The organism is Bradyrhizobium sp. SZCCHNR1017 (assembly GCF_032381375.1).
GTDB lineage: Bacteria > Pseudomonadota > Alphaproteobacteria > Rhizobiales > Xanthobacteraceae > Bradyrhizobium.
In genome coordinates this window covers 1-114,097 of the sequence record NZ_JAUHIR010000001.1, presented here as the reverse complement: position 1 = coordinate 114,097, position 114,097 = coordinate 1, and the positions used below count along the sequence as shown (strand labels likewise).

The 114,097-nt window shown below is 65.6% G+C and carries 108 protein-coding genes, 1 tRNA gene and 2 pseudogenes (1 of these 111 cut by a window edge); 30 read left to right on the top strand and 81 right to left on the bottom strand.

Annotated features, from left to right (window positions below; genetic code table 11):
• From panB to QW863_RS00550, 3 genes are all read right to left on the bottom strand, one after another.
• Positions 1-220 carry the beginning of a 3-methyl-2-oxobutanoate hydroxymethyltransferase gene (gene panB, locus QW863_RS00560; RefSeq protein WP_315712482.1) on the bottom strand. It extends 605 nt beyond the left edge of the window, so only the first 220 of its 825 coding nucleotides appear in the window; its start codon is at positions 218-220; its stop codon lies off the left edge, out of view.
• Positions 221-222: 2 nt separating this feature from the next.
• Complete coding sequence (locus QW863_RS00555; protein WP_315712484.1) at positions 223-810, bottom strand: NnrU family protein; 588 nt, start codon at positions 808-810, stop codon at positions 223-225.
• A 189-nt stretch (positions 811-999) separates the two neighbouring features.
• Positions 1,000-1,593, bottom strand: coding sequence for a hypothetical protein (locus tag QW863_RS00550; protein ID WP_315712485.1), 594 nt, complete (start codon positions 1,591-1,593; stop codon positions 1,000-1,002).
• A gap of 161 nt (positions 1,594-1,754) precedes the next feature.
• Here QW863_RS00550 and QW863_RS00545 point away from each other — a divergent pair, with 161 nt between their 5' ends.
• The 3 genes from QW863_RS00545 to QW863_RS00535 all read left to right on the top strand — a co-directional run bounded on the left by QW863_RS00545 (position 1,755) and on the right by QW863_RS00535 (position 3,854).
• Positions 1,755-2,486 carry an aspartate/glutamate racemase family protein gene (locus QW863_RS00545; protein WP_315712486.1) on the top strand — a complete coding sequence of 244 codons (732 nt, stop codon included), beginning with the start codon at positions 1,755-1,757 and terminating at the stop codon, positions 2,484-2,486.
• 97 nt (positions 2,487-2,583) lie between these two features.
• Positions 2,584-3,450: a S1C family serine protease gene (locus tag QW863_RS00540; protein ID WP_315712488.1), complete on the top strand. Its 867-nt coding sequence runs from the start codon at positions 2,584-2,586 to the stop codon at positions 3,448-3,450.
• The gene (locus QW863_RS00535; protein WP_315712490.1) at positions 3,447-3,854 is read left to right on the top strand and encodes a helix-turn-helix transcriptional regulator; all 408 of its coding nucleotides are present in this window, start codon (positions 3,447-3,449) and stop codon (positions 3,852-3,854) included. Before QW863_RS00540 ends, QW863_RS00535 begins: the two co-directional genes overlap by 4 nt.
• A 42-nt stretch (positions 3,855-3,896) precedes the next feature.
• On the opposite strand, the gene QW863_RS00530 is transcribed toward QW863_RS00535, so the two are convergent.
• The 10 genes from QW863_RS00530 to QW863_RS00485 all read right to left on the bottom strand — a co-directional run bounded on the left by QW863_RS00530 (position 3,897) and on the right by QW863_RS00485 (position 13,629).
• Positions 3,897-4,430: a GDSL-type esterase/lipase family protein gene (locus QW863_RS00530; RefSeq protein WP_315712491.1), complete on the bottom strand. Its 534-nt coding sequence runs from the start codon at positions 4,428-4,430 to the stop codon at positions 3,897-3,899.
• Positions 4,431-4,680: 250 nt separating this feature from the next.
• Positions 4,681-6,300 (bottom strand): peptide chain release factor 3, encoded by a 1,620-nt coding sequence (locus tag QW863_RS00525; RefSeq protein ID WP_315712492.1) that lies wholly within the window; start codon positions 6,298-6,300, stop codon positions 4,681-4,683.
• Between the two features lie 140 nt (positions 6,301-6,440).
• Entirely contained in the window at positions 6,441-7,448 is a 1,008-nt protein-coding gene (locus tag QW863_RS00520; protein ID WP_315712493.1) for an anion permease, read from the bottom strand.
• Positions 7,449-7,462: 14 nt separating this feature from the next.
• Positions 7,463-8,107 carry a DUF47 domain-containing protein gene (locus QW863_RS00515; protein ID WP_315712494.1) on the bottom strand — a complete coding sequence of 215 codons (645 nt, stop codon included), beginning with the start codon at positions 8,105-8,107 and terminating at the stop codon, positions 7,463-7,465.
• 143 nt (positions 8,108-8,250) lie between these two features.
• On the bottom strand, positions 8,251-9,219 hold the full coding sequence (locus QW863_RS00510; protein ID WP_315712495.1) for a branched-chain amino acid ABC transporter permease: 969 nt from the start codon (positions 9,217-9,219) through the stop codon (positions 8,251-8,253).
• Between the two features lies 1 nt (position 9,220).
• Positions 9,221-10,084 (bottom strand): branched-chain amino acid ABC transporter permease, encoded by an 864-nt coding sequence (locus QW863_RS00505; RefSeq protein WP_315712496.1) that lies wholly within the window; start codon positions 10,082-10,084, stop codon positions 9,221-9,223.
• Between the two features lie 79 nt (positions 10,085-10,163).
• Complete coding sequence (locus tag QW863_RS00500; protein WP_315712497.1) at positions 10,164-11,387, bottom strand: ABC transporter substrate-binding protein; 1,224 nt, start codon at positions 11,385-11,387, stop codon at positions 10,164-10,166.
• A 115-nt stretch (positions 11,388-11,502) separates the two neighbouring features.
• Positions 11,503-12,249: an ABC transporter ATP-binding protein gene (locus QW863_RS00495; RefSeq protein WP_315712498.1), complete on the bottom strand. Its 747-nt coding sequence runs from the start codon at positions 12,247-12,249 to the stop codon at positions 11,503-11,505.
• Positions 12,242-12,997 (bottom strand): ABC transporter ATP-binding protein, encoded by a 756-nt coding sequence (locus tag QW863_RS00490; protein ID WP_315712499.1) that lies wholly within the window; start codon positions 12,995-12,997, stop codon positions 12,242-12,244. The genes QW863_RS00495 and QW863_RS00490 overlap by 8 nt, the downstream gene beginning before the upstream one ends.
• 275 nt (positions 12,998-13,272) lie before the next feature.
• On the bottom strand, positions 13,273-13,629 hold the full coding sequence (locus QW863_RS00485) for an ArsC family reductase (RefSeq protein ID WP_315712500.1): 357 nt from the start codon (positions 13,627-13,629) through the stop codon (positions 13,273-13,275).
• A gap of 218 nt (positions 13,630-13,847) precedes the next feature.
• Between QW863_RS00485 and QW863_RS00480 the strand changes: the two genes are divergently transcribed.
• A complete protein-coding gene (locus tag QW863_RS00480) occupies positions 13,848-14,042 on the top strand; it encodes a hypothetical protein (RefSeq protein ID WP_315712501.1) in 195 nt (64 codons plus the stop codon).
• A gap of 46 nt (positions 14,043-14,088) precedes the next feature.
• Here QW863_RS00480 and QW863_RS00475 read toward each other — a convergent pair.
• Positions 14,089-14,441 (bottom strand): annotated as a pseudogene (locus tag QW863_RS00475) (helicase-related protein); the annotation flags it as partial.
• The gene (locus QW863_RS00470; protein ID WP_315712502.1) at positions 14,438-15,031 is read right to left on the bottom strand and encodes a histidine phosphatase family protein; all 594 of its coding nucleotides are present in this window, start codon (positions 15,029-15,031) and stop codon (positions 14,438-14,440) included. The pseudogene QW863_RS00475 and the gene QW863_RS00470, both read right to left, overlap by 4 nt.
• 107 nt (positions 15,032-15,138) lie before the next feature.
• Here QW863_RS00470 and QW863_RS00465 point away from each other — a divergent pair, with 107 nt between their 5' ends.
• A complete protein-coding gene (locus QW863_RS00465) occupies positions 15,139-16,767 on the top strand; it encodes a tyrosinase family protein (protein WP_315712503.1) in 1,629 nt (542 codons plus the stop codon).
• The gene (locus QW863_RS00460; protein WP_315712504.1) at positions 16,764-17,168 is read left to right on the top strand and encodes a hypothetical protein; all 405 of its coding nucleotides are present in this window, start codon (positions 16,764-16,766) and stop codon (positions 17,166-17,168) included. The genes QW863_RS00465 and QW863_RS00460 overlap by 4 nt, the downstream gene beginning before the upstream one ends.
• A 30-nt stretch (positions 17,169-17,198) precedes the next feature.
• On the opposite strand, the gene QW863_RS00455 is transcribed toward QW863_RS00460, so the two are convergent.
• Together QW863_RS00455 and QW863_RS00450 are read right to left on the bottom strand one after the other, a co-directional pair.
• Complete coding sequence (locus tag QW863_RS00455) at positions 17,199-18,179, bottom strand: oxygenase MpaB family protein (protein ID WP_315712506.1); 981 nt, start codon at positions 18,177-18,179, stop codon at positions 17,199-17,201.
• On the bottom strand, positions 18,176-18,880 hold the full coding sequence (locus tag QW863_RS00450) for a glutathione S-transferase family protein (RefSeq protein WP_315712508.1): 705 nt from the start codon (positions 18,878-18,880) through the stop codon (positions 18,176-18,178). Before QW863_RS00450 ends, QW863_RS00455 begins: the two co-directional genes overlap by 4 nt.
• Positions 18,881-19,004: 124 nt before the next feature.
• Between QW863_RS00450 and QW863_RS00445 the strand changes: the two genes are divergently transcribed.
• Positions 19,005-19,379: a hypothetical protein gene (locus tag QW863_RS00445; RefSeq protein WP_315712509.1), complete on the top strand. Its 375-nt coding sequence runs from the start codon at positions 19,005-19,007 to the stop codon at positions 19,377-19,379.
• A gap of 2 nt (positions 19,380-19,381) precedes the next feature.
• On the opposite strand, the gene QW863_RS00440 is transcribed toward QW863_RS00445, so the two are convergent.
• Complete coding sequence (locus QW863_RS00440) at positions 19,382-19,609, bottom strand: hypothetical protein (RefSeq protein WP_315712510.1); 228 nt, start codon at positions 19,607-19,609, stop codon at positions 19,382-19,384.
• 79 nt (positions 19,610-19,688) lie between these two features.
• Positions 19,689-20,768 carry an Acg family FMN-binding oxidoreductase gene (locus QW863_RS00435; protein WP_315712511.1) on the bottom strand — a complete coding sequence of 360 codons (1,080 nt, stop codon included), beginning with the start codon at positions 20,766-20,768 and terminating at the stop codon, positions 19,689-19,691.
• Positions 20,769-21,908: 1,140 nt separating this feature from the next.
• On the opposite strand from QW863_RS00435, the gene QW863_RS00430 reads away from it, so the two are divergent.
• Positions 21,909-21,983, top strand: a tRNA-OTHER gene (locus QW863_RS00430).
• A gap of 176 nt (positions 21,984-22,159) precedes the next feature.
• Positions 22,160-23,500, top strand: coding sequence for a TROVE domain-containing protein (locus QW863_RS00425; RefSeq protein ID WP_315712512.1), 1,341 nt, complete (start codon positions 22,160-22,162; stop codon positions 23,498-23,500).
• Positions 23,501-23,583: 83 nt separating this feature from the next.
• On the opposite strand, the gene QW863_RS00420 is transcribed toward QW863_RS00425, so the two are convergent.
• Positions 23,584-24,564: a glycerophosphodiester phosphodiesterase family protein gene (locus QW863_RS00420; protein ID WP_315712514.1), complete on the bottom strand. Its 981-nt coding sequence runs from the start codon at positions 24,562-24,564 to the stop codon at positions 23,584-23,586.
• A 195-nt stretch (positions 24,565-24,759) separates the two neighbouring features.
• On the opposite strand from QW863_RS00420, the gene QW863_RS00415 reads away from it, so the two are divergent.
• The 5 genes from QW863_RS00415 to QW863_RS00395 all read left to right on the top strand — a co-directional run bounded on the left by QW863_RS00415 (position 24,760) and on the right by QW863_RS00395 (position 29,800).
• A complete protein-coding gene (locus QW863_RS00415) occupies positions 24,760-26,139 on the top strand; it encodes a 3' terminal RNA ribose 2'-O-methyltransferase Hen1 (RefSeq protein WP_315712515.1) in 1,380 nt (459 codons plus the stop codon).
• 8 nt (positions 26,140-26,147) lie between these two features.
• Positions 26,148-28,709, top strand: coding sequence for a polynucleotide kinase-phosphatase (locus QW863_RS00410; RefSeq protein ID WP_315712517.1), 2,562 nt, complete (start codon positions 26,148-26,150; stop codon positions 28,707-28,709).
• A 34-nt stretch (positions 28,710-28,743) separates the two neighbouring features.
• Positions 28,744-29,157, top strand: a complete 414-nt coding sequence (locus QW863_RS00405; RefSeq protein ID WP_315767243.1) for a hypothetical protein — start codon at positions 28,744-28,746, stop codon at positions 29,155-29,157.
• A 55-nt stretch (positions 29,158-29,212) separates the two neighbouring features.
• Positions 29,213-29,488: a hypothetical protein gene (locus QW863_RS00400; RefSeq protein WP_315712520.1), complete on the top strand. Its 276-nt coding sequence runs from the start codon at positions 29,213-29,215 to the stop codon at positions 29,486-29,488.
• Positions 29,489-29,566: 78 nt separating this feature from the next.
• A complete protein-coding gene (locus QW863_RS00395; RefSeq protein WP_315712521.1) occupies positions 29,567-29,800 on the top strand; it encodes a cysteine rich repeat-containing protein in 234 nt (77 codons plus the stop codon).
• 789 nt (positions 29,801-30,589) lie between these two features.
• On the opposite strand, the gene QW863_RS00390 is transcribed toward QW863_RS00395, so the two are convergent.
• Positions 30,590-30,934: a Lin0512 family protein gene (locus tag QW863_RS00390; protein ID WP_315712523.1), complete on the bottom strand. Its 345-nt coding sequence runs from the start codon at positions 30,932-30,934 to the stop codon at positions 30,590-30,592.
• Positions 30,935-31,198: 264 nt separating this feature from the next.
• On the opposite strand from QW863_RS00390, the gene QW863_RS00385 reads away from it, so the two are divergent.
• Positions 31,199-32,584: an ethanolamine ammonia-lyase subunit EutB gene (locus tag QW863_RS00385; protein ID WP_315712525.1), complete on the top strand. Its 1,386-nt coding sequence runs from the start codon at positions 31,199-31,201 to the stop codon at positions 32,582-32,584.
• Entirely contained in the window at positions 32,584-33,375 is a 792-nt protein-coding gene (eutC, locus tag QW863_RS00380) for an ethanolamine ammonia-lyase subunit EutC (protein WP_315712526.1), read from the top strand. Before QW863_RS00385 ends, eutC begins: the two co-directional genes overlap by 1 nt.
• Before the next feature lie 20 nt (positions 33,376-33,395).
• On the opposite strand, the gene QW863_RS00375 is transcribed toward eutC, so the two are convergent.
• From QW863_RS00375 to QW863_RS00340, 8 genes are read right to left on the bottom strand one after another with little or no spacing between them, the layout of a single operon-like run.
• Positions 33,396-34,115, bottom strand: a complete 720-nt coding sequence (locus QW863_RS00375) for an ABC transporter ATP-binding protein (protein WP_315712527.1) — start codon at positions 34,113-34,115, stop codon at positions 33,396-33,398.
• Positions 34,108-34,863 (bottom strand): ABC transporter ATP-binding protein, encoded by a 756-nt coding sequence (locus tag QW863_RS00370; protein ID WP_315712528.1) that lies wholly within the window; start codon positions 34,861-34,863, stop codon positions 34,108-34,110. Before QW863_RS00370 ends, QW863_RS00375 begins: the two co-directional genes overlap by 8 nt.
• A complete protein-coding gene (locus tag QW863_RS00365) occupies positions 34,860-35,861 on the bottom strand; it encodes a branched-chain amino acid ABC transporter permease (protein ID WP_315712529.1) in 1,002 nt (333 codons plus the stop codon). Before QW863_RS00365 ends, QW863_RS00370 begins: the two co-directional genes overlap by 4 nt.
• On the bottom strand, positions 35,861-36,733 hold the full coding sequence (locus tag QW863_RS00360) for a branched-chain amino acid ABC transporter permease (protein ID WP_315712531.1): 873 nt from the start codon (positions 36,731-36,733) through the stop codon (positions 35,861-35,863). The genes QW863_RS00365 and QW863_RS00360 overlap by 1 nt, the downstream gene beginning before the upstream one ends.
• A gap of 10 nt (positions 36,734-36,743) precedes the next feature.
• On the bottom strand, positions 36,744-37,994 hold the full coding sequence (locus tag QW863_RS00355) for an ABC transporter substrate-binding protein (protein ID WP_315712532.1): 1,251 nt from the start codon (positions 37,992-37,994) through the stop codon (positions 36,744-36,746).
• Between the two features lie 24 nt (positions 37,995-38,018).
• Positions 38,019-40,394, bottom strand: coding sequence for a xanthine dehydrogenase family protein molybdopterin-binding subunit (locus QW863_RS00350; protein ID WP_315712533.1), 2,376 nt, complete (start codon positions 40,392-40,394; stop codon positions 38,019-38,021).
• A complete protein-coding gene (locus QW863_RS00345; protein ID WP_315712534.1) occupies positions 40,391-40,924 on the bottom strand; it encodes a (2Fe-2S)-binding protein in 534 nt (177 codons plus the stop codon). Before QW863_RS00345 ends, QW863_RS00350 begins: the two co-directional genes overlap by 4 nt.
• Positions 40,921-41,781, bottom strand: coding sequence for a xanthine dehydrogenase family protein subunit M (locus tag QW863_RS00340; protein WP_315712652.1), 861 nt, complete (start codon positions 41,779-41,781; stop codon positions 40,921-40,923). The genes QW863_RS00345 and QW863_RS00340 overlap by 4 nt, the downstream gene beginning before the upstream one ends.
• Positions 41,782-42,045: 264 nt before the next feature.
• Between QW863_RS00340 and QW863_RS00335 the strand changes: the two genes are divergently transcribed.
• On the top strand, positions 42,046-42,684 hold the full coding sequence (locus tag QW863_RS00335; protein ID WP_315712535.1) for a helix-turn-helix domain-containing protein: 639 nt from the start codon (positions 42,046-42,048) through the stop codon (positions 42,682-42,684).
• A gap of 22 nt (positions 42,685-42,706) precedes the next feature.
• On the opposite strand, the gene QW863_RS00330 is transcribed toward QW863_RS00335, so the two are convergent.
• The 5 genes from QW863_RS00330 to QW863_RS00310 form a co-directional block, all read right to left on the bottom strand.
• Entirely contained in the window at positions 42,707-42,913 is a 207-nt protein-coding gene (locus tag QW863_RS00330) for a hypothetical protein (RefSeq protein WP_315712536.1), read from the bottom strand.
• Between the two features lie 196 nt (positions 42,914-43,109).
• Positions 43,110-44,555 carry a cytochrome c oxidase accessory protein CcoG gene (gene ccoG / locus QW863_RS00325; RefSeq protein WP_315712537.1) on the bottom strand — a complete coding sequence of 482 codons (1,446 nt, stop codon included), beginning with the start codon at positions 44,553-44,555 and terminating at the stop codon, positions 43,110-43,112.
• A gap of 37 nt (positions 44,556-44,592) precedes the next feature.
• On the bottom strand, positions 44,593-44,796 hold the full coding sequence (locus tag QW863_RS00320; RefSeq protein ID WP_315827454.1) for a DUF2892 domain-containing protein: 204 nt from the start codon (positions 44,794-44,796) through the stop codon (positions 44,593-44,595).
• A 61-nt stretch (positions 44,797-44,857) separates the two neighbouring features.
• Positions 44,858-45,298 carry a thioredoxin TrxC gene (gene trxC, locus QW863_RS00315; RefSeq protein ID WP_315712540.1) on the bottom strand — a complete coding sequence of 147 codons (441 nt, stop codon included), beginning with the start codon at positions 45,296-45,298 and terminating at the stop codon, positions 44,858-44,860.
• Positions 45,295-46,581, bottom strand: coding sequence for an FAD/NAD(P)-binding oxidoreductase (locus tag QW863_RS00310; RefSeq protein WP_315712541.1), 1,287 nt, complete (start codon positions 46,579-46,581; stop codon positions 45,295-45,297). The genes trxC and QW863_RS00310 overlap by 4 nt, the downstream gene beginning before the upstream one ends.
• Positions 46,582-46,701: 120 nt before the next feature.
• Between QW863_RS00310 and QW863_RS00305 the strand changes: the two genes are divergently transcribed.
• The 4 genes from QW863_RS00305 (at position 46,702) to QW863_RS00290 (ending at position 51,700) form a co-directional block, all read left to right on the top strand.
• Positions 46,702-47,001, top strand: coding sequence for a metalloregulator ArsR/SmtB family transcription factor (locus tag QW863_RS00305; RefSeq protein WP_315712653.1), 300 nt, complete (start codon positions 46,702-46,704; stop codon positions 46,999-47,001).
• Positions 47,002-47,127: 126 nt separating this feature from the next.
• Complete coding sequence (locus QW863_RS00300) at positions 47,128-48,117, top strand: efflux RND transporter periplasmic adaptor subunit (protein WP_315712542.1); 990 nt, start codon at positions 47,128-47,130, stop codon at positions 48,115-48,117.
• Positions 48,114-51,335, top strand: a complete 3,222-nt coding sequence (locus QW863_RS00295; RefSeq protein WP_315712544.1) for an efflux RND transporter permease subunit — start codon at positions 48,114-48,116, stop codon at positions 51,333-51,335. Before QW863_RS00300 ends, QW863_RS00295 begins: the two co-directional genes overlap by 4 nt.
• An 8-nt stretch (positions 51,336-51,343) precedes the next feature.
• On the top strand, positions 51,344-51,700 hold the full coding sequence (locus QW863_RS00290; RefSeq protein WP_315712545.1) for a carboxymuconolactone decarboxylase family protein: 357 nt from the start codon (positions 51,344-51,346) through the stop codon (positions 51,698-51,700).
• An 8-nt stretch (positions 51,701-51,708) separates the two neighbouring features.
• Here QW863_RS00290 and QW863_RS00285 read toward each other — a convergent pair whose 3' ends face one another.
• Genes QW863_RS00285 through QW863_RS00260 form a run of 6 tightly spaced genes read right to left on the bottom strand, consistent with a single transcriptional unit; the run spans position 51,709 to position 59,168 of the window.
• Entirely contained in the window at positions 51,709-52,923 is a 1,215-nt protein-coding gene (locus tag QW863_RS00285) for a M20 family metallopeptidase (protein WP_315712547.1), read from the bottom strand.
• A 17-nt stretch (positions 52,924-52,940) separates the two neighbouring features.
• Positions 52,941-54,515, bottom strand: a complete 1,575-nt coding sequence (gene nikE, locus QW863_RS00280) for an ABC transporter ATP-binding protein (protein ID WP_315712548.1) — start codon at positions 54,513-54,515, stop codon at positions 52,941-52,943.
• Positions 54,512-55,342 carry an ABC transporter permease gene (locus tag QW863_RS00275; protein WP_315712549.1) on the bottom strand — a complete coding sequence of 277 codons (831 nt, stop codon included), beginning with the start codon at positions 55,340-55,342 and terminating at the stop codon, positions 54,512-54,514. The genes nikE and QW863_RS00275 overlap by 4 nt, the downstream gene beginning before the upstream one ends.
• Positions 55,335-56,282: an ABC transporter permease gene (locus QW863_RS00270; protein ID WP_315712550.1), complete on the bottom strand. Its 948-nt coding sequence runs from the start codon at positions 56,280-56,282 to the stop codon at positions 55,335-55,337. Before QW863_RS00270 ends, QW863_RS00275 begins: the two co-directional genes overlap by 8 nt.
• A gap of 16 nt (positions 56,283-56,298) precedes the next feature.
• Positions 56,299-57,849, bottom strand: coding sequence for an ABC transporter substrate-binding protein (locus QW863_RS00265; protein WP_315712551.1), 1,551 nt, complete (start codon positions 57,847-57,849; stop codon positions 56,299-56,301).
• Positions 57,849-59,168: a M20 family metallopeptidase gene (locus QW863_RS00260; RefSeq protein ID WP_315712553.1), complete on the bottom strand. Its 1,320-nt coding sequence runs from the start codon at positions 59,166-59,168 to the stop codon at positions 57,849-57,851. Before QW863_RS00260 ends, QW863_RS00265 begins: the two co-directional genes overlap by 1 nt.
• A 66-nt stretch (positions 59,169-59,234) precedes the next feature.
• Between QW863_RS00260 and QW863_RS00255 the strand changes: the two genes are divergently transcribed.
• On the top strand, positions 59,235-60,011 hold the full coding sequence (locus QW863_RS00255) for a GntR family transcriptional regulator (protein ID WP_315712554.1): 777 nt from the start codon (positions 59,235-59,237) through the stop codon (positions 60,009-60,011).
• A 12-nt stretch (positions 60,012-60,023) separates the two neighbouring features.
• Here the strand turns inward: QW863_RS00255 and dhaK are convergent, their stop codons facing one another.
• From dhaK to QW863_RS00190, 13 genes are all read right to left on the bottom strand, one after another.
• On the bottom strand, positions 60,024-61,013 hold the full coding sequence (gene dhaK, locus QW863_RS00250; RefSeq protein WP_315712556.1) for a dihydroxyacetone kinase subunit DhaK: 990 nt from the start codon (positions 61,011-61,013) through the stop codon (positions 60,024-60,026).
• On the bottom strand, positions 61,010-61,462 hold the full coding sequence (locus QW863_RS00245; protein WP_315712557.1) for a hypothetical protein: 453 nt from the start codon (positions 61,460-61,462) through the stop codon (positions 61,010-61,012). The genes dhaK and QW863_RS00245 overlap by 4 nt, the downstream gene beginning before the upstream one ends.
• Positions 61,459-63,078 (bottom strand): phosphoenolpyruvate--protein phosphotransferase, encoded by a 1,620-nt coding sequence (gene ptsP, locus QW863_RS00240; protein WP_315712558.1) that lies wholly within the window; start codon positions 63,076-63,078, stop codon positions 61,459-61,461. Before ptsP ends, QW863_RS00245 begins: the two co-directional genes overlap by 4 nt.
• Before the next feature lie 2 nt (positions 63,079-63,080).
• On the bottom strand, positions 63,081-63,383 hold the full coding sequence (locus QW863_RS00235) for an HPr family phosphocarrier protein (protein ID WP_315712559.1): 303 nt from the start codon (positions 63,381-63,383) through the stop codon (positions 63,081-63,083).
• Between the two features lie 12 nt (positions 63,384-63,395).
• Positions 63,396-63,794, bottom strand: a complete 399-nt coding sequence (gene dhaM / locus QW863_RS00230; RefSeq protein ID WP_284416623.1) for a dihydroxyacetone kinase phosphoryl donor subunit DhaM — start codon at positions 63,792-63,794, stop codon at positions 63,396-63,398.
• Complete coding sequence (dhaL, locus tag QW863_RS00225; protein WP_315712561.1) at positions 63,791-64,402, bottom strand: dihydroxyacetone kinase subunit DhaL; 612 nt, start codon at positions 64,400-64,402, stop codon at positions 63,791-63,793. The genes dhaM and dhaL overlap by 4 nt, the downstream gene beginning before the upstream one ends.
• Before the next feature lie 3 nt (positions 64,403-64,405).
• A complete protein-coding gene (locus QW863_RS00220) occupies positions 64,406-65,416 on the bottom strand; it encodes an ABC transporter ATP-binding protein (protein ID WP_315712562.1) in 1,011 nt (336 codons plus the stop codon).
• Positions 65,409-66,521, bottom strand: a complete 1,113-nt coding sequence (locus QW863_RS00215) for an ABC transporter ATP-binding protein (protein ID WP_315712564.1) — start codon at positions 66,519-66,521, stop codon at positions 65,409-65,411. Before QW863_RS00215 ends, QW863_RS00220 begins: the two co-directional genes overlap by 8 nt.
• Before the next feature lie 4 nt (positions 66,522-66,525).
• Positions 66,526-66,744, bottom strand: coding sequence for a hypothetical protein (locus QW863_RS00210; RefSeq protein ID WP_315712566.1), 219 nt, complete (start codon positions 66,742-66,744; stop codon positions 66,526-66,528).
• The gene (locus tag QW863_RS00205) at positions 66,741-67,694 is read right to left on the bottom strand and encodes a carbohydrate ABC transporter permease (protein WP_315712568.1); all 954 of its coding nucleotides are present in this window, start codon (positions 67,692-67,694) and stop codon (positions 66,741-66,743) included. The genes QW863_RS00210 and QW863_RS00205 overlap by 4 nt, the downstream gene beginning before the upstream one ends.
• Entirely contained in the window at positions 67,691-68,653 is a 963-nt protein-coding gene (locus tag QW863_RS00200; protein ID WP_315712570.1) for a sugar ABC transporter permease, read from the bottom strand. Before QW863_RS00200 ends, QW863_RS00205 begins: the two co-directional genes overlap by 4 nt.
• 124 nt (positions 68,654-68,777) lie before the next feature.
• Complete coding sequence (locus QW863_RS00195; protein ID WP_315712572.1) at positions 68,778-70,109, bottom strand: ABC transporter substrate-binding protein; 1,332 nt, start codon at positions 70,107-70,109, stop codon at positions 68,778-68,780.
• A gap of 330 nt (positions 70,110-70,439) precedes the next feature.
• A complete protein-coding gene (locus tag QW863_RS00190) occupies positions 70,440-71,087 on the bottom strand; it encodes a 4'-phosphopantetheinyl transferase (protein ID WP_315712573.1) in 648 nt (215 codons plus the stop codon).
• A 462-nt stretch (positions 71,088-71,549) separates the two neighbouring features.
• Here QW863_RS00190 and recQ point away from each other — a divergent pair, with 462 nt between their 5' ends.
• Positions 71,550-73,355, top strand: a complete 1,806-nt coding sequence (gene recQ, locus QW863_RS00185; protein ID WP_315712574.1) for a DNA helicase RecQ — start codon at positions 71,550-71,552, stop codon at positions 73,353-73,355.
• Between the two features lie 737 nt (positions 73,356-74,092).
• Here the strand turns inward: recQ and QW863_RS00180 are convergent.
• Both QW863_RS00180 and QW863_RS00175 read right to left on the bottom strand, forming a co-directional pair.
• Positions 74,093-74,463, bottom strand: a pseudogene (locus QW863_RS00180) (hypothetical protein).
• A 217-nt stretch (positions 74,464-74,680) separates the two neighbouring features.
• Entirely contained in the window at positions 74,681-75,331 is a 651-nt protein-coding gene (locus tag QW863_RS00175) for a hypothetical protein (protein ID WP_315712575.1), read from the bottom strand.
• A 171-nt stretch (positions 75,332-75,502) separates the two neighbouring features.
• On the opposite strand from QW863_RS00175, the gene QW863_RS00170 reads away from it, so the two are divergent.
• Together QW863_RS00170 and QW863_RS00165 are read left to right on the top strand one after the other, a co-directional pair.
• Positions 75,503-76,240: a hypothetical protein gene (locus tag QW863_RS00170; protein ID WP_315712576.1), complete on the top strand. Its 738-nt coding sequence runs from the start codon at positions 75,503-75,505 to the stop codon at positions 76,238-76,240.
• 24 nt (positions 76,241-76,264) lie between these two features.
• Positions 76,265-77,845 carry an endonuclease/exonuclease/phosphatase family protein gene (locus tag QW863_RS00165; RefSeq protein ID WP_315712577.1) on the top strand — a complete coding sequence of 527 codons (1,581 nt, stop codon included), beginning with the start codon at positions 76,265-76,267 and terminating at the stop codon, positions 77,843-77,845.
• Positions 77,846-78,770: 925 nt separating this feature from the next.
• Here QW863_RS00165 and QW863_RS00160 read toward each other — a convergent pair.
• The 6 genes from QW863_RS00160 to QW863_RS00135 all read right to left on the bottom strand — a co-directional run bounded on the left by QW863_RS00160 (position 78,771) and on the right by QW863_RS00135 (position 83,400).
• The gene (locus QW863_RS00160) at positions 78,771-79,589 is read right to left on the bottom strand and encodes an HlyD family efflux transporter periplasmic adaptor subunit (RefSeq protein ID WP_315718498.1); all 819 of its coding nucleotides are present in this window, start codon (positions 79,587-79,589) and stop codon (positions 78,771-78,773) included.
• 255 nt (positions 79,590-79,844) lie between these two features.
• On the bottom strand, positions 79,845-80,546 hold the full coding sequence (locus QW863_RS00155; RefSeq protein ID WP_315718499.1) for a VIT family protein: 702 nt from the start codon (positions 80,544-80,546) through the stop codon (positions 79,845-79,847).
• Positions 80,543-80,947 carry an OsmC family protein gene (locus QW863_RS00150; RefSeq protein WP_315718500.1) on the bottom strand — a complete coding sequence of 135 codons (405 nt, stop codon included), beginning with the start codon at positions 80,945-80,947 and terminating at the stop codon, positions 80,543-80,545. Before QW863_RS00150 ends, QW863_RS00155 begins: the two co-directional genes overlap by 4 nt.
• Positions 80,948-81,088: 141 nt before the next feature.
• Complete coding sequence (locus QW863_RS00145; protein ID WP_315718501.1) at positions 81,089-81,655, bottom strand: cytochrome b; 567 nt, start codon at positions 81,653-81,655, stop codon at positions 81,089-81,091.
• Positions 81,656-81,736: 81 nt separating this feature from the next.
• Positions 81,737-82,645, bottom strand: coding sequence for a sigma-70 family RNA polymerase sigma factor (locus QW863_RS00140; protein ID WP_315718502.1), 909 nt, complete (start codon positions 82,643-82,645; stop codon positions 81,737-81,739).
• Entirely contained in the window at positions 82,642-83,400 is a 759-nt protein-coding gene (locus tag QW863_RS00135; protein ID WP_315718503.1) for an SDR family oxidoreductase, read from the bottom strand. The genes QW863_RS00140 and QW863_RS00135 overlap by 4 nt, the downstream gene beginning before the upstream one ends.
• Positions 83,401-83,543: 143 nt before the next feature.
• Here QW863_RS00135 and QW863_RS00130 point away from each other — a divergent pair, with 143 nt between their 5' ends.
• Both QW863_RS00130 and QW863_RS00125 read left to right on the top strand, forming a co-directional pair.
• Positions 83,544-84,749, top strand: a complete 1,206-nt coding sequence (locus QW863_RS00130; RefSeq protein ID WP_315718504.1) for a M20/M25/M40 family metallo-hydrolase — start codon at positions 83,544-83,546, stop codon at positions 84,747-84,749.
• Between the two features lie 579 nt (positions 84,750-85,328).
• Positions 85,329-85,709 (top strand): hypothetical protein, encoded by a 381-nt coding sequence (locus QW863_RS00125; RefSeq protein WP_315718505.1) that lies wholly within the window; start codon positions 85,329-85,331, stop codon positions 85,707-85,709.
• Positions 85,710-85,975: 266 nt separating this feature from the next.
• On the opposite strand, the gene QW863_RS00120 is transcribed toward QW863_RS00125, so the two are convergent.
• The 11 genes from QW863_RS00120 to QW863_RS00070 all read right to left on the bottom strand — a co-directional run bounded on the left by QW863_RS00120 (position 85,976) and on the right by QW863_RS00070 (position 99,671).
• Entirely contained in the window at positions 85,976-86,440 is a 465-nt protein-coding gene (locus tag QW863_RS00120) for an RbsD/FucU family protein (protein WP_315718506.1), read from the bottom strand.
• Positions 86,441-86,546: 106 nt separating this feature from the next.
• Positions 86,547-86,891, bottom strand: coding sequence for a hypothetical protein (locus tag QW863_RS00115; protein WP_315718526.1), 345 nt, complete (start codon positions 86,889-86,891; stop codon positions 86,547-86,549).
• 831 nt (positions 86,892-87,722) lie between these two features.
• On the bottom strand, positions 87,723-89,420 hold the full coding sequence (locus tag QW863_RS00110; RefSeq protein WP_315718527.1) for an FAD-dependent oxidoreductase: 1,698 nt from the start codon (positions 89,418-89,420) through the stop codon (positions 87,723-87,725).
• Positions 89,421-89,422: 2 nt separating this feature from the next.
• Positions 89,423-90,133: an SDR family oxidoreductase gene (locus QW863_RS00105; RefSeq protein ID WP_315718507.1), complete on the bottom strand. Its 711-nt coding sequence runs from the start codon at positions 90,131-90,133 to the stop codon at positions 89,423-89,425.
• Positions 90,130-91,119 carry an NAD(P)-dependent oxidoreductase gene (locus QW863_RS00100; RefSeq protein ID WP_315718508.1) on the bottom strand — a complete coding sequence of 330 codons (990 nt, stop codon included), beginning with the start codon at positions 91,117-91,119 and terminating at the stop codon, positions 90,130-90,132. The genes QW863_RS00105 and QW863_RS00100 overlap by 4 nt, the downstream gene beginning before the upstream one ends.
• A gap of 10 nt (positions 91,120-91,129) precedes the next feature.
• Positions 91,130-91,552, bottom strand: a complete 423-nt coding sequence (locus QW863_RS00095) for a cupin domain-containing protein (protein WP_315718509.1) — start codon at positions 91,550-91,552, stop codon at positions 91,130-91,132.
• Positions 91,553-91,622: 70 nt separating this feature from the next.
• Positions 91,623-94,202 (bottom strand): branched-chain amino acid ABC transporter ATP-binding protein/permease, encoded by a 2,580-nt coding sequence (locus QW863_RS00090; RefSeq protein ID WP_315718510.1) that lies wholly within the window; start codon positions 94,200-94,202, stop codon positions 91,623-91,625.
• Positions 94,199-95,068 carry a branched-chain amino acid ABC transporter permease gene (locus tag QW863_RS00085; protein ID WP_315718511.1) on the bottom strand — a complete coding sequence of 290 codons (870 nt, stop codon included), beginning with the start codon at positions 95,066-95,068 and terminating at the stop codon, positions 94,199-94,201. The genes QW863_RS00090 and QW863_RS00085 overlap by 4 nt, the downstream gene beginning before the upstream one ends.
• Positions 95,069-95,114: 46 nt before the next feature.
• Positions 95,115-96,353, bottom strand: coding sequence for an ABC transporter substrate-binding protein (locus tag QW863_RS00080; RefSeq protein WP_315718512.1), 1,239 nt, complete (start codon positions 96,351-96,353; stop codon positions 95,115-95,117).
• 42 nt (positions 96,354-96,395) lie between these two features.
• The gene (locus QW863_RS00075; protein ID WP_315718513.1) at positions 96,396-98,186 is read right to left on the bottom strand and encodes a thiamine pyrophosphate-binding protein; all 1,791 of its coding nucleotides are present in this window, start codon (positions 98,184-98,186) and stop codon (positions 96,396-96,398) included.
• Between the two features lie 30 nt (positions 98,187-98,216).
• Entirely contained in the window at positions 98,217-99,671 is a 1,455-nt protein-coding gene (locus tag QW863_RS00070) for an aldehyde dehydrogenase family protein (RefSeq protein ID WP_315718514.1), read from the bottom strand.
• Positions 99,672-99,827: 156 nt separating this feature from the next.
• Between QW863_RS00070 and QW863_RS00065 the strand changes: the two genes are divergently transcribed.
• Positions 99,828-100,799, top strand: a complete 972-nt coding sequence (locus QW863_RS00065; RefSeq protein WP_315718515.1) for a LysR substrate-binding domain-containing protein — start codon at positions 99,828-99,830, stop codon at positions 100,797-100,799.
• A 66-nt stretch (positions 100,800-100,865) separates the two neighbouring features.
• On the opposite strand, the gene QW863_RS00060 is transcribed toward QW863_RS00065, so the two are convergent.
• The 7 genes from QW863_RS00060 to QW863_RS00025 form a co-directional block, all read right to left on the bottom strand.
• Positions 100,866-101,399 (bottom strand): GlcG/HbpS family heme-binding protein, encoded by a 534-nt coding sequence (locus QW863_RS00060; protein ID WP_315718516.1) that lies wholly within the window; start codon positions 101,397-101,399, stop codon positions 100,866-100,868.
• 93 nt (positions 101,400-101,492) lie between these two features.
• A complete protein-coding gene (locus QW863_RS00055) occupies positions 101,493-102,791 on the bottom strand; it encodes an MFS transporter (RefSeq protein WP_315718517.1) in 1,299 nt (432 codons plus the stop codon).
• Between the two features lie 265 nt (positions 102,792-103,056).
• Entirely contained in the window at positions 103,057-103,926 is an 870-nt protein-coding gene (locus QW863_RS00050) for a transporter substrate-binding domain-containing protein (protein WP_315718518.1), read from the bottom strand.
• A 277-nt stretch (positions 103,927-104,203) separates the two neighbouring features.
• Positions 104,204-105,640 carry an MmgE/PrpD family protein gene (locus QW863_RS00040; protein WP_315718519.1) on the bottom strand — a complete coding sequence of 479 codons (1,437 nt, stop codon included), beginning with the start codon at positions 105,638-105,640 and terminating at the stop codon, positions 104,204-104,206.
• Positions 105,641-105,657: 17 nt separating this feature from the next.
• Positions 105,658-107,115 carry an MmgE/PrpD family protein gene (locus QW863_RS00035; RefSeq protein WP_315718520.1) on the bottom strand — a complete coding sequence of 486 codons (1,458 nt, stop codon included), beginning with the start codon at positions 107,113-107,115 and terminating at the stop codon, positions 105,658-105,660.
• Positions 107,105-108,136, bottom strand: a complete 1,032-nt coding sequence (locus QW863_RS00030; RefSeq protein WP_315718521.1) for a PdxA family protein — start codon at positions 108,134-108,136, stop codon at positions 107,105-107,107. Before QW863_RS00030 ends, QW863_RS00035 begins: the two co-directional genes overlap by 11 nt.
• Positions 108,137-108,141: 5 nt before the next feature.
• The gene (locus QW863_RS00025) at positions 108,142-109,452 is read right to left on the bottom strand and encodes a cation:dicarboxylate symporter family transporter (RefSeq protein WP_315718522.1); all 1,311 of its coding nucleotides are present in this window, start codon (positions 109,450-109,452) and stop codon (positions 108,142-108,144) included.
• Positions 109,453-109,588: 136 nt separating this feature from the next.
• Between QW863_RS00025 and QW863_RS00020 the strand changes: the two genes are divergently transcribed.
• Together QW863_RS00020 and QW863_RS00015 are read left to right on the top strand one after the other, a co-directional pair.
• The gene (locus tag QW863_RS00020; protein ID WP_315718523.1) at positions 109,589-110,524 is read left to right on the top strand and encodes a LysR family transcriptional regulator; all 936 of its coding nucleotides are present in this window, start codon (positions 109,589-109,591) and stop codon (positions 110,522-110,524) included.
• 272 nt (positions 110,525-110,796) lie between these two features.
• On the top strand, positions 110,797-112,332 hold the full coding sequence (locus QW863_RS00015) for a PLP-dependent aminotransferase family protein (RefSeq protein ID WP_315718524.1): 1,536 nt from the start codon (positions 110,797-110,799) through the stop codon (positions 112,330-112,332).
• A gap of 128 nt (positions 112,333-112,460) precedes the next feature.
• Here QW863_RS00015 and QW863_RS00010 read toward each other — a convergent pair whose 3' ends face one another.
• Together QW863_RS00010 and QW863_RS00005 are read right to left on the bottom strand one after the other, a co-directional pair.
• Complete coding sequence (locus QW863_RS00010; RefSeq protein ID WP_315718525.1) at positions 112,461-113,099, bottom strand: FMN-binding negative transcriptional regulator; 639 nt, start codon at positions 113,097-113,099, stop codon at positions 112,461-112,463.
• 70 nt (positions 113,100-113,169) lie between these two features.
• Positions 113,170-113,343, bottom strand: a complete 174-nt coding sequence (locus QW863_RS00005) for a rubredoxin (protein WP_409977882.1) — start codon at positions 113,341-113,343, stop codon at positions 113,170-113,172.
• Positions 113,344-114,097 lie beyond the last annotated feature (754 nt).

Sequence of the window (114,097 nt, the reverse complement as noted above, 5' to 3'; positions counted from 1 at the left end):
AGCCCTGCAGGATCATCATCTCCAGGGTCACCGGCACGGTGGTCTCGAAACCGTGCATCACATTCCCGAGGGAATCGCCGACCAGGATCACATCGCAATGGCGATCCACCAGCGCCGCGGTATGGGCGTGGTAGGACGTCAGCATCACGATCGGCTCGCCGCCCTTGCGGGCGCGGATCTCGGGAGCCGTCTTGCGCCGGACGATTGACTGCACCGACATCGCTACCCCCCGATGACAGGAATGCCGAGCACGACGGGATGGAACGCGAAGGCCAGCGCCAGATAGACGACGATGCCGACCACCACCGCGATCACGTCGTTGCCGACGCCGCCGACGGGGATCGGCGGGCCGCCGGCGTCGGCGCGGCGCTTCAGCGAGATGCGGTCGAACACCGCCCATGCCAGGATCGAGCCGAACAGGATGATGCCGCCGAGATCGCCATTGGCGAGCAGATGCCCGAACGCCCACAGCTTCACGCCGGCCAGCATCGGATGCTTCAGCACGGTGTAGATGCGGCCGCGGATGTAGGCGGCGACGATCATGATCACCGCCGGCAGCATCAAGGCGAGATTGATGTGCTTGAGCGCCTTCGGCGGCGTCCAGACCTGGATCCAGCCGCCGTCGTGGCGGTACGCGGCAAAACCCCAGACGATCAGGGCGAGGCCGGCAAGGGCCACGACAGTATAGACGAGCTTATACGTGCCCTCGCCCAGCCGCGCGATGACCTTCGCACGCGCCTCGCGCCGGGTCGTGAACACATGGGCGCCGAGAAACAGCACCAGCCCCACCACCATCACCAGAAGTCCCACGGCGTCCCCCTTCGCTTGCACGCGACCTGTGCGTGGGCATCGGTATCATTTCCGGGGGCCGCCTCGCAACGTGGCGCATTTCAACGTCAGGCACTCCAGCCCGCTCGCCGTCGTTCCGGGGCGGCTCGAAAAGCCGAAGTGGCATGACGGGCTATGCGGTCGGGAGGTGGAGCACAGCGGACGACGCCATCACCGTTCCGACGTGTTCTTCAGATCGCGATTCTCGACATAGCGGATCGCGATCGGCCGGCCGGCGAGCGCACCGCCGAGTCCTTTTGTGAACTTCAGCGGCAGGCAGCCGTCGAGCGAGGCATTGATCGTCTTCAGATAGGTCGCGCGCGTGTCGGCCGGGGCACCTGATGTCGCGAAGGTCACGCGTGGCGGCGCGATCATCTCGCCGGTCCGCTTGAAGCTGAAGCGCACCGTCATCTGCATCCCGGCGCGGGCGCTGTCCTCCGGCGGCGGCGTCCAGCACGCGCGCAACGCTGCGAACAGATCGCCGATCGTGTCGAGATCGTGATCCGGCTTCTGATATTTGGCTTCCTGATCCCTGGCGGGCCGGCTCTCGATCGTGAGTTGCAGGTTCTGGCCATAGGGATAGTTCATCTCGGGAATACACGGCCACGGCCCGAAGACGCTGCAGAACGACGGCGTGCACGGCTGCTCGTCGAGCACGCTGCACGGCGTGTGCGCGAACGGCACCGGATTGATCTGCTGGCGGCGCGCGTCGGCGGCGACCGGAGCGGCCACCATCAGCAGGAGGAGCACGACGACACGGAGCATGGGACTCTCGGGCTGGGATGGACTCCAAGCTGGATCCGATCGCAGAATTCGCAAGCTCAATCCCGTTCACGTCTGCGCGTTCCGCGCCGCGAACGGCTCTCGACCGTAACAGCGGAACTCGGCTAGAACACGGCAGGATGCGACAGCAGACGGACGCGACGATGAGCCGCCACAGCGAGACCGTGATCAACGTCATCAACCCGAACATGACGGCGACGATGACCGAATTGATCGCCAAGGCGGCCCAGGCCAGCGCAAGCCCGTCGACGCGGATCGTCGGCCGCACCGCGCGGTTCGGCGCCGCCTCGATCGAGGGCCATTACGACGAGGCGATTGCCGCGGTCGGCATGCTCAAGGAGGTCGAGGCCGGAGACGCAGAAGGCTGCCACGCCCATGTGATCGCCTGCTTCGGTGATCCCGGCCTGCTCGCCGCGCGCGAATTGTCGGCTGTGCCGGTGCTCGGCATCGCGGAAGCTGCGATGCATGCGGCGAGCTTCGTCGCCACCCATTTCAGCATCGTGACCACGCTGTCGCGCACCAAGGTGATCGCCGAGCACCTCGTGCGCAATTACGGCATGGAGCAGCATTGCCGCAGGGTGCGCGCGGTCGACGTTGCCGTGCTCGACCTCGACAAGCCCGAAGCCAATGTCCGCGGCACGCTGCTCGGCGAATGCCGGGCGGCGCTGCGCGAGGACGGTATCGGCGCCATCGTGCTCGGCTGCGCCGGCATGGCCGATCTCGCGCACGACCTCTCCACCGAGCTCGGAATTCCCGTGATCGACGGCGTCGCCGCAGCGGTGCGCTTCGCCGAGGCGCTGATCGGACTGGGGCTGAAGACGTCGAAGCACGGCGATCTCGCCTTTCCGCTGCCGAAGGCGCGGACGACGCTCTGACTTCAACTTGTAGCCCGGATGAGCGCAGCCTGCCCACCTGGGGAGTTCCGCAACGACCATCGACGCGCCACATTGGGATCAACCCATGGAGCCGTCGATGCCCGATCTGTCCACCCTCTCCTCACTGTCCTCCGCGCTGGCCGCCGCTGTTGCCGCCGCAGCGCCATCACTGGTCTCGGTCCATTCGCACCGCTCGCGCGCCACCGGCTTCGTCTGGAAGCCGGGCCTCGTCGTCACGGCGGACGAGACGCTTGCCGAGGAGGGCGAGATCGTGCTCGCCTTCGCCGACGGCACGACCCGCCCCGTCACGATCGCCGGGCGTGATCACACCACCGACATCGCCTTGCTCCGCGTCCAAGGCAAGGATGTCGCGGCCGCCTCGCTTGCCGGCGGCGTGCCGCCGCTCGGTGCTCTGGCCATCCTCGTCGCCGCCGATCAGGGCAAGCCGGCCGCGGCGTTGGCGATGGTCTCGCAATCGGCGGGCGCCTGGCGCAGCCTGCGCGGCGGCGACATCGATGCGCGCATCGAGCTCGACACCAGGCTGCGGCACAGCGCCGAAGGCGGTCTCGTGCTCGACGCTGCGGGCCACGCGATCGGAATGGCCGTGCGCGGCCCGCGCCGGACGCTCGTGATACCCGCGGCCACGATCGAACGGGTCGCCAGCAAGCTCGAGACGCATGGTCGCATCGCTCGCGGCTATCTCGGCGCCGGCCTGCAGCCGGTCCGGCTCGACGATGGACTCGGTGCGATGATCATGAGCCTCGACAAGAGCGGCCCGGCCGCGGCCGCCGGCCTGCGCCAGGGTGACGTCATCACCGCTCTCAACAAGGAGCCGTTCAGGGGCATGCGCGCGATGATGCGCGAACTCGGTTCGGACAGCGTCGGCGCCGTCGTCGAGGTCGCAGCGCTGCGTGCCGGCGAGCCGGTGCAGTTCGCCCTGACCATCGGCGAGAGGCCGGCGTGAGCGAGGAGGCGCGCGCGCCGATCAGGATCGCGATCGCGGTCGACGATGCCGAGCTGGCCGACCGGCTGGCGGCGCTGCTCGGCGATGTCACGGGCCTGACGCTGGTCGCGCCCGGCGAGAGCGCCGACGTCGCCGTCGCGCCGTTGCATGGCGGTGATGAGGCGCGCAGCGGCGACGACAGGATCGACGGCCAGGCGATCGATGATTTTCAGCTCACCGCGCGCGAGCGCGACGTCCTGGCGCTGATGGCCGAGGGCTGCTCCAACAAGGAGATCGCGCGCAGCCTCGGCATCTCCGTACATACGGCGAAGTTCCACGTCGGCTCGCTGCTCGACAAGCTCGATGCAACGGGCCGGACCGATGCGGTGGCGCATGCGGCGCGGCGCGGGATCATCGAGCTGTGAGACCGCAGGCCGGCGCGGCGCGCTTCACGACCTCGCGGCGAGCTACTTCCGCAAGCCGCCCATCACGCGGGGCAGCAGCGCCGCGGCCAGCATGCGATAGCCCTCCGGGGTCAGATGCACACCGTCGACCTGATGCGGCAGGCCACGGAACATGCCGTTCTCGACCATCACGACCTTGATGCGGCGCTGCGCGGCCTTGGCCATGATGGCGCTGATGCTGCTGGCGCGCTGGTCGCCGACCCCTTTGCGGGCGTCGTTGCCGCCGGGCTGCAGCACCAGCACGCGGGTTGATCCATCGACCGCGCTGTCGAAGCGGGACAGCATCCCGGCTGTGGTATCACCGTTGATGCCGGCGTTGGCGACGCTGACCCGAACGCCCTTGCCGTGGAGCATGGCCTCGAGCTGGGCCGGAAAATCCTCGCCGCGATTGACGCCCTTGCCATAGGTGTTGCTGGCGCCCAGCGCGACCACCTCGGCGGCGTCTGCCGCTCCGATCGCCGCGAACGCCAAGCCACACGCAGCTAACAGTGCCACCATCTGGCGCCAGACAAGGCGGCCCAAAGATCCCGTTGGCATTTTCTTTTCCCCCGCTTGGTGTGAGAGGAAGCGTAGCTCACCAGTCGTCTGGCGAAAAGCGCGCGGCGCTACGGGTCTCATCACGCAGCATGCGCCAAGTCGACTGTGGAAGAGTCCTGTTTCTCTCTACGCGTCATTCCGGGGCGTCCGCAGGGCGAGCCCGGAATCCATTGAGCGACAGTACAAGAGGCAAAATGGATTCCGGGCTCATCGCTTCGCGATGCCCCGGAATGACCGGAGAGCAGCAGCGTCAGGCCTTCTTCTTCACGTCCTTGACGTTGGAGAACACGATGCCTTCGGCGCGTTCCTTGGTGTAGCCGAGATAGAACTCGTTCTTGGCCAGGAACACCGGATCGCCGTCGACGTCGTCGGCGACGCCGGAATTGTTGGCGGCGATGAACGCCTCGAGCTTCTTCTTGTCGTCGCACGAGATCCAACGCGCCAGCGAGAACTCGGAGATTTCGAATTCGACCGGCAGCGAGTACTCGGCATCGAGCCGCGCCTTGAGCACGTCGAGCTGCAGCGGTCCCACCACGCCGACCAGCGCCGGCGCACCGTCACGCGGGCGGAACACCTGCACGACGCCCTCCTCCGACATCTGCTGCAAGGCTTCCTTCAGCTTCTTCGCTTTCATCGCATCGGTGAGGCGGACGCGGCGGACGATTTCCGGGGCAAAGCTCGGCACGCCGACAAAGGTGAGATCCTCGCCCTCGGTCAGGGTGTCGCCAATGCGCAAGCTGCCATGGTTGGGAATGCCGACGACGTCGCCGGCGAAAGCTTCGTCCGCGACCGAGCGGTCCTGGGCGAAGAAGAATTGCGGGCTCGACAGCGGCATGGTCTTGCCGGTGCGTACCAGCTTCGCCTTCATGCCGCGGTTGAGCTTGCCCGAGCACAGCCGCGCGAACGCGATGCGGTCGCGGTGGTTGGGGTCCATATTCGCCTGGATCTTGAACACGAAGGCGCTCATGCGCGGCTCGGCGGCGTCGACCTTGCGCAGGTTCGACTCCTGCGCGCGCGGCGACGGCGCGTAGCGGCCGAGGCCTTCGAGCAGATCGCCGACGCCGAAATTGCGCAGCGCGCTGCCGAAATAGACCGGCGTCAGGTGGCCCTCGCGGAATGCCTCGAGGTCGAACGGCTTGCAGGCTTCCTTGACCAGCTCCAGCTCGTCGGTGATCTGACTCATGTCGAGATTGGCGTTGATCTTGCCGAGCTCGGCGATGTCGATCTGCTGCGCCGCGCCGGTCTTGGCGCCGCCGCCTTCGAGCAGGCGCACGCCGCCGTCGCGGATGTCATAGGTGCCGATGAAGTCGCGGCCGCGCCCCACGGGCCAGGTCATCGGCGAGGTGTCGAGCGCCAACGTCTTCTCGATCTCGTCCAGCAGATCGAAGGTGTCGCGGCTCTCGCGGTCCATCTTGTTGATGAAGGTGATGATCGGGATGTCGCGGAGGCGGCAGACCTCGAACAGCTTGCGCGTGCGCGCCTCGATGCCCTTGGCGGCGTCGATCACCATGACGGCCGAGTCGACCGCGGTCAGCGTGCGATAGGTGTCTTCGGAAAAGTCCTCGTGGCCCGGCGTGTCCAGCAGGTTGAAGACGAGCCCTTCGAACTCGAAGGTCATCACCGAGGTGACGACCGAGATGCCGCGCTCGCGCTCGATCTTCATCCAGTCCGAGCGGGTGTTGCGGCGCTCGCCCTTGGCCTTGACCTGGCCGGCGAGGTTGATGGCGCCGCCGAACAGCAGCAGCTTCTCGGTCAGCGTCGTCTTGCCGGCGTCCGGGTGCGAGATGATGGCGAAGGTGCGCCGGCGCGCGACCTCGTCGGAGAGCGCGGAGCGGGACGGCTGTTCGGTCGTCAAACTTGTATCGGACATGAGGCGGCGGACGTCGTTTCGGGGCCAGAGAGCGGGCGATTTGATGGGAAAGGCGCGGGATCACGGCCGCCGCGCGCCCTCCATATAGGCGTTTTGCACCGCAACTCCAACCGGCGAGTTGTCCCCTCGCCCGCCCCGGATCAGTGCCGGAGCACCGACACCAGCCAGAACGTCAGCGCCGAGACGATGGCCGAGGCCGGAATCGTGAAGATCCAGGCATAGACGATCGATCCGGCCACGTTCCAGCGCACCGCCGAGGCACGGCGAGCGGCGCCGACGCCGACGATGGCGCCGGTGATGGTGTGGGTGGTCGACACCGGCACGCCGAGGAACGTCGCCAGGAACAGCGTGATGGCGCCGCCGGTCTCGGCGCAGAAGCCCTGCATCGGGTTGAGCTTGGTGATGCGCAGGCCCATGGTGCGGACGATGCGCCAGCCGCCCATCAGGGTGCCCAGCGCCATCGCGGCCTGGCACGACAGCACGACCCAGAACGGCACCGTGAACTGCTCGCCGAGATGGCCCTGCGAGTACAACAGCACGGCGATGATGCCCATCGTCTTCTGCGCGTCGTTGCCGCCATGGCCGAGCGAATAGAGCGAGGCCGAAGCGAATTGCAGGATGCGGAAGGCGCGGTCGACCGCGAACGGCGTCGAGCGCACCGAGGCCCAGGACACGATCGCGACCAGGATCATCGCCAGCACCAGCCCGACCAGCGGCGACAGCACGATCGCCAGCACGGTCTTGGACAGGCCGCTCCACACGGTGGCCGAGATGCCGGCCTTGGCGACCCCTGCCCCGACCAGCCCGCCGATCAGCGCATGCGAGCTCGACGACGGAATGCCGGCCGCCCAGGTGACCAGGTTCCAGACGATGGCGCCGACCAGCGCAGCGAAGATCACCTGCGCGTCGACGATCGCGGGATCGATGATGCCGGTGCCGATGGTCTGGGCGACGTGGAGGCCGAACACGCCGAACGCCACGAAGTTGAAGAATGCGGCCCAGAACACCGCATATTGCGGCCGCAGCACGCGGGTCGAAACGATGGTCGCGATCGAGTTGGCGGCGTCGTGCAGGCCGTTGAGGAAATCGAAGGCGAGTGCGACGGCGATGAGGCCGACCAGGATCGGAAGGCCGAGTTGAGCGTCCACGGCGCGGCCCTACCCTAGACCTGTTCGATCATGATCGAATTGATCTCGTTGGCGACGTCGTCGAAGCGGTCGGCGACCTTCTCCAGATGGTCATAGATCTCGGCGCCGACGATGAAATCCATCGTGTTGGCGTTGCGGTGCTTGAGGAACAGCTCCTTCAGCCCGATGTCGTGGAGATCGTCGACCCGTCCCTCGAGCTTGGTCATCTCCTCGGTGATCGCGGTGATCATCGGCACGTTCTGACCGATCGCCTGCAACAGCGGCAACGCCTTTCCGATCAGGTTGGCGCAGTCGACCAGCAAGGTGCCCATCTCGCGCATGGTCGGCTCGAACTCCTTGACCTCGAACAGCACCACGGCCTTGGCGGTCTGCTGCATCTGGTCGATGGCGTCGTCCATCGAGGTGATCAGGTTCTTGATGTCGCCGCGGTCGAATGGGGTGATGAAAGTGCGGCGGACAGCGGTCAGCACTTCGCGGGTGATGTTGTCGGCCTCGTTCTCGAGCTGGCTGACGCGCTGGCAATGCCTGAGGATGTCGTCGCCGCCCTGCAGCATGTCCTGCAGCGCATGGGCGCCTTGAATCACCACCTTGTTGTGGCGGGCGAACAAATCGAAAAACCGCTCCTCCCGCGGGAGGACGGCGCGAAACCAGTGCAGCATGGGACGAGATCCATCCATTCCGAAACGGGCCAGGGCCGGCCCGTCACAGAACTGTCATACTCCGGATCGCGCACCAGCAGAAGCGGTGGCCGGATCATCCACCGCTTTCTGCCCTTCCGATGATCTCTTTTCAGATCAATGACTTAGAGGGATCGCTTGAACAGATGGGCGATTTCCCCGACGACGCCGCGGCGGAAGGTGAGCACGCAGGCGACGAAGATCACGCCCTGGATCACCGTCACCCACTGGCCGAACCCGGACAGATATTGCTGCATGCCGACGATCACGAACGCGCCGACGACGGGGCCGAACACGGTGCCGAGCCCACCGACCAGGGTCATGAGCACGATCTGGCCGGACATCCCGACCTCGACGTCGGTCAGCGAGGCATTCTGGGCGACGAACACCTTCAGCGCACCGGCGAGGCCCGCCAGCGTCCCCGACAGGATGAAGGCGAGCAGCTTGTAATGGTCGGTCTTGTAGCCCAGCGAGATCGCGCGCTGCTCGTTCTCACGGATCGATTTCAGCACCTCGCCGAACGGCGAGTTGATGGTGCGGAAGATCAGCAGGAAGCCGGCGAGGAAGCCGACCAGCACGACGTAATAGAGCACCGTCGGCTTGGACAGGTCGAGGATGCCGAACATCCGGCCCTGCGGAATGCCCTGGATGCCGTCCTCGCCATGGGTGAACGGCGCCTGCAGATAGATGAAGTACAGGAGTTGCGACAGCGCCAGGGTGATCATCGCGAAATAGATGCCCTGGCGTCGGATCGAGATGTAGCCGGTGATCACCGACAGGACGAACGATCCGGCGACGCCCGTCAGGATGCCGAGCTCGGGCGGCAGCCCCCACACCTTCAGCGCGTGGGCACTGCAATAGCCGGCCGTTCCCAGGAACATCGCATGGCCGAACGACAGCAGGCCGCCATAGCCGATCAGGAGGTTGAAGGCGCAGGCCAGCAGCGCGAAGCACAGCGCCTGCATGACGAAGAACGGGTACAGCCCGGTCCACGGCACGATCGCCAGCAGCGCTGTCATGATGACGAACACGATCATCTCATCGCGCATCGCGCGCGGGGTGATCGGCAGGGTTGCGTCGGTGATGGATGTCATGTCAGGCCGCTCGTCCGGTCAGACCCGTCGGCTTCACCAGCAGCACCAGGACCATCAGAACGAAGACCACGGTGTTGGAAGCCTCGGGATAGAAATATTTGGTCAGTCCCTCAATCACGCCGAGCAGGAAGCCGGTGATGATCGAGCCCATGATCGAACCCATGCCGCCGATCACGACCACCGCGAACACCACGATGATGATGTGCTCGCCCATCAGCGGCCGCACCTGGTTGATCGGCGCCGACAACACGCCGGCCAGCGCCGCGAGCCCGACGCCGAGGCCGTAGGTCAGCGTGATCATGCGCGGCACGTTGATGCCGAACGCCCGCACCAATGTCGGATTCTCGGTGGCCGCGCGCAGGTAGGCGCCGAGCCGGGTCCGCTCGATCAGGAACCAGGTCGCCAGACAGACGACCAGGGAGAATATGACGACCCAGCCGCGATAGACCGGCAGATACATGAAGCCGAGGTTCATGCCGCCGCGGAGCTGATCCGGGATCGCATAAGGCAGGCCGGACGAGCCGAAGAAGTTCTGGAACACGCCCTGGATGATCAGCGCCAGTCCGAACGTCAGCAGCAGTCCGTAGAGATGGTCGAGCCCGGCAATCCATTGCAGCATGGTGCGCTCGAGGACCATGCCGAAGATGCCGACGATGATCGGCGCCAGCAGCAGCGCCCACCAATAATTGATGCCGCCGAGGTTCAGCAGGAAATAGGCGCAGAACGCGCCCATCATGTAGAGCGCGCCATGGGCGAAATTGATGATGTTGAGCATGCCGAAGATGACGGCAAGCCCGAGACTGAGCAGCGCGTAGAACGAGCCGTTGATCAGTCCGACCAGGAGCTGTGCGTAGAGGGCCTGCATCGTCTTGTTTCTGTTTTCTCTCGGCGTTTCCCAGAAGATGGCGGCCCCGGCGACGTTCAGCCGCCGGAGCCACAGCGGTTCATTTCTTCAACAAGGCGCACGCGCTCTTGTCGAGCGGCGTGAAGGCCTGGTCGCCCGGTACCGAGCCGACCAGCTTGTAGAGATCCCACGGGCCCTTGGACTCCGAGGGCTTCTTGACCTCGAACAGATAGGCGGTGTGGATGGTGCGGCCGTTCGGCTGGATCTCGCCCTTGCCGAACAGCGCATCGTCGGTCGGGATCGACTTCATCTTGTCGACGATCTTGACGCCGTCATGCGGGTTCTCGCCGAGCGCCTCCAGCGCCTTGAAGTAATGCATCAAGCCGGCATAGACGCCCGCCTGCACCATGGTCGGCGGCGCGCCGTTCTTCATGCGCTTGGCGAAGCGCTCGGAGAAGACGCGGGTCTGGTCGTTCATGTCCCAGTAGAAGGTCTCGGTGAAGTTGAGGCCCTGCGCGATGTCGAGCCCGATCGACTTGACGTCGGTCAGGAACAACAGCAGCGCGGCAAGCTTCTGGCCGCCCTTATTGATGCCGAACTCAGCCGCCTGCTTGATCGTATTGGTGGTATCGCCGCCGGCATTGGCGAGGCCGATGACCTTGGCGTTCGACGACTGCGCCTGCAGCAGGAAGGAGGAGAAGTCGGAGGTGTTGAGCGGATGCTTGACGCCGCCGATCACCTTGCCGCCATTGGCGGTCACGACCGCCGTGGTGTCGCGCTCCAGCGCGGCGCCGAAGGCGTAGTCTGCCGTCAGGAAGAACCAGGTCGAGCCGCCCGCCTTGACCAGCGCCTGGCCGGTGGTGTGCGCGAGCATGTAGGTGTCGTAGGTCCAGTGCACCGTGTTGGGCGAGCACTGCGCGTTGGTGAGATCCGAGGTCGCAGCGCCCGAATTGATGTAGACGCCGTTCTTTTCCTTGACGACGTTGTTCACCGCCAGCGCCACGCCCGAGTTCGGCACGTCGACGATGACGTCGACCTTGTCGACGTCGAACCACTGGCGCGCGATCGAGGTGCCAATATCCGGCTTGTTCTGGTGATCGCCGGAGATGACGTCGATCTTCCAGCCCTTCGCGGTGAGGCCGGAATCCTCGATCGCCATCTGCGCTGCGAGTGTCGAGCCGGGACCGCCGAGATCGGCATAAAGACCCGACTGATCGGACAGCGCGCCGATCTTGACGGTCTTGTCGCCGGCCGAAGCGACGCTGCCAGCGGCGAGAGTGAGTGCCGTTCCCAGCAGCAGCGACGCGATGAATTTGCTCTTCATTTCCAACTTCCAGAACTTTCCAAGAAAACTGCCAAGAGAACTGCCAAGAGATTCTACCAAGAAAACCGCGAGAAAACCGCGGAAGGAACTGCCAGGTCAGCGCCGCTGGCGCTGGTCAGACGCCGAGATAAGTATGCAGCTTGTCCATGTTGGCCGACAGATCGGCATTGGCGAAGCCGTCGATGACCTTGCCGTGCTCGACGACGTAGTAGCGATCAGCGACCGTCGAGGCGAAACGGAAGTTCTGCTCGACGAGGAGAATCGTGAAGCCTTCCTTCTTCAGCCGCGCGATGGTGTGGCCGATCTGCTGGATGATGACGGGCGCGAGACCCTCGGTCGGCTCGTCCAGCATCAGGAAGCTGGCACCGGTGCGCAGGATGCGCGCGATCGCCAGCATCTGCTGCTCGCCGCCGGAAAGCTTGGTGCCCTGGCTCTTCAGCCGCTCCTTCAGATTCGGAAACAGCTCGAAGATCTGGTCGAGCGTCAGGCCGCCCGGCCGCACAACCGGCGGCAGCAGCAGGTTCTCGCGGACATCGAGGCTCGCGAAGATGCCGCGCTCCTCCGGGCACAGCGCGATGCCGAGCCGCGCGATCTTGTCGGAGGTCATGCGGATCAGCTGCTGGCCGTTGAACTGAACCGAGCCGGTGCGCTTGCCGATGATCCCCATGATCGATTTCAGGGTCGTGGTCTTGCCGGCGCCGTTGCGCCCGAGCAGGGTGACGACCTCGCCGGCATTCACGTTGAAGTTCATGCCGTGGAGAATGTGGGACTCGCCGTACCAGCTCTCGAGGTTGTTGACGTCGAGAATGGTGCTGGTCGCAGCCGCCTGCCCTGGCTTCGTGGCCGTCATCACCTCAGGCATGTCCGGCTCCCAGATAGGCTTCCTTGACGCGCTCATCCTTGGAGAGCTCAGAATACGGCCCTTCCGTCAGCACCTGCCCGCGCGTCAGCACGGTGATGGTGTCGGAGAGGTTGGCGACGACGCTGAGATTATGCTCGACCATCAGGATCGTGTATTTGGCGGAGATGCGCTTGATCAGCGCGGCGATCTTGTCGATGTCCTCGTGGCCCATGCCGGCCATCGGCTCGTCCAGCAGCATCATCTCCGGATCGAGCGCCAGCGTGGTCGCGATCTCCAGCGCGCGCTTGCGCCCATAGGGCATTTCGACTGCCGGAATATTGGCGAACTCGCTGAGGCCGACGTCGTCGAGCAGCTCGAGCGCCCGGCTGTTGAAGCGGTTCAGAACGCTCTTGGAGCGCCAGAAATCGAACGACGAGCCATGCTGGCGCTGCAGGGCGACGCGGACGTTCTCCAGCGCCGTCATATGCGGAAACACCGCCGAGATCTGGAACGAGCGGACCAGGCCGAGCCGTGCCACGTCGGCCGGCGCGGTCGCCGTAATATCCTGACCCTTATAGAGAATCTTGCCGGCCGACGGCGTCAGGAACTTCGTCAGCAGGTTGAAGCACGTGGTCTTGCCGGCCCCGTTCGGGCCGATCAGCGCGTGAATGGTGCCCCGGCGGATCTTGAGCGAAACATCGCGAACGGCAAAAAATCCCGCGAATTCCTTCGTCAATCCGTGGGTCTCGAGAATGAACTCGTCAGCCAAAGATTCCCCCCAAGCCGGCGCCGTCAGCGCCTGGCCCTCGCTTCTTCCTGTACGGCGGCTCTGCCGGACGGCTGGACGATTCCTCGTCGCCACCCGCGACCGCTTCGCGCCGGAATATGCCGTCAATCGAGGGAGTTAGGCAAGGCGGAAAGCTGGGCAACGACGTCGCAAGGCGGCCGGCGGACCTTGCGTTGAAATCGGCCGGTATTTCCCGCTGACATAGAAAATCATACCACCGGCATTTTCCTGCACGCGCGCGGCGATCGCGGCTCCAACTACTTCGCAGCCTTCACGTCCTTTGCGTAGAGATCCGGCTTGAAGCCCACCACGCGGCGGCCGCCGAGATCGAGCACCGGGCGTTTGATCATCGAAGGCTGCGCCAGCATGAGCGCGATCGCCTTGCTCTCGGTGAGTCCGTTCTTGTCCGCGTCGGGCAACTTCTTGAACGTCGTCCCGGCGCGATTGAGCAGCACCTCCCAGCCGAGCTCGTCGCTCCATGCCTTGAGTTTAGCCTTGTCGATTCCGGCGGTCTTGTAGTCGTGGAATTCGTAAGCGACGCCGTGATCGTCGAGCCAGGCGCGCGCCTTCTTCATCGTGTCGCAGTTCTTGATTCCGTAGATCGTGATGCTCATGCCACGCGTCCTCAAACAATCGTGTCCGACCGCGGCGGATGTCCCGCGTTGCGACAATCGGCCGTGCATTTTGCAGCGGGATTCACCCGCTTTTGATGCAGCGACGCCGCGCGTTCCGCGGTCGGAATTCACTCCGACCTTTGCCACGAAACTGTCGGCTGAGCATTACATTTTCTTCGCATCCCCGGCGTATCTGGCCCACGAACAGGAGACCGCGAATGGGCAAGATCATGGTCCGTTGTCCGCAGACCGGCCGCAGCATCGAGACAGGGATGGAAATGGACGCCGCGCGCTTTCAGCGCATGCCCGTGTTCTTCTCGCGCGCCTACTGCCCGCACTGCCGCATCTACCATGAATGGTTCGCCGCCCATGCCTGGGTCGAGGAGACGCGCGAGCGCATTGCACTGGCGTGACCGCACAGAATAACGGATGCCACGCGCAACGCTTCTCCACACGCCGTCAGGACAGCAGCGCGGCGATATCCTCCTCCGTCAGCGCCTTGCCGACATTGCCCCTCGCGATCGAACAGTGAATCGCCAGCGCCGGCTTGCGCTCACCGATCTTCTCCTCGATCGTCCCGGCGGTGACCAGCCGATGGACGAAGACCGTCTTGTCCTGGCCGATGCGGTGGGCTCGATCGTTCGCCTGCGCCTCCACTGCGGATTCCACCAGGGGTCGTAGATGATGACGGTGTCGGCCGCCTTCAGGTTCAGCCCGACGCCGCCGGCCTTGAGGCTGGTCAGGAATGCCGGGCTGTCGCCCTTCTGGAACGCCGTGATCGCACGCTTGCGATCGCGCATATCGCCTGTCAGCCCCCGTCCATCGGATCGCTCTTCAGCGGCTTGTCGGAATCCCCCGGCATCAGGCAGGGATAGAGTTCGCCGAACGTGAATTCCGCCCCGCCGTCGGCGCGATCGAACCGCAGCACGACATCGAAGCGTTTGCCGGACCAGTGGGTCGGTAACTGGCTTTCATTGCTCACCGGCAGCCGCGGCAGGATGTCGGAGATGATCGCCTTGTGCTCCCACGCCACCAGGACGGTGCCGGACAGCGGTAGCAGGGCTTCGACCAGCGCCGCCTCCTGCCCCTTCGCAAAGGACGTGTTCGGCTTGTCGAGGCCGACGCGCGCAGCCAAATCGAGCACCGTCTCATAGGGCCGGCGGCTCGGGTCGGAGCCGTCCTCGGCGCTGTCGGGATCGGCGGCATAGACCGCCTGCGGTGTCGGGTAATCCGTGCCGCCCAGTCCGCTGCCGAACAGCGCCGTCCAGGCCCCTGCCCGCTCCCAGCCGAAGATCACCAGCGACTTCGAGTCCGGCTGGCCCTCGTGGGTCAGGCCCGGGCCTGTCGCGTCGCCGTCGGGCTTCTCGGCATGGCGGATGATCAGCAGCGTCAGCGCGTTCATCGGCAAACCTCTCAGGTGGCATCATACATCCATCACACGCATTTGCTACTTGAGATTGCAATCGCGAGACCGCATCATGGCGCTTTTCCAACCAGGATTCATTTCAGATGAGCATGGGATTGCGACAGACCCGCCGGACATTCCTGGCGAAGGCCGCGATGGCGGCAGCCTCCACCGTCATCTCGCCGAGGCCGAGCCGCGCCGCCGCGAAATATCGCCGCCACAACGTCACCAGCGCGGAAGGCCAGAAGATGCTGGCGAGCTACGCGAAAGGCGTCGCCGCCATGCTCCAGCTCCCCGCAAACCATCCGCAGAACTGGTTCCGCAACGCGTTCATCCACCTGATGGACTGCCCGCACGGCAATTGGTGGTTCTACGTCTGGCATCGCGGCTATCTCGGCTATTTCGAGCAATCGATCCGCGCCCTCAGTGGCGACGACAATTTCGCGCTGCCCTATTGGGACTGGACCGAGCTGCCGGAGATCCCCGCCGGCATGTTCGACGGCGTACTGACACCGACCGACCGGGCGTATCAGCCGTTCACCGGGAATCTCGCGGTCTTCACCGCGTTGATCAAGCCGGCGCTGACGGATTACTGGAACAGCCTGTCGAAGGATCAGCGCGGCCAGCTCGAAATCCGCGGCTACAAGTCGATCGACGATCTCTGGAACGACGTCACCGGCTTCTCGCCGTCCGCCAATGCCGGCATCTCCGGCAATGAGGCCTTCGCCACCACCTGCGCCTCACGCTATCTGTCACGCGACAATCCGAAGCTCGACGCCAAGACCACCTACGACGTCTCGCCCTTCGTGATCATGGCGGGCCTGCTGCCGACCGACTTCTACAACTCCGACAACTATCTGAGCTTCACCAGCTCGAAGACCGCCTCGCACAACACCCAGCCGAATGGCGCGACCAAGTTCTCGACCCTGGAAGGCCTGCCGCACAACAAGGTCCACAACTACATCGGCGGCGTCGGCCCGCTCGATCCCGGCCCCTACGGCAACATGACCAACTTCCTGTCGCCGGTCGACCCGATTTTCTTCCTGCACCATTCGAACATGGACCGGCTCTGGGATGTCTGGACGCGCAAGCAGCAGCGGCTCAAGCTGCCCTATCTGCCGCAGGGCGCCGAACTGAAGACGTTCTCCGACGAGCCCTTCCTGTTCTATGCCGACGGCAAGGGCGGCTATGTCGGCCCCAGCAAGGCCGGCGACTACATCTCGACCGACCGCTTCGACTACGACTATGCGCCAGGCTTCGGCGAGGACATCGTCAATCCGCCCGCGGTCGCCGCGGCGCCGCAGGCCAAGCCGCAGCAGGGCTCGGTCAAGGCCAATGTGGGCACGGTGAGGATCCCTGGCGATGCGCTCGAAGCGCATCTGGCGGCAGCGCGGCCGCAGCCGCTGATGGCGCAGATCACGCTGCCTCGCCCGAGCGGCTATTCGACCGTGCGCGAATTCGACGTCCTGGTCAACGCGCCCGCCAACGTCAGCAAGGTCACGGCTGACAGCCCGTATTATGCAGGCACCATCGCCTTTTTCGGATCGATGATGCCGGGCATGGCCATGACCACGGATGCGAGTTTCGCGGTGCCGCTGCCGACGAAGCAGGAGGCCTTCTCCGCCCTGCGGGCCGCGCCCAACCAGCCGCTGAGCATCCGCGTCGTGCCCTCGGGCGGCGTCGGCACCGCGCCGACGCTGAAGGCGCTCTCGGTCGGACCGCTGCGCCGATGAACGGCAGGCGCGCCGCGCTGCGGAGCTGCGCCGTGCTGCTCTGTGCGGTGCTGCGGCCGGCCTCGTCCTTGGCCGCGGAGCCGTTCAGAGCCGTCGATCTGGTCGTGCCGCGGCCATTGGATGCGAGCAAGGCTCCCGTCGTCGAGATCAGCCTGGGCGCACTGGGGCGGGGCCAGGAGGTGACGGTGACGACGGCGTCCGGGATGCCGCTCGGGACCATCTCGCCATTCGGCCTTCGCACTGGCGCGGAGGCCGGCACCTACGCGCTTCCGGTGCCGAAGGAGGCGATCAAGAGTGGACGCCTGTCGATCCGTCTCAGCATCAGCCAACCCGGCGGCAGCCGCGCGCCGACGCCGCAGGAGGTTCGCGGCATCACGCTCAAGCTTGCTCCGCGGCCATGATCCGTCGTCTGCGCCGCAAGCGCGCCGGACTCAGACCGTCCCGCTCCGTGCACGTTCTGCGCGCTGCTCGAACGGGCTCGCCATGCTGGGCTGTCCGATCCAGACGCGGTTGAGCAGCCGCGTGAACGGCGGACACGTCGTCCCCTCGATACGCGCCATCGCCTCCTGATAGGGGCCGACGGTACGCAATCTCTCCGGCAGCATCGCATAGGCGCGCGGCAGAAACCGCCTGGCGCGCGCCGCGCTGCGGCGTTCGCGCTCGCCATAGGGCAGCGCGAACGCAAGCCGCAGCCGCTCCGGCAGCATCTCGGCCGTCAACGCCGTGAACCAGCGCGGCGGTCCGATAAGGGTCGCCTCGCCGGAGAAGATACGCTGCGCGATCTCGCGCGCCGCCGGGCCGACCGTGAGCGTCTCCGACGCCATCATCTCGGCCGTATAGGCCTTGAACGACGCCCAGTCCGGCGGCATGGCCTCGTGTGGAATTCCGAACAGGCCCGCGAACCGCGTCGCCTCGCGCCAATATTGCTCGCGCTCGGCATCGTCGAGCGGGCGGCACAGCAGGCCGTAGGACATCATCGCAGTCTCGACCAGGGTGGCATGGACCCAGCGCAGCGCGTCGACGTCATTGGCGCGATAGCGCGAGCCGGCCGTAAACGGTCCGACCGTCTCCGGCATCACGCCGTCGACCGCGGCGTGCCGCCGATACAGCCGCCGCGCCACCGCGACCGCCTGCGCGCGCGTGCCGAACACCATGGTGTAGACGATGCTGAAGGTGCGGTGGAAACGGCCGAGCGGGTCGGCAAACACCTTGGACTGCTCGGCAATGCCCGCCGCCACCCAGGGATGGGCGAGCTGCAAAAGCAGCGCGCGGCCAGCGCCGAGAAACAGCGCGGCCTCGCGATGCACGCGCCACATCACGCTGTCGGACGGCAGCACGGCATCGCCCGGCGTGGCCGGCGCGGACAGCACCTCGGCCAAGCACCGTTCGAAATCGGCATCGCTGACGATCACGGCCGCTGCGGGATCTCCAGCCCGCGCTGTACCGCCGGCCGCGCCAGCCCGCGTTCGAGCCAGGCCGGCACGTGCTTCAGCTCATCAAAGGCGACGATGTCGCGCGCGCCGTAGAACCCGATCAGGTTGCGCACCCACCCAAGCGTCGCGATATCGGCAATCGTGTAGTCGGCGTCCATGATCCACTGCCGGCCATCGAGCCGCGCCTCGAGCACGCCGAGCAGCCGCCTGCTCTCCGCGACATAGCGCTGCAACGGCCGCTTGTCCTCGTACTCGCGGCCGGCGAATTTGTGGAAGAAGCCGAGCTGCCCGAACATGGGACCGATGCCGCCCATCTGGAAATGCACCCACTGGATCGTCTGCCAGCGCCGCGCCGGATCGTTCGGCAGGAATTTTCCGGTCTTCTTGGCAAGGTACTGCAGGATCGCGCCGGATTCGAACAGGCCGAGCGGCTGGCCGCCGGGACCGTCGGGATCGATGATCGCGGGAATCTTGCCGTTCGGATTGAGCGAGAGGAATTCAGGGGTCTTCTGGTCGTCCTTGCCGAAATCGATCGTGTGCGGCTCGTAGGCCAGGCCGGTCTCCTCCAGCATGATCGAGACCTTCACGCCGTTCGGGGTCGGCAGTGAATAGAGCTGGATGCGGTCGGGATGCTGCGCCGGCCAGCGCGTGGTGATCGGAAAGCTGGAGAGATCGGACATCGTGGCTCTTGCTCGCTTTGTCGCTGAGGCCTCAATCTAAGCCCGTGAGCCGCCGCTGCAAGGTTCGATGCGGAACCCCATGCGGCCGACCGTCTTGTGTTGCTGCATCGTGCAGAAAGCCAGCATGCCGAGCCCGACCTACCAGTTGATCATGCAGGCGATGATCACGCGCCAGCAGGTGCTGTGCATGTATGGCGGCTTCGCCCGCGCGATCTGCCCGATCATCCTCGGCCACACCGCCGGCCGCGAGCGCGTGCTCGCGTTCCAGTTCGCGGGCGGCGCGAGCAGCGGCCTGCCGCCGGGCGGCCAATGGAAGTGCTTCGATGTCGCTGACATCAGCGAGGTCGAGCTGCGCCAGAGGCGCTGGCATTCCGGGCACAGCCACCGCCAGCCGCAATACTGCGTGGCCGACGTCGAGCTCGACGTCAATCCGGACAGCCCCTACGACCCGAAACGACCGATTACGCCGCAGCGCGGTGAGATTCGGCGGAAGCGCTGACGCTACTGCGGCTCGCGCAGGCGCACGCGCAGCAGCGCCGGCAGTTTCGAGGTGGCATCATGCTGCGCGAGCTTCGCCGCGACCCTGCGCATCAGCGACGACGCGCCCTGCCTGGCAAACAGCTTCATGCCGCGATAGCTGAAATCCACCACCACCTCGTGATGGCGCATGCCCTTGCCGCCCTTGACCAGGCCAAGGTCGCGCACCAGGCAATAATGCCCGTCGCTCATACGTGCCAATCGGGTGTTCTCGAACATGCAGCGAAGCAATGCACCGAGTCGCAAATCCGTCAAGATTGACAGGAACGACTCATGAACCCAGCACGTCGGCAACGCGCCGCCGCGGCGCGAACGGCAGCGTAGGACCATAGCCGAAACGCAACACGAGATCCGGCCGCCGTGTCGTTCCGATCACGCGCGCCAGTTCGGGACGCAGCGCAGCCACCTCTACCGGCTGGTTGATGAAGGCGAGCTTGAGGCCTAGGCGCGTCGCCTCGAGCGCAAAGCGCTGGCACGCCTGCCCGACCCTGATCCAGTGCGAGGGATCGGCGTTCTCGGCTGCGAACACGGCAAGACCGGCAGATGAGCCGATCTGGCGCGCATATTTGTCGTTCTCTGCCGCCGCATCGAAGAGGTGGTCGAACGCGATGCCGCCGAGCGCGGTCGGCAACGACGGATTGCCGCTCGCGGGTGCAAACAGGCCGTCACCCGTTGCCATCGCGCTGCGCGGATTGAAGCGCAGCCAGGACTTCAGCTCGCGCATGAACGCGACGTCGCGCATCTGGGCGTCGTTGCCGGCGACGACGAGGTCGCGGATGGCCGCAATCACAGTACGATCCGTAATGAGTATGAGATCGACGCCTCGCGTGGCTGCTGCCACCTGCAACGCCGCAAGATCGCCTGACGGCACGGCGCGTCCGTCGTAGTCGGCACGTGTCGACTGTCTGCGGACGATCGCAGGCAATAGCGGATCGTCATGCGGCTCGGCGTTCATAAAGCTGTAGCGCACCGTCTGCCCGTCGATGGCAACCTCGCCTCTTCGGCCGCTTGCAGCCGCCGCGATCGCGAGATTGGCGGCCGCGCAGCCCAGGCTGACGAACAGATGATGGTCGTCCGGATCGACCACCGGCGTGCGGCGTGACGGATCGGGCATGATCTCGATCGCATCCTGCGTCACGCGAAAGCGCCATGGCTGCGTGTTGTGACTGTTGGCTGCGAGTGTCGCGTAACGGATGACATCGGTGATCTCGGGCGACAGCGGTGCGCGCAACCGGGCGATATAGTCGTCATACGCGCGCATCGTGCCGGTCGCGGCGCGCCAGGTGCCGGCGCCGAGCGCGGCCACCGCAAGCGCGCTGCCGCCTCCTATCAGGACCTGCCGTCGGTTCATGACTCTGCGCCCGCAATTCTCGCCGCGACCTCGATATCCTCACGATAAGCATGTTCCGCATCGGCGCGTTGTTGCAGATCAAGGCCGCGGCAGCCGGCAAGAACATCGACTCCATGCTGTTGACAGCACCAACAAAGCGGCGTATGTCCCGCGGCCTCGCGAGCGACTGCGCCCGCGACAAACATGAGCGAGACGATGTCCTTCGGCTACGAACACTTCATCCGCACGTCCAACGGCGTCATGCCGGTGGATGGCGCACGCCATGCTCGGGGGAGCGATCTTGCTTGAGGCAAGATCAACAGTCCGCATCACACGGACCCTCCCGAGCCAGCCGCTCCGGAGGGTTTTTTGTTGCCCTCAGGCGAACCGGCTGCACGGCGAAACCAACGGAAGTCCCGGCCTTGGGCCGGAAAGGGAGACCCGGATCCCGGGGCTCGCGCAGGTGATGCGCGCGGCCCGAGCGCGCGGGGCCTGTCGGAGGGAACGAGGCGGCAACGCCGGACACCGATGACAGAGCGAGCTTCAAGGAGCTCGCAACATGCGGCGCCGAAGAGCGCCGCAGACAAGCTATTTGAATTCCCGGCCGCTTGCGGCCGGGAGCTGCTGGTGGTGAAGGTGTCGGCTCCTTCGTGCCATTGGTGATGCGGGTTCGAATCCCGCCTATGGCGTCACGTACCGTGGAGGCGGCCATGCGAGGGCCGTCGTGTCGCGGGTTGCGGTTGTTCTTCTTTCGGATGACCTGCGTTGGCGTCATTGATCGCCGAGACCGCCTGTTCCCCAGCATGCCATCAACGCCACTCGGTGACCGCCGGGCGGCCAAGGCGGTGGTGAAGATGTCTGTTACTTCGTTGAAACCGAGCGCCCCATTGGGGCAGCGACAGCATCGCTTATTCCCCGCCGAACGTATCCACGAGCCGTGGTGAAGACGACTGTTACTTCGCCTTGCACGCCAGAGGTCGCGGGTTCGACTCCCGCCCGGTGTCCTGCCGGTAGCTCAGAGGTCAGAGCGCTGTCCGGTCTCTCAGCGACCGGGTCTCAGTCGTCGCCTGTTCCCGGCTCGTGATCCATCTCAACTGATCGTCTTCGAACAGGCGGTCAGATCGTTGCGGCGCAGACGTCTGCTGCGCCACCTTCTTCCACGCGCCGTGGTGAAGAGTGCTGATACTTCGATTGCGGATCGAGAGGTCGTGGGTTCGACTCCCATCCGGCGTTCCATGCGCCGGTAGCTCAGCGGCAGAGCGCTATCCGCTCCATGCCAGTGGAGCGGAACTCAGCATTCGCCCGTTCCCGGCGCGTGGTCCCCTGCCGCGCATGGTCTCCGAGACGAGATCATGCGTGACGGCCGGTGCTCCGGCCATTCCATCCATCATCAACCCAGAGAGGAGGCCATCATGGTCAGGCTCAACAAGTTCCTGCGCGCCTTCACCCATGAGGGTGCGCCGTCCCGGCAGCTCGCACCCGAGCAGGCGCTGCAGCGCACGCTGATGAGCTGCCTGCTGTGGGAGGACCAGTTCTACGAGGACGGGATCGCGATCGCCGAGCGCATCAAGGCGCTGGTGCCGCTGGTCGAGCCGCGCGAGGTGGCTCAGCTCGCGGTCCGTGCACGCGAGGAGATGAAGCTGCGGCATGCGCCGCTGCTCGTCGCCCGCGAGATGGCGCGGCTGCCCACGCACCGTGCGCTGGTCGCCGAGACGCTGTCGCGCATCATCCAGCGGCCGGACGAGATGACCGAGCTGCTGGCGATCTACTGGGCGGATTCTCTGGGTCCGCAGCAGCAGCGCAAGCGGCAGCCGGTCTCGGCGCAGGTCAAGAAGGGGCTGGCGAAGGCGTTCGCCAAGTTCGACGCCTATCAGCTCGCGAAGTATGACCGCGAGGGACCGGTGCGGCTTCGCGACGTGCTGTTCCTGGTGCACGCTCGGCCCAGGGACGCCGCGCAGGAGGCGGTGTGGAAGCAGCTCGCCGATGGCGGGCTGCCGTCACCCGACACCTGGGAGGTCGCGCTCTCGGCCGGTGCGGACAAGCGCGCGAGCTTCGAGCGGCTGCTCTCGGAGAAGCGGCTCGGAGCGCTGGCGTTGCTGCGCAACCTGCGCCTGATGCAACAGGCCGGGGTGTCGCGGTCGATTATCGCGGCCGCGATCGAGACGATGCGGACGGACAGGATCCTGCCGTATCGGTTCATCACGGCGGCCCGGCACGCGCCGGACTTCGAGCCCGAGCTCGAGGCCGCGATGCTCCGGTCGATCAAGGGCTACGCGCGGCTTCCGGGCCGCACGCGGCTTCTGATCGACGTCTCCGGCTCGATGTTCGCATCGCTGTCGGCGAAGTCGGAGATGACGCGCGCGGACGCGGCGTGCGGGCTGGCGATCCTGGCCCGCGAGGTCTGCGACGAGGTGGAGATCTTCACGTTCAGCGACAACGTCGTGAAGGTACCGCCGCGGCGTGGCTTTGCGCTGCGCGACGCGATCCTCGGATCGCAGCCGCATTCCGGGACCTATCTCGGGCGTGCGGTGGGCGAGGTCGACCGCAAGGGAGACCGCCTGATCGTCTTCACCGACGAGCAGAGCCACGATGCGGTGCCGGCGCCGCGGGCGCGCGGGACCATGGTCAACGTGGCGTCGTACCAGCACGGGGTCGGCTACGGACCCTGGACGCGGGTCGACGGCTTCTCCGAGGCCGTGATCGCCTGGATCGCGGCGCATGAGGAGACTCTGCGCGGCGCGACCCTGCACTGACGACAACCGACCCGGACGCGTCACGGACGCGCCCGGGTCTTCCGTTAACCAGGCACATTCAGCGGCGACTTGCGCTGCTTGCTTCAAGGCGTCTGCTTCAGCAGCGGCGCCACGGTTTCGATCTCGTCGGTCATGACGCCGCCGGTAAAGTTCTTGGGCAACCTGGCGATGTCGTCCGGTGTGTCCAGACCGGCCGAGAACGCCTCACCACTATAGGAGCCGAGGACGAAGACGCTGCTTTCGGCGCGTGTCATGCGCGCGAGGAATTGGTCCGGCCAGCCCCACAGCCACGGCGCGACATTGATCGGGACCAGCACCATCATGTTGTGGCACGCGGACGGCACCAGGCCGGTCCAGCCATAGCCGAGATAACGGACGAGGCAGCTCTTCAGCATGCCGCGCGACATGACCTTGAGATCCGGCAGAGACGCCCTCAGCGTCGCGATCGGCGCGTCGCCGCCATAGACCATCAGTCGCGCCCGTCGCGCGCCAGGCAAGCGCGCCAGAGCATCCGCCAGCAGTCGGCCTTCCGCCGGATCATTGCTCTTGACGTTGATCAGGAAAGGCTTGTCCGGAAAGGCTGCGAGCACCTCGTCCAGCGACGGCATCAGGCCGACGCCCTTTCCGCGGAATGGAAACGTGCGCCCACCATCGGCGGTGTAGCCATAACCGATGTCGAGCTGCCGCAACGCCGTCATCGCGTGCTCGCGCGTGACGCCCTTGCCATCGGTGCGACAGTCGAGCGTCCAGTCATGGAACACCGCGAACTGGCCATCGGTGGTTGGGTGCACGTCGAATTCCACGATATCGGCGCCGGCCAGAAAGCTGGCGCGCATCGAGGCGATGGTGTTCTCGAGATACTCATGCGTCGGCGGCAGCATCCGCGCCGCGGTGCAGGTTTCGCTCGTCAGGCCGGTGCGATCGAACTGCTGCGACACACCTCGATGAGCCAGGAGATGCGGCCGCCCAGCCTCCTTTGTCACCTGCAGATTGGCGTTGTTGACGAACATGAAGCCGGCGCAGATCAGCACCAGCAGCCCGGCGATTTTCAGGACTCTGCTCATGCGATGTCAATTCCATGACGATTCGAGCCGAATTGCGTCCCTGCCCTCGTTCTCCGCAAGAGTCGTCCTGCGGAGATGGCGCACCTTTTGTCCAGCGCTCCCAGAGCCGATGCGAAAGCGAATGCGAGAACGGCCACCGCCAAACTTTGGCTTCGAAGCACTGGATCGTTGTTTCCTCATCCGGTATCTGACCCTATGTACCTGTCCATCGCCACCACCCATCAGCCTGCCACCGATCTCGGCTACCTGCTCAACAAGCATCCGGAGCGGCTGCACGAGCTCGCGCTCACCTATGGCAAGGCGCTGATCTTCTATCCCGAGGCCAGCGAGAGCCGCTGCGAGGCGGCGCTGGTGCTCGACGTCGACCCGATCGGCCTCGTCCGCGGCAAAGGCCAGAGCGACGGGCTGCTCGACCAATATGTCAACGACAGGCCCTATGCCGCGTCGTCGTTCCTGTCGGTCGCGCTGAACAAGGCGTTCCGGACCGCGATGAACGGCGTCAGCAGCGCGCGCCAGGAGCTCGCCGACAGCGCCATTGCACTCGAAGCGGTTGTGACACCCCTGCCCCTGCGCGGCGGCGAAGCCGTGCTGCGGCATTTGTTCGAGCCGCTCGGCTGGCAGGTCGATCTCACCGCGATCCCGGGACCGCAAGGCGATCCGTCGAGCCGCTACGTCCGGCTCACCTTGCGCGGCACCGCGCGGCTCAGCGCGCTCCTCAATCATCTCTACGTGCTGATCCCCGTCATGGACGACGCCAAGCACTATTGGGTCGGCGACGAGGAGATCGACAAGCTGCTCAAGCGCGGCGAAGGCTGGCTCGACGCCCACCCCGCCAAGGAGCTGATCGTGCGCCGCTATCTGCGCCATCGCGGCGTGCTCGCGCGCGCGGCGCTGGCCCGGCTCGCGCCGGAGACGCAGGACGAGGCCATCGAGCCCGAGGCGCGCAGCGAGTCAGAAGAGACACTGGAGGCGCCGACCCGCCTCAACGACCTGCGCATGGCCGCCGTGGTCGAGGCGTTGCGGGCGAGCGGCGCCAAAATTGTCGCCGACCTCGGCTGCGGCGAAGGCAGGCTGCTGCAGCTCCTGGTCCGCGAGCGCTGGGTCGACAGGCTGATCGGGCTCGATCCCGCCGTCCGCGAGCTGGAGCGCGCGGCCAAGCGGCTGAAGCTGGGCGCGCCCGGCGCGCCGCCCGAGGGTCGCGTCATGCTGTTGCACGGTTCGCTCACCTATCGCGATGCGCGCTGGGCCGAGGCCGATGCGGCGGCACTGGTCGAGGTGATCGAGCACCTCGATCCCGACCGGCTGCCGATGCTCGAGCGCGTGGTGTTCGGCGCAGCGCGGCCGCGGGCGGTGATCGTGACCACGCCGAACGCCGAATACAACGCACTGTTTCCGAGCCTGCCCGCCGGGCAGTTCCGCCACCGTGACCATCGCTTCGAATGGTCGCGCGCCGAGTTTGCCGACTGGGCGCAGCGGATCTGCGCAACCTTCAACTATCAGGCCGCCTTCTCCGGCATCGGCCATCACGACGAGAGCCATGGCGCGCCGACGCAAATGGCCGTCTTCACCCGCTGAGCAATTCCATGAACATCGACATCCCCGATTTCGCGCTGATCGTGCTGATCGGCTCGACCGGCTCCGGCAAGTCGACCTTTGCTGCGAAGCATTTCCTGCCGACCGAGGTGATCTCCTCGGATCATTGCCGCGCGCTCGTCGCCGACGACGAGACCGACCAGGGCGTCTCCGCCGACGCGTTCGACATCGTCCGCGAAATTGCCGGCAAGCGGCTGAAGCACCGCCGGCTCGCGGTGATCGACGCCACCAATGTGCGCCCCGCCGACCGCAAGGGCTGGGTCGAGCTGGCGCGAAAATGGCATGCGCTGCCGGTCGCGATCGTGTTCGATCCCGGCATCGACGTCTGCATCGACAGAAACAAGTCGCGGCCTGAGCGCAGCTTCGGCGGTCCGGTCGTGCAGCGCATGGTCTCGGAAATCCGCCGCGGCCTGGGCGGCCTGCAGCGCGAGGGCTTTCGTCAGGTCTGGAAGCTCGACAGCGTCGCGCGCATCGAAAGCGCCATTGTTGCGCGGCAGCCGCTGTGGACCGACAAGCGCCAGGACACCGGGCCGTTCGACATCATCGGTGACGTCCATGGCTGCGCTGATGAGTTGCAGGCGCTGCTGGCGAAGCTCGGCTATCAGGTCAGATGGCGCGATGACGACGGCCGGCGCGCCGTCAGCGTCACGCCGCCCGCAGGCCGCAAGCTCGTGTTCGTCGGCGATCTCGTCGACCGCGGCCCGCAATCGCCGGACGTGCTGCGCATCGTCATGGGCATGGTCTCGGCAGGCATTGCCTATGCCGTGCAGGGCAACCATGACCGCAAGTTCGGACGCTGGCTCGCCGGCCGCAAGGTCACGATCGCGCACGGCCTGCAGGCCACGATCGACCAGCTCACCGGCGAGGATCGAAGCTTCCGCGACAGCCTGCCCGGCTTCCTCGACAGCCTGCGCAGCCATGTCTGGCTCGATGGCGGCCGGCTCGCGGTGGCGCATGCCGGGCTGAAGGAGGAGATGATCGGCCGTGGCTCCGGCGCGGTGCGCGAGTTCGCGCTGTATGGCGAAACCACCGGCGAGATCGACGAGTTCGGCCTTCCCGTGCGCGCCGACTGGGCCGCGAACTATCGCGGACCGACCACCGTGGTCTACGGTCACACGCCCGTGCTCAATGCCGAATGGGTCAACAACACGCTGTGCATCGACACCGGTTGCGTGTTCGGCGGCCGGCTGACGGCGCTGCGCTGGCCGGAGCGTGAGCTCGTCGAGGTCGAGGCTGAGCGCGTCTGGTGCGAGCCGGTGCGTCCGCTCGCGCCTCGCGCCGGCAGCGCCTCCGCGCAGGCCGAGGCGGATCAGCTGCTGGATATCGATGACGTGAGCGGGCGCCGATGGATCGACACCAGGCTGCGCGGCCGCATGGTCGTGGCCGAGGAGAACGCGGCCGCTGCGCTGGAGGTGATGAGCCGTTTCGCGCTCGCGCCGCAATGGCTGGTCTATCTGCCACCGACCATGTCGCCATCGGAGACCAGCGCGCGCGACGGCTGGCTGGAGCGCCCCGAGGAGGCGTTCGCGCATTTCCGCGCCCGCGGCGTCGAGCAGGTGGTGTGCGAGGAGAAGCACATGGGCTCGCGCGCCGTCATCGCGCTGTGCAGGAGCGCCGATATCGCCGGGGCCCGCTTCGGCGTCGCGGGCGGCGAGAGCGGCGCGATCTGGACCCGCACCGGCCGCGCGTTCTTCGACGATCCCGCAATGAGCGAGGCGCTGCTGGCACGGCTGCGCGATGCTGTCGACAGCGCCGGCCTCTGGCAGGAGCTGCAATCCGGCTGGCTGCTGCTCGACGCCGAGATCATGCCGTGGTCGGCGAAGGCCGGCAGCCTGATCGAGAGCCAGTACGCGCCGGTCGCGGCGTCATCGGTTGCAGGGCTCGAAGCGGCGGCAGACGCGTTGGCGCGCGCCGCCGCGCGCGGTCTTGATGTCGCGGCACTCGGCGATCACCTCCGCGATCGGGTGACGCGGGCGCGGCGATATGGCGAGGCATGGGCACCCTATGTCTGGCCGGTCCGCGGCATCGACGATCTCAAGGTCGCGCCGTTTCACCTGCTCGCCAGCGAGGGCCAGGTCTGGTTCGATCAGGACCATGTCTGGCACATGACGCTCGCCGATCGGCTGGCCGCCGCGTCAGCATCCGTGGTCACCCGCACGCAGTGGCGCACCGTGGCTCTGGCTGACGAAACGGCCATCGCCAACGCCATCGCATGGTGGGAGCAACTCACGGCCGGCGGCGGCGAAGGCATGGTGGTGAAGCCCAAGAACTTCGTCGCGCGCGGACCGAAGGGTCTGATCCAGCCGGCGCTGAAAGTGCGCGGCCCAGAATATTTGCGCATCATCTACGGCCCGGAATATGATGCGCCGGAGCACATCGCCCGGCTGCGCCAGCGCAAGCTCGACGGCAAGCGCAACCTCGCTTTGCGCGAGTTCGCGCTCGGCCATGAGGCGCTGACCCGCTTCGTCGCCCGCGAGCCGCTGCGCCGCGTGCACGAATGCGTGTTCGCGGTGCTGGCGCTGGAGAGCGAGCCGATCGATCCGCGGCTGTGAGCCGCTCAAGAACCAACAAGGCCGATCTTCTGCGATGTACAAGCCGATCTTGCGTGATTGGATATGGGCCGACGGACGCGGACCAGAGCTGCGACGAGGGCACTTTTTTGGCCACGGATTGAACTTGATCGCCCTCGACTATCTGAACCCGGACTGGGCTTCCGAAGACGATATGCGACACTTGATTCTTCACAAGGCTCAAGTGCATCAAGTCACGCCAGAGGAAGTCCATGACTATTCCCGCGAAATAGTCAGTTGGGGGCCCGCGATCGATCAAGCCGCCGTGGTGGACCTGGGAAAGTCGGACTGGCTGCTGAGCTTCGCCCAGCGGCATCTGGCCCGCTGCCGACATTTTCGCATCATGTTCTATGACGAATATGTCGACGTCATTTGCGAGAGTATCACAGCCGCCCATGGTGCCTACGCTCCGGGTTGCGGCACCCAGTGACGGGCGCTCTCAAGCCAAAACGTGACTTTGAGCAACCGAGTTGCGGAAGGAAGCCATGGGGTCGTTCATCACCAACCTGCACATTCGTGACGCCGCACCTCACGCGGTCATCGAGGCGCTCAAGTCTCTCGGCGTCGTTCCGGCCTATGTGCGTGGCTCGCCCGCCGATGCCTGGACCAGCATTTTCCCCCAAGCCGCGTTTCAAGATGAAGCGGGCCTGCGCGATGACCTCACCCTGGTCCGCACTGTCCATGCCAGACAGCTTCGAGTTCCCCATCCAGCGACGCACCAGACCAGCCCCACGCGGCCATGGACTCCCCCTTCGGCTTGATCCTGCGCAACGAACGGACGCACGACACACGCCACCGTGCCTACACCGCTCCCCAAGGAGGCTTGAACGAGGACGTCCGTGCAACTCGCCATCGTCATCGCCGCCACCGTGGCCATGCCCGCTTTCGCTCAGGGAACCGGGCCGGTGGCAACGCAATGCGCCGCTGACATCCAGAGCTTCTGCTCCGGCAAGCAGCACGGCGCAGGCCAGGTTCGCGCCTGCCTCGAGAGCAACCGCGAGAAAGTCTCGGTGGATTGCCGCCAGGCCCTCGACACTACGGGACCCGGCCGAGGCAAAGGCCCAAGACGCTGAGTATGCGCATCGGCTGGCCTGGCCCCGTTCCGGGTGCAAGCCAGCCGGCAACTTTCACAGCGATCGGGCCAGGCCCGGGCAAGATTGTCTGCGCCGAGACGATGCGATCTTCGGCGCCAAACGCAGAAGGTCGGCACCCGCCTGATCCCATGGTGACAATGAATCAGTCCGCGGCCGTGGCCGCGACCTCAGGGCAGCGCACCGCCGGCGGGAAAAGGCGCGCGGCGAAACACTCGTTTCAACAGCCCCTGCAATTCGCACGCCTGGTCCACGAAAATTTCGCTTTTGTTTTTCCGAATTCTGTGAAATACTCCGCCCGTCCCGCCTCGCCATGAGGGGCGCTTCGCGATCGTCACGAACGTGGAGGCGGGATGCGATGGGCGCAGCTCTGCCGCAGCATGGCCTTGCCGTGCGGACGAACGGCAGGATGCGCCGGCGAAATCGTGTGGTCCTGGCCTCCCGATGCTGAGGTCAAGCCGGCTGAGATGATGATCGGCCGGCGACGGGGGCAACAAAGCCCGGTCCCCGAGGAGAGCACGTATAAGCCGGAAAACCGTTGCGCAGGGAAGGCCGGGATCGTCCGGCTGAGCCTGTGGTTCCTGCCCCGTGCACTTCTTCACGCACGGGGGCCGCGGGTATCAGCGGATGCCCGGCCTTCCCTGCGCCCTCTGTTCAAAGAGGGACACCGTACGATCATCACCCGGGCGCGCAACGCGCCGCGGGATCGCGATGACATGCTGTTTGACATTCATATCAGAACGCCACGCGCATGACCCCTGCACGTGAGCGTCACTTGCCGTCGTCGAGATGGACCAGCACCGCCGCGTTGGCGATGATGATGGCGTCGCTGCCGGCCTCGGCCGCAATCTCCAGCCCGCCTTTGACCGCGGTCACGGTCACCGTGCCATAGGGCAGCTCCTTGGCCACTGCAGCGGTGTCGACAGCCTCCGGGTTCGGCACGCCGATGGTGACGTCCACGAACATGTCCTGCGGCGTCTTGCCGACCATGCGGAAGAAGCCGAGGCTGGAATGGCGGATCGCGTCCGACACCGCGCGCTTGGCCGCCTTGGTGGCGTCGCGGCCGTGGACGTCGACGCCCATGCCCATCTCGGTGATACAGCGGACGCGCGCCATGTCGTGTTTCCCTCGGTTGCTTGCCTCGTACGCCATGCGACCTTAGCCAACGGCGCGGCCGACGCAAGCCGGGTGGACATCAAGCGCCCCCGCCACAGAAAATGGTCATCTGATGCCGACATATATCGTGCAAGATGATGCGCTGGACGAACCTGAGAACAAGGTCTTCGAATGATGTTCCTCCCCGTCTTTCCCGTGATGGCGATCCATCGGCCGGATCCGGCTGGCATGGCTGACCACGAGGAACATTGAAGGAGAACGCCAATGGGTTTTTCACACACGCTGGGCGGCGCGCGCTACCGGTTCGACGACCTCAGAACCTTGCTTGCGAAGGCAACGCCGTTGCGCTCGGGCGACGTGCTGGCGGGCCTCGCCGCGGAGGATGCCGCCGAACGCGTGGCGGCACGGATGGCGCTCGCCGAGTTGCCGCTGCGCCATTTCCTCAACGAGGCCGTCATCCCCTACGAGACCGACGAGGTCACGCGGCTGATCGTCGACCAGCATGACGGCAAGGCGTTCGCTCCCGTCGCAAGCCTCACGGTCGGCGACTTCCGCGAATGGCTGCTGTCGGATGCGGCCGACGCAGATGCACTCAGCGGCGTATCGCCAGGGCTGACGCCGGAGATGGTTGCTGCGGTCTGCAAGATCATGCGGCTGCAGGACCTGGTGACGGTCGCGGCGAAATGCGAGGTCGTGACGCGCTTCCGCTGCACCATCGGCCTGCCGGGCCGGATGTCGACACGGCTGCAGCCCAACCATCCGCTCGACGATCCCAAGGGCGTCGCGGCCTCGATCCTCGACGGGCTGATGTACGGCGTCGGCGACGCGACGATCGGCATCAACCCGGCGAGCGACGACGTCGAGACGATGGTGCGGCTGCTCGACTTGATCGAGACCTTGCGGCTTGCCTCGCATGCACCGATCCAGTCCTGCGTGCTGGCCCATGTTACGACCGCGCTGAAGGCGATCGAGCGCCGCGCGCCGGTCGATCTCGTGTTCCAGTCGCTGGCCGGCAGCGAGGAGGCCAATCGCGGCTTCGGCATCACGCTGTCGCTGCTCGACGAGGCGCTCGCCGCGGCCGAAGGCCTGCAGCGCTGCCCCGTCGGGGGCAACGTGATGTATTTCGAGACCGGACAGGGCAGCGAGCTCTCCTCCGGCGGCCATTGCGGGGTCGACCAGCAGACCTTGGAGGCACGCTGCTACGCGGTCGCGCGGCGCTATCGGCCGCTGCTCGTGAACACCGTGGTCGGATTCATCGGTCCGGAATATCTCTACGACGGAAAGCAGATCATACGCGCGGGCCTGGAGGATCATTTCTGCGGCAAGCTGCTGGGGCTGCCGATGGGCTGCGACGTCTGCTACACCAACCACGCCGAAGCCGACCAGGACGACATGGATGCGCTGCTGACCCTGCTTGGCGTCGCCGGCTGCACCTACATCATGGGTGTGCCGGGCGCTGACGACATCATGCTGAACTATCAAAGCACCTCGTTCCATGACGCGCTCTATGTGCGCAAGGTGCTCGGCAAGCGCGCGGCGCCGGAGTTCGAGACCTGGCTCGCGGCCACCGGCCTCAGCGATTCCAGAGGCGAGCTGCGCTTCGAGCCGGCGCGGCTGATGCCGGCGCTGCCGCTGCTGGAGGCCAAGTGATGGGCGGCTCCGACAAGAGCGACTCGCCGGCAACGTCGTCATCGGACGATTGGCGCTGGCTGTCACGCTATACCGAAGCGCGGATCGCGTTGGGACGCTGCGGTCCTGGTCTGCCGACATCGGCACATCTCGCCTTCCAGGCTGCCCACGCCGAAGCGCGCGATGCCGTGCTGAAGCCGTTCGACGCCGAGCGCTTTGCCGCCGAGGCGACCGCGCATGGCTGGCCGGCCCTTGCCGTGCACAGCCGCGCTGCCGATCGCGCGACCTATCTGCAGCGTCCCGATGCAGGGCGCCTGCTGTCGCCGGCGTCGGAAGCGCTGTTGTCCGAGCCGCGCGCGCCGGCAGACATCACGCTGGTGGTGGCTGATGGCCTGAGCAGCCGCGCGGTCCAGGTCAACGCCCTGCCCGTGCTCGACATGTTGATGCCGCGCCTGGCTGCAACCGGCAGACGGCTGTCGCCGGTGATCGTTGCTTCGCAGGGCCGCGTCGGGCTCGCCGATCATGTTGGCGAGCTGTTCGGCGCGTCGGCCTCGATCATCTTGATCGGCGAGCGCCCGGGCCTGAGCGCGGCCGATTCCCTTGGCCTCTATCTCACCTGGATGCCGCGCCGGGGCCGCGTCGATGCCGAACGCAACTGCATCTCCAACGTCCGCCAGGGCGGCCTCGCACCGGCGGATGCGGCGAGCCAGGCGGCCGAACTGATCCAGCGCATGTTCCTCCACCAGGCCGCCGGCGTCAGCCTCGCCGGGCTGCCGCAGCTGCCGGCGCCGGATGGAGATGGCGCGTCATGATGCCGGCGCAGTCCGAAACATCACACCGCGCAATAGCGGTCCTGGATATCCTTGTCGGCCAGCAGCGCCGCGGCGCTGCTCTCATGCACGACCTCGCCCTGGTCGATGATGACGGCGCGATCGGCGAGCCGCAGCGCCCATTCGACGTTCTGCTCGACCAACAGCAGCGTCTTGCCCTGGTCGCGCAATCGCCGGAACAGCACGCCCATCTCTTCGACGAGCACCGGCATGATGCCTTCGGACGGCTCGTCGAGCAGAACCATGCGCGGCCGCGCGATCAAGGCCCGCGCGATCGCCAGCATCTGCTGCTCGCCACCCGACAGCGTGACGCCCTCCTGATCCAGCCGCTCGTTCAATCGTGGAAAGGTCTCCGCAACCTCGGCGAACGCCGCGCGCTCCTCGATATCGGCGCTGGCGGCGACCAGCCCAAGCCGCAGGTTCTCGCGCACCGACAGGCCCGGCACGATGCGGCGCTCCTCCGGAACATAAGCGAGCCCGAGATGAAAGCGCTTGTGGGCCGCAAGCGGCAGCAGATCATGGCCGGCAAAGCGCACGCGCCCCGCGGCCCGGGGCATCAGCCCCATGACGGTGCGCAATGTCGTGGTCTTGCCGGCGCCGTTGCGGCCGACCAGCGCGACCACCTCGCCCTCGCTCACGCGCAGCGAGATGCCGTGCAGGACGTGGCTGGCGCCATACCAGGCCTGGAGGCCGTCGAGCTCGAGCAACGCGGTCTCAGCCATAGCCTTCACTCTGTCCCAGATAGACCCGGCGCACGTCGGGGTTGGATCGGATGTCCTCAGGACGACCGTCGGCGAGCAGCCGGCCGTGATGCAGCACCAGCACCCGCTGGCTCAGGCCGAGCACCATCTTCATCTTGTGCTCGACCAGCAGCACCGTGCGCTTCTCCGCCAGCCGCTCCAGCAGCGCCACCATCTCCTTGGTCTCTTCCGGCCCCATGCCCGCGGTCGGCTCATCGAGCAGCAGAAGCTCCGGTTCGGAGACCAGCGCAATGGCGATCTCCAGCGCGCGCTGCTGGCCGTGGGCGAGATACTTCGCGAGCTCGCCACGCCTGCCGATCAGGCCGACCGCCATCAGGGCCGCATCGGCGCGTTCGCCGAGTTCGGCAAGATCGGCGCGCTTGCGCCAGATGTCGTAGCTTACCCGCATCGCCTGGGCGGCGACTCGGACATTCTCGTGCACCGACAAGTCGGGAAAGATGTTGGTGATCTGGTACGAGCGCGAGATGCCCTGATGCACGAAGCGATGCTGTGGCAGGCCGTTCAGCTCGCGGCCCTTGAACCGCAGGGTGCCGCTGCTCGGCGACAGCGTGCCGGAGAGAATGTTGAAGAAGGTGCTCTTGCCTGCCCCGTTCGGGCCGATGATCGAGGTCAGCTCACCGGCCGCGAACGCGACTGAGATGCCTTCGAGCGCGACGAAGCCGCCGAAGCGACGGCCGATCCCGTCCGCGCGCAACAACTCGGTGCTCATCGGCGTTGCCTCGCGATCGGCAGCACATCGAGGAACGTGCCCCAGATGCCCTTGGGCAGGAACAGCACGAACACGACGAAGATGGCGCCGACCACGATCTGCCAGTGCGGCGTCCACAATGACACGACGTCCTCCAGGATCAGGAAGACCGCGGCCCCGACGAACGGCCCGAAGAAGCTGCGTGCGCCACCGAGCAGCACCATCATCACGATCATGCCGGAGGTCTGATAGTGCAGGATGTCGAGCGGAACGATGGACAAATGCAGGGCCGACATGCAGCCGCCGACGGCGGAGATGGCGCCCGACAGCATGAACACGATCAGCTTGCAGCGCTCGACGTCGTAGCCGCAGGCCCGCGCGCGCTGCTCGTTCTCGCGGATCGCCTCGATGACCGCGCCGAATGGCGAGTTGAGGATGCGCGACTGCACCCAGATCGCGATCGCCGCGAGCACCATCAGCACGTAATATTTGTTCACCGGATCGAGGAAGTTGATCTGCGCGCCGAACAGACCGATGTGGTCGACCGTGAAGCCGCGCAGCCCGTTCTCGCCGCCGGTGAAGGAGGAGGCCTGCAGCGCCACGTAGTAGACGAGTTGCGCCAGCGCGAGCGTGACCATGGAGAAATAGATGCCGCGGGTGCGCGTCGAGATCGTTCCGATGAATGCGGCGAGCGCCATGCTCGCCGCGATCGCCAGCGGCACCGCGGCAAACCACGGCAGGCCCCAGCGGCCGATGGCGATGCCGGTCAGATACGCGCCGGTGCCGAAGAAGGCGGCGTGGCCGAACGACAGCAGCCCGGTGTAGCCGAACAGGAGGTTGTAGCCCATCACCACGACGCCGTAGATCAGGACGTTCACGGCGAGCGCCTTCGACGGCAGCAGCCAGGGCAGCAGCGCCAGCGCGACCAGCGAGACCAGCACGCGGTGATCCGCGAGAAGCGCGAAGAGGCGCTGCGCCTGAGGAAGCGGCGGTGCTTCGCCGGTCGAATGCACCGTCATCACGCTCTCCCCTTGAGGCCGAACAGACCCTGTGGCCGGATCAGCAGGACCGCGGCCATGAGCGCGAACATCACGATCGTCGCCATCTCGGGCGCAAACAACGCGACCATGCTGATGCAGATGCCGACCATCAGCCCCGCGACCACGGCGCCGACGATCGAGCCGAGGCCGCCGATCACGGTGACGACGAAGGCCTCGGCCAGCACCAGCGTTCCCATCTCGGGATTGACGCTGCGCATGGGTCCCGCCAGCACCCCGCCGAGCGCGGCAAGGCCGACGCCGAGGCCGAAGATCGCGAGCCACACCTTGCCGATGTCGACCCCGAGCACCCGCATGATCAGGGGATCACGGGCGCCGGCCCGCACGATCAGGCCGACCCGGGTCTTCTCCAGCATCAGCCAGAGCACCAGCAGCACGACGGCGACCAGCGCGATCACGAACAGACGATATTTGGGGAAGAAGCCGACGCCGAGATCGACGACGCCGATCAATTGGGACGGTGTCGGAAACGGAATACCGTCGCTGCCGAACACGATGCGCACCCCCTCGACCAGGATGTAGCTGAGACCGAAGGTGAGCAGCAATGGATCATCGATCGACCGGCCATACAGGCGCCGGACCAGGACGAGTTCGATCAGCATGCCGAACGCGCCGACCAGAATTGGGGCGAGCAGCAAGCCCCACCAGAAGCTGCCGGTCAGCGATGCCAGATACAGACCGGCATAGGCCCCGATCATGAACAGCGCCCCATGGGCGAAATTGACCACGCCGAGCATGCCGAACACGATGGTCAGGCCGAGCGCAGTGATGACCAGCACCGCCCCAAGGGCGATGCCGGAAAACAGCTGCATGATGATCAGCGAGAGGTCCATGCGATCAGGATCAGGTGGCGTGGCCGAGTTCGCCGCAGCTGCGCAGCATCTCGTCCGCCCCGGGATCGCTGGCCACGATCGCGAACAGGTCGTTCTCGCTCGCCATCGCCGACTTCTTCTTGGATTCCAGCACAAGCACCGACTGCACCGACTGGTGGTCGCATTTGCGGTAATGCTGCGGGCCCTTGGTCAGATCGTATTGCAGCCCCTCCAGCACCGCGATGACCTTATCGGTGTCGGTGCCACCGGCGGCCTGCATCGCCTGCAGCAGCGAGCCGACGCCGGAGTAGCCATAGGCGCCGTAGTCGGTCGGGATCGCGCCGCCATTGGCGGCCCGGAACGCCTTGTTGAACTCGGCCGCGGTCTTGTTCTGTGTCTCAAGACCCCAATAATAGTTGGCGCCGCCGACGACGCCCTCGAACACGTCGGGCCCGACGGCGAGACGCTGATTGTGCAGGATCACCGGCACCACGATCTTCATCTGCTGCTTGATGCCGAAATCCACCGCCTGCTTGATCGCGTTGGCCTGGTCGCGGCCGAAATTGCTGATGCACAGCACGTCCGGCCGCAGCGACATCAGCCGCGGCATGAAGGTCGAATAGTCGGCCGCACCGAACGGATGCAGGATCTCGCCGACGCTCTCGGCACCGATCGCCGTCTGCGCCCGCTTGAAGCCGCGCAGCATCTCATGGCCATAGGCATAGTCGGCCACGAGATGGGCGACCTTCATGCCCTTCTTGATGGTCTGGCGGGCCACGGCCGCCGTGGTCATGTGCGGGTTCAGCGCCTCGTGGAAGGTGTATTTGCTGAAATCCTTGACCTCGTTGATGGTGTCGGACTGGCTGATCGACACGTAGATCACGCCGCGGGCGCGCGTCACCTCGTTGACGGCAAGCTGGACGGCGCTGGAGAGCGCGCCGACGATAGCGTGCACCTTGTCCTTCTCGATCAGCTCGAGCGTCCGCGTCGCCGCCTCGCCGGCGTTGAGCTTGTCGTCGCGCACAAGCAGCTCGACCTTGCGGCCGGCGACGCCGCCTTTGTCGTTGACCAGCTTGACGGCGAGTTCGGCGCACTTGACCTGGTCACGCGCCTCGGCGGCGAACGGACCGGTCAGCGGCGTCGGAAAGCCGATGCGGATGGTGTCATCGGCGGCACGCCCCAGGCGCGGCATCGCGAGCGTGGCGACACCTGCCGACATCCCCATCAGCGCCGTGCGGCGGGATATTCCTGCGCGTCGCAACTTCGTCTCGTAGACTTGCATGATGTCCTCCCTCACCTTGTTTTCTTAGTATCGATTGAGCGTCTTGAGCACGCGCGCTGGCGTGATCGGAATGGTGTTGATGGAGGCGCCGAAGGGCATCAGCGCATCATTGACCGCATTCAGCACACAGGCCGACGCGGCCGCGGTGCCGGCCTCGCCGCAGCCCTTTGCGCCGAGAATGGTGTCCGCCGTCGGCGTCTCGACGTGATCGATGGTAATGTCTGGCATCTCCATCGCCATCGGCAGCAGATAGTCGGCCAGCGATCCGTTGAGCAATTGGCCGGTCTCACTGTAACGGCATTCCTCGAACAGCGCAGCGCCAAGACCCTGTACGACACCGCCGCGCAACTGCTCGTCGACCAGCATCGGATTGATGATGCGGCCGCAATCCTCGACGACATGGTGCTTCAGCAGCTTGATGAAGCCGGTTTCGACATCGACTTCAAGGTAGCTGCCCTGGATGCCATTAGTGAAGGCAAAGGGGTAGCCCTGCGGCGCGAAATGATGGCTGACCGTCAGTTGCGCCTGAGTGCCCGGTGGCAAGGTGTCGGACCGGAAATAGGCGATGCGCGCGATCTCAGCGACCGGCAGACGCGGCTGCCCCGTCGCGACACTGACGATCTGGCCATCGATGACGTCGAGCGCAGCAGGCTGCTCCTGCAGCACCAGCGCGGCGATCTCCAGAATGTTCGCCTTGAGCTTTCGCGCGGCCTGCAGCGCCGTCTCGCCGCCGATGCCTGCACCGCGGCAGGCCCAGGTCGCACCACCATGCGGCGTGACCTCGGTATCGCCGGTGATGATCTTGACACGCTCCTGGGCGAGACCAAGCTGGTCGGCGACGATCTGGCTGATGATCGCCTCGGTGCCCTGGCCCTGCTCGGTCACGGAGATCGCACAGCGCACCTCGCCCGACGGCGTCAGGCTGACGGTCGCGCCATCCTGCGAGGAAATGCGCGCGCCGCCGACGCCGTAGAACGCAGGGCTCGGGTTGGTGATCTCGACGAAGGTCGCAATGCCGATGCCGCGATAGATGCCGCGCCGATGCAGCTCGGCCTGCTCGGCGCGGAGCGCGTCATAGTCCATGATCCCGCGCAGCCGCCGCAGGCAGACTTCGTGCGACAGCGCCTCGAACCTGTAGCCGGTCGGCGATGCCGTCGGATAGGCGCTGTCGACAATCACGTTCCTGGCGCGCATCGCGAATGGATCGAGCCCGACGCGGGCAGCGGCGAGATCCACCATGCGCTCGGTGACCGCGCAGGCGATGGGATGTCCAACCGCGCGATACTGGCTGGTCTGCACCTTGTTCTGGAACACGACCTCGAGCGCGGCGCGGTAGGATTTGAAATCATATGGCGCACCGATCAGGCGGATGACCTGATTGCCTTCGACGACGCTGGTGCGCGGATAGGTCGAGAACGCGCCGATCGCCGTGGCATCGTGGACGTCCATGGCAAGGATCTTGCCGTCGGCGTCGACGGCCATGCGCGCGCGGACATGGTGATCGCGGGCATGAATATCCGACACGAAGGACTCGATGCGGTCGGCGACGTATTTGACCGGGCGCCCGAGCAGGATCGACAGCCCGACAACCGCCATGTCCTCGTGGTAGACATGCAGCTTCATGCCGAACGACCCGCCGATATCGGGCGCGATCACGCGCACGCTGGCTTCCGGGATGCCGTAGTGGCGAGCGTACAGATCCTGAAACTGGTAGGGCGTCTGCGTGGCGTGGTGCACCGTCAGCGCGCCGCTCTCGGGATCATAGTCCGCGACGATGGCCCGCGGCTCGAGCGTGACCGGGGTATGACGGCCGAAGCTGAATTCTTCCTCGATCACATGCGCGGCCGACGCGAAGGCCTCATCGACGCCGCCGCTGTCGAGCTGCGTGCGGAAACAGATGTTGGACGCCGCAACCGGATTGACCAGCGGCATCCCCGGCCGACGCGCGGCGTCGAGATCGACCACCGCCGGCAGCTCCTCGTAGTCGACCGAGATCAGCTCCAGCGCATCCTCCGCGATCGCCCTGCTCTCGGCGACTACGGCAATCACGGCCTGCCCGGCCCAGACGACGCGATCCAATGGCAGCGGCAGCTGCGGCTCGGACGTCATGCCCTTGAAATGATCGAGCGTCCCGGTCCACGGCGTGCAGATCTTCGCCAGATCGGCGCCGGTCGCAACCAGATGCACGCCCGCAAGCGCCCGCGCCGCATCGACCTCGATGGCGGTGATCCGCGCATGAGCATACGGGGTGCGCAGGAAGGCGGCATACAGCATGCGCGGCAGGCGAATGTCGGTCACGTAGCGCCCGCGTCCGGCGAGCAGCCGCTTCGCATTCGGTCGCGGCACGGAGCGGCCGATATAGGAATTCGGACGGTCCAGCGAGGTCAGCGGCGGGCTCATCGCGACGAGCCCTCCGCGCCCTGCGATGCCGTTGCTGCCCGTGCCGCGGCGACCGCGGCGATGGCGTCGACGATCGCTTCATATCCGGTGCAGCGGCAGAAATTTCCCGAGAGCGCGTCGCGAATGGTCTCGCGACTCGGCCGTGCAGCACGGGTCAGCAGCTCATGAGCGGTGATCAGCATACCCGGCGTGCAGAACCCGCATTGCAGCGCATTGCGCCGATGAAACTCGGCTTGCAGGTCGGCGATCACGCCGCTCTCCGAGAGCCCCTCGATCGTATCGATCCGCGCGCCATCGGCCTGCACGGCAAACATCAGGCAGCCATGCACAGCAGCGCCGTCGAGCTGAACCAGGCAGGCGCCGCAGGCGCCCATTTCGCAACCGGCATGCGTGCCGGTCAGCTCGAGCTGCTGGCGAAGACAATCCACCAGCGTGTCGCGAGGCGCGACGTCACACGCCACCTTGCGGCCGTTGACGATGAGGCGAATGCGGACCTGCTCCTCGGTCTCGATGTCGACCGGCGGGCTCATGCGGCTTCTCCGATCCGTCCCAGCAGCCGGCCGAGCAGAACGCGCGCCAGATGCAGACGCATCGCCGCCGGAACATCGTCGCTGTCAGCGGGCGCGAGATCGGCGTCGAGCGCAGCCTGCGCCGCCGCAATCCGTGCAGCATCGATCCGGTTGCCGGTGAGCGCTGTCTCCGCATGCCTCGCACGGGTCGGGACGTCGCCGACCGAAAAGAATGAAATGCCTATGCGCTCGATCAGATCGCCCTGGCAGGTCGCGAGCAGGCCGCAACCGACCAGTGCATAGTCGCCGCGCCGGCGGGCCAGCTCATCGAACGCAATGCGCTGGCCGGCTTGGAAGAGAGGAACATGAACCGCGACGAGGATCTCGCCGGGCGCGATCGCCGTCTCGAAAAGATCGATGAAGAAGTCATCGGCTTTGACGCGGCGCCGGCCGGACGCGCCGGCAATCTCAATCTCGGCGTCGAGCGCCAGCACCATCGCCGGAAACTCGGAGGCTGGGTCGGCCAGCGCGACACTGCCGCCAAAGGTCCCGCGATTGCGGATGGCAGGATGCGCAACGAACGGCGCTGCGGCGCGCAACAGCGGCGCAAACTCAGCGATCAGCGGATCGGTCAGCATCTCGCAGTGCCGGGTCAAGGCGCCGATCCGCAACCATTCGCCGTCCCGCGTGATGCCGCGCAGCTCTGCAATGTGGTTGATATCGATCAGAATTCGCGGGGCCTGAAGACGCAACGCCAGCGCCGGAACCAGGCTCTGACCACCAGCAATGAAGCGCACATCGTCGCCCGCGCCCGCATGAGCTTCGAGCGCCTCGCCGATCGTGTGTGCACGAAAATAGCTGAAAGCCCTCGCTTTCATCCGTTTCCTCACCGCCAGGGCTCGCCAGCCCGGATTCCCAAATTTGTGACCATCTGGTCTCAAAAGAGTTGCACGCAGCGGCACCGCGGTCAACCAGAAACGAACGATTGGTCACAAATCAGCTTTCGGCTATCAAGCAGGCTGTCGCCGCAATCGATAGAGACCATGGCTAGGACCCCGAAGACAGCGAGCGCTGAGACAACAGGCCGAGTTGATGGACGCCCGCGCAGGTCCGAGAACCGTCCTCAGGCGAGGCGCCGCAACATGCGCGCCGCCGACCGCGAGCGCGTGATCGTGGATGAAGCGATCCGCTTTTTCGCCGAGCGCGGCTTCGAAGGCCAGACGCGAGAGCTCGCCAAGCGCATGGGCATCGCGCATTCGGTGATCTACCGGCACTTCCCCAGCAAGGAAGCCCTGATCGAGCGCGTCTATCAGGAGGTCTATCTCAGCCGCTGGTCGCAGGACTGGGGCCCGCTGGTCCGCGATCGCAGCCTTCCACTCAAGGCGCGACTGACCGGCTTCTATCTCGACTACGTGGCACGCGTGTTCGAATACAACTGGGTGCGGATCTTCGTGTTCTCCGGCATGAAGTCGTTCGGCATCACCGGCCGCTATCTCGACCTCGTCCGGCACGAGATCATCGAGCCTGCCGCGATCGAGCTGCGGCATGAACTGCAGCTGCCAGACGCCGCCACCTGCCCTCTCGGCAGCCGCGAGACGGAGATGTTCTGGGGACTGCACGGACGCATCTTCTATCTCGCGATCCGAAAGTTCATCTACGAGACACCGGTTCCATCAGATCTCGAGCAGACCGTGCGTGATGCGATCGACCTCTTCATGGACGGCGCCAAGCTGGCGCTCCCTCGGCTCCTGCGCGACGATCAGGCCGGACCAGCACGATGATCCGGCCCGTCGTCGATGACCGTCACGCCGTCCGGCCGCGCCCGCCCTTGATCTTCGCGGCGACGAGATAGGACAGCGGCATCGCGACGACGAATCCGACCAGCGCCGCCAACGGCAGGTCCTTCATCGGACTCGCAACCAGCCCCTGCACCGTCAACAATGCCGTCACCGCGCTGCCTGCAAGCACGGTGCCCAGCATGACCCAGATGAGAATTGCGACCTTGAACATCTGTCTTTCTCCGTCAGTAGGAAAGCTTCCGATCCCTTGACGCGAGAATGCTCTGCCTGCGGCTTCGAGCCGGCATTGATTTGGAACAACCGGACTCGGCAATCGAGGGAGGAGCGACCGGTCCTCCCTCGATCAATCCCGATGAGCCGACAGAATGTCGCCGACGCCTTACAGTCGGCGATCGAACGACGCTGCTCTATCGTGTCCCCGGAACGAAGTGATCGCGCTTGCTGACCGACGTCCCGGTCGCCGGATCCGTGATCTTGATCTCGATGTCGACCGGCGCGGAAGGCAGGTCGGCCCCCTTGGCCTCGATCGACATGCGGATCTCGCGGGTCTGATCCTGGCCGACGTCGATCACCATACGACCGTCCTGCTCGCGCGTTTCGCCGGCCACCGTCACCTTGGCGTTCGGAAGCCCCACGACGTCCAGCACGAAGTCGCGCGGCCCGCGCTTGTTGAGCAGACGAACCGTGTAGTCGTTGCGGACGCCGCCATCCGACAACTGCACGAACAGCGGGTTACGTTCATGCAGCACGTTGATGCCCATCGTGCCGCGCGTCACCAGCGAGTACAGCATGATCCCGCCGACGATCGCGATGAAGGTCGCATAGATGATCGTGCGCGGTCGGATGATCCGGTAGATCTCGGGCTTGCCTTCCTTGCGGCGCTGGACGTTGATGTCGGTGTCGTAACCGATGAGGCCCGTCGGACGGCCGATCTGGGTCATCACGCTGTCGCAGGCATCGATGCACAGGCTGCACTGGATGCAGCCGAGCTGGATGCCGTGGCGGATGTCGACGCCGGTCGGGCAGACGTTGACGCATTGATGGCAGTCGATGCAATCCCCGGCGGGTGCGCCCTGCAGCCGTGCAGCTTCCGCCTTCTTGACCGACATGCGCGGCTCGCCGCGGTCGCCCTTGTAGGTGACGTTGAGCGCCCACTCGTCGGTCAGCGCCGCCTGGATGCGCGGCCACGGGCACATGTAGATGCAGACCTGCTCGCGAGCGTGGCCGGCGAACACATAAGTCGTCGCCGTCAGGATGCCGATCCAGAGATAGGCGGTGAACGGCGCCTGGAAGGTGGCGAGGTCCTTCACCAGGGTCGGCGCATCGTCGAAATACAGCACCCAGGCGCCACCGGTCCACCAGCCGATCATGATCCAGAGGAAATGCTTCAGCGCGGCCTGGCGGATGTGGGTGAAGGTCCAGCCGCGCTTGTCGCTGAGCATGCGCTCACGGCGGTCGCCCTCGGCCCAGCGCTCGACGGCGTAGAACAGGTCGGTCCACACCGTCTGCGGACAGAGATAGCCGCACCACAGCCGGCCGGCGACCGCGTTCATCAGGAACAGGGCGACCGCCGCGATGATGAGCAGGCCGGTGAAGTAGTAGACCTCCTGCGGCCACAGCTCGATGAAGAAGAAGTAGAACCGGCGATGCGGGAAATCGACCAGCACCGCCTGGTTCGGCATGCCGGGTCCGCGATCCCAGCGGACGAAGGGCAGCAGGTAGTAGATGCCGAGCGTGATGCACAGGATCGTCCACTTGATGCGCCGGAAGCGGCCGTGCACGGCCGCCGGATAGACCTTGTCGCGCGCCTTGTAGAGCGGCCCGACGATATAGGTTTCGTCCGAGTCAGCCATGATATCCCCGCTTCATCTTGCCGTCCTTCCGACCGATTCAGGAGAACGCGTTGCCGCTTTTGAGCCCCAGCTTCTTGAAGACGATCGCCGCCGGGCAGAAGCCCGTGAACGAGGCCTGGATCATGTTCACGCCCGCAAAGGCCGCCAGCAAGAACCAGTAGGGACTGACGTACCAGCCCAGCGTCAGGCTGAGCAGGACGACGACGCCCGCGAAGGTGAGAACTGCTTTGTCGACGTTCATGACATACTCCTTCATGGTTGCATTTGAGCGTAATCAAGCAAGTGCCGGCCCGGCCGTACGGCTACTGCCGCAGGCCGGACAGTGTCCAGGCGACGATTCGTTGCGAGTCCATCGCACCCGAGATTCGCGCCAGCTCCCGCCCCTGCTGCAGCAGCAGCATGGTCGGAATTCCGGAGATGCCGAGCCGCGCCGACACCTCCGGCGCCTCGTCCGAGTTCAGCTTCAGAAGCTGCACACGCGGCTCCAGCTCTTGCGCAGCGCGCGCGAACATCGGCGCCATCGCGCGGCACGGGCCGCACCATGGCGCCCAGACGTCGACGAGCAGCGGCAGACTGCTATGCGCGACATGGCGTTCGAACGCGGCCTGGTCGACCTCGATCGGATGGCCGCTGAACAGCGGCGTATGACACTTGCCGCATTTCCCCTGCGTCGGCGCCCGGTCCGCGGGCAGACGGTTGATCTGCCCGCAATGGCCGCACACGATCTGCAAACCGTTGCTCATGTGCCGGTCCTGACTTCCTTGATCTTGGCGATGTTGAGCCGGTCGAGCAGGAACTTTTCGTAGAACGGCTCGGGCGTCCCGCGCCTCATCTTGCGCAGGAAGTACTTCTCGAAGGCGACCTTGGCATAGTGCACCCACTCTCCCTTCGACGACCAGTTGACGTTGCGCGGCGGGATCTGCGGCTGGGCCAGGAAGGCGACGCCGGAATCGCCGAAATCGGCAAGACAGATCGCGTTCCAGGTCGGCTCGGCCTTTGGCTCCTGGCCGCGCAGCAGCGCCCCGATGTTCAAGGCCGTCGCCGTCACCATCGATTCGATCATGAAGCCGGTCTTGGGCACGCCGACCGGCACCGGCGTCGGCCCGATCGGCGGAATCGCAACGCAGACGCCGATGGCAAACACGTTGGGGAAGGTCGGATTACGCTGATGCTTGTCCACGACGACGAAGCCGCGGGGATTGGTGAGCTTGTCGATGCCGCGGACGGCTCCCACGCCGCGAAAGGCGGGCAGCATCATCGAATAGGCAAACGGTAGCTCGTGCGTCTTGCGGACGGTGCCGTCGTCGGCGACCTCCTCCACGAACATGCGGCCGTCCTCGACCTTGGTGACGCGCGCGCTGGTGATCCACTTGATGTGCTTTTCGCGCATCTCGCTTTCCAGCAGACCCTTGGTGTCGCCGACGCCGTCGAGGCCGAGATGGCCGATATACGGCTCGGAGGTCACGAAGGTCATCGGCACCTGATCGCGCATCTTGCGCCGGCGCAGCTCGGTTTCCAGGATGAACAGGAATTCGTAAGCGGGGCCGAAGCATGAGGCGCCCTGTACCGCACCGACGATCACGGGCCCGGGTTTCTCGGCGAGCCTGTCAAAGGCCGCCTTGGCATGAGCGGCGTGGTCGACGTGGCACACGGATTGCGTATGCCCATCGGGTCCAAGCCCCGGGATTTCGTCGAAGGCGAGTTCGGGACCGGTGGCGACGACGAGATAATCGTATGCCACCATGCCGCCGTCCGTCAGCTCGACCTGGTTCTCGGCCGGATGCACGCGCTTGGCGCCCTGCGTCAGCAGCCGGATGCCCTTGCGCTGCATGACGTCGACCAGATCGATCTCGATCTCGTCGCGCTTGCGCCAGCCCACGGCCACCCAGGGGTTGGATGGCACGAAATGATAGGAGGAGCCCTGCGAGACGACGGTCACGCGATCCTCCTTCCTCAGTTGCGGCAACATTTCATAAGCCATCAGCGAGCCGCTCAGCCCCGCCCCGATCACCACGATTTCCGCCATTGGGATCCTCCATCCGCACTTGATTCATTCTTGCTTCATGTCACCGCGGCGCCGCCGCCGGCCTTGACTATATATTCGAATATCTGTATATACGCAACTATGAAAATTAACGCTGACATCATGGAAGCGGCGGCGGACCAGGCCAGCGACCTGCTGAAGGCGCTGTCGAACCGCCATCGCCTCCTGATCATCTGCCAGCTGGTCGACGACGAGCGGTCGGTCGGAGAACTCGCCGAGTTTCTCGGCCTGCGCGATTCGACCGTGTCGCAGCACCTGGCGCTCCTGCGCAAGGACGGCTTGGTCACCGCCAGGCGCGAGGGGCAGACGATCTACTATTCGATCACAAGCGATCCGGCCCGCGAGGTCCTCAAGACGCTCTATCAGGTGTACTGCGGGCCGAGACCGTCACTGAGACTATGAGGATGCCGGACCGGCATCTTGACCGATATCAAACGGGAACTCCCATCCAGGTGAGATGTCTGCAGCCGGCTGCGGACGGCTCGCCCGAACCCCACAAATCGAATCAAACCAGACAGGAATAGGCTGATGCGCAGATTATCGGTCCTGAGCTTGATCGCCGCGATGGCGTGGCAGGCAGCGCCGGCCCTTGCGGAGACGCTGACGGTGGCGCCGCGGCAGGTCGCCGACGAGAAGGCGGTGTTCGCGACGGTGGAGAGCATCAGCGTGGTCCCTGCCCGCGGCCGCATCGGCGGCACCATCGTGCAGCTTTCGGTGCGCGAAGGCGACCCGGTCAGGCGCGGCCAGCCCATCGCCTTGATCGGCGACGACAAACTGGCCCTGCAGATCAAATCGCTCGACGCCCAGATCGAGGCGCTGCAGGCGCAAGCGAACCAGGCGCAGATCGACTTCACCCGCACCGAGGGCCTCGTCGAGCGCGGCACCCTGCCCCGCATCAAGCTCGACGAGACGCGCACGGCGCTGAACGTCGCCGAGAACGGGCTGCGGGCCAAGACCGCCGAGCGTGCCGTGGTCAACCAGCAGATGACTGAGGGCCAGGTGCTGGCTCCCGATGACGGCCGCGTGTTGAAGAAGCTGGTTGCCGTCGGATCTGTGGTTCTGCCCGGCGATCCCGTGGTCACGGTGGCGCAGCAGAACTTCAAGCTGCGACTGCGGGTGCCTGAGCGCCACGCTCTCTTTCTCAAGGCCGGCGACAAGGTCCGGGTCGACGGTGCCGAGTTCGGCGACAGCGCCGACAAATGGGGGGTGATCGACCTGGTCTATCCGCAGATCGAGGAAGGCCGTGTCGTGGCCGACGCGATCGTCTCCGGTCTCGGCCAGTATTTCGTCGGCGACCGGCTCCGGGTCTGGATCTCCGGCGGCCAACGCGATGCCTACGTGATCCCGCAGCGCTACGTCACAACACGGTTCGGCATCGATTATGTCCAGTTGCAGCAAGGGACGCAGAAGGTGAGCGTTCCGGTGCAGCGCGGCCGCGCTCTGCCGAGCGCCGATCTCCCCGATGGACTCGAAATCCTGTCCGGCCTGCGCGCCGGCGACCAGTTGGTGCAGCCGTGAAACTCGGACTCTCAGGCAAGCTTACCCAGGCGACCATCGCCTCGCCGCTGACGCCGCTGTTCCTGCTCGCGGCGCTCGTGGTCGGCCTCATCGCCGTCGTCGTGATCCCGCGCGAGGAAGAGCCGCAGATCAGCGTGCCGATGGTCGACATCCGCGTCAGCGCCGACGGCCTGCGTGCGCCCGACGGCGTCGAGCTCGTGACCAAGCCGCTGGAGACCATCGTCAAGGCGATCGATGGCGTCGAACACGTCTACAGCCAGACCGAGGACGACCGTGTCATGGTCACCGCGCGGTTCCTGGTGGGGACCAAGTTCGAGGACGCGATCCTGCGCGTCCACGAGAAGCTACGCGCCAACCTCGACCGCATCCCCGTCGGCATTCCCGAGCCGCTGATCGTCGGCCGCGGCATCAACGACGTCGCCGTCACCGTGCTGACGCTGTCGCCGAAGCCGGAAGCCGCCGGGCGCTGGTCCGACAAGGACCTCTACGAGCTCGCCGACAAGCTGCGTGCGGAGCTGACCAAGGTCGACAATATCGGCCTGACCTATATCTCCGGCGGCGGCGCCCAGCAGATCCGGGTCGAGCCCGATCCGGAAAAGCTGTCGCTGTTCGGCGTGACTCTGCAGCAGCTCGTCGCCAAGGTGAAGGACGCGAACCGCTCGTTCCTGGCCGGAGACGTTCGCGACGGCGGTATCGTGCGCAACGTCGCCGCGGGCCAGACGCTCACGGGCATCCCGGACATCGGCCTGCTGCTGATCTCGACGCGCGACGGCCGTCCCGTCTATGTGCGCGACGTCGCCACCGTCGTCATCGGCCCCAACCTCGCAGAGCATCGCGTCTGGGATGACGCCCGCACCGACAAGGGCGACTGGCACCGGGTGCCGGCGGTGAGCCTCGCGCTCGCCAAGCGCGCCGGCGCCAATGCCGTGGTGGTGTCTCACGACATCGCGCAGCGCCTCGAAGGGCTGAAGGCCAGTCTCATTCCGAGCGACGTCGCAGTCACGGTGACGCGCGACTACGGCGAGACCGCCAACGAGAAGGCCAACGAGCTGCTGTTCCATCTCGGCCTCGCCACGATCTCGATCGTCGTGCTGATTGCGGTCGCCATTGGCTGGCGCGAAGCCCTCGTCACCTTCGTGGTGATTCCGACCACGATCCTGCTGACGATGTTCGCCGCCAATCTGATGGGCTACACGATCAACCGGGTCAGCCTGTTTGCCCTGATCTTCTCGATCGGCATCCTGGTCGACGACGCCATCGTCGTGGTCGAGAATATCGCGCGCCATTGGGGCATGCATGACGGCCGGCCGCGCCTGCAGGCCACCATCGAGGCGGTCGCCGAAGTCGGCAACCCCACCGTTGTCGCGACCTTGACCGTGGTCGCCGCCCTGCTGCCGATGCTGTTCGTGTCGGGACTGATGGGCCCCTACATGGCGCCGATCCCGGCCAACGCCTCGGCGGCGATGCTGTTCTCGTTTTTCGTCGCCATGGTGGTGGCGCCGTGGCTGATGCTGCGGCTGGCGCCGAGGTCCACCAGCGCCTCGGCGGACTCTCATGACGCGCATGGCGAAGGCCGTCTCGGACGCATCTACCGCAGCGTCGCGCGCCCGATCGTCGCCAGCAAGCGCTCCGCCTGGATCTTCCTGCTCGGCGTCGGCATCGCCACCTTGCTGTCGATGACGCTGTTCGCCACCAAGTCCGTCACCGTCAAGCTGCTGCCGTTCGACAACAAGTCGGAGATCGCGGTGATGGTCGATCTGCCCGAAGGCGCGAGCCTGGAGGATACCGAGCGCACGCTGTTCGCGGCCGCCGACATTGCGCATGGGCTGCCGGAGATCACGACCGTGCAGAGCTATGCCGGCACGGCGGCCCCGTTCAACTTCAACGGTCTCGTGAGGCACTACTATCTGCGGGAGCGGCCCGAGCTCGGCGAGCTCCAGGTCAATCTCGCCGCGCGCGGCGACCGCAAGCGCGCGAGCCACGACATCGCGCTCGAGCTGCGCCAGCGGCTGAAGAGCATCCCTGTGCCGGCCGGCACCAGCATCAAGGTGGTCGAAGTGCCGCCCGGGCCTCCGGTGCTCGCCACCCTGCTGGCGGAGATCTACGGTCCGGACGCGGCGACCCGGCGCGCCGTCACCACCGAACTCAAGAAGGTCTTCGCCGACGTTCCCTTCATCGTCGACATCGACGATTCCATCGGTCAGCGACGGCCGCGTCTGCGACTGTCGATCGACCAGGACAGTCTCGAGTTCTTCGGTGTCGAGCAGCGCGACGTCTACGACACGATCCAGACGCTGTTCGGCGGCGTCTCGGTCGGCTACTCGCATCGCGGCGAAGACCGCAATCCGATCGAGATCGCCGTGCGTCTGCCGAAGCACGACAAGAGCTGGAGTCAGGCCCTGGCCTCGACGCCGGTGCCCGCCAACACGGTGCCCGGCAGCAAGACCGTCGTCGAACTCGGCCAGGTCGTGAAGGCCACCATGGAAGAGGGGTCGCCGACGATCTTCCGCCGCGACGGCCGCTTTGCCGACATGGTGATGGCAGAACTCGCCGGCCGCTTCGAGGCCCCGCTCTACGGCATGCTCGCGGTCGCCGACCGGATCGACGCCCATGACTGGGGCAAGCTGCCGAAGCCCGTGATCGGCTTCCACGGCCAGCCCAAGGACGAGTCCCGTCCGACGCTGCTGTGGGATGGCGAATGGGAGATCACCTACGTGACCTTCCGCGACATGGGCGCCGCATTCGGCGCGGCCATCCTCGGCATCTACGTTCTGGTCGTGGCGCAGTTCAAGAGCTTCCGGCTGCCGCTGGTGATCCTGACGCCGATCCCGCTGACCCTGATCGGCATCCTGCTCGGCCACTGGTTGCTGGGCGCGCCGTTCACGGCGACGTCGATGATCGGCTTCATTGCGCTGGCCGGCATCATCGTCCGCAACTCGATCCTGCTGGTCGACTTCATCCGGCACAGTGGCGGCGAGGGCAAGACCCTGCGCGACGTCGTGTTGGAGGCCGGCGCCGTGCGCTTCAAGCCGATCCTGCTGACGGCGCTCGCGGCGATGATCGGTGCTGCGACGATCCTGCTCGATCCGATCTTCCAGGGGCTGGCGATCTCGCTGCTGTTCGGCCTGGCCTCCTCCACCCTGCTCACCGTACTCGTGATCCCCGCGATCTACATCGCACTGCGCGAGCCCGGCAAACCCACCACGAAGATGTCGTAGGAGCTATCATGACCAAACTGTACAGCGAGATCTGCAAGGACATCTCGGGTAACCTGAAGACGCTGCGCAAGGACATTCCGGACGTCATGCAGGGCTTCTCGGCACTGGCGAGGGCCGCCGCCGCTGATGGCGCGCTCGACAAGAAGACCAAGGAGCTGATCGCGCTGGCGATCGGGGTTGCCGTTCGGTGCGACGGCTGCATCGGCTTTCACGCGGAGGCGCTCGTCCGTCTCGGTGCAAGCCGGCAGGAGGTCGAGGAGACGCTCGGCATGGCGATCTACATGGGCGGCGGACCGTCGTTGATGTATGCCGCCGATGCGATTGCGGCGTTCGAGCAATTCCAGCAACAGGCAGCCGCCGCCTGAGCGCGGGTTCAGCCGCAGATATCGAGAATGGCCAGCATGTAGATGCGGATCATGTCGAGATAGTCGGGAATGTCGACGCGCTCGTCCGGCATCGTGTTGTAGCGGCCGCCCGGCCCGCAGACGATGCCCTCCATGCCGCCATACGTATAGAGATGGCCGGCATCGGTGCCATAGAAGCAGCTCGGCGCCACCGGGCCTGTCGGCTGGGCGGCGCCGCGCACGACGCGATAGGCATTGTTGACGGCACGGACGATCGGGCTGTCCGGCGCGACCTCGAACGGCGGCATGGTCGGCACGCCGGCGCGGTCCTCCGACATCAGATGGGCCTTCAGGCCGGGAAAACGCCCCTCCAGCGCATCGAGCTCGCGCCGCATGTCCGCGAGCGCGCCCTGCTCGGTCTGCCCAGGAGCGTAACGACCGGAGCCCTTGATGCGGACGAAATCCGCGACCTGCGGCGTCCGCCATTCGTGCAACTCACGACCGAGCGCGCCGTGCACGACGCCGACATGAACGCGGTTGATGGCCTCATGTGCCGGCGAACGCGCGCCGGAGAACCGCATCGCATTGAGGCGCGGAATGAGATCGCAGGCGGCGGTGATGGCGTCCACCGCCTCCTCGCGCTTCGACAGATGCCGCGTGTTGCCGACGAGCTCGATGATGAACATGAATGCCGCGGCATGCATCGTCATCGCCTTGAGGTCGGTCGGCTCGGAATTGATGAAATAGTCCGCGCGCAGCCCCTGCTCCAGCAACGAATAGGTGCCGACTCCGCCTTGCAGCTCGCCGACCACATAGGTCAGAACGACATCACCCCTCAGCCTGACGCCGGCCTCGATTAGCGTCTTGACCGCGCAGAAATAGGCGGCGTCGCCGGCCTTCATGTTTGACACGCCGATTCCGTAGACGAAGTCGTCGTCCACCTTCCCCGCCCAGGGATCGAGGGTCCAGCCCTCGGTCACCGGATTTGTATCGACATGGCCGTTGAAGAGCAGGCTCTTGCCGCCGCCGGTGCCGTGCCAGCGGCCGACCGCGTTGACACGGCCCTCGGCCCCGAACGGGGCGACCGCGGCATCCAAGCCGATCGCGCTCATCTGTTCAGCCATGAAGGTCGCGAGCTGCTTCTCGCCCTCGGTCTTCGAATAGCTCTTGTGCTGAACCATGCGCGACAGCAGCGCGAGCGAAGCTGGAATGTCGATGCGGGCGAGCAGGTCGTTGCGATCCATGGGGGCAATCCTTGCGGTCAGCCAACGGGCGCTGGCGAGGCCGCCATCAGCTCGCGGGTGTAAGGGTGAACGTCGTCTGCGCCGAAGGCATCGACGGCACGGCTGTCGACCAGCCGGCCGTGGCGCATCACGACGATGCGGTGCGCGATCTGCCTGATCAGGTTGAGATCGTGGGTGATGAAGAGATAGGCCGCCCCCGTCTCGGCGCGCAAAGCCAGCAGCAGCTCGATGATCTGGGCCTGGACCGAGACGTCGAGCGGCGCCGTGATCTCGTCGCAGATCACCAGGCGCGGTCGCGCCGCAAAAGCACGCGCGATCGCGACGCGCTGCTTCTCGCCACCCGAGAGCTGGTGCGGCCAGCGCATGGCATACGACGCCGGCAGCCGGACCTGTTCGAGCAGGCGCGGCACGGCGGCGACGTCGCCGCCATAGAGCTTCAAGGGGCGCGACAGGATCTCACCGATCCGATGGCGCGGATTGAGCGAGGAATCCGGGTGCTGGAACACGATCTGGACATCGCGCCGATAGGCACGGTTCATGTCACCGGCCCTGCGCAACGTTCGGCCGTCGAAGCTGATCGTGCCGTCGAAGCGGGCAAGCCCGGTGAGGGCGCGAGCGACGGATGACTTTCCCGAGCCGGATTCACCGACGAGGCCGACGATTTCGCCGGCACGGACGCGGACATCGACGGCCCTGGTCGCCGGTGGCGGAGCCGCACGGAACAGCCCGCCCCTGCCGTAATGGACTTCGATGTCGCGTGCGTCCAGCACCAGGGCCGCGCCCGGCTGATCGTTCACGAGCCGCCGCTCCGGACGCGGCACGGCGGCGATGAGAGCCTTGGTGTAGGCGTGCTGCGGCGTCCTGAAGATATCAGACGCGGGCGCCTGCTCGACGATGCGGCCGTGCCGGATCACCGCGACACGATCGGCGACCCGGGTCATCATCGCGAGATCGTGCGAGATGTAGAGCGCAGCGACGCCCGTCTCCGCACGCAACCGCGCAAACAGCTCGATGATGCGGGCACCGGTGATGACGTCGAGCGCCGTCGTAGGCTCATCGAACAGGATGACATCGGGCCGGCACCCGAAGGCCGTCGCGATGACTACCCGCTGCTTCTCGCCGCCGGAGATCTCGTGCGGATAGCGCCGCAGCACCGCCACGGGGTCGCTCAGCTCGACATGGCCGAGCAATTCGATCGCGAGGTTCCTGGCGGCCCGCGCATTCAGATCGCGATGACGCATCAGCGCCTCGGTGATCTGGCGGCCGATGGTCAATGTCGGATTGAGCGCGGTCGACGGATCCTGGAACACCATGCCGATGCGGCGGCCACGGACCGCGGTCAGTCGCTTCAGGCTGAGGGACCGCAGGTCGAGGTCACCCAGACACAGGGAGCCCGAGACCTCGCGGGCATTGGCCGGCAGATGCCGCATCAACGCCCAAGCCAGCGAGCTCTTACCGGAGCCGGATTCGCCGACGAGGCCGAGCACCTCGCCGGGCGCGATCTCGAGCGACACGTCACGCAGCACCTCCACAGCGCCCGCCGGGGTGACGTAATCCAGTCCGTAACCAGTGATGGCGAGCGCCGGCTTCATCGATCGTCCCGCGGATTCAGCGCGTCGCGCAGGGCATCGCCGACGAGATTGAAGGCGATCGCCGACAGCGCGATCGCGGCCGAGGGCGCGATCAGGATCCATGGCGCCCGGTGCATGTATTGGCGCGCATCGGCCACCATCAGGCCCCATTCCGATGCCGGCGGCTGTGCACCCAGGCCGAGGAAGCTGAGCGTCGCGAACAGCATCACCGCAAATGACACCCGGATGGTGGCCTCGATGATGATCGGGCCCATCACGTTCGGAAGCATCTCGCGGAAAATGATCTGCGATGCCGCTTCGCCGCGCGCGATGGCGGCCTTGACGTAGTCCTGACTGCGCACAGCAAGCGCCACGGAGCGCGTGACCCGTGCCATGCCCGGCGCGAACGCAAAGGCAATCGCGATCACCGCGTTGACAGCCCCATTTCCGAGCGTGCTGACCAGCAGCAGCGCCATGAGGAGACCGGGAATGGCCATCACAGCATCGTTGGTGCGCATGATGAATTCGTCGGCCTTGCCACCGAGATAGGCCGATGCGACGCCGATCACGGCGCCCATCGCGCTGCCGGCGAGCGTCGCCGCGAGCGCCATCGGAACGGTGGCGCGCGCGCCGGACAGCAGCCGGCTCAGCACGTCGCGGCCGAACTGATCGGCGCCCAGCCAGTTCTGCCATCCCGGCGGGCGGAAACGGCCGAGAAAATCCATCTTCTCCGGCCCATAGGGCGCGAGCCACGGGCCGAGGATGCAGACGATGGCGAGGGCAACGAGCAGCATCACGCTGATCGCCCCCTGCGGCTTGCGGATCATCCTGCCGAGCAGCTCAGTCATAGCTGATCCGCCTGTCGAGCAGCGCGTAGACGACATCCGCCAGCGTGTTGGTGATCGCATAGGTGACCGCCATGATCATCGCGCCGGCCTGGATCGACGGCAGATCGCGGGTGGTGATGGCGATCATCAATGCCCGGCCGATGCCGGGAATGGCGAAAATCTCCTCGATGACGATGATGCCGCCCAGGAGATAGCCGACGTCGAGCGCGACGATGGTGATGACCGGCAGCAGCGCGTTGCGCATCACATGCCGCACCAGCACCGTCCGCTCGGGCAGGCCCTTCAGCCGCGCCGCGCGGACGTAGTCGGACTGCAGCACGTCCAGCGTCTCCGAACGCATCATGCGCATCACATGCGCGACGAGAATGACCGAGACGGTCAGGACCGGAAGGATCAGATGGCGCAGCGCCGGCCCGGCATCCTCCAGCGGCGACACGTAGCCGGTCGCCGGCAGCCATGGCAGAATGTCGGTCAGCAGCAGCGCGAGCACGGTTGCCGTGACGAACTCCGGCAGGGAGACCCCGAGATAGGCGACCACGCTGGTGGCCGTATCCGCCGGCCGCCCCTTGCGGAGCGCCGCGAAGATTCCGAGCGGGACCGCGATCAGGAGGGTGACGACGAGTGCGCCCGCTGCCAGCAGCAGCGAGCGCGACAGCGCCGTCAGCATCTCCGGCGCGACCGGCAGGCCGGTGCGCATGGAGACACCGAAATTGCCGATGGCCGCGTGCGCGACCCAATGCGTGAATTGCAGCCAGACCGGGTCGTCGAGCCCGAGCCGGCTGCGAATTGCGGCCAGCGCCTCCGGCGAAGCGTTCTCGCCAAGCAGCGTCTGCGCTGCGTCAGCCGGCAGCGCCTGTGTGATGGCGAACACCAGCACACTGACGACGACGACCGTATAGACCATCAGGAGCAGCCGCCGCAGCAGCCAGGCGAATGACACCGCTCGGATCCCCGCCTCAGCTGCGCCTGGGCGCGCCTGCGCCGAGCGAGACGAGATCGAGCCGAAACACCGATCCGCGCGGATGCAGCTGGTATCCTTCCACATAGGCGCGCTGCGCCGCCAGGATGTCGAAGAAGACCGGAATGACCGACGGCACCTCCTCGCTCATCATCGTCTGGGCCCGCGCATAGAGCGCGGCGCGATTGGCATCGTCGGTCTCGCTACGCGCCGCATTGACGATCTCGTCGAAGCGCGCATTGTTCCAGCGTGTCTCGTTCCAGGCGGCATCCGAGGTGTAGAGCAGCTTGAAGATCGCGTCGGCGGTCGATTGCATGTTGTAGAATCCGACGTAGAAATTGCCCTTCTTCCAGACCTGGTCGAGATAGGTCGCGTGCGGCATCGTCTGAACGTTGATGCGGAAGCCGGCCGGTGCCGCCATCTCACGGATCGCAACGCCAAGCTGCGTGCGCGTGTCCGGTTTGTCGGATGCCACCATCGTCAGGTCGATGCCGGAGGGATAGCCGGCATCGGCGAGCAATTGCCTGGCTTTCGCGATGTCGGGCTTCTTCAGCTTGCTGTCCTGATAGAACCGGTAGGCGGGGCTCAGCGGCGTGTCGTTGCCGGGCGTGCCGTAGCCGCCGGCCACGAAGCCGGCCATGGCCTCGCGATCGATGGTCAGCGCCAGCGCCTGGCGCACGCGAACGTCGTTGAACGGCTTCTGATCGCAGCCCATGTTGACGTTCAGAAACTGCCCCGAGGGGACCCGCACCGCCTTGACGCCGCTGGCCTTGCCGAGCCGCTCATATTCGCCGGGCGTGGTCGACAACATGAGATCGATGTCGCCCGAAATCAGAGCCGATGCTTCGGCGGTGCGGTCGGGATAGACGAGAATCTCGACGCGATCGAGCAAAGGCCGCGCCGGATCGTAATACGCCGGGTTGCGCTCGACGACGATCTTGCGGTCCGGCTCATAGGACACGAGCTTGAACGGCCCTGAACCATTCGCCTTTGTGGCGAGGCTGGCGAGATCGGCAGCAACGACTTTCGCAGGCACGATGCGCGCATTGTTGTAGGCGAGCGCGACCGGAAAATCGGCAAAGGCAACCGACAACGTGAACCGCACGGTCGACGCATCGACGGCAGCGACATCCTTGATCGGGCCGACATTGGTGCGCGCCGGTGATGCGGTCTTCGGATCGAGGATCGCCTTGAAGGTCGCGACGACATCCTCCGCCGTCAGCGGCGAGCCGTCGTGGAAGCTGAGATTGGGCCGCAGCCTGAACGTCCACTCGGTGAGCCCCGCGCCGGCCTGCCACGACAAGGCGAGGTCCGGCTCGACCGACATGTCCGGCTTCAACCGGGTCAAGTTGGAATAGAGCAGCTCGGTGATGAGGTATTCCGGATTGACACGCGCGAGCAGCGGATGAATGACCGCCGCGCCCTGGTCGACCGAGATCCGCAACACGCCGCCGCGCTTCGGCGCCTCGGCCGAGAGAGAGACTTGCGGCAGAGCACCAAGCACGAGCGCGGAGCCGGCAAGGAAATGACGACGGGTCACGGACGGCATCAGGCGAAGTCCTTTTCAGGCGTGATGGCTTCGGGACAGAGTTCGGGACGGAACTCGGCTGCGAGATAGGCGAGCACCGATTTCGCCAATGCGACGATGTCGGCGAGCGTCGTGGATTCGCCCGGCGCATGAATGCGGCTATCGGGCCTGCCGAGGCCCGTGAGCAGCACCTCCTGCACGCCCGTGGCCTGCTGCACCCAGCCGAAATCGGAGCAGCCGGCCGCCCCCCAGCGAGCGAAGTCTTCCGCGGCATAGCCGAAACCGGCCGACAGCGCCTGCTGCCAGCGCGACCAATGCGGCCCGCCGGGATCGGATGTCGGCATCAGATGGCCGGTGAGGATGATCTCGACGTCGAGGGTGCCGGCCGCCTGCCGGACGGCCGCTTCGATCTCGCGGCGTGCAGCGGCGAAGTCCTCCTCGGGCGTGTATCGGCGGCACAGGAGAATCTCGACCAGCGAGGGGATCTGTCCGCCGCATTGGCCGCCATGAATGGCTGAGATGTCGAGGCTCGCGGCGAGCGGTCCAGCCGCCTGCGGCGGTGGCGGCAACGCCGACGTCCGCTGCGCGATGACCGGCTCGAGGGCCGCGAGCGCATTGAGGATCGGCAGCGCCGCCTCGATCGCGTTGGCGCCGGCGCGGCGCTGCTCGCCGGCATGCGCTGCCTTGCCGTGAACCCGCACCGTGAGCGTGAACAGGCCGAAGCAGCCGGCCCAGATCCGCGGCATGGCACTGCCGTTGAAATTCAGAATATGCCCTTCGAGACGGCCCTGCTCGGCAAGGTAACGCACGCCGGGATAAAGCCCTGCCTCCTCGTCCGTGCACAGCAGCAACATCGGATCATAGGCCAGCGGCAATCCAGTCTGCTGCGCGCCGCGGAGTGCGAGCAGCGCCGCCGCAATCGATCCCTTCATGTCGGCCGCGCCGAGTCCGATCAGACGGTCACCGTCGCGGCTCAGCTGCAGCGGATCGGTGACCCAGCCGGGCGCCGCCGGTACCGTGTCCACATGGAAATAGAGCCCGAGCACCGGTCTGCCGGCGCGGCGCCGTGCAATCAGATTCGTCCGCGATCCGCGCGCGCCCGGTGCGCGCCATAGGTCCTCCGGAACGATCACGCGCTCGCTATCCAGTGCCAGCGGGGCAGCGAGCTGCTCCATCACGTCGGCAAATGCATCGTAGCCGGCCCCCGGAGGAAAGCTGGTGTCGACCGCCACCATCTTCCGCAGGTCCTCGACCGCCGTCTCGGCCATGGCGTCGATCGCGGCAAAAGCGCTGGCCAGGCTGCGCGCGCCCCGGTCCGCTGGAATGCCCTCAGAAATCATTTGCCGCCAGCTCTATCCTATATTCTATATAGAAATAGAATTCACGACGCGGCGTTTGTCAATTCCATGAAAAAGGCAGCTGTGGCCAGCAAAGCGGCAGACGGGGTGGGGGCGGGTCCAGGCGCGCTGCCGGTGCCGCTCTACGAGCATGTCAAGCGCCAGATCGCCGAGGCGATCCTGATCGGCGACATGCCGCCGGGGACGGTGCTGCCCGGCGAGGTCGCGCTCGCCAATCAATATGGCGTCGCCGTCGGCACCATCCGCCGCGCGCTGGCCGATCTCACCGCGGGCGGAATGCTGATGCGCCGGCGCAAGACCGGCACGGTGGTGACGGGCCGCGCGTCGCAGCATGGGCTCAGCTTCTTCTTCCAGTACTTCCGCCTGCTCGGCGCGGACGGCAGCCTGCTGCACTCGGAGGCCGAGGTGCTGTCGGTGACGACACGCGCCGCCGAGCCACGCGAAGCGGCGCTGTTCGCGATGGCCGAGGGCGGGCCGCTGCTGCATCTTCATCGCATCCGCCGCGTCGCTGGCGCGCCGGTGCTGCATTCGCGGATCTCGATGGTCGCGAGCCGCGTGGCGGGATTTCCGGCCGAGCCGAAGAAGGTCCCTGCCCTGATCTACCGGCATCTGCTCGAGGCCTATGGCATCCGGATCGCCGCGGTGCGCGAGAAGGTGACGGCGGAGGTCGCCACCAAGGAGGACCGCAAGCTGCTCGGCCTGCCCTCTCCGAGCGCCGTGCTGGTGATCGACGAGGAGGCCTACGACCAGACCGGCGCGCTGGCGATCCTCAGCCAGCACCGCGCCACGACGGCGCAACACTACTACTCGAACGAGATCCGCTGAGCACGTATCGCTTCAGCAGCCCCAGCGCAGCGCCGCGGTGTGCACCGGCGCGTCCCACAGTCCCAGCGACGCATCATCGAGCGCGGTCACGGTGAGCGAGCAGCCGGCCATGTCGAGCGAGGTGACGTAGGAGCCGACCAGCCCGCGCGCGATGGCGAGCCCGCGCCCTTCCAAGATGCGCCGCGCCGCATTGGCCATCACGTACAACTCCATCGCTGGCGTGGCCCCGAAGCCGTTGACCAGCAGCAGGCACGGAGTCCCGGGCTTCGCTGCAAGATCGGCCAGGATCGCGCCCATCATCTCCTCGGCGATGGCGTCCGCGGACGCCAGCTTGACCCGGCGCCTGCCGGGCTCGCCATGGATGCCGACCCCCATCTCCATCTCGTCCTCGCCGAGCGTGAAGGTCGGCTTGCCCGCGGCCGGCACCGTGCATGAGGTCAGCGCCACGCCCATCGAGCGGGTGCGCCTGTTGACGTCGTTACCAAGCGCCTTCAGCGCGTCGAGATCGCGGCCCTGCTCGGCCGCAGCACCCAGCATCTTCTCCACGATCAGCGTGCCGGCAACGCCGCGGCGGCCGGTCGAATAGGTCGAGGTCTCGACCGCGACGTCGTCGTCGGTAATGACGGTCGCGACCTTGCCCTCCATCATCTCCGCGGCCATCGCGAAATTCATCACGTCGCCTTCGTAGTTCTTGACGATGAACAGCGCGCCCGCACCGGTGTCCACGGACTGCGCGGCCGCGAGCATCTGGTCAGGCGTCGGCGAGGTGAAAACCTGGCCCGGACAGGCGGCATCGAGCATGCCCGGCCCGACGAAGCCGGCGTGGAGCGGCTCATGGCCGGAGCCGCCGCCGGAGATCAGCGCGACCTTGCCCGGTTTGAGGCTCTTGCGGCGAACGAACTTGCTGTCCTCGCCCAGCGTGACTATGTCGCCATGCACGGCGGCAAAACCCTGCAGGCTCTCGCTCAGCACGTCGGAAACGGCGTTGATCAGCTTCTTCATGGCTTCCCTCCCGGTTCGGCGTCGTCGTTGTTTTCGTTGGCTGAGATCAGCGCGGTGATGCCGCGCGCGACGCCGGTGATGATGCGGTCGGCATGGGCGTTGAGCGCGGGGTCGCCGAAGTCCGGCAGCTCGACCACGAGGCGCCGCATCGGCCGCTGCGCCTCGACCTCGTCCAGCCGGCCCGGATGGGCGGCGCGGTAGGCGGTCAGAAAAGCCTGCTGCTCATGCGGCGAGAAGTGACAGATGTGGAAGATGGTCTCGAGATGCTGCAGCGGGATCGGCGTCGCATAGGCCGGATTGACGATCTGCGAGATGAAGCTGCGATTCTTGCCGATCGCCTCCGCCAGCCGCTGCCGTGTACCGGAGGGACGGCTGTCGATGACCGCGCGCAGGATCGCCTTGTATTCGGCGAGCGGACTCGCGGCCCCCGATGCATCCTGGTCACTCATGCGCCCTCTTCCGCGGTCTTTTCCGTGCCCTTGGCGAGGTCAAGCTCGCGGATCGCCGCCTTCACCAGCGGCAGCAGGCCCGGCGCGACCGACAGCGCGCGCACACCGAGCTCAAGCAGCGCCGGCATGGCTCTGACATCACCGGCGGCGTCGCCGCAGATCGAGACGTCCACGCCCCGCGCGCGACCAGCGCGCACCACATGGGCAATCATCGCCAACACCCCGGGATGCAGCACGTCGGCATAGTCGGCGACCTCGGCGCCGTCACGCGAAGCAGCGGTCGCGTATTGGGTCAGGTCATTGGTGCCGATCGAGAAGAAGTCCGCAGCGAAGTCATGCGCTGCCAACGCAGCAGCCGGCACCTCGACCATCATCCCGAAGGCCGGCGCGGCGAACGCGACGTTGCCGGCGGCCAATTCGGCGAGCACGGCGCGGAGATGGCGACGCGCGACGTCCAGCTCCGCTGCATTGGTCACCATCGGCAGCATCACCTTGAGCGGTCCGAGCGCAGCGGCGCGGGCCAACGCGCGCAATTGAACGCGGAAGATCTCGGGGTGACGCAAGGACAGACGGAGGCCACGAAGGCCGAGAAACGGGTTGCTCTCGCCATCGATCGTGTAGCCCGGAATCGGCTTGTCGCCGCCGGCATCGAGCGTGCGGATCGTGACCGGCCGGCCTTCGGCCCATCGCACGAGCTCGGCATAGGCGCGATATTGCGCCTCTTCGTCGTGAAGCAGGTTGCCGGTGAGAAACTCGGTGCGTGCCAGACCGATGCCGTCGCAGGCCGCGGCCGGAAGCAGCGTCATGTCGGCAGGGCCGGAGATGTTGACGAGCACCGAGACGCGGGTGCCGTCGCGCGTCAGTGCCGGTTCGTGCTGGCGCGCGATCGCATCCGCCTTGCGGCGCGAGGCGGTCACATCCTCCGCCCGGGCGGCGGCGATACGCTGCGCACTGGGATCGGCAATGACGACACCGCGACCGCCATCGACCAGCAAATCCCCTGTCAGCTTGTCCCAATCGTGACCGAGCCCGACCACCATCGGCACGCCCCGGCCGCGCGCCAGCATCGCGACGTGACTGGTCGGGCTGCCCTCGCCGAGCGCGATGCCGCCGCCGCTGGTCCAGTCGATGGCGAGAAAAGCCGATGGCGCCAGATCATGCGCGACGACGATCGCCCCTTTCGGCACTTCGCCGTTCTGCGGCAGGCCAAACAAGTGCCGCAGCACGCGGTCCCGGATGTCGCCGAGGTCGCTGGCGCGAGCACGAAAATACTCGTCCTCAGCGGACTCGTATCCCGCGATCTCCTCCGCCATCGTCGCGCGCCAAGCCGCATCCGCAGCGACGCCGCCCTCGATCTGGACGTAAGCCGCTTCTGTCAGCGCGTCGTCTTCGAGCAGCGCGAGCTGAAAGCCGATCAGCTCGGCCGCGTCTCCCTCGAGCCTGCCGATCAGTTCGGCCACGGCCTCGCGTGCATGTGCGACCGCTGTGGCGAGCGCTTCATGCTCCTCCGCGATCGCCCCTTTGCTCCGGCTGGCGCCCTCCAGCGCATGCAGGATCGCGGCGGGCCCGATGGCCAACCCGTCCGACGCTCCACGCCCGAAAATGCGCCGCTCCATCGTCACTCCTCGTCGAACTTGCGGTCGACCAGATCGACAAGCGCCGCGATGGCCGCCTCGGCATCAGTTCCGTTGGCGCGCAGGAACAGCGTCTCACCCTTGGCCGCCTTGACGCGCATGATCTTCACCGGGCTCTTGGCGTCGGTCCAGGGCCCGTCGGCCGCGATCGCGACTTCGATGCTCGACGCAAAGCGCTTGGCGAGCTGCGTCAGCTTGACCGAGGGTCGCGCATGCAGCCCGACCTCGTTGGTCAGCAGCGCATGCGCCTTCGCTTCCTGCATGCCGATCTCTCCACCGTCAGCCATTGCCGTTCCTGCTCATCCGCCCATCAGCTCTTCGGCGGTCGCGCGCACCGCATCGAGCGGCGAGCCGCCGGAGGCTTCCGTCGCCGCCATCACGGCGCCTTCGACCAGCGGCGCGTTGCAGATCACGATGCGCTCGCGCCGCTCCTCCGGCATCATCTCCACCGCCATCTCGCTGTTGGTCTCGGCGCCGCCGAGATCGACCAGGATCGCAACGCCCGACTCCGACCACGCCTTGTCGATCGCGCCCATGATGGCGCCGACATCGGTGCCAAGCCCACCATCGGCATTGCCGCCGACCGCCGCGAGCGGCACGCTGTCGCCGACCATCTGCCGGACCATGTCGGCCGCGCCTTCCGCCACCTTGGCGGAATGCGACACGATGACGATGCCGACATTCTTCTGCTCACTCATGTCCAGGCCTCATTGAATACGCCGCAGATCGCCTGCACCAGCAGGCTGGACGAGCGCGCGCCGGGATCCATGTGCCCGATCGAGCGCTCGCCGAGAAACGAAGCGCGGCCGCGGATCGCCAGCATCGGCACCGTCGCGTCGGCGGCTTCGGCAGCGATCGCGGGCAGCCGAGCGGCGAGATCGTCGCCACCGGCCGCAAAAGCGACCTGCACCGGGATCAAGACGTCGAGCATAGTTTTCTGACCTGCTTCCGACTTGCCACGCGCTTTGACGTCCGCGATGGCGCGACCGAGCGCCGCCGCCGCTTCGGCGGCAGAGGGCTCTGATGGCAGCGCCTTGCCAAGTCCCATCGCCAGCGTGCCATAGAGCGGACCGGACGCACCGCCGACCTTCATGACCAGCGCCATGCCGACCGCCTTCAGCGCCTCGGGAAGAGGCTTGGCGGAGATATTGTCCACTTCGGCGAGCACGGCCTCGAAGCCACGCTTCATGTTGAGGCCGTGATCGCCGTCGCCGATCGCCGAGTCGAGCGCGGTCAGTTCCTCGGCATGGGCGATGATGACATCGGCCATCGCCACGATCACCTTGCGCTTGAACGCCTGATCCATTGTCTATCTCACCCGCTGGCCCGCCCGGTCGAACAGCAGCGGCCGGGTGAACTCGATAGCGACGGAGTCGCCGACTTTCAATTCCGTATCCGGCTCCACCAGGCTGACGATGGTCTGGTCCTGCAGCGTGATATGCAGATGATTCTGATCGCCGAGATGCTCGATCCATTTCACCCGTGCGTCCGCACGGCTCTCTGCACGCCGGACCGTCATGTGCTCGGTGCGCGCGCCGATCGTCGCGACGTCGCCCGGCACCGCAAGATCCGGAAACAGCCCGCGCGGCAGCAGATTGATGCCGGGACTGCCGAGCCGGGTCGCCACATAGGTATTGGCCGGATCCTCATAGACCTCCCGCGGGCTGCCGACCTGCACCAGCCGGCCCTGCTCGATCACGCCGATGCGGTTGGCGAGCGTCATCGCCTCGATCTGGTCGTGGGTGACGTAGAGCATGGTGGCGCCGAGATCCTGCTGGATACGCTTGAGCTCGATGCGCAGCTCGGAACGCAGTTTGGCGTCGAGCGAGGACAGCGGCTCGTCTAGCAACGCGATCGCAGGTCTGCGCACCAGCGCGCGGCCAATCGCCACGCGCTGCATCTGGCCGCCGGAGAGCTGAGTAGCGCGGTTGCCGAGCTTGTCCTCGATCCGCAGCATCGCCGCGACGTCACCGACGATGCGCCTGATCTCAGCCTCCGCAATCTTGCGCACAGGCGAGCGCAGTGGAAAAGCCAGATTGTCGTACACCGACAGATGCGGATAGAGAGAATATTGCTGGAACACGAACGTGACGTCACGCGCGGCCGGCGTCGCCTTCGTCTGGTCGACACCGCCGATGGTGACGCTGCCGCGATCCGGCATCTCGAGGCCGGCCACGAGCCGCAATGTCGTGGTCTTGCCGGCACCGGTCGGCCCGAGCAGCACGACGAGCTCGCCGTCGCGGATGGTCAGCGACAAATCCCGTACCGCCGGCTTGGAACCGAACGACTTGCTGACGGCGTTGAGCCGCGTCTCAGCCATGATGGCGCCCTCCTCTCACCGGCTGCTCATACAGCGCGGTGCGGACCGCGCGGCCCGTGGCGGCGTCGAACAGCGACAGCCGGTCGGCGCGGAAGCTGAGCCCGACCGGCTCCGCACGCTGCACCCGGACCGCCGCGGGCGCGCGCGCCTTGACGATGCCATGAGACGTCGTGACGGTGATGATCTGGGTGGTGCCGAGATATTCGGCGCCGAACACCTCGCCGCGCAGCCCGCCTTCGGCGCTGAGCGCCACCTGCTCCGGCCGCACACCGAGGACCAACTCGTCGCTCCCGGCATCCTCGCGCAGCTCGGGCACGCCGATCTCGGCGCCGTCGATCCGCACGCAGTTCGTGCCGGCGCCAAGCCTGCCCGCGAAGCGGATGAAGTTCATCGCCGGCGAGCCGATGAAGTCTGCGACGAACATGGTGGCGGGACGGTCGTAGATCTCCTGGGGCGTTCCGAGCTGCTCCACGACGCCGCGATTCATCACCGCGATCGTGTCGGCCATCGACATCGCCTCGAGCTGGTCGTGAGTCACGAACACGGTGGTGGCCTTGAGCCGGTCGTGCAGGGCGCGCAGCTCGCCGCACATGATGTGACGGAACTCCGCATCGAGCGCGCCGAGCGGCTCATCCATCAAGAACGCTTTCGGCTCGCGGACGATGGCGCGGCCGAGCGCGACGCGCTGGCGATCGCCGCTCGACAACCCGCTCACCGGACGGTCGATCAGATGGTCGATGCGCAGGATGCGCGCGGCTTCCTCGACCCGCCGCCGGATCTCCCCCTTGGGCACCCCCATCGAGACCAGGGGAAAAGCGATGTTCCGGCGCACGTTCATGTGCGGGTAGAGCGCGAACAGCTGGAACACCATGGCGATGTCGCGCTCGCGCGCGCGGCGGAAGGTGACGTCCTCGCCGCCGAGCCTGATCGCCCCCGAGGTCGGCAGCTCCAGGCCTGCAATCATGCGCAGCGTCGTGGTCTTGCCGCAGCCGGACGGACCGAGCAGGCAGAAGAACTCGCCGTCGGCGATCGTGAAGCTTGTGCCGCGCACGGCGGCAAAGCCGCCGAACTCCTTGAACAGATTCTCGATCCGGATCTCGGCCATGGCGTCAGTCCGGAAACTTGGAGACGATGGTGAACATCACGACGCCGGCGAGCGTGGTGATGAAGGAATAGGTGTAGAGCACCAGTGCGAACGGCTGCAGCAGCATCAGCACGCCGGCCGCAATGAGGATCGTTGCCAGCGTCTCCATCGGGCCGCGCCGCAGCGCCCGTGGCCAGCGCGAGTGCGCCGCATTGGCCGGCTGATCTTGTGCCATCTCGCTCATTTGCGCACCGCTCCGAAGGTGATGCCGCGCAACAGATGTTTTCTCAGCAGCACCGTGAACACGACGATCGGGATCAGGAACAGCGTGGTGCCCGCCGCGACCGCCGGCCAATCCTGGCCGCCCTCGCCGATGATGATCGGGATGAAGGGCGGCGCGGTCTGCGCCGTGCCCGAGGTCAGAAGCACCGCGAAGGCATATTCGTTCCAGGCGAAGATCAGGCAGAAGATCGCGGTGGCGACGATGCCGGTGGTGGCCTGCGGCAACACGACCTTGAAGAAGGCTTGCAGGCGGGTGTAGCCGTCGACCATCGCCGCCTCCTCGTATTCGCGCGGGATCTCGTCCATGAATCCCTTGAGCAGCCAGACCGCGAGCGAGATGTTGACGGACGTATAGAGCAGGATCATGCCGAGCCGCGTGTCGGACAGGCCGAGCTCGCGATACATCAGGTAGATCGGGATCGCGACCGCGATCGGCGGCATCATCCGGGTCGACAGGATGAAGAACAGCAGATCATCCTTCAACGGCACCTTGAAGCGCGAGAACGCGTAGGCCGCCAGCGTGCCGAGCACGACCGACAGCGCCGTCGAGCCGAACGCGATCACCAGCGAATTCACGTAGCGTGGGATGTAGTTCGATGGACCCGCGACCACCATGTTGCGGCCGCGCGAGATGCGGTCGCACAGACTGGCAGCCGGTGGCAGCTTGGCCATGTACTCCGGCGCCTGCCGGGTCCGGGTCGTGAACAGGTTGCAATAGCCCTCCAGGCTCGGCTCGGCGACGAGCTTCGGCGGATAGGCGATCGCGTCCGACGGCGACTTGAAGCCGGTCATGAAGATCCACAGCAGCGGCACCAGAGTGATCAGCGCATAGGCGATCACCACGGTTGCCGCGATCCGCTTGGTCAGCGGCGACGGATCGACGACGGAATGGGCGGTTGCGAGACCGGTCATCGGCTTTTCACCCGGTTGAGCGCCTTGACGTAGATGTTGGCGAGGCCGAACACGGTGACGAACAGGATGATGGCGAAGGCCGAGGAATAGCCGGTCCGCCACTTCTCGAAGGCTTCGCGCTTCAGGGTGATCGAGGCGACCTCGGTCGTCGAGCCTGGACCGCCGCCGGTCAGGAGGTTGACCATGTCGAACATCTTGAAGTTCTCGATGCCGCGGAACAGCACCGCCAGCATGATGAACGGCAGCGCCATCGGCAAAGTGATCGACCAGAACTGCCGCCACGGCGAGGCGCGATCGACCTCGGCCGCCTCATAGATGTAGTCGGGAATCGAGCGGAGACCTGCAAGGCAGATCAGCATCACGTAAGGCGTCCACATCCAGGTGTCGACGATGACGATCGCCCAGGGCGCGAGCGGCACTTGCGCCAGCATCTGGAAAGACGATGCGGGCGCGCCCGTCGCGGCGGAGATGACGTAGTTGAAGAGCCCGATCTGCGGCTGGTAGAGGAACGTCCAGAAGTTGCCGACCACAGCCGGCGACAGCATCATCGGCAGCAGGATCAAGGTGGTCCACAGGCCGTGGCCGCGGAACTTCTTGTCGATCAGCCAGGCTAGCGTAAAGCCCAGCAGGGTCTGGATCAGGATGGTCCAGAACACGAAGCGCGCGGTCACCGTCATCGCCGCCCAGACGTCCGGATCGGTCAGGATCGACTGGTAGTTGGCGAGTCCGATATCGAGCACGGTGGCGTTCGGACGGTTCGCGCGATAATTGGTAAAGGACAGCCGGATGGTCCAGATCAACGGGAAAATGTTGATCGCGAGCAGCAGCAGCATGGTCGGCATGATGAACAGCCAGGCGATGGCGCGCTCGGACAGGCCGCGCACGCGCCCCGCCACGGCGGGCGGCGTCACCAGGGCGGCGCGGTCGACGAGGCTGCTCAGTCCGGTTTGGTCGGTCATGCGAGGGGCTGCTTCACTGGCGGCTTCGGGCTGGCGGTGAGACTGGCTGGTCCGTCCGGCAAGCCGAAGCTCGCCGGAGGGATTGTCGTGGCGGATTTCGCTTGCGCGGGAGGTGCCGCCTCCATCACAGCTTGCCGTCCTCCTTGAACACCTTGGTCCAGTCGGCGATCAGCCCGTCGAGCGCGCCTTTCGCCGTCCCCTGGTCGGCGACGACATAGTCGTGGACGCGCTTCTGCATCGCGAGCAGAAGCTGGGCGTAGGACGGCTCGGCCCAGAAGTCGACCACCTGGTCCATCGCCACCAGGAAGTCGGCGGCGAACGGCGCGGTGTTCTTGAAGTTGGGATCGTTGAGCACGCCCTTGTGGCAGCTGTAGCCGCCGAGCGCCCACCACTTCTTCTGGGTGTCGAGCGCGGCGAACCACTTGATATATTCGAGCGCTTCGGCGCGGTTAGGCGAATATGCCACCACCGAGATGCCCTGCCCGCCGAGCTGCGAGCCCTTCTCCTTCTGCGCGGGGTTGACGAAGAAGCCGATCTTGTCGCCGCCGACATTGGGGTCCTTGTAGAGGCCCGGGAAGAAGGCGAACCAGTTCATCTGCAGCGCGACCTGGCCGGACTTGAAGGCATCGAGTCCTTCCTGCATGTAGCCGTTGGAATAGCCGGGCGGCGTGCAGCATTTGTACAGCGCCTTGTAGAATTCGAGGCCCTTCACCGCATCGTCCGAGTTGACGAAGCCCTGCATGTCATACTGCTTCTTCGGGTTCTGATACTTGAAGCCGAACGGATAGAGCGCGTTGGTGACGCCCATGGTGATGCCTTCCGAGCCACGCTCGGTGAAGATGGCCGCGCCGTAGACGGTCTTGCCGTCGATCACCCGCTTCTGGAAGAACTCGGCAATGTCCTTCAGCTCTTCCTGCGTCTTCGGCACCTCGAGCTCGCGGCCGAATTTCTTCTTGAATTCCTCGCGAATCTCCGGCCGCGCGAACCAGTCCTTGCGATAGGTCCAGCCGTTGGCGTCGCCCATCGCCGGAAGCGCCCAGTAGTTCGGCGAGCCCTTCGGCCATTCGGCGTAGCCGGCGACGGTGGCCGGCATGAAATCGGAGATCTTGATGCCTTCCTTGTCGAAGAACTCGTTGAGCTTGACGTATTGGCCATTCTCGGCCGCGCCGCCGATCCATTGGGAATCGCCGATCATCAGGTCGCACAGCTTGCCCTTGGAATTGAGCTCGTTGAGCATGCGGTCGGCGAAGTTCGGCCACGGCACGAACTCGAACTTCATGTTGACGCCGGTCTTGGCGGTGAAGTCCTTGGACAGCTCGACCAGCGCATTGGCCGGATCCCAGGCGGCCCAGCACAACGTAATCGTCTTTCCTTCGGCGCGTGCCGGCGCGGACGCGCCGAGCACGGTCGCGGCGGCGACCGTCGCCGCCAGTGCAAATGTCTGCAGCAACTTCATCTGGCACTCCCTCCCTGTTGGCGCCGTCCCCGCTTCGCGTGGGTGACGGCGATGCATGGCCCGCGGCGAGCGGCGCCGTCACAACGACAGCGCGAGCCGCAAGCGTTTCCCCATGGCCCGGATCATCCGTCCGAGTTAAGTATTTTGTTTAGTAGATTGCGAACGACTAAACATGTCAAGCGCGTTTTCGCGACGTTTGCAGCGCATCATGTTTAGCGACTGCGGTAAGCTGCTCGTCGTCCGGAGGTTTGCCGGGATGGCGATGGCGCGGCTCTCCGGCGCAGCCGCGAGGACGCAGGCGCGGCCCAACTCCAGGCTGCATCCGCGTGATCAGCCCTTCGCCAACGTCACGCCGCAACTGACCCGGCCGTCAGCGACGAGGAAGCGTCCGGCGAGGCGAGCAACGGCGGTCGGCCAGTCCTCTCTCATGACACGCGCCTCGAACGTGCCCGCCGCCCATGCGATCGCGAGCTCGACATCCTGGAAATCCAGGAAGCCGCGCGTGAGCGGATACTGGCATTTGTAGTAGGCTTCCTTGGCGCTGAAGATCACGATCGGCAGCATCGGCTGCAACGCGTCGGGCTGGCCGCGAAGCCATTGCCGTTCGGCCGGCGTGAGCACAAGATCGCGCATCGACGGATCGAGCTCGCGCAGGTCCTCGACATCCAGTCCAAGGGACGGGACATCCCTGCTTCGGGCCACGGCCACGGCGCAATGATCGGCACAATGGGAGATGCTTCCCGCATAGCCCGACGGCCACACCGGCGCGCGATCCGGCGTCGGGACGAGCGCGACCGGCGAAGCTCCCAGCGACGCCAGCGCCCTGCGCGCCAGGATCCGGGCGGTCGCGAACTCGGCGCGCCGCTTGGCGACCGCGGCCTGGATATGCGCGCGCTCTTCGGGAAACAGCTCAACCTCCGCCAGCGAGAGGCTGGACGCCGCCACCACGACCGGACCGTCAAACAGATTTGCAAGCACTCACATCACCAACTCTGCACGCGCGTCTCTTTGCGGACCGGCCTCGACCGGCCGCCACCGTATACGAAACGGCGACGTCGAAGCGAATTCCAACGATTCAACATGTCTCGCGATCTCGCGGCGCCACGCCCCCGAGCTTTGCATGGCGAGCGCACGCTGCCGCTCGGCGAGCTGCACCACCGACCACTGCGGATCGGCATCGACCAGCACTTGCGCCCGGCGAGGTGCCAATGCACCCGGCTCCCCCCGGGAGCCCATGGTTGGATCAGGATCAGAACATACTGCGATGCAAGTCGATTCTGCCATAACTCGCCGGCTTGTCCAACGCGCCCCGGCCGCTGTCCCCCGGTCCATGCTTTTCGGCCCCGCTGACATGCGCGTCGGCGGCCAGCTTTTGCTTGACGGCAGCGGGCTGCAACGGGACTTATCCAGTCCCTCTGTCTGCCGAAGAAGTGCGTTCCCATGGCCGCCGATCCGCTCTCGATCCTCAAGACCGTGTTCGGCTACGACAGTTTCCGCGGCCGGCAGCGTGACATCGTCGAGCACGTGATCGCCGGCCACAATGCCTTCGTGCTGATGCCGACCGGCGGCGGCAAGTCGCTGTGCTACCAGATCCCGGCGCTGGCGCGTCCCGGCCTCGGGCTGATCATCTCGCCGCTGATCGCGCTGATGGAGGACCAGGTCACCGCGCTCCGGCAGGCCGGCGTGAAGGCCGCGGCGCTGAACTCGCGGCTCTGGGGCGCCGAGAAGGACCTGCTGTGGCAGGACATCGAACGCGGCGAGCTCGATCTCCTCTACATGGCACCCGAGACGCTGCTCAAGGCGGAGAACCTCGAGCGGCTCAAGACCGCACGGTTGTCGCTGATCGCGATCGACGAGGCGCATTGCGTCTCGCAATGGGGCCATGATTTCCGTCCCGAATACCGCGCCCTCGACTGCCTCGCCGGGCTGTTCCCGACCATCCCGCGCATCGCACTCACCGCCACGGCCGATGCGCCGACGCGCGCGGAGATCGTCGAGCATCTTTCGATCGGCGACGGCAACAGCTTCATCGCCGGCTTCGACCGGCCGAACATCCGCTATGGCGCAGCGGAGAAAACCAGCACGATGCAGCAGATGCTGGCCTTCCTGAAATCGCGCGAGGGCGAGAGCGGCATCGTCTATTGCCTGTCCAAACGCAAGACCGAGGAAGTCGCCGCCTCGCTCAGCGATCATGGCTTCCCGGCGCTGCCCTATCATGCCGGCATGGAGATGAAGGCGCGCGAGAAGAACCAGCGCCGCTTCCAGCTCGAGCAGGGCCTGATCATGGTCGCCACGATCGCCTTCGGCATGGGCATCGACAAGCCCGACGTGCGGTTCGTTGTTCATGCCGATCTGCCCTCCAGCATCGAGGCCTACTACCAGGAGACCGGCCGCGCCGGGCGCGACGGCCTGCCCTCCGAGACTCTGATGCTGTACGGGGCGGAGGACATCGCGCTGCGCCGCCGCTTCATCGACGAGTCCGACGCGCCCGATGCGCGCAAGCGCACCGAGCGCCGCAAGCTCGATGCGCTGCTCGGCTTCGCCGAGACCTGCCAGTGCCGCCGCCAGGTGCTGCTGCGCTATTTCGGCGACGATTGCGCGCCGTGCGGCAATTGCGACATCTGTCTTGACCCGCCGGAGACCTTCGACGGCACCATCGCCGCGCAGAAGCTGCTGTCCTGCATCCACCGCACCGGCGAGCGCTTCGGCCAGGCCCACGTCATCGCGGTGTTGCTCGGCGAGACCGACGAGCGCATCGAACGGCTCGGCCACGACAAGCTCTCGACCTTCGGCATCGGCAAGGAGCACGACCGCAACGCCTGGCGCTCGATCGTCCGCCAGCTCGTCGCGCATGGTCTGATCAGCGTCGACGTCGCCGGCCATGGCGGCCTGTCGATCTCGCCCGAGGGTCGCCAGTTCCTGCGCGACAAGCCGCAGCTCAGCCTGCGCGTGCTGAAGAAGTCGCGGCGCGACCGCAAATCCCGGGAGCGGCAGACCACGGCGGCATTTCCCGACCTCGACCGCGACCTATTCGAGAAGCTGCGCGTACGCCGGATGGAGCTCGCCAAGGCGCAGAACGTCCCGCCCTATGTCATCTTCCACGACAAGACGCTGGCCGAAATGGCGGCCCGCCATCCGCGCTCCGTCGCGGAGCTTGCGAGCATCCCCGGTGCCGGCACGGTCAAGCTCGCGCGCTACGGCGAGGCCTTCGTGGCGGTGATCAATGCGCATGATGCGGGCGCCTGAGCCGGCCATCGTCCAGCAGCACCGCGGCTCCTTCGCTCGACGATCAGACGGCACACATGGCTCACACATGGCCTCGCGATCCCGCCGCTGATGACGCCCGGGTTATGCAACTGAAGTCCCCTTCTCCTCGAAGAAGAGGCGCAGGGAAGACCGGGTATCAGCTGATACCCGCGGTCCGCGTGCAGCAAAAAGCACGCGGCAGAACCACAGGTTCAGCCCAATATCCGGCCTTCCCTGCGCGACGGTTTGACGACTTATAGGCGCTCTCCCCGGGGATCGGCTGTCTTGCCCCCGTCGCCGGCGGATCATCATCACCGCCGGTTTGGCATCAGCACCGCGATGCCAGGACCACACCACTTCGCCGTCGCATCGCTCCGTTCGTCGGCGCGGGCTTTGACACCCGGCTGCGGAGCAACGCGCCCGTCGCCTCCCCGGCTCGACGCTCGTGACGATCGCGAAACGTCCCTCTTCAGCGAGCCGGGATAACAGGAAATGTGGATGTGATTTGCCCGACGGTGCAAGTGATGAGTTTGCGACAAACTGGCACGACGGGCAGTTGGCGCATACGCGCCATGCAGAGATTGCCCGTCGTGCAGCTCGGGATGGCGCGAGTTCGTCGGGTCACAGCAGCCGGTCCCATCGACGCCTTCAAACGTCTTCAGTGATTGGAATGCACCGTCACAGTGATGAGCTTGGCTCCGGCACCGAGCTGCCGGGTCGGCAAAGCACGAGCCATTCTACTTCTCCGCGTGCCCGGCGGCACTGGTCCGACCGCATGGAAGTTCGGGCGGGGCCGGAAGATCGATGCTGCCAATCAGGTCCGAGCGCAACGTTTCAGCGGCGGCCGTCGCCGCCATGGTCTGTCGCAAGGTGCTGACGTTCGATCCGAGCGAAACGATGCCGCCGAGCACCGCGGCAATCGTCCCGAGGACGACGACCGCATTGGACCCCAGCAGGCCCAGCACCGCCCCGAGCAGCAACGCGGCGCAGCCGGATATCACGATCTTCGAGGCCATGATGATCTTTCGACACCGCTCGGCCGCGTCGGCCAGCTGTTCGATCCGCGCCTCGATGAGGGAGATTGATCGCTCGGGTCGTCCTCATCCATCAGACCAACTGTTCTCCACGGTGTTGCTTTGGGCTAATTCCGTCCCCGCCCACCAACGTACGGCCATTGGTTGGACAATCCAAGAGATGGTTTGCGGCCGTGAGGCATCGACCTTGATGAAGCTCGCGATCATCTGAGATATTACAGGCCTTGGATCACACCAACGCATGGCATCTGGCTTTGTTACGGCGCGACCAAGCCGAGGAGCCTCTCGAAACTAGGCCGGCACGGGAACCCCGGCTTTCTTCTCCAGCGCGGCCACCCGGTCGCGAAGGCTGCGGATCTCCGCGACCAGGTCAAGGACGTCCGGCGCGGGTTGATGCCCCATCATCCCGACATGGCTCGTTGTCACACGAATGGTCGACGAGCTGATCTCCATGCTGGTGCGGGAGCTCGCAACTGATAGACCCGGTTGCAATGCGGGCGGTGCGGGGACTGCGATCGTAACGCCACCCGCGACAATTCCGTCTGGAGCGGTAACGGTTTTCTCGAACCGCGCGGCGCCTTTAACGGTCACGTCTTCGAGTTTCGCCGCACCGTGAATCGAAACGCCCCCGGCGTAATGCTTGCCATCGTTGAGAACAAGTTCGTCAGCCTGGGAGTGAGAGAGCGCCGCGCGCGCCGCCGGAGGCACTTTCGGGCTCTGGAGCTGCACGGTCTCGACGTTGCATGCCATTATCGCTCGCCCCAACCAAGCCGGGGCTAGCAAGAGACGTCCCGCGTGGGCCTCCGCGCCGTCAAACTCGATTCTGAGCATGCCGGGATAGCCCTGCGCGTCGACGGGAACCCTGACATTGCCGCTCTGCAGCACAGTCGTTGATCCTTCCAGGATGACCGACGTGTCGGTGAGTTTGATGTCGCTCGTCATGTTCGCCGCCTCCCGCTGAAGATGTAACTTAAAATATCGTCAACTCGGCCGCCGCGGGTTGATTCACGTCAACGCTCCATCGGCTGGCGCCTGCGACCGTTAGCTACGAAGTCGGATGTTCTGGCGCGCGTCAGGCCGCGCTCAGAACATGGGAACTGGCGGGGTCTTGAAATGCCCAATGATCTGCACACCGTCCTGAGCGGCATTCACGGATTGAAGGTCGACGCAGTCGAGAGGTCGGTTCCGGCCTGCGCGGACCATGCCTTCGCCTGGGCAGGCAAGCTGCTCCCCACGCCCCACGTTCGAGCCCGCGCCGATTTCAGCTCGGCTCATCATCAGGCCTGGCTCGAGGCCATGAGCAATCTAAGTGCATGGAAGACGCGGCAGATCGATATGAACCTGCCGGCATCGGAGAAGCTGCTCATTGTCGGATGGTACTTCCCGGAGCTTGCAAGCCTGCTCGGCGCTGCGGAAAAAAAGCATGTGGTCGTTCTGGTATCGAATGATGCTCCCTGGCTCTCCGAGTTGAAGGACGCAGGCACCACACTGAACTTCCGGGCCGCAGGCGGTGCGGCGGCGCTCGCCGCGTACATGCGCGAAGGCCGCAACGTGTTCGCGATGATGGACAATATTCATCCGGGCACCGAGTTCATCCGCAGCCCATTCTTCGGGCGCCCCGCCAAGACTCCGGCCGCCATTCTGAGGCTTGCGATCCGCAACGGCTACACGCTGGCGCTGATAGCGCCCAGGGACAGCCGCGTGGAAGTGGTGGCGACACTGCCCACCGCCGGCAAGCAGCCGGAGGATCTCGCTGCCTGGGTGAACCAGAAGATCGAACAGGAAGTCAGACGGGCGCCGGAACGCTGGCTGTCGTGGCCGATGCTCGCCTACCGCTTCCAGGCAAGCTGATTCACCAGTCAGGAGGACGCGCGCATGCCCACCACGTCGTTCAATCAGCTCGCGCAGCAGGCCGACGCACTTTACCCGCCGCAGTCGATGCACAGCCTGTTGTCCAGGCTGCGCTACCCCGGAGCGGCACCGGGAACGACCCTGCCGACGGCTTCGTTCGCCGAGGCGGCTTGGCGCCTGTCGGGCCCCTCCACGACACGAATTTCATTCCTCCACTACAACATCTGGTGCCTGCGCGCGAAGATCGGATTGAAGGAGATCGTCGCCGCTGCCGGAGGGGTGGGCCACTTCGCGGCTTGTCTTGGGGTTTCGGCGGGTGAGTTCATCGGCAAGGCGCTGGAGATGGTTGGGGCCGATATCGGAGATGTCTGCGACCGCATCTTCCCGCCGATCGTGGAAGTCTGCGGCGTATCGGTCAACCCATTGAACGATGCCTGCAAGCTGGTGGGCAACAGCCTCTCGCTCGGCGGATACATCATCGAAAATCTCAGTTCCGACCTCGACTGGCTGATAAGCCTCTTCTCGATCCCCGAGGAGGTCGTATTCGAGGTGCTGATGCAGTTGGTCGCGCCGGTGCTTGGCGTGTTCGAAGTGAGTGTCATGGAGAAGCCGGTCATCCCCGAGCGCGCCGACGAAATCGGCCGGAGGGTGTTCGCCTACGACCTCGTATCGCTGGTCGAGGCTTGGGACCAGGATACGCGGGATACGATCCTGGCACATGGCACGGCGCAGCATGTCGACGGACCGACCGGCTCCCTCGCCTACAAGCAACTGCAGAGCGGGATCCTCGTCCTCAGCCCGACGCGGACGATCGAGAATGGCGGCGGGCATGTCTATGCCGCGGACGGCGTGTCGCGAGTGATGCCCGGCGGATGCGAGATGGGCTACATGTTCGATTCTGACAAATGGGCGAACAAAGGGGTGCAACTCACGCGTATCCCGGTCGGCTTCGGTGCGATCGAGCTCTATTCGACGCATGTTTATGCCGGGGATGGCGGCCTTCTGCCGCCCGGCCCAACTGACGCGGAGAAGATCGACGTCAGGCGCACGCAGATTGATGAGTTGATTGCCTTCATCAAGGCGACGCACCTTCCATCCAACGTGGCCATTGTCGCCGGAGATTTCAACATCGGTGCTGATACCGACGAATACCACAACCTGGTCGCGGCGATGGAGCAGGCCGGCTTCTATGACCTGTGGAGCGTCCCGTACGATACGATGAAAAGCGACGGTTTGACCGACCGTCACGGCGAGGGCGACGAGCCGATCTACAACGACTTCAATACCAACTGTAAGGTCTATCGCGCCAGCGAGGCATATCGGCAAGCCTACGATCCGGCCGTTGCCACGCCGACGATGTCGGATGATGTCGATTACTACTGCGACGACATGCAGCCAGACGACGCGAATCCCACCGGATCGAGGATCGACTACCTGTTCATGGAACGTGCGACTGCATTTCACGGCTTCAATCTCGACGTCTCACGTGTGCGCCGGCGTGCTTTCAAGTCACGCATCCGCTGGGTCGTCACCCCCGGCCCGCAGGACTACCTTTCGAACCACATCGGACTGGAGGCGACTTTGTTCGCCAGCCCAAGGCACTAGAGCTCCGGGCGTTCAAGAAGCGCGGCAGAGGCTCGGAGTCACAGAATGGGTCACTCATCGTCGACAATGCCGACTTGGCCGTCTGCGCAGCGCTTGTCGGCGGGGATGCCAAGTTGAGGCGTCTTGGCACTCGACCTGGTAAACGGTAGGCCATTAGCATCACCAACCTCTCGCCGACCGCTGAGCATAAGGGTTCGGCCAGCTTCATGTTCATGCGCGCCGGCAGGCCGCCGACCTTGTGGTGCGACTTGATCGTCATCGACAGGCCGCCGGTGAAGAAGACGCTCTCGATCACGTCGAGATAGGGCCGCAGATCACCTTGCGACTGCCCACTTGGTGCGGGACATCGCACGACCGCGTGTTGTACGTTTCAAACAGCAGGCAAGGCTGAGCCATCTCGCAGCGGTATCCGCCCGAGTTGTCGTCTTGAGTGAACCTCTTCCTCCGAAGAAGAGGCGCAGGGAAGACCGGGTATCGGCTGATACCCGCGGTCCGCGTGCAGCAAAAAGCACGCGGCAGAACCACAGGTTCAGCCCAATATCCGGCCTTCCCTGCGCGACGGTTTGACGACTTATAGGCGCTCTCCCCGGGGATCGGCTGTCTTGCCCCCGTCGCCGGCGGATCATCATCACCGCCGGCTTGGCATCAGCACCGCGATGCCAGGACCACACCACTTCGCCGTCGCATCGCTCCGTTCGTCGGCGCGGGCTGTGACCCCCGGCTGCGGAGCAACGCGCCCGTCGCATCTCCGGCTCGACGCTCGTGACGATCGCGAAACGTCCCTCCTCAGCGAGCCGGGATGCGCGAGAATGTGAGGGTGATTTGCCCGACGGTGCAAATGATGAGTCCGCGACAAACTGGCACGACGGGCAGTTCAGGCATGAGAGGCATGCACGGATTGCCCGTCGCGCAGGAATGGCCGTGGTCAGATGCGCCGCTGCACCGACGCGGGCTGGAGATCCTGCTCGCAGTGGCAGGTCCTCTGCGCCCTCTCCCACAGGATCTGCGAGACCATCCGCTCGGTCCCGGTCAGGCCGGTCAGGATCGTCGCGCCGACAGCCATGCCCGATCGCAATCCGGCGGGCATGGCCGCCTTCAGCAGGCTGATCTTCAGCGCGATCCGCGCTTCGCCGGTTGGCGAGCCGGACGCCGCGCCGATCCACTCAGCATCCGCGACATGTCCATAGAGCCGGACGGGAAGGCCCGGCACGTCGATCGTGACCGCCTGTCCGATCGCGACATAGGTGATCTCGGAAACCGCGAGGGCTGCGATGACGTGGGGCTCGCCGGGCGTGACCACCGCCATCAACGACCGATCTGTCGTCACGACGTCGCCGACATGGAGACCGCTTGCAGCCACGACGCCGGCGACGGGAGCGATGACGTCGTTCAGCGCGACCGTCGCGGCGCGCTCGTCCCGGTGCTCGATCCGCGCGAGAACCTGTCCCGCAGCGATCTCCTGGTTGTCGGTCACGAGCAGGTCCCTGACCAGGCCGGACACCGCCGACCTGACCGGGATCTCGTTCATACTGACATAGGCGTCATCGGTGTGAACCAGATATTGGCCCACGGTCACATACTCGACCATCCACGGCACCGCGACCAGCATTCCGAACATCAGGCTGAGCGCGACGAGCAACCACAGCGCACGTGCTGCGGACGCCCTGGCGCGCGGCTCCGCCGGGGGACACTCCCGATGCAGAATGACCGGCCGGGATCCACCCGGCGCTTGCTGTCCGTCCACCACTCGCTCCTCACGACTACGGCATCGGGCGCGTTGCCGCCTCGGCGGCATCCTCTTGACGTAAGAGTCGCACCCATCGAATGCCCGTGACGCGAGATGTGGCGGCTCGCGGGCCGGTTGATAATGGCGCCTGGACCGAATTGGGTCTTCAATTTCTCGAAATAATGCCCGTGTCGACGACACCGCGACACCGCCGCAGCCTCGACACGAGACGGGGGTAACGCCGTTGACCGTCGCGCAAGCTTTGCCAGCGCTTCAAACAACGGCCCCAAACAGCCTTCCGATGCCTGCGGTGAGACCCAGGGCGAAGGCCCCCCAGAACGTCACGCGAAAGGTGGCGCGCGGAATGTTGGCCCCGCCTGCCTTTGCGCCGATCGCTCCCAGCACCGCGAGAAAGGCGAGAGAAGCGGCGGAGACGATCGGGACCAGCAAATTGGCGGGCGACACCACGACCATCAGCAAGGGCATGGCGCCCCCCACCGAAAACATCATGGCCGAGGTCAGGGCAGCCTGGATCGGCCGCGCTGCGGTGATCTCCGAGATTCCCAATTCGTCGCGGGCATGAGCCGTCAGTGCGTCTTTCGCCATCAGCTGCTCGGCCACCTGCCGCGCAAGGGATTGATCCAGACCTCGCTTGACGTAGATTTCGGCAAGCTCGTCGCGTTCGAATGCGGGGTTGTCGCTCAGCTCCTTGCGTTCCCGGGCCAGGTCGGCCTGCTCCGTATCCGACTGCGAACTGACGGAGACATATTCACCGGCGGCCATCGACATCGCTCCGGCGACCAATCCCGCCACGCCTGCGATCAGGACGTCGTTTCGTGTCGCTGCTGCCGCAGCAACACCGACGATCAGGCTCGCAGTCGAAATGATGCCGTCATTGGCTCCCAGAACGGCCGCTCTGAGCCATCCGATCCGCGCCACCAGATGGCTTTCGGGGTGGATGTGAAGGCGGCTCATGTCTTTCTCCTGATCACGCCTTGCAACTTCGTCGCGGCCGCCACGGTGTTGGAAATCGTTCCATACTTCCTGACATTCTGATGAAGCAGCTCGAGCCGGCGGTCGTCTTCGTCGGTGTCGACGATCAGCTCGTAATCGATCGACGCCATCATCGGCGGGCTGTCCTGACGGACGCCGATCAGTCGCACCTCGACGCCACGAACATGGAACTTGAGCATCGGCGTCACGCGTTCGATTCCCTTGATCATGCAGGCGGCAACCGCGGCGAGAAGAAGCTCGGCCGGGTTGAACGCATCCCGCCGTCCCTGGACATCGGTGTCGAGCACCACGGTCGCATCCTTGCAGTCAGCGACGCTTTCATGCGCATCGATCCGTCGGGCGTTGACGCGATACTCTAGCATTGGGGGAGTCTCCCGGCCGTGTTTCCTTGGGGATTGGCAATCCGAACCATGAGCGGAGTGATCGATCGGATCGCGACCGTTCGGTTACGGCGGCGGAAGCGACCGGCGCAATCCATGGTTTCCGACAGGCGTGTCGCTTCCCTAGTCGTCCGAGTGAGGCAGCATGCGAAGCAGCGTCCGGTCCCGGAAGATCCAGTGATGGATCAGCGCGGCGGCCGCATGCATTGCAGCCACGATGACGAGGGCGTGGGCGAGAATTTCATGCACTTCCTTGACGTTGTGAGCAAACGCGCGGTCCTTGGGCCAGGGCGACGCGATCTCGGCGATGCCAAACAGCGGCAAGGAATCACCGCGCGCAAACTGCAACACGATGCCAACGACGGGCACGGCAAAGAGCAGCGCATAGAGAACGTAGTGCGCGAAACGCGCGGCCGGATCCTGCCACTTTCCCATCCATGTGGCGAACTCAGTCGCTTCGGGCGGCGGAGAAGGATCGGCCAGCCGCCAAGCCAGGCGCACCGCCAGAAGCATGAGGATCGCGATCCCAGCCGTGACATGGACGAGCAGGCCGGACTCGCGCGGTGCGCCCTTGGGCAGCACGTCACCGAAGACCCCAAGCGCCCAGGCGACGGCCACGAGAACGACCGTCAGCCAATGCAGCGTCTGCGGAATCGCGCCGTAGTCCCTCGTCGAGTTGAAGAGCTGCATCTCAGACCTCTCGCGCCAAAAGATGCTCCTGGCGCGACCGTCCCTCGTTGATGTGGATCAAGCCCTTGCCGGTCCGGGTGCTCAGGACGGCGGGACGAGTGCCAGCTCTGCATCGGCGATGACATAGCGGACGTAGCGGTAGTCGCGGATGAAGCTGATCTTGCCGTCGCGCCAGCTCAGCCACATGACGTAGCTGGGCCGCGGATCGCCCTGGCGTTCGAACACGGCCATCACTTCCCGGCCCTCGAGCCAGGCCGGCGCCAGCCAGACGCCGTCCATCCCGGCGTAGATGCTGAAGAACATCCCGACATCGGCCGGGCCGACACGGACGGGATGAGTGGACTGGTGCAGTTTGACGTCGTGCGCCAGCAGCGCGCGCAGGCCGTCCCAATCACGCCGGTTGAACAGGCTCACATAGCGTATCGCCGCATCGGAGGCGGGTCTCGCCGCCGGCCGCGCCTCGGCCACAGCGTTGATCTCGGAGAGCCGCGCCCGGGCGCGGGCGAGATGTGCCTTCACCGAGTCCACCGTCAGGTCGAGCAGCGCCGCGATGTCGGCGAGCGACTCATCGAGCACATCCTTCAGAACGAGGACGCTCCGCTGAGGGATCGGAAGCTCCGTGAAGCGCGACACCGCGGTCCGGATCGCCTCGTCGCGCATCATCGCCTCCACGGCATCCGGCACGGTGTCGTCGGCGACACCGTCAGCCGCCTCCATCGGTTCGGCGGCCCGGATCGCACGGCTGCGCAGCAGGTCCAGCGCCCGGTTATGCGCGACCCGGAACAGCCAGGCGCGCAGCATCACGACGTCGCGCATCTCGTCCACCGCGACGAGCGCCTTTGTCAGGGTGTCCTGCACGACGTCCTCGCCGTCGATCACGGAGCCCATCAGGCGCGCGCAATAACGATGCAGCTCGGGCCGCAGCTGCTCTGCGACGGCCACGAGCTGGCCGCTGCGCGCGCCGCGCGAAGCATGTCCGCCGTCACTCAAGCTGCCGCTCCTTCCATCACCGTCACACCGGAATCTCCGTTGAGACCGAACACGACGCCGTCGACGAACCGCGGGTCCTCCAGCACTGCGACCACGCGATCGCCGAACGCCCGTGGCGGCATCGGCGCGCCGAAGCGGGCGACGAACGCTTCCGGCGCAATGCCCATGGACCCGGCATAAGCGCCCGCGGCCGTATCCCCCACTCCCGTGCCCAGGATCATCATGCGCGGCACGATCGCCTGGAAGCGGATGCCGAGCCCGTCGTCCTGCGACACGCCATTGGCGTATTTCGCCATGAACCAGAGCATGCGCTTGGCGCCGCCGTAGCCGCCTGACATCTGCGAACCGCCCACCGCCGCGCCGCTCGATCCGACCAGGACGCGGCTTCCTGGTTTCAGGGGGAGCTTGAGCGCCGCCTGGATCCAGTACAAGCCCGCCTTGACGTCCGTTTCCCAGGCAACCGAGAAATCCCTCCAGGTCAGCCGATCCAGCCGGTCCATGTGCGGCGTTGTGCCGGCGTTCAAGATCAGGATGTCGGGGCTGATATCGCCGACGATGCGATGCGCAGCGGCCTCGTCGGTGACGTCGGCCGCGATGGTGGCCACACCCAGGCGCGCAGCAATCGCGTTCAGCGCCCCGGTTCCGCGCGCGACGACGGTCACCTTGGCGCCGCGATCGACGAGGGCCTCCACGACTCCCAGGCCAAGGCCGCGGCTTCCGCCGGTCACGACGATCGTCTTGTCTTTCAGGCTCATGATGATGCTCCAATGTCCAGATGACATGAAAACGATCGAGGCATCGGAAAAGAGTCAGGCGGCGAAACCAATGCGAGCCCCCTTGCGCAACCGGCCGCCCGGCTGGATGCTCCGGGCACATCGTTCATCACGGGAATCGCTTCATGTCCGTCGACACCACCGCCGCCACCGATCGTCTGATGCGTTTTCTCGCCGTCCAGGGCGTGACCGGACAGGAAAAGGCGATCGGGCGCGAGATCATGGCGGCGCTGAAGCAGGCCGGCGTGCCGGCCAAGGCGATGCGGCTCGACGATGCCAATACGCGCATTCCGCTGCCGACCGAGACCGGCAATCTGATCGTCGAGCTGCCCGGCCGCGGCAGCCAGCACAATCAGCCGCGGATCATGTTCATGACCCACATGGACACGGTGCCACTGTGCGCCGGCGCGCAGCCGAAGATCTCCGGTCGCAAGATCGTCAACCAGGCCAGGACCGCGCTCGGCGGCGACAATCGCTGCGGCTGCGGCATTCTCGTCACGCTCGCGGCCGAGCTGATCCGGCAGAAGCTCGACCATCCGCCGATCACGCTACTGTTCTGCGTGCGCGAGGAGAGCGGGCTCTATGGCGCGCGGCACGTCAACACCGACGACCTCGGCGCGCCCGAGATGGCGTTCAACTTCGACGGCAGCTCGGCCTCCGCCGTCACGATCGGCGCTGTCGGCGCCGACCGCTGGGAGGTCGAGATCTTCGGCCGCGCCTCGCATGCCGGCGTCGCGCCTGAGCGCGGCATCAGCGCCACCATGATCCTGGCGCTCGCGCTCGCCGAGGTGAAAGCCGGCGGCTGGTTCGGCAAGGTGGTGAAGGGCAAGGGCAAGGACGCGAGGCTTGGCACCAGCAATGTCGGTCCGGTCACCGGCGGCGAAGGCCGCCCCGCGGGCGACGCCACCAACGTCGTCACCGACTACGTCCACGTCCGCGGCGAATGCCGCAGCCACGATGCCAAATTCATCCGCGAGATCACCAAGGCCTACAAGGCGGCCTTCGAGAAGGCGGCCAAGCAGGTCACCAACAGCGAGGGCAAGTCCGGCCGCGTCAAGTTCAAGGCCGAAACCGACTATCATCCGTTCCGGATGAAAGAGACCCTTCCCGTCGTCAAGCGCGCCATGGCTGCCGTTTCCGGCATCGGCGCAGCGCCGACCCTGCGCGCCGGCAATGGCGGCCTCGACGCCAACTGGATGGTCCGCCACGGCATCCCCACCGTGACCTTTGGCACCGGCCAGAACGAGCCGCACACGATCGACGAATGGATCAACCTGGACGAATACGATCGGGCGTGTGCGCTGGCGGTCAGGCTGGCGACGATGGGGTGAGACGACGCCATCCGGACACGCACTTGGATGGCTGCAACCTCCTTGCTCCCGCGCAACGTCGTGACGACGGGATTGCCAGCAAACGCGCATGTTCCGAACAGGTCGAACAGCGAGGCCATGACGTCGCGCTCCCGCGGCGGATTGCACCCAGGCAGAGATTGCCCGTCGTGCAGCTCGGGACGGCGCGAGCTCGTCGGGTCACAGCGGCCCAGTCTCATCGACGCCCTTCAAACGTCTTCAGTGATTGGAATGCACCGTCACAGTGATGAGTTGGCTCCGGCACCGGGCTGCCGGGTCGGCAAAGCACGAGCCATTCCTCCTCTGCGTGCCCAGCGGCCCCTGTCCGATCGCATGGAAGTTCGGGCGGGGCCGGAACTCCAAAGCGGGACGGCGGTTCTAGTGCGATGGACCTGCCATTCGCGTTGGACCGTCGCCAGCTCCTCGGCGAGGTCAGGTCCAGAACCGCAATCGATCATCCGTTTGCCGGCATTGTACGGCTCTGACGTTCGTCACAGTTCTCGGCAGAGCCGGACACCGGAGACATCAGCCAATCACGGCGCACTTCACTGGAGGCCTGACATGTCGACCAAACTAGCTCTGCTCGGCCGCACGGCCGCAATTGCTTCATTGACTGCACTCGCGATCGGCGCCTTCACCCCGACCAGTGCCGACGCGCGAAATGGGCGCTGGCACGGCGGCGGCGGCGGCGCTGCGATCGGCGCGGCGCTCGCGGCGGGTGCCATCGGCACCGGTCTTGCGATCGCCGCAAGCCGCGACGCCTACGATTATTACGATGGCCCGGTCTATGACGGCCCGGCCTATTACGCGGCTCCGTCCTACTACGGCGTGAACCCCCACGCCTATGGCTATTACCGCAAGGGCGAATACCCCTATCAGGTCTATGGCGGCGACAGCCCGAACGCGGTCTGCGCGCAGGGCACGACCTGGAATTGCCGCTGAGACCGCGTCCAATTGAAACCTCGACGCGGCATCGGGCGAGGTCTCGCGGCGCTCGCCCGGCGCTGGACTCGCTTCTCTGCCGTCGCGATCAGTCCCGTAACCTGCCATGAGCGCAGCGACATGCGGGACCGATCTCTCGCCGGGTCGCTTCCCCGAAGCCCATTGAGCCGCGGCGGGCGCTACGCGTCGAACGCGAGGCGGATGACCGATCGCGATACCCTTGCCGGCATGCGCACCGCTGCCCAAATGCGGCGCGCCAGCCGGCATCATGATCCCGATGCGCCATCCGGCGGGATGACGCCCTTGCTGAAGATGAAGCAGCCGTAGAACCGGCGCTCGCCGGTGGCGATCACGCAATAGGCTGATCTGGCCATCTCATAGAATGCGAAGCGCTCGACGCCGACCAGCGGCCACGACCTGCCCTCGGCGCGGTCGATCACCGCCTGCACCTCCTGCTGCACCGGCGTCACCTCCGCAGGACTGCCCACGACCTCCATCCGCACGGCGGCATCGTCGATGAAGCTGTCGAGCGGCAGCACCGACAGCACGGCCTGGACCGCGCGCGCCGCGCTGACATTATCGATGCGCAGCAGCCCGCCGAACACTGTCTGCCGCGCGATCGCATCCGCCGGAAAATTGGTGTCGCAGATCACGAGACGGTCGCCATGCCCCATCGCGCGGAGCGCATGGAGCACGTCGGCATTGAGCAGTGGATCGATCCCCTTGAGCATGTGGTCTCCCTGTCATTTTCATCGAACGGACCAGGTCGCCGGGCCATCGGCCAAGGGCAACTGCTGCCAACACCTGGAGCGCGTCACGCCATCATCCCATCGCGAACTACACGCTCCCTCGCCTCTCGCCGACCAGGCGAAGATCGATGCTGCCGATCAGGTCCGAGCGCAGCCTTTCAGCGGCGGCCATCGCCGCCATTGTCTGTCGCAACGTGCTGACATTCGATCCGAGCGACACGATGCCGCCGAGCAGCGCCGCAATGGCGCCGAGGAGCGCGACCGCATCGGATCCGAGCAGGCCCAGCACCGCGCCGAGCAGCAATGCGGCGCCGCCCGCTATCGCGATTTTCGAGGCCAGGATGATCTTTCGGCACCGCTCCGCCATCTCGGCAAGCTCGTCGATCCGCGCCTCGATCCGGGAGATCTCTCCGCTCGGGTCGTCCTCATCCATCACGCGAGCTGCCCTCCGCGCCATCAGCGCCTCATCCTGAAACGACCCGGTCCCCGATCATGCCACCTGTCACGTGGCGCGCGAGCGTACGACGCCGCCATCCCACCGGCAACCATCCACGGCCTGACTTCACCGCGCACAACAGGTCCCGATGCACGCGGACGCTCCTCCAGGGCCGCGGCCGCAGGCCCGGAACAAAGCCGGCAACTCCGGATTGTCGTAACCGGAATTTCCACACGGCGGATGGGCGGCTCATGCCGAGCGCCCGTTCGGCAACCATCGGCTGCTATTGCCTACACGGCAATGAGCAACTTCTGACCTTGGTGCCAGCAGCTCATCAATAAGAGCTGAGCGGAAACGACAATTCGACTACGAAAGCAGCGCGTCGGCCAGGCGATATCAGGAAAAGGCCGCAGAGGCGCGTGATGCTCAAGGCGCCTCGTTACGGGGCCGCGCAACCATATCATCTCGAGTTGCCCAAACACGAGCACCGTCCGCTACTCGTGGCGGCCCGAGCCGTTCGTCAATTGCAAACTTCCCAAGTTGATCCCGTGTTGCACGCGATCTAGTAGCGAGCCGGCGGGGATCCGAAGCGGCGCGACTCCACTAGCGAGCCATTTGCGAGCGTTGGCCGGGCGGCGGGTGGGGAAGGCCACCCCACCCTGGACAACGACAACAGTCCTCCTGACCACTGCCGCGTCCCCACTTCAGGCAACAACCCGTGGCCGACTTTCACAAGCCGCGAAGTGTGACCAAGTCGTTCTCATGCCTCCAGGCTCCGAGAGGTCACATCGAGCCATGCCTGGAGCGAGCTCACGAGCATGAGAGCCCTCAAACGTTCGCGCCGGCGACGTTCCTGCCCGCGAGCCAGCCGAAGACCAGCGCCGGACCCAACGTGATGCCGGGCCCGGGATAGGCCCCTTCCATGATCGAGGCCATGTCGTTGCCGCAGGCGAACAGGCCAGGAATGGGTGAGCCATCCGCGCGCAACACCCGCCCGCGCGCATCGGTGACGAGGCCCGCAGACATGCCGAGATCGGCCGGATAAACCGCGACCGCATGGAAAGGCGGCTCCAGGATCGGCGCGACGCAGGGATTGGGATGTTGATCGACGTCGCCGAGCGCGCGCTGATAGATGTCGCCGCCGCGGCCGAAGGCGGGATCCTCGCCGCGCACCGCATCGGCATTGAACTCCGCGACGGTTGCAGTCAGCGCCTGCGCCGGGACGCCGATCGTCTCCGCGAGCGCGTCCAGGCTGTCGGCACGCTTGAGATAGCCCGCGGCGACATCACGCGCGACACTGCGCGTGAACGGCTTGATCTTGCCGAGGCCGTATCTCCACAGGAAGCGGCGATCGCAGATCAGCCAGGCAGGAACAGCCGTCGCGTGCCTGAGCTGCGCGCGCACGAACTCGTGGTAGGACACCGCCTCGTTGACGAAGCGGCGGCCGGTGCCATCGACCGCGATCAGGCCGGGCTTGGCGCGATCGGTGACCGTGTGCGGGAAGATGCCGCTTCTGCCGTCGGCCCGTGTGAATGTCGAAGCCGGCACCCAGAACGCGCCCTCTTTCGTCGGCGCCGACAGGCACGCGCCCAGGGCCATGGCCAGACGCGCACCGCGTGGTGCGGCGCCGGGGTCGACGGTGGCCGACAGCAGGCCGGCGGCCTCAGGCACATAGCAGCGGCGCAGCTCGGCATCATGCGACAGCCCGCCGGTCGCGAGCACCACGCCGCGCTTTGCGGTGATCCAGGAGCGGCCGGAACGATCGACAATTTCGAGCCTCGAGACCCTGCCCTGCGCGCCGGCCTCAAGCTGCTGGACGGAGGTGCCGGTCCGTATCACGACGCCACGATCGAGTGCCGAGCGCAGCAGTCGCGCCGCCAGCGCGTTGCCCAGATAAAGCGTCGTGCCGCGCCGCGCCGTGAGCCGCTGCAGGCCATAGCGCGCGATCAACCTGGCCGCATGCAGGGCCGAGCGCAACGATCGGCCGGCACGGCGCAGATGCGGGATATCCTGGCGGCTGATCATCATGCCGCCGAACAGCATGAACTCCGGCAGCGGATCGCGCAGCAGCGCAAAGGCGTCGCCGAGGCCGCGCGCATCGAATGGCAGCGGCTCCAGCACCCTGCCTCCCGCGGTGGCACCGGGCAGGTCGGGATAATAATCCGGATAGGTCGGCACCGGCTGCAGCCGCAGCGCAGTGCGGACCTCGAGATCGCGCAAGGCTTCGTCGCCGAATGCAAGGAACGTCTCGAGCCGCGTGCGGTCCTGCCCCGGCACCGTCCGGGCCAAATACGTGCGCGCCGCCTCCAGCGTATCCGCCCGCCCCTCCGCGGCCGCCTTGTGATTGGCAGGAATCCAGACCATGCCGCCGGAGATGGCGGTGGTGCCGCCGACGACTTCGGCCTGCTCCAGCAGCAGCACCGAGCAGCCGTCAGCAGCCGCGATCGTCGCCGCCGTCATGCCGCCCGCGCCGGCTCCGACGACCACGACATCGAACGTCTCGCCGGCGTGCACCGCCGCCGTCATGCTCACACCATGCCGCCATTGGGCTGCACGATCTGTCCCTGGATCCAGGAGGCCTCGCCGGAGGCCAGGAAGCGCACCACCTCCGCAATCTCGCCCGGCTTGCCGATGCGATTGAACGGGCTCAACGCCGCCATGCGCTGCTTGGCCTCCTCGGTCTTGCCGGCATTGAAAAGTTCGGTGTCGACGGGACCGGGCGCCACCGCATTGACGCGAACACCGCGCGCCGAGAGCTCCTTCGCCATCGACCGCACCAGGCTTTCGACCGCCGCCTTGGTCGCCGCATAGGGCCCGGTGCCCGGCACCGCGTGGCGGACCAGCGACGTCGTGATGGCGACGATGGCGCCGGCGTCGCGCACGCGCCGCGCCGCTTCCGCCAGCACGTTGAAGGCGCCTACGACGTTGACCTCCATCAGCAGCCGGAAGTCCTCCGGCTTGAAGCTCGCCAGCGGACCTGCCGGCACGTTGATGCCGGCGTTGGCAATGACGGCCTGCGGCGCAGCACCGAAGTCGGCGGCAACTTGCGCGAAGACCTGCGCGACCGACGCGGCATCGCGGATGTCGACCTTGTATTGCCTGCCAGGCCCTCCGTCCGACGGGCTGGTGGCGTAGGTCGAGGCCACCTGCCAGCCGGCGACGGCAAACGCCTGCGCGCAAGCGGCGCCGATGCCGCGGGAGCCGCCGAAGATGAGAACGATCGGAGAAGAGGTGGTCATTTTCGATCCCTTGATGGAGATGGTGTCTTCGCCATCGCGGCCCGCGTCGCTTCGATCGTCGCCTCGATGCCTTTTTGCAGATCGTAGCGCGGCTGGTAGCCGAGCTCCGCTTTGGCGCGGCCGATGTCGAGCGCGCCCTTGACGGCGCTCAGCACGCGGCCGCCATGATGATAGGGACCGGTGTCGCCGACCGTGATTCTCGCACCGGGAATGGCGCGATTGACGGCGTCGGCCGTGTCGCGCAGCGTCGGTGCCACACCGGTCGCGACATTATAGGCGTCGAAGCTGTGATGCGGCTTGTCGAGCGCGAGCAGCACGCCAGCCACGGTATCGTCGATATAGACCTGATCAACCGCGAGATTGCCGCCGTCCTCCTGATGGAATGGCTCGCCGCGCAATGCGGCTTCGACGAAGGTGCGGGGCATGCGCAGGCGCGGCAGATGCGGTCCGTACACCCAGCAGGTCCGCACATTGATGCATTCGAGCCCGTGATCGCGCGAATAGACGCGACCATAGTGCTCGGCTGCGAGCTTGGTCACGCCGTAGACGCTGGCCGGCTTCTGCGGGTGATCCTCGTCGATCACGGCGGATTGGAAGTCGCCATAGGTCTCCTCGGTTGAGATCTGCACGACGCGCCGGACGCCGGAGAGCCGCATCGCCTCGAACAGGTTGATCGCGCCCTCGACATTGACCCGCAGCGCCTTCAGCGGGATATCCGCGGCCTGAACCACGCCGACCACCGCGGCGGCGTGGATGACGGCGTCGGGACGAAATGTCTGGAACGCCCGCAACACCTCATGCCATTCGCCGAGATCGATCGCCGCGGTGACGAGCAGCTGTTGTTGCGAGGCGAGTGCAGCCATGGCCGGCGAGACCATCAGGTCGACCGCCACGACGCGGTCGCCGCGCGCGAGCAGCGCATGCACGATCGCCGAGCCGAGCCAGCCACAGGCGCCGGTGACCAGAATGGTCTTGCTCGTGGTCATGCCCGGCCCCTCACCGCGGCGCCGGCTCCTCGTCGGTCGGCGGGCTGGTGATCACGAGGAACAGCAGCGGGTCGTTGCCGGTGCAGTGGAATTCGTGCACCACGCCCGGCGGAATGTAGGTGACGTCGTTGGCACGGACCAGCCGGCGCTCGCCGTCGAGGATCAAGATGCCCTCGCCCGACAGCACGTGATAGATCTGCTCCTGCACCTTGTGAGAATGGCTCTCGACATGCGCGCCGGGCTCGTAGGACGAGATGCGATGGTCGAAGAAGCGGCTGCCGGTGGTGTCCGGCGTCACGATCGCCTTCGACAGCGCCTGGTTATAGTGGCCCGGATACTGGGTCCAGAAAATCTCGGCGAGATTGCGCGTCACCGCCTTCTTCTCTGTCGCCGCATTCGCGTAGGCGTTCGGTCCGGGAACGACGATGGTCATGTCTCATCTCCTCAGGAAGGTTCAGATTGGGCCGGCCAGCCGGTGCCGATGGTCACGAACTCGCAGCTGCTCATGACCCGTTTGCCGCCCGTTGCACTGCATCAGCGGTCTGAGTGATGCCAAGCAAACGCCCTTGCAGTTCGTGATCGGCCGCGAGCGCGGCAGCATCGCCGACATGGGCCACGCGCCCATTCACCAGCACATAGGCGCGGTCCGCCATCGCCAGCACGCTCTCGGCATGATGCTCCACGATGACGAGGCTCGCGCGCGACCTCAATTTGGACACGGCGTCGCGGACCTCCTGCACCACAGCGGGCGCCAGGCCCTCGAACGGCTCGTCGAGCAAAATCAACCGGCTCGGCACCATCAACGCGCGCGCGATCGCCACCATCTGCCGCTCGCCGCCGGAGAGATTTTCGGCACGCGCCTTGTGCAGGATGCGGAGCTTCGGGAACAGATCGAACACGTCGTCGAGCGACGCGCCGCCGGCGCGGCTCGCGAGCTTGAGATTCTCCTGCACGGTCAGATTCGGAAACAGCCGGCGTCCTTCCGGTACCAGCGAGATGCCAAGACGGTTGATCTCGTCCGGCCGTAACCGGTTGAGCTGCCTGCCGTCGAACGTGATGCGACCGCCGCTCGCCGGCACCGTGCCTGTGATGGCCCGCAGCGCGGTGGTCTTGCCGACGCCGTTGCGCCCTAGCAGCGCCACCACTTCGCCAGGCCGCACGGCCAGGTCGAGCCCGTCGAGCACGGTGCCACCGCCGTAGCCGGCGCGCACGCCCTCGAGCCTGAGCAGCGGCTCGGCGGCGGCGCTGCCGGGAAGCGGCGTCACATTGGTCGCCCGCGACGGAGCCGCCGCGACCTGGCCATGGGCCGTGCCGAGATAGGCCGTGACGACTTCGGGATGGGCAGCCACTTCCACCGGCTTGCCGTCGGCGATCAGCCGCCCCTGATGCAACACCGTGATGCGGTCGGACATGGCCAGCACACGGTCGATGTCATGCTCGATCAACAGCACGGCGTGGGACTTCGCCAGCCGCATGATCAATTCTCCGACGATCTTGCGGTCCGACTCCGCCAGACCGGCCAGCGGCTCGTCCAGCAGCAGGAGCTTTGCGTCGATCGCGAGCGACACCGCGATCTCCAGAAGCCGCTTCTCACCATGCGCCAGCGCGGAACAAAGCTCGGCGGCGCGATCGGCAAGGCCGACGGCATCGAGCAGCGACCACACCTTCGCGTTTGCAGCCGCATCATCATAGGCATCGCGCCAAAGACCCGTCCATTGCCCGTTGGCAGCCTGGACCGCGATACGCACGTTCTCGAACGCAGTGAGATTGGGAAAGACGCTCAGGATCTGGAACGAGCGGGCGATGCCGAGCCGCGCGCGCTTGTACGGCGACAGCTGATCGATGGGCTTGCCCTCGAACAGGATCGTGCCGGCGTTGGCCCGGAGCACACCGGTCAGCAGATTGAACAACGTGGTCTTGCCGGCGCCGTTGGGGCCGATCAGGCTGTGCAGTCCGGTGCGGCTCATCTCGAACGACACGTCGTTCTGGGTCACGATCGAGCCGAAATGCTTGGAGAGGTTGCGGATTGCGAGAATCGGCACCTGTGAGGCCGTCGCCGCAGCCTGACGTGCACGATCCGGCGCATAGGGAATGATGTCGCGCGGCCGCGGTGGAATGACATTGCGCGTCAGGGTCCAGCGGCTGCGGCCGGCGATACGCTGGAAGATGCCGTGAATGCCCTCATCTGACAGCAGCGCGAAGGCGATGATGATGGGGGCGAAGACCAGCCACCAATTCTCCGTGATGGCGCTGAGCCGGTCCTCCAAAACGATGAAGACGATGGCGCCCCACAACGGCCCCAGGAAATGATGCACGCCGCCCAGCGCCGCCATCAGCACCGGATCACCGGCATGTTCCCAGTTCAGATTGTTGGCGTAGACGCCCTGCAGCAGCAGCGCCATCAAACCGCCGGCGACGCCGATGCCGCCGCCGGCAATGACGAGCGCAATCAGCTTGGTGCGGTAGGTGTCGAAACCCAGGCTTACGACCCGCTGCTCATTGTCGCGCAACGCCTGCATCAGCCGGCCGAACGGCGCATGCGCTAGCCGCCACAGCATCCACAATGATCCGATCACCACGACGAGCGTGAAGCCGTGGAAGGCAAGCGCGGAGCGAAACAGCGGACGCGCGACGTTCTGCAGGCCGTTCTCGCCTCCGGTCACCGAGGTCCATTTGAACGCAATCTCGAACGCGATCTGGGAGCACGCCAGCGTCAGCAGCGAAAAGTAGAGTCCGCGCCGGCGAAGGATGATGGCGCCGACGATCAGCGCCAGCAGCAGCGAAAATGCCACCGCGATCGCCAGACCGGTGATTTCATTGGCGGCCGGCATGAAGCCCAGGCCGATTGCCAGCGCATAGCTCGCGCAGCCGAAGAAGAAGGACGCGCCGAACGGCACCAGGCCGAGATAGCCGATCAGGAAGTTCACCTCCGCGCCGTAGAGCGTGTAGATCGCGATCTGGGTCACGCGATGGATCGGCATGCCCACAGCGAGCGCGATGCCGGAGGCGAGCGCCAGTATCGCGGCCGCCACCAGCACCGGGTGACTTGCGAGCCGCTGCAGCACGGACTTGGCCGTCGTCATTCGAAACGCTCCCAGCGCTCGCCGAATAGCCCGCGCGGCCGCAGCAGCATGATCGCGAACATCAAGGCATACATCGATGCGGCGGCCGCCTCTGGCCAGAACTGAATGGTCAGCGAGGTGACGATTCCAACCGCGAGTCCGGCGACCACTGCGCCCCGAAAGGAGCCGAGGCCGCCGATGGCCACGATCACGAACGCTGGCATCACCGCATTGGCAGCCATTGACGGCGACACCGTCCACAGCGGCGCGGCCAGCACGCCGGCGATCGCCGCCAGCATGCAGCCGAGCCCGAACACCGCAGTGAGCACCCGCGGCAGATTGATGCCGAGCAATTCCACCATCTCCGGGTCCCGGCTGCCGGCACGCAGGATCCGGCCATAGGGCGTGAACGCCAGGAAGCCCCATAGGCCGAGCAAGGTCGCGGTGGTCGCGCCGAGCACGGCCACGCGATATTTGGTGATCAGGAGAGGACCAACTTCGACGATCCCTGCAAAGGTCGGCGGCGGATTGAACGGCTTGCCGTCGGCGCCCCAGGCGTAGCGGATCACCGCTTCGATCAGGAGCGCCAGCGCAAAGGTCACGATCAGGCTGAGCAGCGGCTCCTTGCCGTAGAGGCGGCGGATGATCGTCACCTCCACGGCCATGCCGATCAGCCCGACCACCGGCGGCGCCAGGATCACGGCGCTCCAGCCGAACAGCTGGAACAGCTGCCAGGCCACGTAGGCCCCCAGCGCGAAGAAGGCGCCATGCGCGAAGTTGATGACGCCGAGCAGGCCGAAGGTGATCGACAGACCTACGGCGATCAGCACGTAGATGAAGCCGAGCACGAGTCCATTGGCCGCCTGGGAGACGAGAGTGTCGAGCATCGTTCGAACCTGTCAGTACGCTGCAGGAACAAGGGTCGCCGCCGCCTCAGAGCGAGGGCATGCTGCAGCCGATATCCTCCTTGGTACCGAACGCCTTCGCCGTCTCCTCGGCGGTCGCCGAGGTGTTCTTCAGCACGTCGAAATAGTCGAACTTGTCGGTGATCTGCTTCTTGATCTGGACGATGACGGCCGGGCGCACCAGCTGGTGATCCCAGTCGCGGAAGAAGAACGGAAACTCGCCTTCGGTGTTCTTCCACTGCTCGAGATGCGCCACGAGCTGAGCGGCCTCGGTCGACTTCGCCGCCTCGATCGATTCCAACAGCGCCCGCATGCCGATCCAGCCCGACCACGTCTTGTCCGATGGCGGCTGATTGTACTTCTTCTTGAAATCTTCGATCAGCTTCTGCTCGGCGGCGGTATTCTTCGGATTGTTGTAGTACCACGGCTTGATGTAGATGCCGGTCGAGGCCTGCGGCCCGACGTCCCAGAAGTCGGTGTCGGTGACGGCGACCGCCGCATAGGGGATCTTGTCCTTCATCCCCATCTCGTTCCACTGCTTCAGGAAGTTGGAGAAGTCGCCGCCCACCAGGCCGCCGACGATCACGTCCGGCTTGGCCTGGCGGATCTTGAGGATGTAGGAGCTGTAGTCCGCGGTGTTGATCGGCACCTCGTCGACCCCGACCTCGGTGGCGCCGACCTGCTTCAGCATCGCGCGCGAGGCGCGCAGGATGTCCTGGCCGAAGGCATATGACGCCGTGATGAAATAGACCTTCTTGCCGATGCTGGAGACGTAGGGCATCAGGCCGGCCATCTGAACCGGCACGGTCGCCTGGGTGCGGAACGTGTACTTGCTGCAGCTCTTGCCGGTGATCTCGCTGGCCGCGGCGCCGGTCAGGATCAGCGGCACCTTCTCGCGATTGGCAACGCTCATCATGGCGAGCGCCGAGGACGAGTAGTTGCCGCCGACCACGGCGACCACCTTGCTCTCGTCGACAAGCCGCTGCACGTTCTGCTGCGACACCTGGGGATTGGGCTCGTCGAGCCAGACCAGCTCGATCGGGCGGCCCAGCACCTTGCCGCCGGCCTGCTCGACCGCAAGCGCGCTGCCGCGTTGCAGGTACTCACCGATCGAGGCGCCCGGCCCCTGCTTGGCATAGATCATGCCGATGCGGACGGGCCCATCGGACTGGGCTCGCGCGGGACCGCCGACGCCGAGCACGGATGCGGCAGCCACGCCGGCCGACGCGCGCATGAAAGATCGCCGGTTCAGATCACGCTTCAACATGGTGCTCCTCCCTCTCAATGTTGTTATCTTTGTTTTGTATCGTCAGTCGCGTTTGTAAGGCTTGCCGAACACCGGCTCCTTGAATGGGATCGGCGGCAGCTCCCAGGTGCCCGTCGATGGCGGGCGCACCTCGGCGTCGACATGCAGATCGATCACGCAGGGCCGGCGGTTCTTGATCGCGGTCTCGACTGCACCGCGCAGGTCGGCGCTGCGGGTCACCGTCACGCCGTCAGCGCCGCAGGCGCGCGCCCAGGCCGCGAAGTCGGGGTTGTAGCGATCTCCGCCGGGCCCCTGATTGCCGCGATAGAACGCGGTGCCGAGCTCGCGGCCCTCGAACAGGCCATACTGCAGATCGCGGATCGCGCTCCAGGCGAAGTTGTTCCAGACGATCCAGATGCACGGCAGGTCATATTCGACGGCCGTGGCGACGACATAGGGCGCCATCATGAAGCCGCCGTCGCCGACGACGGCGACGCAGGGACGGTCGGGCGCGGCCAGCTGCGCGCCGAGCACGCCGCAGACGCCGAACCCCATCGACGAAAAGCCCCAGCTGTTCAGCATGCTCTGCGGCCGCTTCGGCTGCCAGAACTGCATGAACCAATTGTGATGCACGCCGGAATCGAGCGACAGGATGACGTCGTCCGGCAGCACGTCCTGCAGGGCTCCGACGACATATTCCGGCCGGATCGGCGTGGTGTCGGCGCTGAAGTGCGGCCGCACGAACGCCTCCCACTCCGCCTTCCAGGTCCCGATCTGGTCGCGCCACGCCGCGAAATTTTCGCGGCGGATCGCGGGGCGACGCTCCAGCGCCGCGAGCAATTGCGCGGCGAAGGTCTTGGCGTCGGCGATGATGCCGAGCGTCGGCGGATAGTTGCGGCCGAGCTCCGCCGGATCGATGTCGATCTGCAACAGCTTCGTCGACGGAAAATTCCACGAGTAGCCCTGGTGCCAGCTCGAGGACGAGCGATCGTCGAAACGCGTTCCGATGCAGAGCACGAGATCGGCGTGACGGCCGGCCTGGTTGGCCGGATAGGCGCCGTTGCGGCCGATGAAGCCGAGCGTCAACGGATCATCCGCCGGCACGCAGCCCATGCCATTGGGCGAGGTGATGACCGGAATGCCGTGGCGGCTCTGCAGCGCGCCGATCTCGGGACCGGCCTCGGAGAGGGTCGTGCCCTGCCCGATGAAGAACACCGGCCGCTTGGCGGCTTCGATCAGATCGAGCGCCCTGGTGACGTCGGCCTCGCTCGCACTCGGCCGGTGACTGCCGTGAACATGCGACAGCGCCGGCAGCTCGACGTCGGCCTCCTCCTGGAAAACATTGTACGGGATATCGAGATTGACCGGGCCGGGACGTCCCGTGACCATGGTGTCGAAGGCTTGGCGCAGCGCCAGCGGCAGCATGTCGACGCGGCTCGGCTGGAACGAGCGTTTCACCACCGGGCGCAGCACCTGGGCGAAATCGGCTTGGTTGTGCGCGTACAATTCCTGGAACGGCGCGCGATTGGCCTGCGACGTCGGAACATTGGCGGTGATCGCAAGGAAGCTCGAGGAGTCCGACAACGCAGTTGCGAGCGACATCACCATGTTGGCCGAGCCCGGCCCGGTCGAGGTCAGGGTCGCGACCGGACTGTGTTTGACGCGGAAATAGGCGTCGGCCATGTGGCCGGCGCATTGCTCGTGGCGGGGCGAGACCAGCTTGACGCGGTCACGCACCTGGTAGAGCGCATCAAGAATGCCGACATTGCCGTGTCCGCAGATGCCGATTACGAAGGGCACCTTCTGCTTGACGAGATATTCGGCGATGACTTCGCCGCCCTTCATCTTGGTCATGGTCAGATCCTTGTCAGGTGACGGTTCGCGTCATGCGAGGATCGTCACGATACGCTCTTCGCTCATTTCGCGGATCGCGTAATGCGGCCCTTCGCGGCCGAACCCGGAATCCTTGGAGCCGCCATACGGCATAAGGTCCACGCGGGAGCTCGGAGTCTCGTTGATGTGAACGCCACCGACTTGCAATTGCCGCGCGGCCTGCAGAGCCTCGTCCAGGCGTTTTGTGAAGATGCCCGTGGCAAGTCCATAAGGTGTGTCGTTGACGCGCGCGATCGCCTCGTCCAGCACATCGAAGGGCGCGACGCACATCACAGGCCCGAACACTTCCTGGCAGCCGAGCGGGGTCGCCTTGTCGACATTCGTGAGCAGCGTGGGAGGAACCACGGCGCCCACCCGCGCGCCGCCGACCAGACGCCGCGCGCCGCTCTGCTCGGCCAGCGCGATCCAGGACTCGATGCGCTGCGCGGCGGCCTCGCTGACGACCGGCCCAACAACGGTGTCGTCCTCGCCGGGGTCTCCGTAGGGCAGCCCGGCAACGAGCTCTGAAAGTCTCTGCTCCACCTGCCCGATCAGCGAACGCTGCACCAGCAGCACCTGGATCGATGTGCAGACCTGGCCGGCCTTGCGGAAGCCCGCGTTGACGACCTTCGGCAACGCAATATCGAGATCGGCGTCCTCGCAGATCACGCAGTGCGAGATCGAGCCGAGCTCCATCTGCGTGCGGCGCAGTCCCGCCTTGCTTTGGATGATGCGGCCGATGTCCGTGCTGCCGGTGAAAGCGAAGAACTTCACGGCAGCTTCGCTCATCAGCCAATCGGCAACCTCGCTATCGCCATGCAGCACCGACATCAGGCCCGATGGCAGACCTGCCGCGATCAGGCACTCCGCCATGATGCAGGACGTCATCGGCGTATGCAGCGACGGTTTCAGCACCACGGCGTTACCAGCCGCCAGCGCAGGCGCAACCTTGTGCGCCACCGTATTGAGCGGAGCATTGAACGGCGTAATCGCGGCCACGACGCCGAGCGGCACGCGGATGGTGAAGCCGATGCGGCCCTTCTGGCCTGCGGCCCCTTCCATCGGCACCATCTCGCCGGCCAGCCGCCGCGCCTCTTCGGCGGAGAGCCGAAACGTCGTCGCACAACGCTGGACTTCGCCCATTGCATCGCGGCGTGGAAAGCCCGCCTCCTGGCGCAGCACCTCCACCAGCTCCGACGCACGCTTCTCAAGCTCGACCGCAGCGCGATCGAGGATGAGGCCGCGATCATAGGGCGTCAGTACATTGGCTTCGAACGCCCGCTCCGCGGCGACAATGCAGCTGCGGACCTGCTCGCGCGACGGCAGATGCGCGGACATGGCGGGCCGCAGGCGATATTTGTCGAGCACGGCGATGGTGTGCGGACCATTCACCCATTCCCCGGCGATCAAGAGGCGGCACGATGGCAGACCGGCCGACGCCTGTCCCTGAACCGCAGCGTCCGCCATCGTCTGGTTCCTCCCAAAGGGTCTTCACACCTGTTACCCTCGTCCTTAGAGAGAAATTGACATTAGCAAAAATACTGTTTTGGATTAGTTGCCATAAGCTGAGCATATAGCCCGGCGGCAAGGTCTCGTTCTTCCCAAGCAGTGCGGTTCCCGCTCATGGATTTGCGTCAGTTGCGCTATTTCGCCCAGATCGTCGAGAGCGGCAGCCTGTCGAAGGCGTCGCGCTGCCTGTTCGTTGCGCAGCCCGCACTGAGCCAGCAGATCGCAAAGCTCGAGGAGGAAGTGGGCAGGCCCTTGCTGCAGCGCTCCTCGCGCGGCGTGATCCCGACCGAGAACGGCCTTGCGCTCTACCATCACGCCCGGTTCATGCTGCGGCAGCTCGACCATGCGCTGTCGATTGCCCGCCAGGATTCGGCAGAGGTCAGCGGCATGGTATCGGTCGGCTTGCCCGCGACGACCGTGCTCGCGATCGGGCTGCCGCTCACCAAGTGCATCCGCGCCAAATATCCCGGCATCCTGCTCAACGTCGTCGAGGGAATGAGCGGCCACATCGCCCACATGATGCGGCTTGGCCAGCTCGACCTGGCCATCCTGTTCAACAACGACGTGTCATCCAAGCTCGACGCGATTCCGCTGCTCGACGAGGAATTGTTCGTGCTTCTCCCTGCCGACAGCCCGCTGGTGCCGCGCCACCGTTGCAGCATCACAGTTGCAGAAGTTGCAGAGCTGCCCCTGATCCTGCCGACGGGAACTCATGGCCTGCGCCGGCGTGTAGCTGCGGAGTTCGAGCGGCGCAACATCACGCCGAATGTGGTCGCCGAGATCGACTCGCTCTCGCTGGTGATGAGCTGCGTCGGTGAGGGCATCGGGGTCACCATCAAGCCGATGTCGGCGCTGCAGGCAGGAGGACGAAGCAGCGAGGACTGGCGCGCCCTGCCGATCTCGGACGCCCGGATCACGCGACGCAACTATGTCTATTCGATCAAGCCGGACCTGCTGGCGCCTGCAGCCCTCGCCGTCGCCAAGGAACTCCAGGATACTGCGCGAACGCTCGTCACATCCGGACAATGGCGCGGCGTCAGCTTGGTCGACGACTCCATGTCTTCCGCCATCCCGCCGGCGGCCTAGCGCACGCGCCGACCGTCTGACCGGCGGTCGCGACTGCATCACGCCCCGCCTCCGGCCCGGTCTCGTCTACTTCAGCGCCGCTTGCCCGGCCAGGGATACGACGTTGTCCTGGGCGCCCGACCCACCACTCACACCGACGGCACCGATGATCTTGCCATCCACGACCAGCAGATTGCCGCCTCGCGATGCGATCATGTCATCGAGCGTGGCGAGATAGGCGAAATACGCACCTTTGCCCAGCAACGTCTCGAACACCAGCGTGGGGCGTCGATAACGTGCCGACGTGCGCGCCTTGTGCTGAGACAGGCCGATCGACGCATATTGGCAATTGTCCTGCTTTTCGAAATAGACCAGATCGCCGCTCGGATTGACCACGGAGATGCAGAATGCGTTCCAATTGCGTTTCGTCGTCTCGGCAACGGCCGCAGCAGCCACCTTCTTGGCCATCTCCAGGCTGATCGGCTCGCCATAAGGAGGCGGAGTCAGTGCATCCGCGACCGCGTCGTTGGGATTGTCGGTGTTCGATGTCTGGGCGAGGCTGTTCGATAAGTGCAGAGCTGCGACGCATGCGATGACGCTCAAAATGGTCCGATAGTGCATGTCTTCCTCCCGACCCTGTTGCCTTCTCCGTGCTCTCGTCGGCCAGCCTGGGCGCCTTGTTTCGCTCGACGAGGCGTGTCGTTCTCAGCCTCCTCATTCCGACGGCCGTGCTTGGAGGTTGCCGAGATCTCCCGGCTGCCCTGCTTGCATCTCCAACGGAGTCATACGCTGCAGGTCAGCGCCGCTGGTCTCGGGCAAAGCCATCGCGGCGATGAAAGCAAGTCCATAGGCGGCGAGCGCGCAAAGGCCCATCGACAAGCCAAGAGGATGCGACGCAGCAAGCAGGCCCACGGTCGCAGGCACGACCGAGCCGAACCCACGCCCGCCACCGAGGCAGAAACCCTGCCCGCTCGCACGAATCTCGGTCGGAAACAATTCGGCAAAGGTCGGCAACATTCCTGATGCCAACCCACCCTGGAACGCGCCCAGAAAGAAGCTGAGCAGGATCGTCGTGTTGGCGCCGATCGGAGCTAGTAGATAGATGCTCGCGTTCACGGCCTGGCATAGCAGGAAGATCATGAATGCGGGACGCCGGCCCGTGCGATCCGAAAGCCAGCCATAGAGCAACGGTCCGACCAACGAACCCAGGATGTTCATGGCAAGATAGCCTGCACTGCTCCCCACGGTCAGGTTGAGGACGGTGCGCAGATAGGTCGGCAGCCACGTGATCATCACATAGGCACCGCCGAAAATGCCGGTGGCCATCGTGACCGCCGCCACGGTACGCCGCACATGGGCCCTGGTGAAGATCGTCCAGGCGGGCCGTCCGGCTGTCTTGTCCGCGCGGCCTTGACGATAAAGCCCGGACTCCGGCACAAGGCGGCGGATGAAGAACACGAGAAAGGCCGGCGCGATGCCGACCGCAAAGAACACGCGCCAGCCGAGCTCTTCAGGAAACAGCGATGAAATGACGGGGAGCAGCGCGACGGAAGCCGCATAACCCACCGCGTAGCTGCTCTGCACCGACGCGGCCACCCGGCCGCGCAGCGCGGGCCTGACGACCTCGCTGATCAGGACGCCACCCACGGCCGCCTCACCGCCGTAGCCGAGGCCCTGGAGAAAACGCACGATCAGCAAGTAGTTGAAGCCGGTCGCGAAAGCCGATGCGAGCGTGAACAGGGCAACCCAGAGGATCGTCAGTTGCAGGACCTTGATGCGGCCGATGCGATCGGCAAGGATCCCCCCGCCCCAGCCACCGATGGCTGCACCGACGAGGGCTGCGGTCGCGAGATAGCCGGCTTCAGGGCGCGTCAGTCCGATTGTTGCAATCAGCGCCGGGATGACCAGCGCGTAGATCGTCGAATCCAGCGAGTCGAGACCAAAGCCCGCGAAGCAAGCCCAATACGTCCGGCGTTCGACCTCGTCGAGTTCGGAATACCAGCCCAGTTTCATGATCGTTCACTTTCAGGCCAGGACTCGAACCAGATGCGCTTCTTCGTTGGCCGGGAGAACAACCGCGAGTGCAGTACAATCGGGTGGCCGCATGGACCATGCAGGCGCACTTTCCGAGCGTGCCTGCCGGTCGTGTCCATCATGATTGCCGACAGCTTCATCGCCCGCCGATTGGAGATAGACGGAATTCCAGCACAGCCAAAATACGATTTGGCGTTGGCGCTCATAAGCCAAAGATATGGCTTGGCCGGAGTTCACCACGGCATCACGGGGCGACCTTGGCGGTGACAAATCCACTTTGATCGAGCGCTCGGCGTACTGTGCCATTCGCCTTGGCATCTGCAAGAAATCCGGCCGCCCACTCCCGCGCCGTCACTTTGCCCTTCGGGACGACCACGACGACGCCCGTTGATTGGATGACCTCGTTCAAGACCCGGCTGCCCGGCAGTCGCCGCGACAGCTCCTCCAGTGCTTCCATGCCCATGGCGAGGGCGTCGAGCCGACTCTGACCGATCAAATCAGCGGCCGATTCGGGTTTGACGAATTTCGTCACGCTGGCACTTTTCATGCTCGCCTCGACCGTTCTGGACGTCGAGGTGCCTTCGATGCAGCCGACCCGGATTCCCGGACGGTCGATATCGGCGACGGCCGTGATGTCCGAGTTCGCGCGAATGAGATACCCGCTCATGTAGGCGACATAGGCAGGTCCTTGATCGACGAACTGCTCCCGCTTGCGATCCGCCGGCATGAAGGACAGATCCCACGCCCCTTTGCTGCCGGCGGCCGCGATTTCGTCCGAGCTCTGATATTCGACGAGCTCAAGCGGCACATTGAGCTTGCCCGCGGCCGCCTTGGCCAGTTCGACTGTCACGCCGACAGGCTTGCCTGTCGCCGGATCGCGCGTCGTCCAGAACGCGGAGGCGGCCGGCCCGACCGCAACAGCGACGCGCAGCACGCCGGTCGGAGCGATCTCGCGCGCATCCTGCGCAGCTGCTCCCGCCATCATGGCCGAGAGGCCCAAGCAAACACTTGCGATGGCAAAGCAAAGCGATGCGAGCAGACCGGTCGATTTCATGCGTGGTCTGGCGCGATCCGACATCGGTACCGCCGTGCTGATAAAATGCCGGTCTTTCATAGCGTCGGATTCCACGATGATGGGATCAGCCGATAGCCGGCGCCGTCTTTCTCGACGTGTCCGACCGACGGGAACGCGAAGTCGAATCCGATCACGGTCGCCTTCTCCGCCGCTGCATCCGCCTCTGCTTCATGTCTCGTCCCTCCCGCTTCGTCTTCTTTTTTCGTCATCCGCAGAATGCACCGGAGAGGACCGAGCCGGCGCGCTGCTCGCCTCGCCGCCAAGGGAACGGATCAGACGATGACGTTCCCTCGCCTCTCATCGCCATGACAGCCGATCACGCCGCGAATAGTGCGCGCAACTGGCCGATGTCGTCGATTTCTTCGAGCCGCCCGACCATGTCGATCAGCCTCTCCGTCTTTTCACTCCCCAGCACGGGCGCCATGAGATCCGTGGCTTTGGCGTTGACGGCCTCCGTGCCCAGCGGATTCTCCTTGGTGCCCAGCGGGTGTCTGGTGAAATGATCGACCTTGCGGCCATCGACCAGAGTCACCTCGACGATCGCACCGCGTGGCGCAGCCGGATCCATCAAGCCCTTGTCGCCTGCGAGCGTCACCTTCGCCCGTTGCTCCAGGATCGTCGGGTCGCGCATCAGCGCGACATCATGACTGTCTCCGAACGAGACCGCCCCCTTGACCAACGCAAGCGCGACGAGATGCTGACAGTTCACGTCGGGCATGGCGCTGTCGCCGACGATTCCCATCGCGTCGGTCGGAAGCTTGACGAGGATGCTGCGGACGTTGTCCGGAGTGAGCCCGTGCTGTCGGCGCAGCGTAAGTAGCGCATCCAGCGGCGACTGGATCGGATAGCCGACCGAAAAGGTCTTGATGGCCGTCTCCGTGACGTAGAAGCGGCTGCCGAGATCCCTGACCATCTCCTCCGGCTTCGGATCGCTCGACAGCGCGATGAACAAATTGTGGGTCCCATCGAGCACGTCATCGACGCCGGTGAGCCCGGCCATCACCATGTCGACGGCCATCACGCCGTTGCGCGCGCCCATGCCGGCGAAATCGAACGCCTTCTCGATATGGTCCTTGTCCTTCACCCAACTCCACAGCCCCGAGACCTGCTGTGCCGAGTAGGAGATGGCGTGACGCATGCCACGCTCGTCCAGTCGCGCCAGCGAGGCCGCCGCGCCGAGCGCACCGAATGTCGACGACGTGCCCTCGGCACTGCGATGCGAGCCACGCACCAGTTCCGGTCCGAGCGCCATCAGAAGGCGGCAGGTCAGGTCATAGCCGAGCACAACGGCGCGGATCACGTCGCGCCCATTGCGATGCTCCCGTTCAGCCATAGCGAGCGCGGCGGGGATGACCGCGCACCCCGGATGCGCCTTAGTGACCGGTTCGAAATCGTCGGTCTCGTCGGCGTGAGCGCACATGGCGTTTGCCATCGCCACATTGACGGCCGTCGTCCGGACGTCGGAGCCGACGACGGACGCCTGCAACTCACCGCCGAGGCTGCGCACGTATTTCAGCGCCATCTCGCCCGGATGCATGCGCGCGCCGGACACCATGGCGCCGAGCGTGTCGAGAAGGCGGTGCTTGCATGCGAGCATTACCTGCTCCGGCAGTTCCTGGTCACGCGCCGCGACCATGTAGCGCGCCAGGCGCTCGGTCACGCCCGGGCTTGCGGCCCAGGCCTGATGGATGGGCATGGCCGCGACGGCAGCGAACCCGCCCGCCGATTGCAGGAGACGGCGGCGCGACGGCATGGACCTCCTCGCCATGGTCACGCCGACGCCGACATCTTCGCGATATCGGCAGCATTCGACAGACCCTCGACATTCCAGCAGGCGTCCATGATCCGCCGGATCGACGCCGCAGGAACGATGCCGTCGGCAAGATCGGAAAACTTCGCCTCGAGCTGCTGGTCGGTCATCGGCACTTCAACGCTGCCGACGGCGTGCTCGATGCGGCGGCTGAGCTTCCGCCCATCCTTCAGCACGATCATCATCTCGACCTGCTCCGGCTTGATCTCGGGCGTGATGACCGGAATGACCTTGCTACGCAGCGACAGCACCGTCGGATCGGTTACCGCGCGATCGCTGAACTGCTTCTCTCCGCCCGCGCCTTCCACGATCGCCACGGCCACCGCGTGATAGATGCTGAACTTGCCCTCGAGCCCCTGCTGCGGCGTCTTTTTGCCGGTCAGCTCGAGCACGAGCGGGTTGACCTTGAGATCGACATGGTCGATCTGGTCGGCCGTCAGCCTGTTCTCGTTGCGCAGCTGAATCGCAGCGTCGATCGCCGGATGCAGAACGATGCCGCAGGCGAACGGCTTGTAGGTGTTGAGGGCGGCTTCGTAACGCTTGCCGAGATCGCCGACGATCTCGCCATAGTCCTGCTTCGTGCTGATCGTGTTGGCCCAGCCGCGCTTCGCCTCGATCATCCCGTCCGACGACGTGAAATTCTTCGACGCCAGAAGGGCGGCAAATATGCCGTTTGACGCCGCACGGCCGGGGTTGAAGCTCTTGTTCATGGACCCGAACGATTCGCGCAGGCCGACCGGCTGCGACGCGGCGAGGCCCAGCGCCCAGGTCATCTGCTGCTCGTTGAGCTTCAACAGCTTGCCGGCAGCCGCAGCCGCACCGAACACCCCGGCAGTCCCGGTGATGTGCCAGCCGACATCGTAGTGGTTCGGATAGACGGCGTTGCCGATCCTGCACTCGGTCTCGACACCGAGGACGAGCGCATTCAAGAACTCCTTTCCGGAGACCGGCTGCATTTCCGAGAGCGCAATGATCGCCGAAACCACCGGGCCGGCCGGATGGATGATCGTCTTCAGATGGGTGTCGTCGAAATCGAAGATGTGGCTGGACACGCCGTTGATGAAGGCGGCGTTCATGATGTCGAACCGCTCGCGCCGGCCGAACAGCGACGCCTGCTGCGGGCCGGAGAACGGCGCCAACGCCGCGACCGCGATATCGACCGTTTCGTGTCGCGACCCGCCGATCGCGACGCCGACCCAGTTCAGCAGCGTCCTCACGCCTTCCTTGCCGACCTTGACCGGCAGAACATCATATCCCGCCGAGACGATGTACCGCGCAAGCGTACGCGTGACCTCCTTGGGCGGCGCCGCGGCGGGCGCCGCCGGTGCCTGAGCCTGTGCAAATGCCGTAGTCGCGCCGACCGCGGACAAGGGAAGAGCGGCGGCGGCCTGAAGCAGGGTCCTGCGATCAGTGTGCATGTGACATCTCCCGGGCTTTGAACGAGGCCAATTGCGCGGCGAGCCGGACCGCGCTTTCGAGCGCGCCGGTGTCTGCGACGCCCTTGCCGACGATGTCGAACGCCGTGCCGTGCGAGGGCGTGGTGAAGACGGTCTCGAGGCCGGCCGTGACGGTCACTCCGCGATTGAAGCCGCGCAGCTTCGTCGCGATCTGCCCCTGGTCATGATACATCGCGACGACGCTGTCGAACTCGCCGGCAAACGCGCGAATGTAAACCGTATCCGCCGGATACGGACCGCTGCAGACAATGCCCTGTTTCGCAATCGCCTCGACCGTCGGCTTGATCATCTCGATCTCGTCGCGACCGAACAAGCCGCCCTCGCCGGCATGCGGATTCAGTGCGGCCACGGCGATCCGCGGCGCGGCGACTCCGGATCTCCGCATCATCCTGTCGACGAGGACCACCGCATCGGTGATCCGCGGCGGGCTGATGTCGTTCAGCGCCTCGCGCAGGGACTGGTGCCCGGTGACGCGCGACATCCATTGTCCATCCAACACGTTCATTTCAGAAAAATACGTACGGTGCCCGAGCAGGTCCGCGAACATCTTGTGCTCGTCCGGGTACCTCCAGCCGCCGTCGAACATCGCCCGCTTGTTCAAGGGCGCGAAGGTGATGGCATCGATCGCGCCGTCCTTGGCGAGATCGATCGCCCGCGACAGCGTCTCTCCGGTGAGCCGCCCGGACTCGGCGCTGGCCTTTCCGATCGGGTGCCTCGACGGGTCGGTGTTGCCGAGATCGATCAGCTGGATCTTGCCGGAAACCCAGGAAGCCTCGCTGGGGGAGCCGATCCGCTCGATATCGAGGCTCACGCCGGCATGCGCCATTCCCATCTCCAGCACGCGGGCATCGCCCACCACGACGAGGCGCGCCGCATCGGCCAGCCGGTGATCGGAGAGGATTCGCGCCGTCTGCTCAGGACCGATACCGGTGCAATCACCGGGCACCAGCGCCACGATCGGCAAGTCTTCACTGAGAACCATGGATCCTACTTCGCTGCTTTCATCTGGACGACCCGCCCCCAATCGTCGCGGTCGAATTCACCATCCCATTTCGCCACCACGATCGCGGCCACTGCGTTGCCGATGGTGTTGGTGATCGCGCGCGCCAGCGACATGAAGCGGTCGATTCCGAGCAATAGCGCGAGGCCTTCGACAGGCAGCCCGGCCGCAACGACGGTCGCCGCCAGCGCGGCGAACGCCCCGCCCGTGACACCGGCTGCGCCCTTGCTGGTGAACAGCATCACGACAAACAGGCTCAACTGCTGCGCCGTGCTCAGCTCGATGCCGTAGACCTGCGCCACGAAGATCGTGCTCAGCGGCAATGTCAGCGCCACGCCGTCGAGATTGAAGGAATAGCCGGACGGAATGACGAGACCGGTCACGGCGCGTCCCACCCCCGCCCTTGGCAGCTTCTCCATCATTCCGGGAATCGCCGTCTCCGACGACGACGTTCCGAGCACGACGAGAAGCTCGGGGCGCAACAGCCGGAGCAGGTCCATCAGCCGGATGCCGACCAGACGGCAGATCATTCCCAGGACGACGAAGATGAAGAACGCCATCATCGCCCAGGCCGTCCCGACCAGGAGCGCGAGGGCGTACAATGTGGCGGCGCCGAATTTGCCGACCGTGAAAGCCATGGCGCCGAAGGCCCCGATCGGCGCCAGCATGACGACGACATGGACCACGCTGAACACGAGCTCGGTCAACCGCTCCATGCCCAAGCGCAACGGCAGCGCCTTTTCGCCGAGCATCAGGAGGCCAATGCCGCACAGCAGCGCGAGCACGAGAACCTGAAGCACGTCGCCGCTGGCAAAGGCGCCGAAGAAGCTTTCGGGGATCATGTGCTGGATATAGGCCGACAACGAGCCGACATGGGTCTGCGCATAGCGGGCCACGGCTTCGGCCTGTTGCGGGGTGGCGTGCGCCACACCCGCGCCGGGCTGGACCCATCGCACCACGATGAAGCTGAACAGCAGGCAGAGCGTCGTGACGATTTCGAAATACAGGAAGGCCTTGAGTCCGATGCGCCCGACCGCCTTCATGTCGCCGACCTGCGCGATGCCGGTCACCACGACCAGGAACACCAGCGGCGCAATCGTGACCTTGATGAGCGAGATGAAGCCGTCGGCGAGCGGCTTGAATTCGAGTGCTGCAGCCGGAAACAGCGCGCCGACGAGTGCGCCCAGCACGGCGCCCGCCACGATCAGGACATAAGGCTCCCGCCAAAGCGAGCCGGCACGGGACGCGGCAGCCTGCGTCGGGAGCGCCTCGGACAAAGGAGTCGTTGTGATCGTCAATTCCGTGTCCTCCCGCCTCGCGCTCTTTGGCGCTGCAAACAGCGTCTCCGCGGCCCTTATTTTTGGCCTGACATTGGACCAGCCGGTGCCGCGGTGCTAATGCCGTATTGGAATAATTCAATAACGAGCTGGCATCATGGACCTGAGCTGGATCGAGGATTTCCTCGCCATTGCGGAGGACGGCGGCTTCTCCCGCGCAGCGCTGCGCCGGCACGTGACGCAGCCGGCCTTGAGCCGGCGGATCAAGTCGCTGGAAGCGTGGCTTGGAGCGCCTCTGTTCGAGCGCAGCACGCATGTCGTGAAGCTGACGCCGGCGGGGGAGAGTTTTCGTCCGGTGGCGGAGGACGTCATTCGCAGGCTGTCAAACGGCCGCGAGGAGGCCCTGGAAGCGGCGCGCCTCAAGGCCGAGACGGTTCAATTCGTCGCCACCCACGCACTGTCGCAGACGTTCTTTCCGGACTGGATCCGCCGGGTCGACCGCGCGCGATGCGGATCCGCCGTTCAGCTCGTGGCGTCGAACTTCGCCGGGTGTGAGAAGCTCCTGCTCGAGGCCCATGCGCATTTCATGCTGGCGCATTACCATCCGTCGCTCGCCAGCCGTCTAAATAACGATCGCTTTCAGCGCATCGATCTCGCCGACGACGTCCTGGTCCCGATCAGCGCGACCGGTTACAAGGCCGTCACGCGCAGCGGTCGCCGGCGGCAATCGATGCCGCGGTTTGCGCTGCCTGGCTCTGCGGACAAGCCGCTGCCCTATCTCGCCTATCATCCGGGTTCCGGCGTGGGCCGCATCGTGACCGCGTTCCTCGCGACGAAGCAGCCGAGCGCCATGCTGCTCCCCAGCTTCTCAGCACCGGTGATGCTGCTCATCAACATGGCCCGAGAAGGCCGCGGGATCACCTGGGCTCCACGCAGCCTGGTCGAGCTCGATCTCCAGAGCGGCCGATTGGTGAGAGCCGGCCCGAAGGACTGGGACATCAAGATCAGCATATGCCTCATCCGCGCGCGGGCGCGGATGATCCATGCCGCTGAGAGTCTTTGGAGCACGGCAAGGAAGCTGGCAGCGACTTAGCCAATTGGCGAAGATGGCTGCATAGCCAGCGTTGCTGGTCAGCCCACACAGGGCTTCGGAGTCGCGCTCCATCTCCGCATGTCCAGCGCCTCTTCGACCCGCTACCAGCGGCAGGTTCCGGTATGCGAATTCGTAGCCCGATACCCTGATCGGGTTCTTTCTCAGTTCAAACCTTCGCAAACCCTCGCAATTGGAGCGAATCCGACACCGGCGTCTGGAACTGATCTATTGTTTGGTCCAAGATTCGGGAGAACAGTTGGACCAGAGAACCGATGGCACGACGCCGAACCATCATCGCAATTCCCTCGCTGGGCTCGCTCGACCGGACTGCCGGCCGCGTTGGATACCAACTGACTCAAGCGCTTCGCGAGGCGATATCGAAGGGGATCCTGAAGCCTGGCGAGCGACTGCCATCCACTCGCGCCCTTGCCAATTCATTGCAGCTCGCGAGAGGAACCGTCATCGAGGCGTTTCATCAGCTCCATGCAGAAGGCTACCTCGAGGCCCGGGCCAGAGGCAGCACGATCGTCGCGAACGTCAATGCCGACACCGATTTGATGACCCGCGCTCCGGCGTTGATCGAACGCGCAGACCCCAGTCCTCTGTTGCCGGAGAAAGTCGCCCGTCTTGCTGAGGTCGCGCGGACTCTCCGGCCTCAAGACCCGGCGCCGTTTGCGATTGCTCATCCCGCAGGTGCAGTTGCCCCCGGCGACCAATGGCGACGGCTTGGCAATCGTGTCCGGGCTCTGCGGGCAGCCGCCCCGTCGGGCTACATTGATCCGAAAGGATTACCCGATTTGCGGATCGCAATTGCCGAATATGTACGGAAGGCTCGGGGCGTGAAATGCGAGCCCGATCAGGTCATCGTTACGGCGGGCACGCAACAAGGGCTTTTCATATCGGCGACCGCCCTTCTCTCTGACGGCGATGCCGTGTGGGCCGAAGACCCGGCCTACCCCGGCATCATCGCCGTGCTCGAAAACTTCAATGTCCGGACGTTTCGGATTCGCGTGGATGATCAGGGCATCGACGTCCAAGACGGTCTCGTCCAGTGCCCGAACGCCCGGGTCGCTTTCGTCACACCTTCGCATCAGTATCCGTTGGGCATGCCCATGAGCATGGCGAGACGCACCGCGTTGCTGTCGTGGGCGCGGCAGAACAATGCCTGGATCGTCGAAGACGACTACGACAGCGAACTTCGCTACGCCGGACATCCATTTCCATCGTTGCAGGGACTTGATCCCGCGCGCGTCGTGTACCTTGGGACGATGAGTAAGGTCATGTTCTCCTCGATGAGGATCGGGTATGCGATCGTTCCCCCTCCCCTGGTCGACGCGTTCGCTGGCGCGCGCGCCCTCATCGATCGCCATTCGCCGGCGGTCGACCAGCACGTCCTCGCGCAGTACATGCGCGAAGGTCATTTCGAAGCCCACATCCGGCGCATTCGCGGCGCTTACGCAGAACGACGCGCCGCCCTGATCTCCGCCCTTGTCAAGGACCTACCGTCCTGGGCAACGCTGCAGCCGAGCGACCAGGGCATGCACCTGTTACTCTGGCTTCCGCCCGGCCTCGACGATGTCGCGGTTGCGGAGCAGGCGCACAAGGCGGGGCTGGTGGTGCGACCGATCTCGCCCATGTACCATGCGACCCCGCCTCGTGGCGGACTCATGCTCGGGTTCGGCGGCTTTTCGATTGCGGAGCTACAGTCCGCCGTCGTGCGCCTCAGAGGCGTCCTCGATGCATTCGTCGCAGCCAAGGGAACGGCTCGCCCATCCAAGCCCGCGCCGCTGAAGGCGGTCAGATCGTGAGACAGTCGCTCATGCTCACACCGGCGCGCCGGACGTCTCCTCGCCCCGCATGGGGACGCTGACAAATACTGACAAATACGACGGCTGGATCGCTCGCGCGCTGCTCTTATCGCCTGATTGCCGCGTCTCTACTCCTGGCTTGCCTTGACGGCTGCGGCCGCCAGCATGGCGTCTCCGATGACATGCTCGCCTCGTTCTTTCTCGCCTGCGGAGCGTATGTCCCGCACCTCCTTGTTCTGGCTCAGCTTGGATTTTCCGACCAGGTTCGTGATTGCGATCTCCAGCCCGACGATCGCCTTGAGCATCGTGTCGATATAGTCCTTCGGACCGTCAGTCATCTTCCAAGGGACCGGTTGAGACGCTTCATGCTTCCGTGTCAAACGGGCGACATTGCCGCGCACGTAACGTTCGTCGTCGTGAATGGTCACGCGCCCGTACGCATGCGCGACGAGATAGTTCCAGCTCGGCACCTGCCTGTGGAAATCCTGCTTGCTCGGGTACCATTGAGGGGAGATATAGGCGTCAGACGCGCGGAACACCACGAGCACCTCAGCGCCAGTGTCCAGATCCCGCCACACCGGGTTCGCGCGCGCCGCGTGGCAGTGCAACGTTCCCCACTGCCCCTGCGCTCGGTTCAGCTCGAACGGAATATGATTGGCGTTCAAGCCGCTCTTGCCGTGCGTGATCAAAATGCCAAGCGGATTCTTTTCGATCAGATCGTAGAGCATCTCAGGACGGGCTTCGTCGAAGTGCGAGGGAACGTACATTGCAACTCCTTCGGCAGGAAGAGAACGCCACGTCACCGTTGACGGTCACGCAGCCATTGTCAGGATTTGTTCAGACCTCGACCATCGCGAAGTCGCTCTTGCCTGCACCACAGTCGGGGCAGATCCAGTCTTCGGACACGTCCTGCCAACGCGTGCCGGGTGGAATGCCGTCGTCGGGCCATCCATCGCGTTCATTGTAGACGAGTCCGCAGAGCACGCATGTCCAACTCTTGTAGACGGGCACTTCAGCGGTCGTTTCGGAGTTCGGGTGAGCGCTGTCCCTGCTCATGATGGCTTGCCCTTGTGTCAGGAGGCGGTTCACGAGCGATTTAGGCCAGGCCTGCCCCATTCAACAGTGCCAGTTATTGGCATTATCACTGGACCAGAATTGTCCTTGATGGGACGGCTTGCCAGCTCCGTGCGGGCCGGCCGGTCCAACACGGCAGCTACCGGCCTCCAGGAGCGGCGGGTAAAGTCCTCCAGGCTGCGGTGCCGCGCGATCAGGAACTGATCACAGCCCTCTAGATTGTACCCGGCCGGGCGGCAGACTCGATGCTTTGCCTGAAGACGAGCTGCTCGTCGCCATTGTCGATTTGCCGAGCGGGAGCTTTCCTGCATGATCCCCTCGCCGGACCGCTCTCGGTGGCGTGCGCAAACGTCGCCCCGACGGCCGGGCCGACCTCAACTGATCGACAATCCCGCAACGCCCGCGAATGCAGACAAGATCGGTGGCGCGGCCGCGCCCTAGCGACGCAGCCGCGCAGTGCTTTTGACGCCACTGGATAGACGGCAGATCACCCTGCGACTGTCCACCTGATCAGGACATGGCACGGGTGCGTTGTATACGTTTCAAACAGCGGGTATGGCTGAGCCGTCTCGCGGCGGACTACGCCCGAGTTGTGTCCTGAATGAACCTCTTCGTCCGAAGAAGAGGCGCAGGGAAGACCGGGTATCGGCTGATACCCGCGGTCCGCGTGCAGCAAAAAGCACGCGGCAGA

Coding starts and splice junctions, on each gene's coding strand:
- QW863_RS00405 (WP_315767243.1), top strand. CDS start 28,744: ATGTACAAGCCGATCTTGCGTGATTGGATATGGGCCGACGGACGCGGA.
- QW863_RS00105 (WP_315718507.1), bottom strand. CDS start 90,133: ATGACCACCTCTTCTCCGATCGTTCTCATCTTCGGCGGCTCCCGCGGC.
- QW863_RS00410 (WP_315712517.1), top strand. CDS start 26,148: ATGAACATCGACATCCCCGATTTCGCGCTGATCGTGCTGATCGGCTCG.
- QW863_RS00310 (WP_315712541.1), bottom strand. CDS start 46,581: ATGGCGGAAATCGTGGTGATCGGGGCGGGGCTGAGCGGCTCGCTGATG.
- trxC (WP_315712540.1), bottom strand. CDS start 45,298: ATGAGCAACGGTTTGCAGATCGTGTGCGGCCATTGCGGGCAGATCAAC.
- QW863_RS00495 (WP_315712498.1), bottom strand. CDS start 12,249: ATGCCTGAGGTGATGACGGCCACGAAGCCAGGGCAGGCGGCTGCGACC.
- QW863_RS00350 (WP_315712533.1), bottom strand. CDS start 40,394: ATGAGCCCGCCGCTGACCTCGCTGGACCGTCCGAATTCCTATATCGGC.
- QW863_RS00335 (WP_315712535.1), top strand. CDS start 42,046: ATGCGCGCCGCCGACCGCGAGCGCGTGATCGTGGATGAAGCGATCCGC.
- QW863_RS00175 (WP_315712575.1), bottom strand. CDS start 75,331: ATGACGAGCGACATCAAACTCACCGACACGTCGGTCATCCTGGAAGGA.
- QW863_RS00540 (WP_315712488.1), top strand. CDS start 2,584: ATGCCCGATCTGTCCACCCTCTCCTCACTGTCCTCCGCGCTGGCCGCC.
- QW863_RS00060 (WP_315718516.1), bottom strand. CDS start 101,399: ATGCACTATCGGACCATTTTGAGCGTCATCGCATGCGTCGCAGCTCTG.
- QW863_RS00370 (WP_315712528.1), bottom strand. CDS start 34,863: ATGAGCACCGAGTTGTTGCGCGCGGACGGGATCGGCCGTCGCTTCGGC.
- QW863_RS00445 (WP_315712509.1), top strand. CDS start 19,005: ATGCCGAGCCCGACCTACCAGTTGATCATGCAGGCGATGATCACGCGC.
- QW863_RS00170 (WP_315712576.1), top strand. CDS start 75,503: ATGCCCAATGATCTGCACACCGTCCTGAGCGGCATTCACGGATTGAAG.
- QW863_RS00215 (WP_315712564.1), bottom strand. CDS start 66,521: ATGGCCGAGATCCGGATCGAGAATCTGTTCAAGGAGTTCGGCGGCTTT.
- QW863_RS00155 (WP_315718499.1), bottom strand. CDS start 80,546: ATGAGCCGCCTTCACATCCACCCCGAAAGCCATCTGGTGGCGCGGATC.
- QW863_RS00330 (WP_315712536.1), bottom strand. CDS start 42,913: ATGTTCAAGGTCGCAATTCTCATCTGGGTCATGCTGGGCACCGTGCTT.
- QW863_RS00015 (WP_315718524.1), top strand. CDS start 110,797: ATGGCACGACGCCGAACCATCATCGCAATTCCCTCGCTGGGCTCGCTC.
- QW863_RS00500 (WP_315712497.1), bottom strand. CDS start 11,387: ATGAAGAGCAAATTCATCGCGTCGCTGCTGCTGGGAACGGCACTCACT.
- QW863_RS00070 (WP_315718514.1), bottom strand. CDS start 99,671: ATGGCGGACGCTGCGGTTCAGGGACAGGCGTCGGCCGGTCTGCCATCG.
- QW863_RS00385 (WP_315712525.1), top strand. CDS start 31,199: ATGGGTTTTTCACACACGCTGGGCGGCGCGCGCTACCGGTTCGACGAC.
- QW863_RS00485 (WP_315712500.1), bottom strand. CDS start 13,629: ATGAGCATCACGATCTACGGAATCAAGAACTGCGACACGATGAAGAAG.
- QW863_RS00355 (WP_315712532.1), bottom strand. CDS start 37,994: ATGCAAGTCTACGAGACGAAGTTGCGACGCGCAGGAATATCCCGCCGC.
- QW863_RS00245 (WP_315712557.1), bottom strand. CDS start 61,462: ATGAGTGACCAGGATGCATCGGGGGCCGCGAGTCCGCTCGCCGAATAC.
- QW863_RS00075 (WP_315718513.1), bottom strand. CDS start 98,186: ATGACCAAGATGAAGGGCGGCGAAGTCATCGCCGAATATCTCGTCAAG.
- QW863_RS00285 (WP_315712547.1), bottom strand. CDS start 52,923: ATGGATCGCAACGACCTGCTCGCCCGCATCGACATTCCAGCTTCGCTC.
- QW863_RS00390 (WP_315712523.1), bottom strand. CDS start 30,934: ATGGCGCGCGTCCGCTGTATCACCGAGATGGGCATGGGCGTCGACGTC.
- QW863_RS00365 (WP_315712529.1), bottom strand. CDS start 35,861: ATGACGGTGCATTCGACCGGCGAAGCACCGCCGCTTCCTCAGGCGCAG.
- QW863_RS00205 (WP_315712568.1), bottom strand. CDS start 67,694: ATGACCGGTCTCGCAACCGCCCATTCCGTCGTCGATCCGTCGCCGCTG.
- QW863_RS00360 (WP_315712531.1), bottom strand. CDS start 36,733: ATGGACCTCTCGCTGATCATCATGCAGCTGTTTTCCGGCATCGCCCTT.
- QW863_RS00400 (WP_315712520.1), top strand. CDS start 29,213: ATGGGGTCGTTCATCACCAACCTGCACATTCGTGACGCCGCACCTCAC.
- nikE (WP_315712548.1), bottom strand. CDS start 54,515: ATGAAGCCGGCGCTCGCCATCACTGGTTACGGACTGGATTACGTCACC.
- QW863_RS00200 (WP_315712570.1), bottom strand. CDS start 68,653: ATGACCGACCAAACCGGACTGAGCAGCCTCGTCGACCGCGCCGCCCTG.
- QW863_RS00510 (WP_315712495.1), bottom strand. CDS start 9,219: ATGACATCCATCACCGACGCAACCCTGCCGATCACCCCGCGCGCGATG.
- QW863_RS00550 (WP_315712485.1), bottom strand. CDS start 1,593: ATGCTCCGTGTCGTCGTGCTCCTCCTGCTGATGGTGGCCGCTCCGGTC.
- QW863_RS00460 (WP_315712504.1), top strand. CDS start 16,764: ATGAACGGCAGGCGCGCCGCGCTGCGGAGCTGCGCCGTGCTGCTCTGT.
- QW863_RS00425 (WP_315712512.1), top strand. CDS start 22,160: ATGGTCAGGCTCAACAAGTTCCTGCGCGCCTTCACCCATGAGGGTGCG.
- QW863_RS00440 (WP_315712510.1), bottom strand. CDS start 19,609: ATGAGCGACGGGCATTATTGCCTGGTGCGCGACCTTGGCCTGGTCAAG.
- QW863_RS00100 (WP_315718508.1), bottom strand. CDS start 91,119: ATGACCACGAGCAAGACCATTCTGGTCACCGGCGCCTGTGGCTGGCTC.
- recQ (WP_315712574.1), top strand. CDS start 71,550: ATGGCCGCCGATCCGCTCTCGATCCTCAAGACCGTGTTCGGCTACGAC.
- QW863_RS00415 (WP_315712515.1), top strand. CDS start 24,760: ATGTACCTGTCCATCGCCACCACCCATCAGCCTGCCACCGATCTCGGC.
- QW863_RS00115 (WP_315718526.1), bottom strand. CDS start 86,891: ATGGATGAGGACGACCCGAGCGGAGAGATCTCCCGGATCGAGGCGCGG.
- QW863_RS00210 (WP_315712566.1), bottom strand. CDS start 66,744: ATGAGCGAGATGGCACAAGATCAGCCGGCCAATGCGGCGCACTCGCGC.
- QW863_RS00545 (WP_315712486.1), top strand. CDS start 1,755: ATGAGCCGCCACAGCGAGACCGTGATCAACGTCATCAACCCGAACATG.
- QW863_RS00085 (WP_315718511.1), bottom strand. CDS start 95,068: ATGCTCGACACTCTCGTCTCCCAGGCGGCCAATGGACTCGTGCTCGGC.
- QW863_RS00525 (WP_315712492.1), bottom strand. CDS start 6,300: ATGTCCGATACAAGTTTGACGACCGAACAGCCGTCCCGCTCCGCGCTC.
- dhaL (WP_315712561.1), bottom strand. CDS start 64,402: ATGGATCAGGCGTTCAAGCGCAAGGTGATCGTGGCGATGGCCGATGTC.
- QW863_RS00135 (WP_315718503.1), bottom strand. CDS start 83,400: ATGAGCCTGAAAGACAAGACGATCGTCGTGACCGGCGGAAGCCGCGGC.
- QW863_RS00300 (WP_315712542.1), top strand. CDS start 47,128: ATGCGCAGATTATCGGTCCTGAGCTTGATCGCCGCGATGGCGTGGCAG.
- ptsP (WP_315712558.1), bottom strand. CDS start 63,078: ATGGAGCGGCGCATTTTCGGGCGTGGAGCGTCGGACGGGTTGGCCATC.
- QW863_RS00290 (WP_315712545.1), top strand. CDS start 51,344: ATGACCAAACTGTACAGCGAGATCTGCAAGGACATCTCGGGTAACCTG.
- QW863_RS00470 (WP_315712502.1), bottom strand. CDS start 15,031: ATGAACGCGCTGACGCTGCTGATCATCCGCCATGCCGAGAAGCCCGAC.
- QW863_RS00150 (WP_315718500.1), bottom strand. CDS start 80,947: ATGCTAGAGTATCGCGTCAACGCCCGACGGATCGATGCGCATGAAAGC.
- QW863_RS00480 (WP_315712501.1), top strand. CDS start 13,848: ATGGGCAAGATCATGGTCCGTTGTCCGCAGACCGGCCGCAGCATCGAG.
- QW863_RS00435 (WP_315712511.1), bottom strand. CDS start 20,768: ATGAACCGACGGCAGGTCCTGATAGGAGGCGGCAGCGCGCTTGCGGTG.
- QW863_RS00090 (WP_315718510.1), bottom strand. CDS start 94,202: ATGACGACGGCCAAGTCCGTGCTGCAGCGGCTCGCAAGTCACCCGGTG.
- QW863_RS00195 (WP_315712572.1), bottom strand. CDS start 70,109: ATGAAGTTGCTGCAGACATTTGCACTGGCGGCGACGGTCGCCGCCGCG.
- QW863_RS00145 (WP_315718501.1), bottom strand. CDS start 81,655: ATGCAGCTCTTCAACTCGACGAGGGACTACGGCGCGATTCCGCAGACG.
- QW863_RS00465 (WP_315712503.1), top strand. CDS start 15,139: ATGAGCATGGGATTGCGACAGACCCGCCGGACATTCCTGGCGAAGGCC.
- QW863_RS00125 (WP_315718505.1), top strand. CDS start 85,329: ATGTCGACCAAACTAGCTCTGCTCGGCCGCACGGCCGCAATTGCTTCA.
- QW863_RS00275 (WP_315712549.1), bottom strand. CDS start 55,342: ATGACTGAGCTGCTCGGCAGGATGATCCGCAAGCCGCAGGGGGCGATC.
- dhaK (WP_315712556.1), bottom strand. CDS start 61,013: ATGAAGAAGCTGATCAACGCCGTTTCCGACGTGCTGAGCGAGAGCCTG.
- QW863_RS00030 (WP_315718521.1), bottom strand. CDS start 108,136: ATGGTTCTCAGTGAAGACTTGCCGATCGTGGCGCTGGTGCCCGGTGAT.
- QW863_RS00110 (WP_315718527.1), bottom strand. CDS start 89,420: ATGACGGCGGCGGTGCACGCCGGCGAGACGTTCGATGTCGTGGTCGTC.
- QW863_RS00515 (WP_315712494.1), bottom strand. CDS start 8,107: ATGCTGCACTGGTTTCGCGCCGTCCTCCCGCGGGAGGAGCGGTTTTTC.
- eutC (WP_315712526.1), top strand. CDS start 32,584: ATGGGCGGCTCCGACAAGAGCGACTCGCCGGCAACGTCGTCATCGGAC.
- QW863_RS00345 (WP_315712534.1), bottom strand. CDS start 40,924: ATGAGCCCGCCGGTCGACATCGAGACCGAGGAGCAGGTCCGCATTCGC.
- QW863_RS00505 (WP_315712496.1), bottom strand. CDS start 10,084: ATGCAGGCCCTCTACGCACAGCTCCTGGTCGGACTGATCAACGGCTCG.
- QW863_RS00530 (WP_315712491.1), bottom strand. CDS start 4,430: ATGCCAACGGGATCTTTGGGCCGCCTTGTCTGGCGCCAGATGGTGGCA.
- QW863_RS00375 (WP_315712527.1), bottom strand. CDS start 34,115: ATGGCTGAGACCGCGTTGCTCGAGCTCGACGGCCTCCAGGCCTGGTAT.
- dhaM (WP_284416623.1), bottom strand. CDS start 63,794: ATGAGTGAGCAGAAGAATGTCGGCATCGTCATCGTGTCGCATTCCGCC.
- QW863_RS00320 (WP_315827454.1), bottom strand. CDS start 44,796: ATGAACGTCGACAAAGCAGTTCTCACCTTCGCGGGCGTCGTCGTCCTG.
- QW863_RS00305 (WP_315712653.1), top strand. CDS start 46,702: ATGGAAGCGGCGGCGGACCAGGCCAGCGACCTGCTGAAGGCGCTGTCG.
- QW863_RS00040 (WP_315718519.1), bottom strand. CDS start 105,640: ATGCCGTCGCGCCGCCGTCTCCTGCAATCGGCGGGCGGGTTCGCTGCC.
- ccoG (WP_315712537.1), bottom strand. CDS start 44,555: ATGGCTGACTCGGACGAAACCTATATCGTCGGGCCGCTCTACAAGGCG.
- QW863_RS00220 (WP_315712562.1), bottom strand. CDS start 65,416: ATGGCTGAGACGCGGCTCAACGCCGTCAGCAAGTCGTTCGGTTCCAAG.
- QW863_RS00130 (WP_315718504.1), top strand. CDS start 83,544: ATGTCCGTCGACACCACCGCCGCCACCGATCGTCTGATGCGTTTTCTC.
- QW863_RS00050 (WP_315718518.1), bottom strand. CDS start 103,926: ATGAAAGACCGGCATTTTATCAGCACGGCGGTACCGATGTCGGATCGC.
- QW863_RS00340 (WP_315712652.1), bottom strand. CDS start 41,781: ATGAAAGCGAGGGCTTTCAGCTATTTTCGTGCACACACGATCGGCGAG.
- QW863_RS00035 (WP_315718520.1), bottom strand. CDS start 107,115: ATGCACACTGATCGCAGGACCCTGCTTCAGGCCGCCGCCGCTCTTCCC.
- QW863_RS00265 (WP_315712551.1), bottom strand. CDS start 57,849: ATGCCGTCCGTGACCCGTCGTCATTTCCTTGCCGGCTCCGCGCTCGTG.
- QW863_RS00095 (WP_315718509.1), bottom strand. CDS start 91,552: ATGACCATCGTCGTTCCCGGACCGAACGCCTACGCGAATGCGGCGACA.
- QW863_RS00235 (WP_315712559.1), bottom strand. CDS start 63,383: ATGGCTGACGGTGGAGAGATCGGCATGCAGGAAGCGAAGGCGCATGCG.
- QW863_RS00080 (WP_315718512.1), bottom strand. CDS start 96,353: ATGTTGAAGCGTGATCTGAACCGGCGATCTTTCATGCGCGCGTCGGCC.
- QW863_RS00055 (WP_315718517.1), bottom strand. CDS start 102,791: ATGAAACTGGGCTGGTATTCCGAACTCGACGAGGTCGAACGCCGGACG.
- QW863_RS00420 (WP_315712514.1), bottom strand. CDS start 24,564: ATGAGCAGAGTCCTGAAAATCGCCGGGCTGCTGGTGCTGATCTGCGCC.
- QW863_RS00165 (WP_315712577.1), top strand. CDS start 76,265: ATGCCCACCACGTCGTTCAATCAGCTCGCGCAGCAGGCCGACGCACTT.
- QW863_RS00255 (WP_315712554.1), top strand. CDS start 59,235: ATGAAAAAGGCAGCTGTGGCCAGCAAAGCGGCAGACGGGGTGGGGGCG.
- QW863_RS00010 (WP_315718525.1), bottom strand. CDS start 113,099: ATGTACGTTCCCTCGCACTTCGACGAAGCCCGTCCTGAGATGCTCTAC.
- QW863_RS00450 (WP_315712508.1), bottom strand. CDS start 18,880: ATGTCCGATCTCTCCAGCTTTCCGATCACCACGCGCTGGCCGGCGCAG.
- QW863_RS00120 (WP_315718506.1), bottom strand. CDS start 86,440: ATGCTCAAGGGGATCGATCCACTGCTCAATGCCGACGTGCTCCATGCG.
- QW863_RS00065 (WP_315718515.1), top strand. CDS start 99,828: ATGGATTTGCGTCAGTTGCGCTATTTCGCCCAGATCGTCGAGAGCGGC.
- QW863_RS00020 (WP_315718523.1), top strand. CDS start 109,589: ATGGACCTGAGCTGGATCGAGGATTTCCTCGCCATTGCGGAGGACGGC.
- QW863_RS00260 (WP_315712553.1), bottom strand. CDS start 59,168: ATGATTTCTGAGGGCATTCCAGCGGACCGGGGCGCGCGCAGCCTGGCC.